Origin of the sequence: Streptomyces sp. NPDC026092, from assembly GCF_040638605.1 — a bacterium.
Taxonomy (GTDB): domain Bacteria; phylum Actinomycetota; class Actinomycetes; order Streptomycetales; family Streptomycetaceae; genus Streptomyces.
Window position 1 is genome coordinate 40,437 of record NZ_JBEZYN010000005.1, and the last position, 112,241, is coordinate 152,677.

The following is a 112,241-nucleotide window of genomic DNA, read 5'->3' on the forward strand; positions in this document are numbered from 1 at the left end:
CCGTCGGGTCCGGGTGCACCGGTCGGCCCGGTGCTGCCGTCGGGTCCGGGTGCACCGGTCGGCCCGGTGCTGCCGTCGGGTCCGGGTGCACCGGTCGGCCCGGTGCTGCCGTCGGGTCCGGGTGCACCGGTCGGGCCAGGCGATCCCGTCGGGCCGGTAGGTCCAGTCGGTCCGGGAGGTCCAGGCGGGCCGACGGCGCAGGTCGGCCTCGTAATGGTGTTGTTGTCCATCGTGACCGCGGCCTCACGCGCCAGGGCGCGACCTTCGATCACGGCGCTGTTGTTCAGCGTGATGGACTGCATGGCCAGGATGGTGCCCTTGAACTGGGTGGTCGTGCCGAGGGTGGCGGAGCTGCCCACCTGCCAGAACACGTTGCAGGCATTTGCTCCGTTGATGAATTCCACGGAACTCGAAGAAGCCGTGATCAGGGTCGAGGGGGTCCGGAAGATGAAGACGGAGTTGGGGTCGTTCTGGCCGTCGAGGGTGAGCGTCCCGGTGAGTTTCAGGGACGCCGGGTCCGCCGGGGCCGTGTAGACGCCGGGCGCCAGCGTCCGTCCGCCGAGCTCGTCCGAATCGAGAATGGTCCCGGGTCCCCGGCCTGCCGCGTCGTCGTAGGCGACGACGAGGTCGGACTTCGCCTGACCGGCGGCGGCGTTGGGGAATACGCGTCGCACTCCGTTGATGATGCCGGGCGGGAAGCCGGTCACGTCTGTGCCCGGATAGAGCCCCAGGTCGCCGTTGATGACGGTGGGGTTCGTGTTGGTGACCGTCGAACCGGCCAGGACCCCGTAACTGGCGGTGGTCCCCAGCAACACGGGGGCTTCTGCGGCATAGGCGTGGGTCGGGGCCAGGACTGCCGCCAGGAGCGATGCGGGGAGCAGGGCGAAGGCTCCCCGTTTGAGCAGATTGAGTTGCAGGCTCGAGACGGGTGGAGCCCACCGGATGACATCCAATGCCATGGCAGAACCTTTCTTGTCGCTGGTCTGGGCCGCCGGCCTGCTGCCTGTGCCGGCTCGCAGGCTCACCCCGGGCAGGGGACGCAGATCGGCCCCTGCCGGAGGTGGTGATGGGGCGTCACATGGGAGCATTCCCGCACACTTCACAGCAATAGACTGTAAATCAGATAAATCGTCTGCATGGGTGACGTGGCGTGAGGAAGTGAATCCGTCGTACGTCTGCGCGTATTTGTTGCGTCGTCCAAGCGGTGTCACGAGCCCATCTGGCCCATTGGTGGTGTGAGCGCCGACCGCAGGAGGGGTGATCCGCATCGCGTGTCGCCCCTCCGTGGGGTCACGTCCCTTGTCGTGGTGTAGCCGATCACGGCCCGCCGCCTCTGGTCCGACGGCTACCCGATGCCTCCGTGGCTTCCCGCAGGAACCAACGGCAGCGCGTCGACGCCCCCTCCAGGAGCGACTCATCGCACGCCGCCGCGCTCCTGCAGACCCGGGCCCGCCACCTGCTCCACCGAGGCATCAGTCCGGGGTCCGCGTCACCCCACGAAATCGCCGGTGACGGTGCCGCTCTTTGAGGAGGCCTCGCAGGCCCGGGGGGGGATTCAAGACATCCGTCACCGGCGTGAAGCGGCTCGAGCCCTCACACCGGACCTTCGCCGGTCGACCGGGCACGGCCGGGCAGCGAGCACCATCTGATCGTCGACCGGCACGGCACACCGCTCGCCGTCTCGCTGACCGGCGGAAACCGGCACGACGTCACCCAGCTCATTCCACTCCTGAACGCGATCCCGACCATCCGCGGGCTGGTCGGCCGGCCCCGTAGCCGCTCCCGACGCGTGTTCGCCGACCGCGGCTACGACTTCGACAAGTACCGCCGCATCCTCCGGGCCCGCGGCATCACACCCAAGATCGCCCGTCGAGGTGTTCCGCACGGCTCAGGACTGGGCAAGACCCGCTGGTTCGTCGAGCGGACGTTCGCCTGGCTCCACCAGTTCAAACGTCTCCGCATCCGCTACGAGATACGCGCCGACCTCCACCTCGGTCTCCTCCAACTCGCATGCAGCATCATCTGCTTGAGACGACTTCGAACCTCATTCTGAAACGATCAGTCAGGCGTGTCGGGAGCCGGAGAGCGTCGGCGAGAGGAACTCCCCCCTACTGGGTATCAGCGTTGGGCAGGATGGGAACTCGATGCTGGACGCGAGGAGGAGACTCGCGGTGAGTAGCCAGAAGAGACAGGCTCAGCGCGGGGATGTGCTTGCGATCTGCAAGGAGTGGCTGCCGGGCTCGCCCAGCCCTGCTGACGTGCGCAAATGGTGGGACCGGGCGAAGACCGGCGGCGAGCCCCGGTCGACCGAGAACTCTCTCCTTCTGGAGGAGCTCAGGGACCACCTGGCGGCCACTGACACGGACCCAGCGTGGCGCGAGCTCGCCGCGCACGAAGTGTGCGGTCTGCGTGTGTACACGTATACCGGCAACATGGAGATCATGACCGCGCTGGCGGCGGTCTCGGGGGCGACAGTGACGGCCGCGATCCTGCCGTTCTTGCAGGCGATCGCCGCGCAGGCGGGCAGCGGTCGTTCGAAGTCGCACGCGCGACCACACACCGCATGATCGGCCGCGGTGCGGATCTCGCCCCCGATATTCATCGCGAGCGAAGGTGCCGTCGCCCTTGCCCATGTACAGCCACAGGACACCGTCCTTGTCGCGTGCGACGAGGTCTCCTGCCGACCACGTCGCCCACGCGGGTGCCGGCGACGTCCCGACCGACTCGGCGCGGTCGTAGATGTTCCAGCCGCGTCCGACCTGGGGGAGGTAGTCCGGAGCACGTCGGATTCCGTCACCGGACGGTGTTCTATTGGTGTCGCCGCGCAGAAGGGGGCCGTAGGCGTTGAACAGCAGGACATCGGGTGTCCCGTTGTCGTTGTAGTCGTGTGGCGCGGCGGCCCGGTTCACCATGACCTTCACCTCCGGCCCGATGCTGTCGTCCGGGCTCGCAGTGATCTCCCAGGTGTAGGCACCGTTGTACGCGGCCTGCAGTGGGTTGAGGAGATTCGAGCCGTTCCAACGCCAGCCGATGCGCTGTCCGTCCCGGTAGCCCTCCCCCCGGGGGCGGCCGGATCCGTGGACCAGATCTTCCGCCGCGATCGCTCCCCCGTCCGCTCGTGGACGAGTGTCAGCCATACGTCGGTGTCGACCCGGGAGAAGTCCCAGCCCAGGTCCACGCCCTGGCCGATGCGATCGAAGGTGATCGTGCCCGGGACACTCGTACCGAGATACTTCACGGCCGTCGTCTGGCCGGTCGAGGCGACGAGTTCGGCGACCGGCTTGCCGTTCCCGTCGAGCGACACCAGGTAGAGGCCCTCGTCCCGGTCGAGCGTGCCGCCGCGAACCAGGAGGGACCCGGCCAGGGTGGTCACGGCGGAGGAGTAGTGGGTGAGGAGCTCGACGGTCTCACCCGTCTCCGGGAGACCGGTTCCCTCGACGTACCGCACTTCGGGGGAACCCCTCCGGGCCACGGCGATACGGCCCTCACCGCGGTCGTCCAGCTCCTGCCAGGCCACATGGGTCGCCGAGACGGCACCCGGCCACCAGCCCCCTGTGTCCCGACGCACCTCCAAAGCGGTGCCCGTGGCGAGTTCGACGACAGCCGTGTCCAAGGAACCTGAGAAGTGGCTCAGCGAGCGGTGCGGTGGGAAACGACTGACCGTCCTGCGGGTCGAGAACCTGAGCAATGCCAACCCCGACGATCAACGGCACAACGTCACGATGCTCCGGTTCGTACCCTCACGGAGCACGACGCCGGATGTTGTGGGGTGGCTCACAAAGCGGCCGGACGGGGGCGGCCCCGCGGCATCCGGGTGACTCGCGCGTGTCGGACCACTCGCGTCCAAACACTCTGTCCAAACATTGGAGGAACGCGGAAGCGAAGGCCGTGCGCGAGCACCGTGAGAGTCGCCCGACCAGGGAAAGTGCCTGGTCAGAACGATTCTGCTGCGCTGTGCTGCAGTGGGGCGGGTGGGACTCGAACCCACGGCCGACGGATTATGAGTCCGCTGCTCTAACCGGCTGAGCTACCGCCCCCTACCGCGTGGCGCGTACAAGTGTGCGCGCCGTCTGCCGCAGCATAGCCGCTCATACGATCTCCTGCTCCGGATGGTCGGCGTCTGCTGCGCACTGCTCGACCATGAGGACCGCGCAGCGTGGCGCATGGTTCCCGGGCATACGAAAAAGGACCCCTAAGGGTCCTTTTTCTCTTGCTCCCCCGGCTGGACTCGAACCAGCAACCCTCCGGTTAACAGCCGAATGCTCTGCCAATTGAGCTACAGGGGATCGTGCTCCCCCGACTGGACTCGAACCAGTAACCTGCCGGTTAACAGCCGGCTGCTCTGCCAATTGAGCTACAGGGGATTGCTGCGGTTGCACCGAACGGATCCACCTCGGGTGTTCCCGGGCGGCGCGCGCTCGCTGCGACACATACATTAGCGCAAGCAGGGGGGTGCTCCGCCAATCGGTATGCCGTGGGCGCTCGTGGGCACCAGAGAAGCAACAGGGAAGCTCAAGGGAAGGTGGTGCCGCCGTGCGGTACAAGCTGACGTTCGTCGTGGGGCTGGCCCTCGGTTACGTCATCGGGACGCGGGCCGGGCGCGAGCGCTACGAGCAGATGAAGAAGTCGGCCAGGGACTTCTCGCAGAACCCGGCCGTGCGCAACGCCGCCGAGTCCGCGGCGCAGACCGGGCGGCAGTTCGCCGGCAAGGCGTACCACGCCGTGAGCGACAAGGTCGGCGACAGGCTCCCCGCCTCCGTGACCGACCGGATCCACTCCCTCCGTCACCACAACGGTCAGGTGACCGAGGACGAGTGGGGGGTGAGCAACACCTGATCGGGACTCCGAGAGAGCGGTGACCCCGGCCGAGATCGGCACCCCTACCCCGCGCGCGCTCCCCTTACTCCTCCGCGTGCGGCAGAATCTCCTCCCATGGGGATAGTCGCCGGCTTGGACAGCTCAGCCGAGTTCACACGCATCGTCGTCTGCGACGCGGACACGGGTGCCGTACTGCGTCAGGGGTACGCCCCGCACCCGGGTGAGCCCAAGGCCACCGATGTCGACCCGCAGGCGTGGTTGCTCTCGCTCGGTGAGGCGGCCGGGGGTGGGCTGCTCGAAGGGGTGCAGGCCATCGGGGTCTCCGCGCAGCAGCACGGGCTCGTGCCGCTCGACGCGCAGGGCGGGCTCGTCCGGCCGGCCATGGTCGGCAACGACAAGCGCGCACAGGTGGCCGCCGCCGACCTCGTCGAGGCGTTCGGCGGGCGGCAGGCCTGGGCCGAGGCCGTCGGCTCCGTACCGCAGTCCGGGCAGCCGGTGGCCAAGCTCCGCTGGCTGGCCCGCTCCGAGCCCGAGCACGCCCAGCGCGTCGCGATGCTCCTCCAGCCGCACGACTGGCTCGTCTGGCAGCTCCTCGGCCGCCCGGTGCGCCGCACCACCGACCGCGGCGCCGCCTCCGCCACCGGCTACTGGTCCGCCGGCACGGGCGCGTACCGGCCCGACCTCGTCGAGCTGGCCCTCGGCCACCAGGCCGTCCTCCCCGAGGTGCTCGGCCCCGCCGAGGCCGCCGGCACCACCCCCGAGGGCCTGCTGATCTCGGCCGGTACGGGCGAGACGATGGCCGCCGCCCTCGGGCTCGGGCTCGGCCCCGGCGACGCGGTCGTCTCCCTCGGCGCCTCCGGTTCGGTCATGGCCGTGCACCACGAGGCGCTCGCCGACCCGCAGGGGCTGATCACCTCCTTCGCCGACGCGGCCGGGATGCACCTGCCCGTCGTCCACACCTCCAACGCGGTACGCGCGCTGCGCGGCACCGCCGAGATGCTCGGGGTGGAGAGCCTGGAGGAGTTGTCCGCGCTGGCCCTGAAGTCGACGCCGGGTGCCTCCGGGCTCGTCCTGCTCCCCTATCTGGAGGGCGAGCGGACCCCGCAGCTGCCGCACACCGCCGGCACGCTCAGCGGGCTTCGCCGCGAGTCGATGAAGCCCGAGCACCTGGCCCGGGCCGCGTTCGAGGGCATGCTGTGCGCGCTCACCGACGCCATGGACGTGCTGCGCGGGCGCGGCGTCGAGGTGCGCCGGGTGTTCCTGCTCGGTGCGGCGGCCGGGCTGCCCGCCGTGCAGGCGATCGCCCCCGCGATCTTCGGCGCGCAGGTCGTCGTCGCGCAGCCCGCCGACTACGCGGCGCTCGGCGCGGCCCGGCAGGCCGCCTGGGCGCTCGGGGTGGCCCGGGGCACGCTGTCGCCCACCGCTCCCCCGGCCTGGCAGGGCGCGGCCGCGCAGATCTTCGAGCCGGGTGACGAGCTGGCCGTCGGCCAGGCGGTACGGCAGCAGTACGTGGCCACGCGGGAGCAGATCCACCCGGGCGCGTTCGGCTCGTAGCGGAGTCCGTTCAAGACTCGACAAAACACAGTCGTAACGCCGAGGGGGCGCGGGCGATAGTAGGACCCGTGCTCCTACGACTTCTCCGAACCCACCTTCGACCGTACAAGAAGCCCATCGGTCTGCTGGTCCTGCTGCAGTTCCTGCAGACCTGCGCGTCCCTCTACCTGCCGACCCTGAACGCGGACATCATCGACAACGGTGTCGTCGACGGGGACACCGGCTACATCCTGCGGTTCGGCGCCCTGATGATCGCCGTCTCGGTGATCCAGGTCGTCTGCAACGTCGGCGCCGTCTACTACGGGGCGCGGACCGCCTCCGCGCTCGGCCGGGACGTCCGCGCCGCGGTCTTCGACCGGGTGCAGTCGTTCTCGGCCCGCGAGGTCGGGCAGTTCGGCGCCCCGTCGCTGATCACCCGTACCACCAATGACGTCCAGCAGGTCCAGATGCTGGTCCTGATGGCGTTCACGCTGATGGTGTCGGCGCCGATCATGTGCGTCGGCGGCATCCTCATGGCGCTCAGCCTCGACGTGCCGCTGTCGGCGGTGCTGATCGCGGTCGTGCCGGTGCTTGGCATCGCGGTCTCGTTGATCGTGCGGAGGATGCGCCCGCTGTTCCGGACGATGCAGGAGCGGCTCGACACGGTGAACCGGGTGCTGCGGGAGCAGATCACCGGCAACCGGGTGATCCGGGCCTTCGTGAAGGACGGCTACGAGCGGGACCGGTTCAAGGTCTCCAACACCGAGCTGACCGACGTCTCGATGGCGACGGGCCGGCTGATGGCGCTGATGTTCCCCACCGTGATGACGGTCGTGAACGTCTCCAGCGTCGCGGTGGTCTGGTTCGGAGCGCACCGCATCGCGAGCGGCGGGATGGAGATCGGCGCGCTGACCGCCTTCCTCGCCTATCTGATGCAGATCGTGATGTCCGTGATGATGGCCACCTTCATGTTCATGATGGTGCCGCGCGCCGAGGTGTGTGCCGAGCGCATCGAGGAGGTCCTCTCCACGGAGAGCAGCGTCGTGCCGCCGGCCGAGCCGGTGCGCGAGCTGGGGCGGCGCGGCCATCTGGAGGTCAGGAGCGCGGACTTCCGCTACCCGGGCGCCGAGGAGTCGGTCCTGCGGGACGTGGAGCTGGTGGCCCGGCCGGGTGAGACGACGGCGATCATCGGTTCGACCGGCAGCGGCAAGTCGACGCTGCTCGGCCTGGTGCCCCGGCTGTTCGACGTGACCGGCGGCGAGGTGCTCGTCGACGGGGTGGACGTACGGAAGCTGGCGCCCGAGCTGATGGCGCGGACGGTCGGGCTCGTCCCGCAGAAGCCGTACCTGTTCTCCGGGACGGTCGCGACGAACCTGCGGTACGGGAAGCCCGACGCGAGCGACGAGGAGCTGTGGCACGCGCTCGAGGTGGCGCAGGCGGCGGACTTCGTGAAGAAGCTGGAGAACGGGCTGAACGCGCCGATCGCGCAGGGCGGCACCAATGTGTCCGGTGGCCAGCGGCAGCGGCTCGCGATCGCGCGGACGCTGGTGCAGCGGCCGGAGATCTATCTCTTCGACGACTCGTTCTCGGCGCTCGACTACCAGACCGACGCCCTGCTGCGGGAGGCGCTGAAGGCGGAGACGTCGGACTCGACCGTGGTGATCGTCGCCCAGCGGGTGTCGACCATCCGGGACGCCGACCGCATCGTGGTCCTCGACGAGGGCCGGGTCGTGGGGACGGGACGCCATCACGAGCTGATGGCGGGCAATGAGACGTACCGGGAGATCGTGCTCTCCCAGCTGACCGAGGCGGAGGCAGCCTGATGGCCGGTCCTGGCGGACGGATGATGGCCGGTGGCGGCCCCAACGAGCGGTCCATGAACTTCAAGGGCTCGGGCAAGCGGCTGCTGCGGCAGCTGGCGCCCGAGCGGGGCCCGCTCTGGCTGATGCTGGTCGCCTGCGTGCTCGGCGTGGCGGGCTCGGTGTTCGGCCCGTTGATCCTCGGCAAGGCGACCGACCTGGTCTTCGCGGGCGTGGTCGGCCGGCAGATGGCCGACGGCACGACGAAGGCGCAGGCGATCGAGGGCCTGCGGGCCAAGGGCGACGACGGCATGGCGGACATGCTGTCCGGGGTGGACTTCACCCCCGGGCAGGGCATCGACTTCACGGCCGTCGGCAAGGTGCTGCTCCTGGTCCTGGCGATCTATGTGGCGGCCGGACTCCTCATGCTGGTGGCGACCCGGATGTCGATCAGGGTGATCAACCGGACCGTCTACCGGATGCGCGAGGAGGTGCAGGCGAAGCTGGCGCGGCTGCCACTGTCGTACTTCGACCGGGCCAAGCGCGGTGAGGTGCTGAGCCGGGCCACGAACGACCTCGACAACATCTCGCAGACGCTCCAGCAGTCGATGGGCCAGCTGATCAACTCGCTGCTCACCATCGTCGGTGTCCTGGGGATGATGTTCTGGATCTCGCCGCTCCTCGCGCTGGTCGCGCTGGTCACCGTGCCGGTGTCGGTGGTCGTGGCGACGAAGATCGGCAAGCGCTCGCAGCCGCACTTCGTGCAGCAGTGGAAGTCCACGGGCACCCTCAACGCCCATGTGGAGGAGATGTACAGCGGCCACGCCCTGGTGAAGGTCTTCGGGCGGCAGGACGAGTCGGCCGCGGATTTCCGCGAGCAGAACCAGGCGCTGTACGAGGCCGGGTTCAAGGCGCAGTTCAACAGCGGTGTGATGCAGCCGGTGATGTTCTTCATCTCGAACATCAACTACGTGCTCGTCGCCGTCGTCGGCGGGCTGCGGGTGGCGAGCGGCACGCTGTCGATCGGTGACGTGCAGGCGTTCATCCAGTACTCCCGCCAGTTCTCGATGCCGCTGACGCAGGTCGCGTCGATGGCGAACCTGGTGCAGTCGGGTGTCGCGTCCGCCGAGCGGATCTTCGAGCTCCTCGACGCCGACGAGCAGACCCCGGACGCGCCGCGGAGCGAGCGGTCCTCGGAGTCGCTGGGCAAGGTGGCCCTGGAGGAGGTGGCGTTCCGCTACGAGCCGGACAAGCCGCTCATCGAGGACCTCTCCCTGACGGTGGAGCCGGGCCAGACGGTCGCGATCGTCGGCCCGACGGGCGCGGGCAAGACGACGCTGGTGAACCTGCTGATGCGGTTCTACGACGTGACCGCCGGCCGGATCACCCTGGACGGGACGGACATCTCGGCGATGTCCCGCGACGAGCTGCGGGCCGGGATCGGCATGGTCCTCCAGGACACCTGGCTCTTCGGCGGGACGATCGCCGAGAACATCGCGTACGGGGCGAGCGGGGAGGTCTCGCGGGAGCGGATCGAGGAGGCGGCGCGGGCGGCCCATGCCGATCGCTTCATCCGCACCCTCCCCGACGGCTACGACACCGTCATCGACGACGAGGGCGGGAACGTCAGCGCCGGCGAGAAGCAGCTGATCACCATCGCGCGGGCGTTCCTGTCCGACCCGGTGATCCTGGTCCTCGACGAGGCGACCAGCTCCGTGGACACCCGTACCGAGGTGCTCATCCAGAAGGCGATGGCCCGCCTCGCCGACGGGCGCACCTCGTTCGTGATCGCGCACCGGCTCTCCACCATCAGGGACGCGGACGTGATCCTGGTGATGGAGAACGGCTCGATCGTCGAACAGGGCACGCACGACGAGCTGTTGGCGTCGGGCGGGGCGTACGCGCGGCTGTACGCGGCCCAGTTCGCCCGGGCGGTCGCGGAGGTCGACTAGCCGGGCTAGGGCCTGTCCGGCGGATCAGGGCCGGAAAGGACGCGGCGTCTGGCGCATGGGGCCTCCCCAGGCCCTCTGGGCCTAGGGGACGCATCGCAAGGCGCCGAAGCGTCTCGATAGCGGAGCTATCGGGGCGTTTCGGCAACGCGGCGTGGGGGTCCCCCCTGCTCGAAGAGCTTGGGGGAGTGCCGTGCCAGGCGTCGCGGCCCCGGCCATGATCCGCCGGACAGGCCCTAGTCCAGGTAGCCGCGCAGTTGGTCCGCGAAGGCGTGGTCCCGCAGCTTGTTGAGGGTCTTCGACTCGATCTGGCGGATGCGTTCGCGCGTCACGCCGAAGAGCCGGCCGATCTCCTCCAGGGTGCGGGGCCTGCCGTCGTCGAGGCCGTAGCGGAGCTGGACGACCTTGCGTTCGCGCTCGCCGAGGGTGGAGAGGACGGCCTCCAGGTGCTCGCGCAGCAGCAGGAACGCGGCCGACTCCACGGGGCTGGCGGCGTCGCCGTCCTCGATGAGGTCGCCGAGCGCGACGTCGTCCTCCTCGCCGACGGGGGCGTGCAGGGAGACCGGTTCCTGGGCGAGGCGCAGCACTTCGCCGACCCGCTCGGGGGCCAGGTCGAGCTGGGCGGCGACCTCTTCCGCGGTGGGTTCGTAGCCGCGCTCCTGGAGCATCCGGCGCTGGACGCGGATGACCCGGTTGATGAGTTCGACGACATGGACGGGGACGCGGATGGTCCGGGCCTGGTCGGCGAGGGCCCGTGACATCGCCTGGCGGATCCACCAGGTCGCGTACGTCGAGAACTTGTAGCCGCGCGCGTAGTCGAACTTCTCGACGGCCCTGATCAGGCCGAGGTTGCCCTCCTGGACCAGGTCGAGCATGGTCAGGCCGCGTCCGACGTACCGCTTGGCGACGGAGACGACGAGCCGCAGGTTGGCCTCGATGAGCCGGCGCTTGGCCATCCGGCCGAGGACGACGAGCCGGTCCAGGTCGTGGGCGAGCCGCGAGTCCAGGTCGGGGGTGCCCACGAGCTTCGCCTCGGCGAAGAGCCCGGCCTCGACGCGGCGGGCGAGGTCGACCTCCTCGGCGGCGGTGAGCAGCGGGATCCGGCCTATCTCGCGCAGGTACTGGCGAAAGAGATCGGACGAGGGCCCGTTCCCGCCGAGATCGGCGACGCGGCGCGGGACCGGCTCCGGGTCCGGCGTGTCGTCCACGAACTCCGTGGGCTCGGGCGGATCCGCTCCCTCGGCCTGCTCCGCGGAGGCCGGTGCCTCCGGATGGTGGGCGGCCGGGCGCTGCCCGGGCACGACGTCGGACAGGGTCTGGGTCTGCACGGGGGCGACCTCCAGGGTGATCGCTGCCGGTGCTCCGGGGGCTCAGGCACCGCTTCCCAGTGTGGGGTACGACACATCGCCGCCACGAGGGGCGTGCGGTGACTTTTTGAGTTCGCGAGGTGACCGAACGTCAGAACCCGTACGGGGAGGCCCGAGACACCCCCTAGAGTGCTGCGGCGCCGTTGGTGCGGAGGGACTGGCCGTACTGGGTGAGGACCCACAACTCGTTCTGTACGGCGGCCACTTGGGCCGGGTCGCCGTTCGGGCCGAGGCGGGCCAGGGTGCCCTGGATGTCGCGGACGCGGCGGTCGACGGCGCGCAGCCGGACGGAGACGAGCTGGGCGCCCGCGTAGACCTCGTCGACGACCTTGGCGAAGAGCGTCTCGACGGCGAGCTCGGTGACGAGGGCGCGGACGGTGTCGTCGGGGGCGGCCTCGCGGACGGCGGACAGATAGTCGGCGGGCGCTCCGGTGGCGCCGCCCGCGTCCTGGACGCACTGACGGACGGCCGCGTAGGGCGGGGCGGTGAACTCGTCGGCGCCGTACGCGTCGAAGGCCGGGGAGACCAGCTCGGGCCGCTGGAGGGCGAGCTTGAGCAGCTCGCGCTCGGTGCGGTGCGCGGGGCTGCGCAGGTTGAGCGCGGGGCCGGCCTGCACGGCGGGCGCCTGGGTGTTCTGGTAGGCACGCTGGGGCGCCGCCTGCGTCGGGCCGCCCCGGCCGCCGCGGTCGCGCTGCCAGCGGGCGATCTGGGCGACGCGCTTGACCACGAACAGGGTGTCGAGGATGCCGAGCATGCCGGCGAGCTGGACGGCGACCTCGTGCTGGGAGGCGATGTTCTTGATCCGGGCGACGATCGGGGCGGCCTCGTCGAGCGCGGCGGCCCGGCCGGCCGGGGTCTCCAGGTCGTACCGCTTCACGATCTGGCGGAGCGCGAACTCGAACAGCGGGGTGCGCGGCTCGACCAGCTCGGCGACGGCCTGGTCGCCCTTGGCGAGGCGCAGGTCGCAGGGGTCCATGCCGTCGGGAGCGATGGCGATGTAGGTCTCGGCGGCGAACTTCTGGTCGTCCTCGAAGGCGCGCAGGGCCGCCTTCTGGCCGGCCGCGTCGCCGTCGAAGGTGAAGATCACCCGGGCCGAGCCGTTGTCCATCAGGAGCCGGCGGAGGATCTTGATGTGGTCGCCGCCGAAGGCGGTGCCGCAGGTGGCGATGGCGGTGGTGACGCCCGCGAGGTGGCAGGCCATGACGTCGGTGTAGCCCTCGACGACGACGGCCCGGCTGACCTTGGCGATGTCCTTCTTCGCCAGGTCGATGCCGTAGAGCACCTGGGACTTCTTGTAGATCGGCGTCTCGGGCGTGTTGAGGTACTTGGGCCCGTTGTCGTCGTCGCGGAGCTTGCGCGCGCCGAAGCCGACGACGTCGCCGCCCACGTCCCTGATCGGCCACATCAGCCGGCCGCGGAAGCGGTCGATGGGGCCGCGGCGGCCGTCCTGGGAGAGCCCGGAGAGGATCAGCTCCTTGTCGGAGAAGCCCTTGCCGCGCAGGAAGCGGGTGAGGTGGTCCCAGCCGGCCGGGGAGTAGCCGACGCCGAAGTGCGCGGCGGCGGCCTGGTCGAAGCCGCGCTCGGCGAGGAACTTCCGGCCGATCTCGGCCTCGGGGGAGTCGAGTTGGTCGACGTAGAACTGGGCGGCCACCTTGTGCGCCTCGACCAGCCGGATGCGCTCGCCGCGCTGGTGGCCGGGGTTGTAGCCGCCCTCTTCGTACCGCAGGGTGATGCCGGCCTTCGCGGCGAGGCGCTCGACCGTCTCCGAGAAGGAGAGGTGGTCGATCTTCATCACGAAGGCGATCGTGTCGCCGCCCTCCTGGCAGCCGAAGCAGTGGAACAGGCCCTTGCTCGGGCTGACCTGGAAGGAGGGGGACTTCTCGTCGTGGAAGGGGCACAAGCCCTTGAGGTTGCCGCCGCCGGCGTTGCGGAGCTGGAGGTACTCGGACACGACGGCGTCGATCGGGACCGCGTCCCGTACCGCCTTCACGTCGTCATCGTTGATCCTGCCTGCCACGTGTGAAGTCTACGGGGGCGGGCAGGCGACCGGCCCCTACGTCAGCAGGCTCTCCAGGGGGACGGACGGGTTGGCGAGGGCGTCGGGGTCCACCGGGGACTGGGTCCGGATGAGGCCCTGGATGGGCTCTGTGACGTCCCACACATTCACGTTCATTCCCGCGAGGACCTTGCGGTCCTTGAGCCAGAAGGCGATGAACTGCCGCTTTCCGGCGTCGCCGCGGATCACGACCTGGTCGTAGGAGCCGGGCGGGGCCCAGCCGGAGTACTCCATGCCGAGGTCGTACTGGTCGGAGAAGAAGTACGGCACGCGGTCGTACGAGACGTGCTGCCCGAGCATGGCGCGGGCGGCGGCCGGGCCGCCGTTGAGGGCGTTGGCCCAGTGCTCGACGCGCAGCCGGGTGTCCAGGAGCGGGTGGTGCGCGGCGGCGACGTCACCGGCCGCGAAGATGTCGGGGTCGGAGGTGCGCAGCGAGGCGTCGACGGCGATGCCGCCGCCGTGGGCCCGGTCGACGAGGGCGAGTCCGGCGGCCTCGGCGAGGGCGGTGCGCGGGGCGGCGCCGATCGCGGCGAGGACCGCGTGCGCGGGGTGTTCCTCGCCGTCGTCGGTGCGGACGGCGAGGACCATGCCGTCCTGGCCGACGATCTCGGCGAGCCGGGCGCCGAAGGCGAAGCGGACGCCGTGCTCGGTGTGCAGGTCGGCGAAGAGCTGGCCGAGCTCGGGTCCGAGGACCTGGTGGAGCGGGGTGGGCTCGGACTCGACGACGGTGACCTCGGCGCCGTAGCCGCGGGCGGCGGCGGCGACCTCCAGGCCGATCCAGCCGCCGCCCGCGATCACCAGGTGGCCGTTGTCGCGGCCGAGGGCGGCCAGGACGTGGCGCAGCCGGTCGGCGTGGGCGAGCCGGCGCAGGTGGTGGACGCCGGCGAGGCCGGTGCCGGGGATGTCGAGGCGGCGCGGCTCGGAGCCGGTGGCGAGCAGCAGCCGGTCGTAGCGGATGGTGGTGCCGTCGCCGAGGCGTACGGTCCGGGCCTCGCGGTCGACGGTGGTGACGGGCTGCCCGAGGTGGAGCTCGACCTCGGCGCGGGCGTACCAGGACGGCTCGTGGACGAAGACGCTGTCGCGCTCCTCCTTGCCGGTGAGGTAGCCCTTGGAGAGCGGTGGGCGTTCGTAGGGGTGGTCGCGCTCGTCGCCGATGAGGATCACCCGGCCGGTGAACCCCTCGGACCGGAGCGTCTCCGCCGCCTTGGCCCCGGCCAGTCCCCCGCCGACGATGACGAAGGTCTGATCTGCGTCGACCACTTGATGCCTCCTCGTTGCGACCGCTTCTACGCTACGCCTCCGGCCGTTCGGCCAGCCGTTCCGCCTCGGGCCCTGAGCCGAGCGTCCCGCACGGAGCGTGATGACGAAAGAGGGCGGGCCCTCGGCGGGTCCTCAGGGCCTGCCGTGGCGGAGGCGGCCGTGGAGGGTGCGGGCGGAGGCGTCGGTGAGGGAGGCGATGTGGTCGATGATCACCCGCTTGCGCGACCTGTCGTCGTCCGCCGCGTCGAAGAGGGCGCGGAACTGCGGGTCGAGCCCCTCGGGGGCGCGGGAGGTGAGCGCCTCGGCGAGTTCGGCGAGGACGATGCGCTGGTCGGCGCGGAGGGCTTCCTGCTCGGCGCGCTGCATGACGTACCGGTCGGCGACGGCCTTGAGGACGGCGCATTCGTTGCGGGTCTCGCGGGGGACGACGAGTTCGGCGGCGTACCGGGTGAGGCGGCCGGAGCCCCACGCCTGGCGGGTGGCGCCCTCGGCGGAGAGGGCGAAGCGGCCGATCAGCTGGCTGGTGGCGTCCTTGAGGCGGGCCTGGGCGACGGCCGATCCGTCGTAGCCGTGCGGCCACCAGTCCTGGTCGACGAGCCGGTCGAGGGCGGCGGCGAGCTCCTGCGGGTCGGTGTCGTGCGGGACGTACCGGCCGATGGCGACGTGCCAGATGTCGGCGCGCTCGGGCTCGGAGAAGAGCATGTTCGGGTCGATGTGGCCGGCGTGCAGGCCGTCCTCGAAGTCGTGGACGGAGTACGCCACGTCGTCGGCCCAGTCCATGACCTGGGCCTCGAAGCACTTGCGGTGGGCGGGGGCGCCCTGCCGGGCCCACTCGAAGACGGGGAGGTCGTCCTCGTACACCCCGAACTTGGACGAGTCGGGGTCCTCGGGGTGACCGCCGCGCGGCCAGGGGTACTTGGTGGCGGCGTCGAGCGCGGCGCGGGTGAGGTTGAGGCCGACGCTGACGGGCCGGCCGGTGGCGGGGTCGGCGATGAACCGCTTGGGTTCGATACGGGTGAGCAGCCGCAGCGACTGGGCGTTGCCCTCGAAGCCGCCGCAGTCCTTGGCGAATTCGTTGAGCGCGACCTCGCCGTTGTGCCCGAAGGGCGGGTGGCCCATGTCGTGGGCGAGGCAGGCGGCCTCGACGAGGTCGGGGTCGCAGCCGAGCGCGGCGCCGAGCTCGCGCCCGACCTGGGCGCACTCCAGGGAGTGGGTGAGGCGGGTGCGGGGGCTGGCGTCCCAGGCGTGGCTCCGGGAGCCGGGGGTGACGACCTGGGTCTTGCCCGCGAGCCGGCGCAGGGCGCTGGAGTGCAGCACGCGCGCGCGGTCCCGCTGGAAGGCGGTCCGCCCGGGCCGTTTGTCCGGCTCGGCGGCCCAGCGCTCGGTGGCGCTGTCGTCGTAGCCGGGGGTGTCTGTGATGCCGGAGGTGTCCGCGAAGCCTTCCATGCACCGAAGGTAACCGGCGGGACGGACAGCGGGGGCGGTAGGAGGGCGGTCTTACCGGGGATTTTCGGCCGCACGCACTCAGGGAGCGAGGTCTGACGCGTGAGCCCCAGGGCCTGTCCGGCGGATCATGGCCGGACAGGCCCTAGGCGGAGGCGAGTTCTCGCCAGGTGGGCGCGGTCGCCGGGGTGGTGAGCGCCTGGTCGTAGCGGTGCAGGATCAGGCGGGCGAGGGCGGGGTGGTCGCCGAGCGGGGGCGCGGCGATCCAGGGGGCGTGGGCGGCGGCGCCGCTCGCGAAGCGGCCGGGGGCGGTGAAGCAGGAGGCGACGGCGACCCGGTGGCGGCCGCTGGCGGCGAGCGCGCGCACGGCGTCGGGGACGGTGGGGGCGGCGGCGGAGGCGTACGCGGGGAGGACGGGCGTGCCGCCGAGCCTTTCGGAGAGCGCGGCGGCGATCCGCCGCACGGCGGCGAGCCCCTCGGGGTCGCGCGATCCGGCCGCCGCGAGGACGATCCCGGTGGCGCGCGAGGCGCTGTCGGCGGAGGTCCAGCCCGCCTCCGCGAGCCGGTCGACGAGCGCCTCGACGAGCAGCGGATGCGCCCCGAGCGGCGCGGCGATCCGCACCCGCCCGCCGGGCTGCGCGGCGACAGCGGCGGGCAGATCGTGCTTGACGTGATACCCGGGCCCGAAGAGCAGGGGGACGAGGACGGCCCGGGGGGCACCCGCGGGGGCGTCCCCCGTCCGCGCCGGGCCGTCCGCCGACACGGGTCCCGCGCCGGCCGTCGGGGGTGCCGCGAGGTCCGCGAGGACCTCCGGGAGGAGTGGGGGGTTCAGTTCGATGTGGGTGAGGCGGACGTCGAGGCCCGGGCGGAGTTCGCGGACGCGGTCGGCCAGCTCGGCGAGGGTGGTCGCGGCGCGTGGGTCGCGGCTGCCGTGGCCGACGGCGACGAGGGTGGGGCGGGGGGTGGGGCGTGCGGCGCCGTACGGGCGGACGTGGCTCAGGCGTTCGCCGAGCCGCGTCGTGATCGTGCCGAGCAGCTCGGCCGTGGTGTCGAACGTACTGTCCCGCTCCGTCATGCCCCGATCCTGCGCGCCCCGCGTTGCCACCCCGTTGCGTGGGCGTCACGAGTGTTTTCCGTGCGCTCACCGCCGCCCGGCGGGGGCTGTCAGAAAGCCAGCCAGATCTGGAGCGGGCCGAGTTCCTCGAACCCCACCGCCAGGGCGGGCGCGAGGTCGTCGCCCGACTCGTAGCCGACGACCGGGCTGCCGGCGTCGACGAGGGTCAGGCAGCCGGCCCAGGCCTCGGCCGGGTCGGTTCCCTCGGCGGCGAAGAGGTTGGAGACGCCGGTCACCCGCCAGTTGTCGGTGAGCACCGCTCCCCCGGTGATCCGGCCGTCGGCGCCGTACCCCGCGACGACCTTCGTCGCCGGGTCGGCGAGGAGTTCGGGGCGGAAGAGCGCCGCCTCGTCCGCGTCCCCGCCGCTCCACGCCAGGGCCCAGGCGGCGAGCTCCGCCGGCTCTCGCACGGCGCGCCACGACGTGTCCGCGGGGACGGGGACCTCCGTGGGGGGAAGCCAGCCGGGCCGGGTGATCCAGCGCGCCTCGAAGAGCGGCCGGAAGCCCTCGGTGGACAGGTCCAGGCAGGCGAAGGAGTCCTTGACCGAGGCGCCGGGGGTGTCCCGGTCGATGCCGTCGAGGACGTCCCGTACCGACGCGTCGGCCGTCAGCGTCACCGCGTCCGGGTAGTAGAGCGGGGTCCGGCGGGGGTTGGTCCAGGCGTGCCGCCGGAAGGCTCCGGGGCTGCCGTGCGCGCGGCACATCGCGTCGCACCACTCGGCGTTGTTGACGGCCGCTTCATCGATCATGCGCAGATCGTACGGATGACACCCTTCCGCCCTCATTCTTTTATCTAGCGGAATATATTTTCCGTCATGCGAATGTTTGCGCCCGCTCCTCCCGGGCTCCCCCGGCGCGTCGCCGCCGAACTCGTGGGCACCGCCGCCCTCGTGACCGTCATCGTCGGTTCCGGCCTCCAGGCCGAGGCCCTGAGCGAGGACGTGGGCGTGGCCCTGCTGGCCAACTCCCTCGCCTCCGCCCTGGGCCTCGGCGTCCTGATCGTGCTCCTCGGCCCCCTCTCCGGCGGCCACCTCAACCCGGCCGTCACCCTCTCCGAGTGGTGGGCGCGGAGGGGCGAGGAGGACGCGCCCGGGGCCCGCGAGGCCGCCGCGTACTGCGCCGCCCAGTTCGTCGGCGCGGTCTCCGGGGCCCTGCTCGCCGAGGCGATGTTCGGGCGGACGCCGGCCACCTGGTCCGTGTCCACCCAGGTCCGTTCGGAGCCCCACCTCCTGGTCGGCGAGGCCGTCGCCACCGCCGGGCTCGTCCTGCTCGTCGTGGGGCTGCGCCGGATCGGCCGGCTCGCGCTCGCGCCGGTCGCGGTGGCCGCGTACATCGCGGCGGCGATCTGGTTCACCTCCTCGGGCTCCTTCGCCAACCCCGCCGCGAGCGTCGGCCGCGCGCTCACCGACTCGTTCACCGGGATAGCCCCCGGCTCGCTCCCCGGCTTCGTCGGGGCGCAGCTCCTCGGCACCCTGCTCGGTGTCGCCGTCGCCACCGTTCTGTACGGGCGCGGCGAACCGAACGGCCCGCGTACGCGTCGAACAGGGTGACGGAGGCGGACAAGATCCACGGAGGTTCATCCATGCGCGGCCTGCGACGCGTACGCGTACTCGCCCGGCTGAAGCGGGGTGCGCTCGGGCTGACGCGGCTCACCCCGGTGCCCCGCACCACCCGGTCCCGGCGCCGTGCCGTGCAGGCCGTCATGCTGGGCGCCGTCCTCGCCCTCGCGCCCGCCACCTGGACGCACGCCGTCGCCGACAGCCGGCTGCGCACCACGGCCGACGTGCCCGCGCAGGAGGTCGCCGTCGTCTTCGGCGCCGGCCTCTGGAAGGGGCGGCCCACCCCGTACCTCGCGCACCGGCTCGACACGGCCGCCGAGCTGTACCGCGCGGGCAAGGTCAAGGTCGTCCTGGTGACCGGTGACAACAGCCGGGTCGAGTACGACGAGCCGGACGCGATGCGGACGTACCTCACCGAACGCGGGGTACCGGACGGCCGGATCGTCAGCGACTACGCGGGCTTCGACACCTGGGACTCCTGCGTCCGCGCCAAGAAGATCTTCGGGGTCGACCGGGCCGTGCTCGTCACCCAGGACTTCCACATCAAGCGGGCCGTCGCGCTCTGCCGGGCGGCCGGCATCGAGTCGTACGGGGTGAAGGTGGTCGAACCCCACGACTCCGTCTTCTACTACGGCGGCGTCCGGGAGCTCGTCGCGGCGGGCAAGGCGGCCCTGGACGCCACCGTCCGGCCCGACCCGCACTTCCTCGGCGAGGAGGAGAAGGGCGTGACGGAGGCGCTGGCCTCGGCCCGCTGACGAAGGCGCTGGCGTCCGCCCGCCGACCTCACGCCGAGCCCCGCTGGCCTCACGCCGGGGCCCGCCGACCTCACGCCGGGGCCCGCCGACCTCACGCCGGGGCCCCCGCCCTGCGGAGCAGAACGGGCGGTGCCCGTAATGCGGCGCGACCCCGCCCGTAACACGGCCGTCGCAGAGTTTTCGCATGTCCGAGGCTGTCACCACCCCCGTCGCCACCCTCGCCGCGACCCCTACGCACTGCCCCTACTGCGCCCTGCAGTGCGGCATGTCCCTGCGCCCGGCGGAGGGGACCGTGGAGGTGGTGGAGCGCCCCGACTTCCCCGTCAACCGGGGCGCGCTGTGCGGCAAGGGCCGTACCGCTCCGGCCGTACTCTCCTCCCGGGTCAGGCTGACCGGGCCCCTGGTCCGATGCCCTGACACAGGCGCCCTGAAGTCCGCCTCCTGGGAGGAGGCACTCGCCGCCGTCGCCGAGGGGCTTCGCCGGACCCGCGCCGACCACGGACCCGATGCCGTGGGGGTCTTCGGCGGCGGCGGCCTCACCAACGAGAAGGCGTACGCGCTCGGCAAGTTCGCCCGGGTCGTGCTCGGCACCTCGCAGATCGACTACAACGGCCGCTTCTGCATGTCGTCCGCGGCCGCCGCGCACCAGCGGGCGTTCGGGCTCGACCGGGGGCTGCCCTTCCCGCTGGAGGACGTCCCGCGCACCGGCTGCGTGATCCTCGTCGGCTCCAACCTGGCGGAGACCATGCCGCCCGCGCTGCGCTACCTCACCGAGCTGAAGGCGAACGGCGGGAAGCTGATCGTCGTCGACCCGCGCCGCACCCGCACCGCCGAGCAGGCCGACCTCCACCTCGCGCCCCGCCCCGGCACCGACCTCGCGCTCGCGCTCGGCCTGCTCCATCTCGTGGTCGCCGAGGGCCGCGTGGACGAGGAGTTCGTCCGGGAGCGTACGGAGGGGTGGGAGGCGGCCCGCGCCGGGGCGATGGCGCACTGGCCCGAGCTGGTCGAGCGGATCACCGGCGTACCGGTGCCGCTGCTGCGGGACGCGATGCGGATGTTCTGCGACGCGGAGAGCGGGATGGTGCTCACCGCGCGCGGCCCGGAGCAGCAGTCGAAGGGCACGGACACCGTCGGCGCGTGGATCAACCTGTGCCTCGCGACCGGGCGGGCCGGGCGGCCGCTGAGCGGGTACGGGTGCCTCACCGGCCAGGGCAACGGCCAGGGCGGTCGGGAGCACGGCCAGAAGGCGGACCAGCTGCCCGGCTACCGGAAGCTGGACGACCCGGCGGCGCGGGCGCACGTGGCGGGCGTGTGGGGGGTGGACCCGGATTCGCTGCCGGGGCCCGGGCGCAGTGCGTACGAACTCCTGGACGCGCTGGGCGGCGACGTGAAGTCGCTGCTCCTCATGGGCTCCAACCCCGTGGTCTCGGCGCCGCGCGCCGCGCACATCGAGGGGCGGCTGCGCTCGCTGGACTTCCTGGCGGTCGCGGACGTGGTCCTGTCGGAGACGGCGGCCCTCGCCGACGTGGTCCTTCCGGTCACCCAGTGGGCGGAGGAGACGGGGACCACGACCAACCTGGAGGGGCGGGTGCTGCTGCGGCAGCGGGCGATCACCCCGCCCGAGGGGGTCCGGACGGACCTGGAGGTGCTGCACGGGCTCGCGGCCCTCCTCGGCCGGGAGAAGGGCTTCCCGACGGACCCGGAGGAGGTCTTCGACGAGCTCCGCCGCGCGTCGGCGGACGGCCCGGCCGACTACTCCGGCATCAGCTACCGCCGCCTCCGCGCGGAGAACGGCGTCTTCTGGCCCTGCCCGGAGGGCGCGGAGCAACACCCCGGAACCCCCCGGCTCTTCCTGGACCGGTTCGCGACGCCGAGCGGGCGGGCGCGGTTCGTGGCGGTCACGCACCGGCCCGCCGCCGAGGAGACCGACACCGAGTACCCGGTCGTGCTCACCACCGGGCGGGTCGTCGCGCAGTACCAGTCCGGGGCGCAGACGCGCCGCGTGGACGAGCTGAACGCGGCGGCGCCCGGGGCGTTCGTGGAGCTGCATCCGCGGCTCGCCGAGCGGATCGGGGTCGCCGAGGGCGAGCGGGTCGCCGTCGTGTCGCGCCGCGGCCGGGCGGTCGCGCCCGCGCGGATCACCACGACCATCCGGCCCGACACGGTCTTCATGCCGTTCCACTGGCCCGGCGAGGGCCGCGCCAACACCCTCACCAACCCGGCGCTCGACCCCGTCTCCCGGATGCCCGAGTTCAAGACGTGCGCGGTCCGGGTCGAGCCCGCCAGTCCCCGCCCCTGATGAGCGGCCCGTACGGGGTGCCGGGCGCCGCGAAGTACACCCAGGCTCGCACGGTCGCCCCGTCCGCGACCCGGACCACCTCGCGCTCGGCCCGCTCGTAGCCGGCCGGGAGCTCCACCCGGTCGAGCACGGCGAGGAGTTCGGCGTAGGTGTCCGGCGCGGCGGTGACCAGGTCGCCCGCGACGAGGCCGTCGCCCGGGACGACGTAGGGGTAGCCGGGGCCGTCGTACAGCAGCGCCCCCGGCAGACGTGCCGGTTCCTCCCGGGCCGTGCGGCCGAGGAGGAAGCGGTCGTGGTTGTACTCGCCGGGCCGCAGCGTGCCGTAGACGAAGAAGGGCAGTGCGGTCATTCGGCAGCGGCGGCGGCCGGGGTCTCGGACGTCTCGGCCTCCAGCCAGGCCAGGTACGCGGCCGAGGCCCGCACCACCGGAGTGGCGAGGACCTCGGGGGTCTCGTAGTCGTGCGCGGCCAGGAGGTGGGCCTCCAGCTCCTCGTAGCGCGCCTCCGTCGTCTTGAAGAGGACCTGCCACTCCTCCTCGGTCTCGATCGCCTTCCGCCAGTGGTAGACGGAGGTGACCGGTCCGGAGACCTGGGCGCAGGCGGCGAGGCGGGCCTCGACGGCCCCGCGCGCCAGTTCCTGGGCCTTGGCCGGGCTGTCGGTGGTGGTGAGTACGGTGAGTGCGAGGGTCACGCGGCCCACCGTACTCACCCCCGCCGCGCCCCGCGCTCACGCCGCCGCACCCGTGGCACCCGCCACCCCGCCGGCCGCTCACGCCGCCGCCGCGAACTGTGCCGCGTGCAGCCGGGCGTAGGCCCCGCCCAACGCCAACAGCTCGTCGTGCGTGCCCTGTTCGACGATCGAGCCGTTCTCCATCACCAGGATCACGTCCGCGTCCCGGATGGTGGAGAGCCGGTGGGCGATCACGAAGGACGTACGGCCCTCGCGGAGGGAGGACATGGCCCGCTGGATGAGGACCTCGGTGCGGGTGTCGACGGAGCTGGTCGCCTCGTCCAGGACCAGGATCACCGGCTCGGACAGGAACGCCCGGGCGATCGTGATCAGCTGCTTCTCGCCCGCGCTGAGCCCGGCGCCGTCCTCGTCGAGGACCGTGTCGTAACCGTCGGGGAGGGTCCGGATGAACCGGTCGGCGTGGGTCGCCATCGCGGCCTCGACGATCCGTTCGCGCGAGACCTGCCCGGGAACGCCGTACGCGATGTTGTCGGCGATCGTCCCGCCGAAGAGCCAGGTGTCCTGGAGGACCATGCCGATCCCGGAGCGGAGTTCCTCGCGGGACATCGCCGCGATGTCGGTTCCGTCGAGGGTGATCCGGCCGCCGGTGATCTCGTAGAACCGCATCAGCAGGTTCACGAGCGTCGTCTTGCCCGCGCCCGTCGGGCCGACGATCGCGACCGTCTGACCGGGCTCCACCGTCAGGGACAGGTCCTCGACGAGCGGCTTGTCCTGCTCGTAGCGGAAGGCCACCTTCTCGAAGGAGACCCGGCCCTCGGTCTTGCGCGGAGACCCCGAGCCGGCCGGCGCCGGGGACTCCTCCTCCGCGTCGAGGAGGTCGAAGACCCGCTCGGCGGAGGCGACCCCGGACTGGAGCAGGTTGGCCATGGCCGCGATCTGGTTGATCGGGCCGTTGAACTCGTACGAGTACTGGATGAACGCCTGCACGTCGCCGACGCTCAGCGTGCCGGTCGCCACCCGCAGCCCGCCGACGACCGCGATCAGGACGTAGTTGAGGTTCCCGACGAAGGTGAGGGCCGGCTGGATGAAGCCGGAGATGAACTGGGCCCGGAAGCTCGCCCCGTACAGCTCCTCGCCCAGCTCGTCGAAGCGTGCCACGGCCGCGTCCCGGCGCCCGAAGACGACGACCTCCGCGTGGCCGGTGATCATCTCCTCGACGTGGCTGTTGAGCCGGCCGGTGACCGCCCACTGCTTCACGAACTGCGGCTGGGCGCGCTTGCCGATCCGGGCCGCGACGAGCAGCGAGACGGGGACGGTCGCCAGGGCGACGAGGGCGAGCAGCGGCGAGATCCAGAACATCATCACCAGCACGCCGACGAGCGTGAGGAGCGCGCGGACCATCTGGCTGAAGGCCTGCTGGAGGGTCTGGACGATGTTGTCGATGTCGTTGGTGGTGCGGCTGAGGAGTTCGCCGCGCGGCTGCCCGTCGACGTAACCGAGCGGCAGCCGGGCCAGCTTGGCCTGCGCCTCGGCGCGCATCCGGTGCCCGGCGCGCTGGACGACGGTCGTGGCGAGGCGCTGCTGGAGCCAGTTGAGCGCGGCGGAGGCGGCGACGGCGGCGAAGGCGAGGGCGAGCGTCTCGCCGACGGCCCGGAAGTCGACGCCGGCCGGGCTCGCGGCGCCGGAGATGACGAGGTCGGTGGCGCGGCCGAGGAGCAGCGGGCTGAGGACGGCGAGGGCGACGCTCGCGGCCGCGGCGGCGAGGACGCCGAGCAGCCGGGCGCGTTCGGGGGCCATGGTGCGCAGCAGCCGGAGGCCGGAGGCGCGGAACTGGAGGGAGCGTTCGAGGGACGGGGTGCTGATCCCGGGGCCGCGCTGCTGCACTGCGGGGCCTCGGCGCTGGGGGGCACTCCCCCGCTTGTCGCTGCTCATGCCGCTTCCTCCTCGGTGAGCTGGGAGAGGACGATCTCCCGGTAGGTGGGGTTGGTCCGCATGAGTTCCTCGTGGGTGCCGCTGCCGACGGCGCGGCCCTGGTCGAGGACGACGATCCGGTCGGCGTCGCGGATGGTGGAGACGCGCTGGGCGACGATGACGACGGTCGCGTCGGCGGTCTCCTCCTTCAGAGCCGCTCGGAGTACGGCGTCGGTGCGGTAGTCGAGCGCGGAGAAGGAGTCGTCGAAGAGGTACACCCGGGGGCGGGCGACGAGGACGCGGGCGATGGCGAGCCGCTGGCGCTGGCCGCCGGAGAAGTTGGTGCCGCCCTGCGCGACCGGCGCGTCGAGCCCTTCGGGCAGGGCGCGGACGAAGTCGGCGGCCTGGGCGACCTCCAGGGCGTGCCACAGCTCGTCCTCGCTCGCCTCGGGCCGTCCGTACCGCAGGTTGCTCGCGACCGTCCCGGAGAAGAGGTACGGCTTCTGCGGGACGAGTCCGACGGTACGGGCGCGCAGCGCGGGGTCCATGGCGCGGACGTCGACGCCGCCGACCGTGACCTGGCCGCCGGTGGCGTCGAAGAGCCGGGCGACGAGGCCGAGGAGGGTGGTCTTGCCGCTGCCGGTGGAGCCGATGACGGCGGTGGTGCGGCCGGGGCGGGCGGTGAGGCTGACGGCGCGCAGGACGGGTTCCTCGGCGCCGGGGTAGCTGAAGTCGGCGTCCCGGACGGCGAGGAGGCCGGGGCCGTGCAGGGTGTGGACGGGGGCGGCGGGGGCGGAGACGGAGGGCTCGGTGTCGAGGATCTCCTGGATGCGTTCGGCGCTGACCTCGGCCCGCGGCATGTGCATCAGCAGGAAGAGCACCATCATCACCGACATCATGATCTGGAGGAGATAGCCGAGGAAGGCGATGAGCGAACCGGCCTGCAGGGCCCCGGACTCGATCCGGTGGGCCCCCGCCCAGATGATGGCGACGGTCGACAGCTCCCAGACGATCAGCACGATCGGGAACATCAGCGCCTGGAGCCGGCCGACCCGGGTGCCGACCGAGCGCAGCTCGTCGTTGGCCTCGCCGAAGCGGTCCTGTTCGTGGCGGTCGCGGACGAAGGCGCGGACGACCCGGATGCCGGTGATCTGCTCGCGCATCACCCGGTTGACCCGGTCGACCCGCTCCTGCATGCCGCGGAAGAGCGGCCGCATGCGCAGGACGACGCTGCCGACGCCGCCGGCCATCAGCGGGACGAAGAGGAGGAGGAGCAGGGCGAGCGGGACGTCCTGGTCGAGGGCCATGACGATGCCGCCGACGGACAGCAGGGGCGCGGCCACCAGCATCGTCAGGACGAGCACGGCGAACGTCTGGACCTGCTGGATGTCGTTGGTGGTGCGGGTGATGAGGGAGGCGGTGCCGAAGCGGCTGATCTCCTGGGCGGAGAAGTCCTGGATCCGTCGGAAGGCGGCGGCGCGGACGTCGCGGGCCACGCCCATGGCGACCTTCGCGCCGAAGTAGACGGCGGCGGCCGCGGCGGCGGCCTGGAGCAGGGTGACGGCGGCCATCTGGGCGCCGCCGGTGAGGACATGGGCGGTGTCGCCGCGCAGCACACCGTTGTCGATGACGTCGGCGTTGAGGGTGGGCAGGGTGAGGGAGGCGAGGGACTGGACGAGTTGGAGGAGGACGACGAGCGCTAACGTCCGCCGGTAGGGGCGGAGCCGGCCGATGACGAGGCGCAGCAGCATGAGGTGACTCCCTTTCAGGCGCCGTAGGGGCGGACGGTCTTGGCGTCCCTGAGGGCGTGCGCCCACCAGGCGAGCTGGTCGAGCAGCGACTTGGCGGCGGCGTCGGGGCCGGTGGAGTCCCGGTGCCGGCCGTCCTCGTCGAAGTCCCCGTGCGCGTTGTGGAAGGAGACCGTGTCGCGGACGGTCACGGCGTGCATCTCGGCGAAGACCTGCCGCAGTTGCTCCACCGCCCGCAGGCCGCCGGACATGCCGCCGTACGAGACGAAGCCGACGGGCTTGGCCTGCCACTCGACGAAGTGCCAGTCGATGAGGGCCTTGAGGGAGGCGGGGAAGGAGTGGTTGTACTCGGGGGTGAGGACGACGAAGGCGTCGGCGGCTTCGAGGACCGGGGAGACCTTGGCCAGCTGGGCGCGGACGGCGGTGTCGGGGTGGTGGGAGAGGGCGGTGGGCAGCGCGACCTCGGCGAGGTCGACGAAGTCGACGGCGAAGTCGGTGTGCTCGGCGAGCCGCCCGCGGAACCACTCGGCGAGCACGGGCGCGAACCGCCCTTCGCGGTTGCTGGCGACGATGACGGCGAGCTTGAGCGGCGTGGAATCCGTACGTGTGTTGTCCATGCCGATCATCCTGATACCTCAAGCTTGGTTGAGGTCAAGCGGTGATTTTCCCGGCTTTTCTCGGGGCCCGGCCGCGGGCGGCGAGGGCGTCGGGGCGGCCCCGGCGAGAACGGACAACATGCCCTGCACCAGCGGTCGTTCGGCTCCCCTCCGGTAACATCGGGAGTCAGGGAAACGGTGCGGACGGGGGTCCGGGGCATGGTCGTGAAGTACGTCGTCTCACCGCACGGCCGCCGTGGCACCTACCCCACGATCACCTCCGCCCTGCGCGCCTTCTCCACGCTGCAGGGCGTGTCCCGCCGTCCGCGTTCGGCGGTCGTCGAGATCGTGCCCGGGCGGTACGAGGAGAGCCTCGTCGCCCGCGGCGACGTGCGGATCGTCGCGGCCGAGGGGCCGGGGTCCGTCGTGGTGAACCTGCTGCGCGGGACGGTCCTGGAGACGTACGGCTCGGTCCAGGTCGAGGGCCTCGTGCTCACCAACCGGGACGTGGATTACGACGCCGTCGCCTGCGTGCAGGGCACCCTCACGCTCGACCACGTCGAGGTGCGCACCCCGGGCGGGGCCGGCGCGCACGCGCGGCCGAACACCCATGTCACCCTGCGGGACAGCACCTTCCTGCACGGCCGGACGCTCTTCACCGCCGCCACCGGAACGGTCGAGCGGTGCCGGTTCACGGACGCCGCCGACAACGCGATCGCGGCGATCGAGGGCGCCCAGCTCTCCGTCCGGGGCAGCCGCATCGAGGGCAGCCGGATCCACGGCATCCGGGTCTGCGACGCGCGCGCCGAGGTCGTCGGCTGCGAGCTGACCGGCACCGGGAACGCGGCCCTGATGGCCGACACCCGGGCGGAGCTCACGGTGGCCGACTGCGCGATCACCGCCGTGCACGCGGAGGGGATCATGTTCATCGAGCAGTCCCGCGGCTCCGTGGACCGTACGCGCGTCACCGACGCGGCCCACGGGGTGTGCGCGGCGAGCGGCGCCGACCCGGTGGTGCGCGACTGCGTGCTCACCGCGTGCCGCGACACCGGCATCAACGTGCAGACCGACGCCCGGGGCAGGTTCGAGAACTGCCGGGTCGTCGACGCCCGCAACATCGGGGTGTTCTCGACCAAGGGCGGCGCGCCCGAGGTCACCGGCTGCCACGTCTCGGGCGGCAACGTCGGCATCGCGGTCGCCGAAGGCTCCCGGGGACGCTTCGCCCGCGTCCAGGTCGAGGACCTGACGAACTCCGCACTGCGGGTCTGGGACGGCTCGAAGGGCGCGTTCGAGCACGTCCGGGTGGACCGCTGCACGCTGGGCCTGGACACCAAGGGGGACGGCGGAACGACGGCCGACCTCACCGACGTGGTGTTCCGCGACGTCGAGACCGCGGTGACCGCGCTCGGCCAGTCCAGGGTCACGCTCAGGGACGTGACGGCGGAGCGCGCGGCGGTGGGCTTCTGCGGCGCCGAGGAGGCGCAGGTGCGCGCGCACGACTGCACGGTCACCACGGTGAGCGTCGGAGGGGTCGTCGCATCCGGCAAGGCGAAGGTCTTCGCGAACAACCTCACCGTGCGCGGGTCCGAGGGAACCGGCCTGTCGGCGGCCGAGTCCGGCTACCTGAGCGTCGCGGACAGCGCGTTCACCGACTGCGCGACCGCGGGTGCCGTCTTCGCCGACGAGAGCTCCGGCCGCCTGGTGGACTGCTCCGTGAACGGGACCGAGGGGGTCGCCGTCCTGGACAACGGCCGCGTCGAGATCATCTCCCTGCGCACGTCGCTGAAGGTCCTCCAGAAGACCGTCCGCACGGTCGAGGAGAAGACGACGACGGTCATCAACGTCGACGGCCTGTACGTCGCCGGCTCCGTCCACAACAGCCAGATCGCGTTCAACAACGACCAGGTCACCCAGCGCCAGTCGAACGAGGACGGTAGGACCACATGAACGAGCTCGAGAACCAAGAGAACGACGAGCGCTCCGAGGGGCCCGTGTTCCACGGCTCCGTCTCGCACAACCAGTTCGCCTGGGGAAACAAGACGGTCACCCAGAACCAGCAGAACAACGGCACGAGCGTCGCCCCCGGCTACGAGGCGCTCGCCGAGCGCGTCGCCGAGCTGCTCCGCGCCCTCCCCGCACAGGGCCTCCCGGACCAGGACCGCGAGGACACGGAGACCGCGGCCGACGAGGTCCTCGCCACGATCGCCGGACCCGACCAGCCCGAGCCGGGCCGGCTGCGCCGCTCCCTCGCCACGCTCAGGGGCGCCCTGGCCCCGGTCGCGACCGGCGTCGCGGCGGGCACGACGATGGGGGCGCAGGAGTGGGCCCTGGCGGCGATCCAGGGCCTGGTCGTCTGACGGGCGGGGGCGAGGAGCGCCTGACGGGCGGGGCCGAAGGTCGCCCGACCGCCGCAAGGGCCGGGCGTCGTCACCCGTTCGACACGGACCGTCAGCTGACTCTCCGTAACCCGCTCTGACCTGCGCAAACACCCTCCACGCAAGGCGACACACCGCACCGTACGGCGTAATTCTGACCCTCCATCAGCAGGCGCGGTGCGCGCGACGGCTCTTATCTCGGTCCTAGGAGGCAGGTCCCGGGAAGTCCCTCCCGGCAGGACCGGGCCTCCCCGGCATGACCGCTCGCGCGCCCCGGAGGACCCCATGCGCACCACTGCCCGCCTGCTCACCGGTACCGCGCTGGCGGCCGCCGCGATCGGCGCACTCGGCTCCCCCGCCGCGTACGCCGGGGACTCCGAGTCCCTGGAGGTCTACCCCTCCTCCGCGAGCCCCGGCACCACCATCACCGTCAACACCCTCGCCTGCGGCAAGAACGGCCGCGGCGTCGGCGACGCGCAGTCCCTCGGCGCGGGGGACTTCCACCTGAACCCGAGCACGCACAAGGAGGTCGTGGTCGGCCAGTTCACGGTGCCGGAGCACGCCAAGGCCGGTACGTACTGGATCAGTGTGGCCTGCGACAACGGAAAGACCGCTCGGGGCGAACTCGTCGTCAAGCACAAGGACCGCCCGAGCGGTCATGTCCGTACCGGTGTCGGCGGCAGCGTCGGCCCCGACACCACCCAGATCGCGGCGGGCGCGGCGGTGCTGGCCGCGGCTGCCGTCGGCGGTACGTGGCTCCTGCGCCGCCGGGCGAGCGGCGCGCAGGACGGCTAGACGTACCGCAGCGTCCTGCCCCCGCCGCGCGCCCGCAGACGGCCCGGCGGGGGCAGGGCCACACCCTCGGGGCTCACGCCCTCGGGGCTCACGCCTCAGGATCAGGACTCTCGGAGGAACGCACCGTGAGCAGCAGGAGCAAGGGGTGGGGCATAGCCGCCGCCGCGTGCGTCGGCATCTGGCTCGTCCAGAACGGCTCGGAGCAGGTCACCCCGCCCGTACCGTCCGCCGCGCAGGCGTTCGCCGCCGGTCCGAACGCGCACACCACGGCCGCCGCCGACCCGCTGCCGCCGTCCGCGCCGGTACGGCTCCGCATCCCCGAGGTCGACGTCGACACGCCCATGATGCGGCTCGGTCTGGACCGGCAAGGCGCCCTCGAGGTACCGCCGGCGGACGACCGCAACCTGGCCGGCTGGTACGAGGGCGGCGCCTCGCCCGGCGCCGAGGGCACCGCGATCGTCGCGGGCCATGTCGACAACGCGCGGGGCCCGGCCGTCTTCTACGCCCTCGGCGCGCTGAAGAAGGGCAACCGCATCGAGGTGGACCGGCAGGACGGCCGGACGGCCGTGTTCACGATCGACGCCGTCGAGGTGTACGAGAACAAGGACTTCCCGGACGACAAGGTCTACGGGGAGACCGGGGGCCGGGCCGAGATCCGGGTCATCACCTGCGGCGGAGGCTTCTCCAAGAAGTCCGGCTACCAGGGGAACGTGGTCGCCTTCGGCCACCTCATCGGAGTCCGTTAGCCCCTACGACCACTGGTCGAAGGCGAGCTTCGCGACGAGCGAGAAGACGACGACGAGCAGCACGCCCCGGACGAACTCGGCGCCCTTGCTCAGCGCCATCCGCGCCCCGAGCATCCCGCCCGCCAGGTTGAAGACCGCCATGACCGCCGCCAGCTGCCAGAGCACGCTGCCCTGGTACGCGAACATCGCGAGCGCCCCCGCGTTGGTGCAGACGTTGACGATCTTGGCCGTGGCGGAGGCGGTCACCAGGTCGAGGTGGAGCACGGCGGTGAGCGCGAGGACCAGGAACGTGCCGGTCCCCGGCCCGAACAGGCCGTCGTAGAAGCCGATCCCGCCACCGACGAGCACGATCGCGGTGACGATCCGGGCCCGCCCGACGGGCGGCTTCTCCCCCTCCGCCTGGATGCCGAACTTCGGGCGCAGCATCACGAACGCGGCGACACCGACCAACACCACCATGATCACCGGGCGCAGCACGTCGCTGCTGATCCCGGCCGCGAAGAACGCGCCGCCCATGGACCCGGCGAGGGCCGCGAGCCCGATCCGTACCGCCGTCTTCACCTGCACGGGCGCCGTCGCCCTGCGTACGTACGTGATGGCGGCACCCGTCGTGCCGACGATCGCGACGGCCTTGTTGGTGCCGAGGATCTGCGGGGCCGCGACCTGGGGAAGCCCGAGCAGCAGCGCGGGCAGGAGCAGCAGCCCGCCTCCCCCGACCACGGCGTCGATCCAGCCCGCCACGAGAGCGGCGGCACAGAGCAGGACGAGAGTGGTCAGGGATATGTCAGGCATGCTCGCGAGCCTAGGGAGGAGATGGGTGTGCCGTCCATCAATCCCTGGAGAGTTGAGCTACGTCTGAGGTTGTGCCGACCGGGGCCCGGTCGGGCGCGGGCGGCGCGGCCGGGTCGACGGCGACCGTGAGGAAGGTAGCGGCGAGCGCCCCGACCGCCAGGAGCCCGGCGGCGAGCTGTCTGCGGTCGCGGTCGGTGGGGTGGACGGTACGGGCGCGGTGCTTACTCATGGCTGAAGTCCTCGGAGTGGATGCGACGGGCCGGCACCCCGGCCCTGACGAGCGAGTCGGTGGCGGCCCTGGACATGGCGGGCGGGCCGCAGAGGTAGACGTCGTGGCCGGCGAGGCCGGGCACCAGGTTGCGCAGGGCCTGCGGGGCGAGCGGGTCGAAGGAGGCGTCGGACGGGCCGAGGAGGTAGTGGAGGGCGGCCTGCCGTGCGTGCGCGATGCGCTCCAGCTCCTCGCGCAGGACGAGCCCGTCCGCGTCGGAGGCCCGGTACAGCAGCGTCACGTCGCCGGGGCCGCCGGGCAGCGTCTCGAAGAGCGCCCGCAGCGGGGTGATCCCCACGCCCCCGGCGAGCAGCAGGACCTTGCGGCGGGTGCGCCGGTGCGCGGTGAGCGCGCCGAAGGGTCCGGTGGCCAGGACCCGTGTGCCGGGGCGCAGGCGGCGGATGCGGCGGGTGTGGTCGCCGAGCGCCTTCACGGTGATCCGCAGGGTGTCGTCGCGTACAGGAGCGGAGAGCGAGAACGACAGCGCGGTCCGCCAGAGCCTGCGGGTCAGGAACCGCCAGCGGAAGAACTGCCCGGGTTCGGCGCACAGCAGCTCCAGACCGGTGCCCCTGATGGTCACGGAGACGACGCCCGGGGCCTCGTCACGGACCTCGGTCACCCGCAGGGAGTGGCGCAGGGCCTGCCGGACGGGGACGACGATCCGGTACCAGACGAGGAGGACGGCGACGGTCGCGTGCGCCATCGACCAGGCCCAGAGCGCGAGGACGCTGCCGGTGAGGTCGGGCCCGGCGAGCTGGTGGACGAACCCGAGGGCGGCGGCGAGGTGGCTGAGCAGGTGGAGCGCCCGCCACGTCTCGTGCCGCAGCCGCCGCCGGGCGGCCCGCGCGGACGTGACCCCGACGGCGACGAAGAGCGCGGTCCCGGCGGTCGCGGCGGCGAGGGCCGGGTAGGAGAGCAGGCATCCGGCGGCGGTGACGAGGTCGGTACGGGTGTGCACGGCGTACCCGCAGAGCGCGAGCACGGCGTGCGCGCCGATGAGCCCGAGCACGTACCGCCCGCCGACCGCGTGCCACCGGGCGAGCCGGTCGGCCCCGACCCCGTGCTCGACGGCGGGCACGCGCGCCATCAGGAACAGCATGACGAGCACGCCGTACCCGGCGAGGAGCCCGGTGAGGTGGGCCCCGGCGGCGAAGAAGGAGTCGAGCCGCGCGGAGGGCTGCACCTGCACACCCCAGAGCAGCGCGACGGCTCCGGCACCACCGACGATGGCGTTGCGCAGCCGATCGGGGGCGAGCCGCGGGGTTGTGGGCAGTCGTTCCGCAGGGCGGAGCGACTGGGCACGTCCACCACCGGGCCGCACCCGGGTACGCTCCTGCACCCCGCGCTGCGCGAGATACGCGGCAAGCGCCGGATGCCTGGGTTCCTGAACCTCGGTCGTCACGAGACCCGACACTAGGGTCACGGGGGTATACGAAACCCCAGCTCAGCCCCTCCCCCGCGATCCTTAAGGCCCCCTTGAGGACCGGCTCACCACCGGTTAACCCTCACACCCGAGAACCCCCGTCGCGGAGATCAGCGTTCCGCAGGAGAAACAATCGGGATCCCCCCGGGTAACACCCCGCCCGCACGCTTCGACACATGAGTACACGGATCGTGGTGGTCGGCGGCGGAACGGCGGGCGTCCGGCTCGCCCAGCGGCTGCCCGTCACCCTCCTCGGCGAGGAGCCGCACGCACCGTACAACAGGGTGCTGCTCGCGGACGTCCTCGCCGGACGGTACGCGCCCGAGGTGATCGCGCTGCCCGCTCCCCAGGAGCCGGCGCGGCGTGGGGTGCGGGTGGTGCGGATCGACCGGGCCGCCCGGAACGTGGAGTGCGCGGACGGGACGTCCGTCGGCTACGACCGGCTGGTCCTGGCGACCGGCTCCAACCCGGTGCTTCCTCCCCTGCGCGGCCTCCGGGGCGCCCGGCTGCCGTCGGGCGTGCACCCCTTCCGCACCCTCGACGACTGCCTGGAGCTGCGCGCCCTCGTGCGCCCCGGCGTCCGCGCCGTGGTCATCGGCGGCGGCCTGCTCGGCGTCTCCGCCGCCCGCGCGCTGGCCGCGCTCGGCGCGGAGGTGGTGCTGACCCAGCAGGGCGAGCGCCTGATGGAGCGCCAACTCGACGCCCACGCCTCCGCTCTGCTCCGCGAGCACGTGGAGTCCCTCGGCGTCGAGGTGCACACCGAGTGCCGGGTCAGCGGGCTGCGGCAGGAGGGCGGCGCGGTGACGGCCGTCGAACTGGCCGACGGGTTCGTGCTCGACGCGCAGGTCGTGGTCCTCGCCTGCGGGGTCAGGCCGCGCATCGGGCTCGCCCGGGACGCCGGCCTCGACGTCCGTACGGGCATCGTCGTCGACGACGAGCTGCGGACCTCCGACCCGTTCATCCACGCCATCGGCGACTGCGCCGAACACGACGGCCGGGTCTACGGCCTGGCGGGCCCGGCCCTGGAACAGGCGGACGCCCTCGCGGACGTCCTCCTGTCGCAGGATCCCCGGCCCGCCGGCTACACCGGCACCCGCGCCCTCACCCGGCTCACGCTCGGCGGGCCCGTGGGGCTCGACCTCGCAGCGTTCGGCGAGGCCACCCCGCTGCCCGGGGACGACGTCGTCCAGCTGACCGACGCCACCCGGCGCGCGTACCGCAAGGTCGTCGTCCGTGGCGACCGGCTCGTGGGCGGCGTGCTGCTCGGCGATCTCGCCGCCGTCGGCACGCTCGCCCGGGCCTGGGAGGGCGACGAGGCCCTGCCCGACGCCCCCCTGCTTCATCTGCTCACCCATGACGGAGGCTCCTGAGATGGCGACCACGCCCCTGCACACCCCCACCGTGCCCACCATCGTCCTGGTCGGCCACGGCATGGTCGGCCAGCGGTTCCTCGAAGCGCTCGCGGACCGGGGCGTCACCGAGCGGGCGCGGGTCGTCGTGCTCTGCGAGGAGCCGCGCCCCGCCTACGACCGGGTCCAGTTGACCTCGTACTTCAGCGGGAAGACCCCCGACGACCTGTCCATGGTCGAGGACGGCTTCATGGCGAGGCACGGCATCGAGCTGTACGTCGGCGACCCGGCGGACTCCGTCGACCGCGCGGCCCGTACGGTCACCGCCCGCTCCGGGCAGGTCTTCGCGTACGACACGCTCGTCCTGGCCACCGGTTCGTACCCCTTCGTGCCGCCGGTCCCCGGCAAGGACGCGCGGGGCTGTTTCGTGTACCGGACGATCGAGGACCTGCTCGCGATCGAGGAGTACGCCAAGACCGCGACGACCGGCGCCGTGGTCGGCGGCGGGCTGCTCGGCCTGGAGGCGGCCGGCGCGCTCAAGGGGCTCGGACTCGACACGCACGTCGTGGAGTTCGCGCCCCGGCTGATGCCGGTGCAGGTGGACGAGGGTGGCGGCGCGGCGCTGCTGCGCACGATCGAGCGGATGGGTCTGACCGTCCACACCGGCACGGGTACGCAGGAGGTGGTGACGGAGGACGGCTCGGTCACCGGGATGCGGCTCTCGGACGGCTCCGAACTGGCCACGGACATGGTGGTGTTCTCGGCGGGCGTACGGCCCCGGGACCAGCTGGCGCGCGACTGCGGCCTGACGGTCGGCGAGCGCGGCGGCATCGCCGTGGACGAGTCGTGCCGCACGTCCGACCCGGCGGTGTACGCGATCGGCGAGTGCGCGCTCGCGGCGGACGGCCGGGTGTACGGCCTGGTGGCGCCCGGGTACGAGATGGCGCTGACGGTGGCGGCGAGGATCGCCGACGCGGCGGAGGAGAAGTCCTTCACCGGTGCCGACATGTCGACCAAGCTGAAGCTGCTCGGTGTGGACGTGGCCTCGTTCGGCGACGCGCACGGCACCGCCGAGGGCTGCCTCGACGTCGTCTACTCCGACTCCCGCTCGGGCGTCTACAAGAAGCTCGTGGTCGACGGCGACGGCGTCCTCCTCGGCGGAGTCCTGGTCGGCGACGCGGATTCGTACGGGATGCTGCGGCCGCTCACCGGCTCCGTCCCGCCCGTCTCCCCCGAGCAGCTCGTCCTCCCGGCGGGCGCGGGCGCGCCGGTCGCGCTCGGCCCGTCCGCGCTGCCGGACGACGCCGTCATCTGCTCCTGCCACAACGTGACCAAGCACGCGATCACCCAGTGCGCGACGCTGCCCGAGGTCAAGAAATGCACCAAGGCGGGGACGGGCTGCGGCAGTTGCGTGAAGCTCATCGGGCAGCTGCTGCCCGAGCCGGCCGACAAGGGGCTCTGCGGCTGCTTCTCGTACACCCGCGGCGAGCTGTACGAGATCACCCGTACGCTGCGGCTCACCTCCTTCGCCGAGCTGCTCGACTCGCACGGTCGGCCGGAGGCGCGCGGCGGCGAGGGCTGCGAGGTCTGCAAGCCGACGGTCGCCTCGATCCTGGCGAGCCTCAACAACGGGTACATCCTCGACGGCGAGCAGGCCTCCCTCCAGGACACCAACGACCACTTCCTCGCCAACCTGCAGCGCAACGGCTCGTACTCGGTCGTGCCCCGCATCCCGGGCGGCGAGGTCACCCCGGAGAAGCTGATCGTGATCGGCGAGGTGGCCCGCGACTTCGGGCTCTACACCAAGATCACGGGCGGGCAGCGGATCGACATGTTCGGCGCCCGCGTCGAGCAACTGCCCGCGATCTGGACCCGGCTGGTCGACGCGGGCTTCGAGTCGGGGCACGCGTACGGCAAGTCGCTGCGCACGGTGAAGTCCTGTGTGGGGCAGACCTGGTGCCGCTACGGAGTCCAGGACTCGGTGAAGATGGCGATCCAGCTGGAGCTGCGCTACCGGGGCCTGCGCTCCCCGCACAAGCTCAAGTCGGCGGTCTCCGGCTGCGCGCGGGAGTGCGCGGAGGCGCAGTCGAAGGACTTCGGCGTCATCGCGACGGCCAACGGCTGGAACCTGTACGTGGGCGGCAACGGCGGCGCGACCCCGCGCCACGCGGACCTGCTGGCACAGGACCTGTCGGACGCCGAACTGGTCCGGCTGATCGACCGGTTCCTGATGTTCTACATCCGTACCGCCGACCGCCTGGAGCGCACCTCGGTGTGGCTGGAGCGGCTCGACGGCGGCCTCGACCACCTGCGGGACGTGGTCGTGCACGACTCGCTCGGGCTCTGCGACGAGTTGGAGGCGCTGATGGCGGCCCATGTCGCGGACTACCAGGACGAGTGGGCGGCGACCCTGGACGACCCGGAGCGGCTGCGCCGGTTCGTGTCGTTCGTGAACGCGCCGGAGGCACCGGACCCGTCGGTGCGCTTCGTGCCGGAGCGCGACCAGATCAAGCCGGACCTGACGGTCCTCACCATCGGAACTCTGGAAGGGGTCTGAAGCCCGATGCACCTCGAACTCTCCCACGACATCGAGGCCGACGCCTGGACGACGGTCTGCGAGACCTCCCGGCTGACGCCGGGCCGGGGCGTGGCCGCGCTGCTCCCCGACGGCCGGCAGGCGGCGCTCTTCCTGGACCGGGCGGGGCGGGCGTACGCGATCGACAACCGCGACCCGTTCACCGGGGCGCAGGTGCTGTCCCGGGGGCTGCTCGGCTCGGCGGGCGGCCGGACGTTCGTGGCCTCGCCGCTGCTCAAGCAGCGCTTCGACCTGGAGACGGGCAGGTGCCTGGACGACGAGAGCGTGTCGGTGGCGGTGTTTCCGGTACGGGCGTCGTAAGTCGGCCTATCAGAGGCCTTACTTGACTGATCGTTCCAGATAAACCTAGAGTCAACGCGTGGCCAGGACCAAGGAATTCGATCCCGACGCCGCGCTCCAGTCGGCTCTCGAGCTGTTCTGGGCGCGCGGCTACGAGGCGACGACGATGGCGGATCTCGTCGAGCACCTCGGGATCGGCCGCGCCAGCATCTACGCCACCTTCGGCAACAAGCACGCCCTCTACATGAAGGCGATGGACCGCTACCTCCAGTCGTGCGAGCCGACGATGCTGGAGGAGCTGTCCGCGCCGGGGCCGGCACTGCCGCCCGTACGGAGCCTGATCAGACGGTTCGCCGCGGAGGCGGGGGCCGAAGCGACACGTCTGAGCGGGTGTTTCGTCACCAACTCGGCGGCCGAACTGGGGCCGCACGACGTGCCGGTGGCGCGCCGGGTGGAGCTGAGCTGGGAGCAGATCGAGACCCTGCTGCACTCCTCGCTCGTCCGCGCCCGCGCCCAGGGCGAACTGCCGGCCGACCGCGATCCGCAGGCGCTCGCCCGGATGCTCCTCGTCCTGGCGCAGGGCCTGCGGGTGGTCGGCAAGGCGTCGAGCGACCCGGCCAGGGTCCATGACGCGGCGGAGCAGGCCCTGACGCTGCTCGACTGAGAATCCGGCTTCGATCGGAGGCGCCTCGCGGCGCCTCTTTCTCAGGCCTTCATATTGGAACGCACGGTCAAGAAACCCACGCTCACGCTATCCAGGGAGTTGGCATCGCCATGTCCGCACGCTTCACCGACAAGCGCGCCCTCGTCACCGGCGCCGGCACCGGCCTCGGGCGGGCCATCGCGCTCGCCTTCGCGGCCGAGGGCGCGAAGGTCGTCGTCTCCGGCCGCAGCGCGGCCACCCTCGCCGAGACGGTGTCCCTGATCGAGGCCGCCGGCGGCACCGCGGCCGCCGTCACCGCCGATGTGGCCCGCGCCGAGGACACCCGCCGGCTGGTCCGGGAGACCGTCGAGACATTCGGCGGCCTCGACGTGGCCGTGAACAACGCAGGGGTCTTCCGGGGCGGCGCGTCCGCCGCCGACTTCCCCCTGGAGGACTGGCAGACGCTGCTCGACATCAACGTCACGGGCGTCCTGCACTCCCTCCAGGCCGAGATCGCCCACATGCGGGCCCACGGCGGCGGCGCCATCGTCAACATCTCCTCCAACCTCGGCCCGCACGTGCGCATCCCGGGCGTCTTCGGCTACCAGGTCTCCAAGGCGGCGGTCTCCGCGATGACCCGCGCCGCCGCCCTCGACCACGTCGCCGAGGGGGTGCGGATCAACGCGGTCAGCCCGGGCGCCTCGGACTCGACGATGTCGCTGCGGCCGGGCGAGACGGAGGCCGAGCGGGCGGTACGCATGAAGGCCGAGTCGCCGCTCGGCCGGATCTCGGCCGCCTCGGAGGTCGCGGCGGCGGTGCTGTACCTGGCCTCGGACGACGCCGCTTCGGTCGTCGGCACCGACCTCGTGATCGACGGGGGCGTTTCGGCCTGAGGCGCCCGCCCGTAGGCTGTGCGGTCCTACTCCGGAGTAAGAACGAGGGGGTCCGCATGGCCACGCCCGGCTGGAACACCGCACGCATCCCGGACCAGGGCGGCCGCACGGCCGTCGTGACCGGCGCCAACAGCGGCATCGGTCTGGTCACCGCCCGCGAACTCGCCAGGAAGGGCGCCCGGGTGGTGCTCGCCTGCCGCAGCGAGGCCCGGGGCACGGCGGCCGTCGAGGCGGTGCGCCGCGAAATGCCGGGCGCGGACGTGGAGTTCCGTCCGCTGGACCTGGCCGACCTGTCCTCCGTACGGGAGTTCGCGGCCTCGTTCCCGTACGAGCGGCTCGATCTGCTCGTCAACAACGCGGGCGTGATGGCGCTGCCGTACGGGCGGACGGCGGACGGCTTCGAGACCCAGTTCGGGGTCAACCACCTCGGCCACTTCGCCCTCACCGGTCTGCTCCTTCCCAGGCTGCTCGCCGCACCGGCCGCGCGGGTCGTCACCGTCTCCAGCGGCCTGCACGCCCTGTCGAATCTGGACATGGGGGACCTCAACAGCGAGCGGAAGTACCGGCGTTGGATCGCGTACGGCCGCTCGAAAACGGCGAACCTGCTCTTCGTGCACGAGCTGGCGCGGCGGCTGGGGGCGGCGGGCACGGGGATCGTGGCGGCGGCCGCCCACCCCGGGTACGCGGCGACCAACCTGCAGTCGGCGGCGGTACGAATGGAGGGCCGTACGGGCGCCGAGCGGATCGTGGAGCTCGGGAACCGGGTCTTCGCCCAGCCGGCCGAGGGCGGGGCGCTGCCGACGCTCTACGCGGCGACGGCTCAGGGCGTGGCGCCCGACTCGTTCACCGGCCCGTCGTTCCTGATGTGGCGGGGCGCGCCGGGCTCGTCGTGGCGGGCGCGCTGGACGCTGGACGACGTCGCCGGTGAGCGGCTCTGGGTGGCCTCCGAGCAGCTCACCGGCGTGACGTACGACTCCCTGGGGCGCTGACCGGCCCCGATCAGCCCTCGATCTCGGCCGGGTCCATCCACATGACCTCCCAGTGGTGGCCGTCCGGGTCCGAGAACGAGCGGCCGTACATCGAGCCGAAGTCGATGGGCTCCTTCGCCGCCGTGCCACCGGCGGCGAGGGCGCCGTCGGCGAGCTCGTCGACCTTGACGCGGCTCTCGGCGCTCAGCGTGAGGAGGACCTCGGTCGACTTCGTCGCGTCGACCAGCTCCTTGCCGGGCTTCGTGAACTCCTTGAACTTCGGCTCGGTCAGCAGCATCGCGAAGATCGTGTCGCTGATGACCAGGCAGGCGGTCGTGTCGTCGCTGAACTGCGGGTTGAAGGAGTAGCCGAGCTTGCTCCAGAAGGCCTTGGAGGTCTCCAGGTCCTTCACCGGCAGGTTGACGAAGATCATCTGGTTCATGACGCGCTCTCTCCTGTGCTCCTGTTGTCCGTGCTGTTTCGAGGGGTAGACGGCGGCCGGCGACGGAACTCATCGGCACGCGGGAGGTTTCTTCTGGACGGCGTTAGCGTCGGGGTATGAGCCCCACAGGCAGGAAGATCACCGAACGACTGTCGGACGAGGCCCTGGCCGGCGCCACCGGACAGGGCTGGGCGGCCTGGTTCGCGCTCCTGGACGCCTGGGACGCCACCGGCCGGAACCACACGGCGATCGCCCGCCACCTGGTGGAGGCGCACGGCGTCAGCGGCTGGCACGCCCAGTCGATCGCCGTCGGCTACGAGCAGGAGCGCGGGATGCGCGCGGTCGGCCAGGCCTCGGACGGCGGCTGGAAGGTGAGCGCGAGCAAGACAGTGAACGCCCCGGCCGAGCTCTGCACGGCCGCCTTCGCCGACGAGGAGCTGCGCCGCCGCTGGCTGCCGGACGGCGAGCTGGAGGTACGGACCCACCGGCCGGGGAAGTCCCTGACGGCGGACTGGGACGGCGGGACGAGCCGGATCGAGGTCTATCTGACCCCGAAGGGCGAGGCGAAGACCCAGATCGGCCTCGGCCACACCAAGCTCCCGGACGCGGACGCGGTGGCCGCGTACAAGGAGTTCTGGCGCGAGCGCTTCGCGGACCTCAAGACCGTCCTGGAAGCGAAGCCGTAACCCCGCAGGGCTCCAGAGCTCCAGGGCTCCAGGGCTCCAGGGCTCCAGAGGGACGTACCCGCCCCTTCCACCCCGTTCCCACCCCGCCCACTCCTCTTCCCGCGCCGACCTTCTGCCCGACGCTTCCCCTTCATCGCTCGTTGCTGCACCGTCAACTCCGTACCAACTCCGTACTCCTAGGTTCCGAAAGCGCGCGACCCCGCCGCCGACCGGTGTGGCGGGTTCACACACACCACCCCTCTGGAGTGAGACGTGGAGCGACGCAGTTTCCTGCGCGGAGCGGTCATCGGTACGTCGGCGGCCGCCTTCGGCGGCACACTGATGCACGGGGCGGCCTACGCGGCCCCCGCCCAGCCCGGCGCCGGCCCCTACGGGGCCCTCGGCGCGGCCGACGCCAACGGCATCCTGCTGCCGAGCGGATTCAGCAGCCGGGTCATCGCCCGGTCGGGACAGACCGTCCCCGGCACCTCGTACACCTGGCACAACGCCCCCGACGGCGGCGCCTGCTTCGTCGACGGATCCGGCTGGATCTATGTCTCCAACTCGGAGATCAACCCGGGCGGCGGCGCGAGCGCGGTCAAGTTCAGCTCGACCGGCGCCGTCACGGGCGCGTACCGCATCCTCTCCAACACCCGCACCAACTGCGCGGGCGGCGCGACCCCGTGGAACACCTGGCTCTCCTGCGAGGAGGTCAGCCTCGGGTACGTCTACGAGACCGACCCGTACGGCGTGAACGCGGCCGTCCGGCGCGCCGCGATGGGCCGCTTCAAGCACGAGGCCGCGGCCGCCGACCCCGTCCGCAAGGTGATCTACCTGACCGAGGACGAGTCCAGCGGCTGCTTCTACCGCTTCATCCCGACCACCTGGGGCAACCTCACCTCCGGCACGCTCCAGGTCCTGGTCGCCGGCACCGCCACCTCCGGCTCCTTCACCTGGCAGAACGTCCCCGACCCGGACGGCTCGCCGACGGCGACCCGCAGCCAGGTCTCGGGCTCGAAGAAGTTCAACGGCGGCGAGGGCTGCCACTACGCCAACGACACCGTCTGGTTCACCACCAAGGGCGACAACCGCCTCTGGCAGCTCAACCTCGCCACCAGCACCTACGAGCTGGCCTACGACGACTCGCTCGTCTCCGGCGGCGGCGCCCCGCTGACGGGTGTCGACAACGTCACCGGCTCCTCCTCCGGCGACCTCTTCATCGCCGAGGACGGCGGCAACATGGAGATCTGCGTCATCACACCGGACGACGTCGTGGCTCCGTTCCTGCGGATCAGCGGCCAGTCCGGTTCCGAGATCACCGGACCGGCCTTCTCCCCCGACGGCAAGCGGCTGTACTTCTCCAGCCAGCGCGGCACCAGCGGCAGCTCCTCGGGCGGTATCACCTACGAGGTGACCGGCCCGTTCCGCGCGTAGAGACGTTCCGCGGGGGCCGTCGCCGAGACGGTCCCCGCGACCCCCCTCTTCCGTCCGCCGCCGCCCAGCAGGGCCGCGCCCAGCGGTGTGAGGGTGTGCAGGACCGCGTTGCCGTGCCGCAGCGTCGCGACGAGCCCCGCCTCGCGCAGGACGCCCGCGTGCTGGCTGGCCGAGGCGAGCGAGACCCCCGCCCTGCGGGCGAGTTCGCTCGTGGTGCCGCCGTCGCCGATCGCGTGCAGGACCGCCGAGCGCGTGTTGCCGACCAGCTTGGCCAGCGAGGAGCCGCCCGGCTCGTGCACCGTCGGCGCCTCGCAGTGCGTCGTCGGGTAGACGAGCACCGGGGGCAGCGCGGGGTCGCGCAGGACGACCGGCGTGCCCCGGCAGAAGTACGAGGGCTGGAGCAGCAGCCCCCTGCCGTCGAGGTGCACGTCGCGGGCGACCGGGTAGTCGGCCTCCAGGACGGGCGCGCGCCAGCGGAACATCGGCGGCAGCGAGGCGAGGAGTTCGTCCGCGCCGCCGTCGAGCAGGGCCCGGCCGCGCACCGCCCGGTCGGCCTCGACCCGGGCACGGATCTGCGGCCAGTACGGCTCGATCGCCGCCCGGTGGTAGCTGCGCAGCGCCCCGAGGAGCCGGCCGAACGGCTCGTCGCCGCCCTCGGCGAGGGCGCGCAGCGAGTGCGGCACGGTCCTGCCCCCGGCCCGGTCGGCGCCGAGGAGGGCGAGCTCGGTGAGGAGCCGGTCCCCCGGGGTCGCGCGGATCGCCTGGAGGCCCTCGTCGAGCCCCTGGAGGCCCTCGGGAGGGGTCAGGAAGTCGGGGAAGTAACCGCGGCTGGGAACGAGCGCGGCGAGCAGCCGGGTCTCCCCGTTGAGCCGGGGCCGGGTCTGGGAACGCCATTCTCCGTAGACGACCGGTCCGCGCCGGTCTCTAAGCCGATGAAAGCTGAGAATCGTTTCCCACAGAACGTCGGGCCGGGCCGCCATCCGTACGCCCGCCACGTCGCTTGCGGTGAAATGAATCCGCAGCATTGAACCCCCACCTGTGCACTCGCAACCACCCCCGTCGAAGAGTATGCACATCATCACAGGACGTTACCAGGGTGTTTCAGCCACACTTGAAAAGCATCGCGGGGACCCGGGGCAAACAGAAAAGCTGTGCGTGTCGGGCAGGAAACCTTCAGGACCGAGGTGGCGTGGCGAAGACCGTGGGGGGCTTCACGCGTCCGGCGGCGGTCGGCGAGGGTTGCGGCTCACCTGCCCGGCATGGGTAATGGGCGCGGCCACCGGGTGGGGATCCGGGGGCCGCGCCCGCCCTGTTGTTTGCTGGACGAATCGTGGAAAGTTCAATACGGAATGTTCAAAGGCCAATAATTCAACCGGGCCCGATTGAACAGAAACTCACATCCGGCGAACATCCCGGTGCGGACGAACCACGACGGGGCGGACACCTCCGCACAAGGTGTCCGCCCCGTCTCTCTTGCAGGCCGGAGCCGCCGCCCATCGGTTTGAGGGTCGGGGACGAACGGCGGCTCCGGCGGTCTTTGCTACTGAACGTCCGGTCAGCCGGTGCTCAGCACACGGCTCAGCGGCTGTCGGAGCCCTTCGACTCCGCCGCCGCGCGGCCGGCCTCCAGACGCGCCACCGGGATCCGGAAGGGCGAGCAGGAGACGTAGTCGAGGCCCACCTCGTGGAAGAAGTGCACCGACTCCGGGTCGCCGCCGTGCTCGCCGCAGACGCCGAGCTTGATGTCCGGGCGGGTGGCCCGGCCGGCCTCGACGGCGCTGCGGACCAGCGCGCCGACGCCGTCCTTGTCGATGGTCTCGAACGGCGAGACTCCGAAGATGCCCTTCTCCAGGTACGCGGTGAAGAAGCTGGCCTCCACGTCGTCCCGGGAGAAGCCCCACACGGTCTGGGTGAGGTCGTTGGTGCCGAAGGAGAAGAACTCGGCGGCCTCGGCGATCTGACCGGCGGTCACGGCGGCGCGCGGCAGCTCGATCATGGTGCCGAGCGCGAGCTTCAGCTCCACACCGGTCTGCGCCTGGACCTCGGCGATGACCTGCTCGGCCTCGTCGCGGACGAGCTCCAGCTCCTGGACGGTGCCGACGAGCGGGATCATGATCTCGGCGCGCGGGTCGCCCTTGGCGTCGATGCGCTGCGCGGCGGCCTCGGCGATCGCGCGGACCTGCATGGTGAACAGGCCGGGGATGACCAGGCCGAGGCGGACGCCGCGCAGGCCCAGCATCGGGTTCTGCTCGTGCAGCCGGTGGACGGCCTGGAGCAGGCGCAGCTCGTTCTCGTGCGGCTCCTTGCGGGCCTCGGCGAGGGCGACCCGTACCGACAGCTCGGTGATGTCGGGCAGGAACTCGTGCAGCGGCGGGTCGAGCAGCCGGACCGTGACGGGCAGCCCGTCCATGGCCTCGAAGAGCTCGACGAAGTCCTTCTTCTGCAGCGGGAGCAGGGCGTCCAGCGCCTCGGTCCGCTCCTCGTCGGTGTCGGCGAGGATCAGCTTCTCGACCATCTCGCGGCGCTCGCCGAGGAACATGTGCTCGGTGCGGCAGAGGCCGATGCCCTGGGCGCCGAAGCGGCGGGCGCGCAGCGCGTCCTCGGCGTTGTCGGCGTTGGCGCGGACGCGCAGCCGGCGGACGCGGTCGGCGTAGGCCATGATCCGGTGGACGGCCTGGACCAGCTCGTCGGCGTCGTCGGCGCCGGCGTGCATCCGGCCCTCGAAGTACTCGACGACCGGGGACGGTACGACGGGTACCTCACCGAGGTACACCTTGCCGGTGGAGCCGTCGATGGAGACGACGTCGCCCTCCTCGACGACCTGCCCCGAGGACGTGGTCATCCGGCGGCGCTTGGTGTCGACCTCGAGCTCCTCGGCGCCGCAGACACAGGTCTTGCCCATGCCGCGGGCGACGACGGCGGCGTGCGAGGTCTTGCCGCCGCGCGAGGTCAGGATGCCCTCGGAGGCGATCATGCCGTCCAGGTCGTCCGGGTTGGTCTCACGGCGGATCAGGATGACCTTCTCGCCGGAGCGGGACCACTTGACGGCCGTGTACGAGTCGAAGACGGCCTTGCCGACGGCCGCGCCCGGGGAGGCGGCGATGCCGCGCCCGATCTGCTCGACCTTGGCGTTCTCGTCGAACTTGGGGAACATCAGCTGCGCCAGCTGGGCGCCGTTGACGCGCTGGAGGGCCTCGGCCTCGTCGATCAGGCCCTGGTCGACGAGCTGGGTCGCGATCCGGAAGGCAGCACCGGCGGTGCGCTTGCCGACACGGGTCTGCAGCATCCACAGCTGGCCGCGCTCGATCGTGAACTCGATGTCGCAGAGATCCTTGTAGTGGGTCTCCAGGGTCTCCATGATCTGCATGAGCTGGTCGTACGACGCCTTGTCGATCGACTCCAGCTCGGCCAGCGGCACGGTGTTGCGGATACCGGCGACGACGTCCTCGCCCTGCGCGTTCGTCAGGTAGTCGCCGTAGACGCCCTGGTGGCCGGAGGCGGGGTCGCGGGTGAAGGCGACGCCGGTGCCGGAGTCCGGGCCGAGGTTGCCGAAGACCATGGAGCAGACGTTGACCGCGGTGCCCAGGTCGTGCGGGATGCGCTCCTGGCGACGGTAGAGCTTGGCGCGGTCGGTGTTCCAGGAGTTGAAGACGGCCTCGATGGCGAGGTCCATCTGCTCGCGCGGGTCCTGCGGGAAGTCGCGGCCGGCCTCGGCCTTCACGATCTTCTTGAAGTGCTTGACGAGCTTCTTCAGGTCGGCGGCGTCGAGGTCGGTGTCGACGGTGACCTTCTTGGCGGCCTTGGCCTCGTCGAGGGCCTCCTCGAAGAGCTCGCCGTCGACGCCGAGGACGGTCTTGCCGAACATCTGGATGAGCCGGCGGTACGAGTCCCAGGCGAAGCGCTCGTTGTCGGCCTGGGCGGCGAGGCCCACGACGGACGCGTCGGAGAGGCCGATGTTCAGGACCGTGTCCATCATGCCGGGCATGGAGAACTTGGCACCGGAGCGGACGGAGACGAGCAGCGGGTTGTCGGCCTGGCCGAGCTTCTTGCCCATGGACTGCTCCAGGGCGTCCAGGTGGGCGCTGACCTCGTCACGCAGCTCGACGGGCTCGGAGCCGCTGTCGAGGTAGACCTTGCACGCCTCGGTGGTGATCGTGAAGCCGGGGGGAACGGGGAGGCCGAGGTTGGTCATCTCGGCGAGGTTCGCTCCCTTGCCACCGAGCAGGTCCTTCAGGTCCCTGTTGCCCTCGGTGAAGTCGTACACGAACTTCTGATCTTTGTTTTCCGACACGTGTCTCGACTCCTCGAGGACTCGGTGGCTGCCCTGACGGCGAGGAACATACCCAGATCGAAGGCTCCTGTGGAGGTATGCCTACCGGTCACATGGTCTTAACCACCCGTCCGCCAGCACATCGAAAGTAACCGACGAGTAGCTTCCGCTTTCAGACTCCGAAGCCCCCTTGACCGAAACCTGGGTATACCCGCTCACATGAGCGCCTCCAAAAGCATTTGCGTTCAACTCTTGAATACAAGAGGGGTGGCACCCAGTGCCACCCCTCCAGAAGTGCAACACCCCGTAATCTGCTCATCTGAGCACACCCCCTATCAAGGGTGGCGAGGATCACGCCGTACGAACGGCCCGATTCCCACGATCCGGACGTCCGGGATCAGCCCCCGGACGTGTCCGACTCCGCCTCCTCGCTGATGCCCGAGCAGTCGTACGGGTCCTTCAACCAGCCGTCCGGCAGGACGACGCGGTTGTTGCCCGAGGTGCGGCCGCGGGGGCCGTCCGCGCCGGTCGGCCACGGCTGGTCCAGGTCCAGCTCGCTCAACTGAGCACCGAGCTCGTCCAGGGAGGAGGTGATCGCCAGCTTCTTGCGCATCTCGGAGCCGACCGAGAAGCCCTTCAGGTACCAGGCCACGTGCTTGCGGAAGTCGATGACACCGCGCGACTCGTCGCCGAGCCACTCGCCGAGCAGCCGGGCGTGCCGCAGCATCGCGTCCGCGACCTCCCGCAGCGGCGGCTGGGCGTACGCGCCCGTGCCCTCGAAGCCCGCCACCAGGTCGCCGAAGAGCCAGGGGCGGCCCAGGCAGCCGCGCCCGACGACCACGCCGTCGCAGCCCGTCTCGCGCATCATCCGCAGCGCGTCGTCCGCCGACCAGATGTCGCCGTTGCCGAGCACCGGGATCTCCGGCACGTGCTCCTTGAGCCGCGCGATGGCGTCCCAGTCCGCCGTACCGCCGTAGTGCTGCGCCGCCGTCCGCCCGTGCAGGGCGATCGCGGTGACGCCCTCCTCGACCGCGATCCGGCCGGCGTCCAGGAACGTGATGTGGTCGTCGTCGATGCCCTTGCGCATCTTCATCGTCACGGGCAGGGCGCCCGCGTTCGACACGGCCTCGTTGAGGATCGCGCGGAGCAGGGGCCGCTTGTACGGGAGGGCGGAGCCGCCGCCCTTGCGGGTCACCTTGGGGACCGGGCAGCCGAAGTTCAGGTCGATGTGGTCGGCCAGGTCCTCGTCCGCGATCATCCGGACGGCCTTGCCGACCGTCACCGGGTCGACGCCGTAGAGCTGGATCGAGCGCGGCTTCTCGCTCGCGTCGAAGCGGATGAGCTGCATCGTCTTCTCATTGCGCTCGACCAGCGCCCTCGTCGTGATCATCTCGCTCACGAAGAGTCCCTTGCCGCCGCTGTACTCGCGGCAGAGGGTGCGGAACGGGGCGTTGGTGATGCCGGCCATCGGCGCGAGCACCACCGGCGGCTGCACGATGTGCGGCCCGATGGCGAGAGGGGAGAACGCGGTCATTACGCCATTGTCCCGCACCGCCGCCGTGTTCCGTCAGTCGTTTCGCCCACACAGCTCGCGCAGGCGTTCGAGTCCGAGACGGGACTCCTCGTCCACCGGCACGTACGTCACCAGGCGCGGCCCCGAGGTCGGCCCGAGCCAGAGGTTGGTGTGCTCCAGGTGCAGCGTGCCGACGTGGGCGTTGCGGATGAACTTCGTACGCCCGCCCTGGGCCACCACCTCGTGGCGCGCCCAGATCTCCCGGAACTCCGGCGAGGCCGTCTCCAGGCGCTGCAGCATCGCCTTCCAGGCGGGCTCGGCCAGGTGCTCGGCCATCGAGGCCCGGAACTTGCCGGCCATGGAGCGCGTCACGTCCGGAAGGTCGGCGACGGCGGCCCGCCACTCGTCGTTGGTGAAGGCCAGCCAGATGCAGTTGCGGTCCTCGCGCGGCAGCGCGTCGAGGTCGCAGAGCAGATGGCCGTACGTGCGGTTGTAGGCCAGGATGTCGTAGCGGCTGTTCTGGATGCAGGCGGGCACCGGCTCCAGCTGGTCGAGCATCGCGCGCAGCGCGGGCGTCACGGTCGGGCAGGGCGACTCGGGGTTCGGGTCGGCCGCGCCGCCGAGGGCGAAGAGGTGGGTGCGCTCGGTCGCGTCGAGCAGCAGGGCCCGGGCGAGGGCGTCGAGGACCTGCGGGGAGACGTGGATGTCGCGGGCCTGCTCCAGCCAGGTGTACCAGGTGACGCCCACGGCCGAGAGGTGCGCGACCTCCTCGCGGCGGAGCCCGGGGGTGCGGCGGCGCCGGCCGCGGACCAGGCCGACCTGCTCGGGGGTGATCCGCTCGCGGCGGCTGCGCAGGAAGGCGGCCAGCTCGTGGCGCCGGACATCGGCGGGCGCCGTCGCCCGCGTCGCGGCGGGCGCCTGTGTGTCGAGGGGGGCCACCATCGTCGTCATGCTCCCAGGGTGCCGGGGCGCTCAGCCCGTTTCCAGGTAGTGCTTGTACCAGGATAAAGACACTCTGGTACCAGGCTAAGAAAGAGCCGATCGTCGATGGCGTGCGTACTACAGCCTCCACCACAGCCACCACCGCCTCGGCCGCCCGTGGCGCCGGTGCCGTCGTCGACCACCCGGCGCCCGCTCTCGGCTCCCTCGGGCTCTTCACCGTCCTCCTCGGCGCCGCGCTGCCGCTGATCGACTTCTTCATCGTCAACGTCGCCCTGCCGACCATCGACCACGACCTGGCCGCGGGACCGGCCATGCTGGAGCTGGTCGTCGCCGGGTACGGGCTCTCGTACGCCGTGCTTCTCGTCCTCGGCGGGCGGCTCGGGGACCTCTTCGGCCGCCGCCGGCTCTTCCTCGCGGGCATGGCCGCCTTCGGCGTGACCTCGCTCGCCTGCGGGCTCGCCCCGGACGCCTGGACGCTGGTCGGGGCGCGGGTGGCACAGGGTGCCGCGGCCGCGCTGATGCTGCCGCAGGTCCTGGCGACCATCCATTCCTCGACGGCGGGCGCGCGCCGCGCCAAGGCGCTGAGCCTCTACGGAGCCACCGCCGGGCTCGCCATGGTCGCCGGCCAGATCCTGGGCGGGGTCCTCGTCGCGGCCGACCTCTGGGGCAGCGGCTGGCGCGCGATCTTCCTGGTCAACGTGCCCGTGGTGGTGGCGGGGCTGCTGCTCGCGGTACGGACCGTCCCGGAGACCCGCTCCGAGCGCCCGGCCCCGGTCGACATCGCGGGCACCCTGCTCCTCGGCCTCGCGCTGCTCACGCTCCTCGCCCCTCTTACAGAGGGGAGGGCGGCGGGCTGGCCGCTGTGGACCTGGGTCGCGCTCGGGATCTTCCCGCTCGCCGCGGCCGCGTTCTGGCGGGTGGAGCTGCGGGCCGACCGCCGGGGCCGTACGCCGCTGGTGCCGCCGAGTCTGCTCTCGCTGGTCTCGCTGCGCCGCGGGCTCGCACTGGTCGTGCCGTTCTCGATCGGCTTCGGCGGCTTCATGTTCGTGATCGCGGTCGCGCTCCAGCAGGGGCTGCGCATGAGCGCGGTGGTCTCGGGCCTGGCCCTGGTGCCGATGGCCGTCGCCTTCTTCGGGGCCTCGCTCGCGGGTCCCCGGCTCGTACGGCGCTGGGGCACGCGGGTCGTCACGGCGGGCGGCCTCGTGCAGGGGCTCGGCATCGCGCTGCTCGCCCTGGCGGCATGGCGCTCCTGGCCCGACCTCTCCGCCTGGAGCCTGCTGCCGGGCATGGCCATCGCGGGCCTCGGCCAGGGCCTTCAACTGCCGGTCCTCTTCCGGGTCGTCCTCTCCGAGGTCCCGGCGGACCGGGCGGGCGTCGGCAGCGGCGTGATGGTGACGACCCAGCAGTCGGCCCTCGCGCTCGGCGTGGCCACCCTCGGCTCGCTCTTCCTGTCGCTCGCCGCGACCGGCTCCATGGGCACGGCGCTGACGGTGACGCTCCTGGTCCAGCTGGCGGCCGTCGTCGTGACGGTCCTGATGAGCCTGCGCCTGCCGCGCGTCGTGAGCTGAAGCCTTTCCGGCCGCTTTTGGTGGAGGGCCGGACGCACGTGGGCCCGGGTCACGGTCGGTGACCCGGGCCCACGTCGTCGTACCGGCTGCGACTACTCCTGGCCGTCCGTGGCGGCGGCGGTCTCGGCGCTCTCGGAGCCCGTCGCGCGCTCGCGCATCTTCCTCAGCAGCTCCTGCTTCTGGTCGACGGCGGCCTTGCGGTCGGCGTTGCCCTGCTGAACGGCGCCCTGCTGGTCGCCGCGGGACAGCTTCTTGCGCTGTCCGCCGACGCCGAGCAGGTTGTTACGGCCCTTGGCCATGGGGTTCTCCCATTGGTGAGAAGTGGTGAGGGGATCGTCCGGCGGGGGCGGGCGTCGAGGCCCGCCGCGCTCTCACTCGTAGATCTGGAAGAACGAAGACATGCCGTAGACGCTACCCCGCCCAGGACCCTCGGTCACACCGATTTCCCCGCACCATCCACACGAATGACAAACATTGAAATCTGTCAGCCGTCATGCCATAGTTGTGATGCACCACCCCTCAGCCCGACTTCCGAGGAGACCCCCATGACCTCCCGCACCCTCCCCACCCGCCGCCTGGGCGCCACCGGCCCGCAGGTCTCGGCCCTCGGCCTCGGCTGCATGGGCATGTCCGCGCTGTACGGCGAGAGCGACCGCGCCGAGTCGATCGCGACCCTTCACGCCGCCCTCGACGCCGGCGTGACGCTCCTGGACACCGGCGATTTCTACGGCATGGGCCACAACGAACTGCTGATCAACGAAGCCCTGCGCACGGCCCCCGCCGCCGCCCGGGAGCAGGCGCTGACCAGCGTGAAGTTCGGCGCGCTCCGCACGGTCGAAGGCGGCTTCACCGGCTACGACGGCCGCCCCGCCGCGGTGAAGAACTTCGCGGCGTACAGCCTCCAGCGCCTCGGCACGGACCACATCGACATCTACCGGATCGCGCGCGTCGACCCGGACGTCCCGATCGAGGAGACCGTCGGCGCCATCGCCGAGCTGGTCGAGGCCGGTCACGTCCGGCACATCGGCCTCTCCGAGGTCGGCGCGGACACCCTGCGCCGGGCGGCGGCCGTCGCCCCGATCTCCGACCTCCAGATCGAGTACTCCCTCATCTCGCGCGGCATCGAGGAGAAGATCCTGCCGACCGCCCGCGAGCTGGGCATCGGCATCACGGCGTACGGCGTGCTGTCGCGCGGTCTCATCAGCGGCCACTTCACCCGCGACCGCGAGCTCGCGCCGGGCGACTTCCGAGGCATGAGCCCGCGCTTCCAGGGCGACAACCTCGACCGGAACCTGGACCTGGTGGAGCAGCTGCGCGCACTGGCCGAGGCCAAGGGTGTGACGGTCGCGCAGACCGCCATCGCCTGGGTCCTGGCGCAGGCCGACCGCCAGGGCGCGGAGATCGTGCCGCTGGTCGGCGCCCGCCGCCGGGACCGGCTCGCGGAGGCCCTCGGCGCCCTGGACGTGACGCTGGACGACGCCGACCTGGCCGCGATCGAGCGGGCCGTCCCGGCGGGCGCGGCGGCCGGCGAGCGGTACCCGGCGGCGCAGATGGCCCACCTGGACAGCGAGCACTGACCGGGGGTTCGACTGACAGGTACTGTCATCCCATGGCCACCGAGACCCTGACCGCAGAGCGCATCCTCGAAGCCACCGAGGAGGTGCTGCGCCGGTACGGCCCCGCGAAGGCGACCGTGGTGGACGTGGCCCGGGTCCTCGGCGTCAGCCACGGCAGCGTCTACCGCCACTTCCGTACGAAGGCGGCGCTGCGGGAGGCCGTGACCGAGCGGTGGCTGAGCCGCTCCGAGGTGATGCTCGCCGGGCTGATCGCGAGCTCGTCCGAGCCGGCCGCCGGGAAGCTCCGGGCCTGGTTCGCCGCCCTCTTCGAGGCCAAGCGCCACAAGGCGGGCGACGACCCCGAGCTGTTCGCCACGTACGGGGTCCTGATCGACGAGGCAAGCGATGTGGTCGACGAGCACATCGAGGTCCTCGTCGGACAGGTCCGGGAGATCGTCGAAGAGGGCACGCGGGGCGGGGAGTTCACCGCTCCCGACCCGGCCGCCACGGCCCGCGCGCTCTTCGACGCGACCGGCCGCTTCCACGACCCGATGTACGCCCCGGAGTGGCGGCGCCCCAGCATCCAGGACGAGTTCGACGCGGTGCTCGACCTGCTCCTGCGCGGCCTGCGCGCCTAGGGCCTGTCCGAGCCTGATCCGCCGGACAGCCCCTGGGAAGGCGCGTCGCGGCGGGCCTTGCTGGGCATCAACTCCTCGGTGCCATACGCTGGTTCGGGGAGAGAAATCAGGGGGAGGGGTAGCGCGGGTGTTGCCTTCACATGTACCGCCGGCCCCGAGTACGACCGAAGCCTCCAGGCTGCTGTGCGCCGGCACGTACCTCGACGACACCTTCCGTGACGCGGTCATCGACGAGCTCTACGTCCACGAGGAGCGGAGGGTCGCGCCGTCGTTCGGCTTCGACGCGGCACGGGTCCTCGCCCATGCCCTGCGCGCCCGGCGGATGGCGGCGGCCTGGGCCGTCGTGGTGCTGGCGCTCTGGCTGACCGGCATCACGCTCAGCGGCGGTCTGATGCTCGCCTTCATCCCGCCCTTCGTCCTGCTCGCCGCCGGCTCCCGGCTCCGTACCCCGTCGGCGAAGCATCCGGAGCCGTCCCCCGGCAGGACCGGGGCCGGCGTCGCGCTGCGCTGGTCGGGACGGGCCTGGCTCGGCGGCCTCTCGCTCTGGCTGCTGTGGATCTACCCGGACCTGGGATCACGGAAGGACAGTTTCGGGACCGACTCCCCCGACGACGCCTTCACCTGGGTCTCCGACCTGTGGATGGGCCTCGGCCACCGGCCGGGGCAGTGGTGGGCGGCGGTCTGCTGCGTCCTGCTGATGGCCGTGGCGGGGGCGTTGCAGCGCGCGCAGACCGCGTCGACGCTGGGGCGGGAGCTGTCGCCCCAGGAGTTCGGCGAGCCGGCGCTCGACCCGGCCGTGCGGGCGATCGGCATCCGGTTCCAGCGGCTCAGGCAGCTCATCCGGATGGAACAGACCTCGCAGCTGCTGCTGTACGACACGGCGGCACCGTTCCGCGGGGCGGGCGTGCCGTACGCGTCGTGGACGCACGCCGTGAGCCTGCGGCCCAACCGCGAGCCGGGCATCGAGTCCCGGCCGCCCTCGCAGCTCCTCAACCAGGAGGTCCTGGAGCACATCAGGTCCCGCATGGAGCAGATCCGGGTCCCGTCCGCGCTCGGCTCCGCGCAGGACGCGGTGCGCGACCGGCTGCGCCAACTGACCCTCGAGGACTGCGTGTTCCTTCCGGTGGACGGACTCCCCCGCAGGTGGCTGGCGCCGCAGAGCGTGGCCGAGTTCGAGTCGCACCGCGCGTCGGCGGTGGAGGAGGGCGGGGAGAAGCGCCGCCACTTCCTGCGGATCCAGGTGAGCAGCTGGGACGACGAGGTGGTCCTCACGGCGTACGTCCGTGTGCACACCCAGGGCGGGCTGCTGACGCTGGAGGCGGCGTCGTTCGTCCTGTGGCCCGTGCTGCCCTGGTTCCGGGAGGCGGACCGGATCGCCCACCGCCATCGGCACAGCGGGCTCCTCTCCAAGGCGGCGCAGGCGATCGTCCGCATCCCGATCACGGCCGGCACCGCGCCGCTCCTGCTCTGGCGGTCGGTGAAGCACTCCTGGCGGCTGCTCTTCGGCGGGTACGACGTCAGCCTGCCGGAAGGCCCCGCGAGGTCGGTGCGGGAACTGGCCTCGGAGCGGAGGACGGGCGCGTTCCAGGACATGGACGTCCAGCGCTACCTGGAGTCGGTCCGCGAGGGCATCGCCCAGGGGGTGGTGGACGCGCTGCGGGAAGCCGGCTGGCAGGCGGACGAGTTCGAGGCGAAGACGCTGACGAAGGGCATCTTCAACGGGGAGACCGGCCTTCCGGCGGACCTTTCGCCCTTACGGCAGGCGGGGGGTGGGGCGCAGTGAGCACCAGTGAGCCGTTCTGGGACGCGGACACCCAGGGCTGGAGCGGCGAAGCCTGGGGCGGGATACGCCCGAGGAAGCCGCGGCCGCGGATCCTGCAGACGCGCGGGCGGGAGCGGGAGCGGTCACGGCTGTGGGAGTGGCTGTGCGCGTGGCTGGCGTCGCGCCGGGACGCGCTCGGCAGGAACAAGGCGCCCGCCCACTGGAACCAGACGGCCCAGGGCTGGGACACCGGCGCCCAGGACACCGGCGCCGCCCGCCCGGAGGCGTGGCCGCACCGCTGGACGACCCTGGCGCTGCTGCCCACCGCCGCCGTGGTGGCGCTGCTGGCCGACTGGTGGACCGCGGTGCTGTTCCTCGTCTGGGCGCACCTCGTACGGACCGGGGTCGCGGCGGTCCGCAGACGCACTCCGCTGGTCGTGGGTGCGGGCACCGTCGCCGGACGCGGCGCCCCGCCCCGCGCCGGGCCGCCGACCACCCCGGCGCGGGCCTTCGCCGAGGGCGCCCTCGCCGTGCTGGTCCCCTCACGCGTCCTCGACGTGGAGCCGGTCCCGGTGCGGCCCTTCGCGGAGCCGCTGCCGCTCGAAGGCGACCTGGTGGAGGTGGAGGAGTCCGTGCGCGATGTCGTCGCGCGGATCACGGCCGCGGCCGCCCGGGCCGACGAGGACCCCCGATGACCGCCCCCGTACCGCCGCAGCCGGCGCTGCCGGGCCCGGACGGTGCGAACGGCCAGGGCGCCGTCTCCCCGCACCGCCCCCTGCCCGCGGGCGAGGACATCGAGGCCTGGAAGCGGATCCTGGACGGGGCGCCCGAGCGGGTCCTCGGGATCGTCGAGCGGGAGTCCGCCGCGCAGATCGAGCTCCAGCGGGCGGAGGCCCTGCGCCGCCTCCAACTCGACCAGCACCAGATGCGGATGGACATCGTGCACTTCCGCTTCCGCGTCGCGGGGGCCGTCTTCGGCGCGACCGCCTTCACCGCGATCCTCCTGCTGGCCAAGCACTTCATCGACCAGGGCGCCCTCGCCCCGGCCGCGGGCGTCCTCACCGCCGCGGCGGCGGCGATCGGCGCGCTGGTCTTCGGCGCGAAGAAGGGCAAGTAGCTGCCCGGGAACAGCCCCGGAACCACGACGAGGCCCCCGGTTCCGTCACCGGAACCGGGGGCCTCGGACAACAGCCGAACGACCGTCAGCAGCCGAGCAGGCGGCTGCCCAGGTAGCCCTGGATCTGGTCGAGGGAGACGCGCTCCTGCTTCATGGTGTCGCGCTCGCGCACGGTCACCGCGTTGTCGTCCAGGGTGTCGAAGTCGACCGTGACGCAGAACGGCGTACCGATCTCGTCCTGGCGACGGTAGCGGCGGCCGATGGCGCCCGCGTCGTCGAACTCGATGTTCCAGTTCTGCCGCAGGTCGCTGGCGAGGCCCTTGGCCTTCGGCGACAGCTGCGCGTTGCGGGAGAGCGGCAGGACGGCGACCTTGACCGGCGCGATGCGCGGGTCGAGGCGCATCACCACGCGCTTCTCCATGACGCCCTTGGCGTTCGGGGCCTCGTCCTCGTTGTACGCGTCGAGCATGAACGCCAGCATCGTGCGGCCGACACCGGCGGCCGGCTCGATGACGTACGGGGTCCAGCGCTCGCCGGCGTCCTGGTCGAAGTAGAGCAGGTCGTTGCCGGACGCCTTGGAGTGCGCCTTCAGGTCGTAGTCGGTGCGGTTGGCGACACCCTCGAGCTCGCCCCACTCGTTGCCGCCGAACTGGAAGCGGTACTCGATGTCGGCGGTGCGCTTGGAGTAGTGGGAGAGCTTCTCCTTCGGGTGCTCGAACCAGCGCATGTTCTCCTCACGGAGACCCAGGCCGGTGTACCAGTTCCAGCGCTGCTCCATCCAGTACTCGTGCCACTGCTCGTCCTCGCCGGGCTTGACGAAGAACTCCATCTCCATCTGCTCGAACTCGCGGGTGCGGAAGATGAAGTTGCCCGGAGTGATCTCGTTCCGGAACGACTTGCCCATCTGCGCGATGCCGAACGGGGGCTTCTTGCGCGCGGTCTGGTGAACCTGGCCGAAGTTGGTGAAGATGCCCTGCGCGGTCTCGGGGCGCAGGTAGGCGACCGAGCCGGAGTCCTGGGTGGGGCCGAGGTGCGTGGAGAGCAGGCCGGAGAACTGCTTGGGCTCGGTGAACGTGCCCTTGTTGCCGCAGTTGGGGCAGTTCAGGTCGGTGAGGCCGTTCTCGGGGAGGCGGCCGTGCTTCGCCTCGTACGCCTCCTCCAGGTGGTCGGCGCGGTAGCGCTTGTGGCAGGAGGTGCACTCGGTCAGCGGGTCGGTGAAGGTGGCGACGTGACCGGAGGCCTCCCAGACCTCGGTGGCCAGGATCACCGACGAGTCGATGCCGACGACGTCCTCGCGCGCGGTGACCATGTAACGCCACCACTGACGCTTGATGTTCTCCTTGAGTTCGACACCCAGCGGCCCGTAGTCCCAGGCGGCGCGCTGGCCACCGTAGATCTCACTGCACGGGTAGACGAAGCCACGGCGCTTGCTCAGGCTGACGATGGTGTCGATCTTGTCGGCGGCCACGGTGCTCTCTTCATTACGACGACGAAGTGCGAATGCTTCAGGTTACCGGCGCCCCTGCCCTCCGCATCAAATCGGTCCGGCTCTTCCGCTCTCTTCCGCGCGCATACGCGAGGCCTCGCGACGGGAGCGCCGGACGTGGCCGGAACCACAACCGGGACAATTGACAATCGTTTCCAACTTTGTTGAAAATGAGTGTCATGAACGTACGCCGTCTGATACCCACCGCCGCCGTCGCCGGAGCCGTCACCCTCGGTCTCGTCACCCTCTCCGCCTGCGGCGGGGCGTCCGACGCGTCCGGCAAGTCCGCCGACGGCAAGCTGAGCGTGGTGGCGTCGTTCTACCCCATGCAGTACCTGGCCGAGCAGATAGGCGGCGACCACGTCGCCGTCTCCACGCTCACCGCGCCGGGCGTCGAGCCGCACGACCTGGAGCTCAAGCCGAGGCAGATCGGCGAGCTCGGCGAGGCCGACTACATCCTCTACCTCAAGGGCATCCAGCCCGCCGTCGACGAGGCGATCAAGCAGGCCGGCGTGAAGAACACCGTCGACGCCGCGACCCTCACGACGATGGAGGACCACGGCACCGCCGTGGGCCACGACCACGGCGCCGAGGACCCCGGCCACGGCGAGGCGGGCCACGACCACAAGGCCGACGAGCACGGAGCCGACGAGCACGGCCACGAAGGCACCGAAGGCCACGGCCACGAGTCCGAGGCCGGTCTCGACCCGCACATCTGGCTCGACCCGGTGAAGTACGCCGAGGTCGCCAAGGGCGTCGGCGCCTCCCTGGAGAAGGCCGACCCGGACAACGCCGCCGACTACAAGAAGAACACCGACACCCTGGTCAAGAAGCTCGGTGACCTCGACACGGCGTTCAAGGACGGCCTGAAGAACACCTCCACCAAGACCTTCATCACCACCCACTCCGCCTTCGGCTACCTCGCCGAGCGGTACGGCCTGGACCAGGAGGGCATCACCGGCATCGACCCCGAGTCCGAGCCGAGCCCGGCCCGGATGAAGGAGCTCCAGGAGATCGCGGCGAAGGAGAAGGTCTCCACCGTCTTCTTCGAGACCCTCGCCAGCGACAAGACCGCGAAGACCCTCGCGAAGGACACCGGCCTCAAGACCGCCGTCCTGGACCCGCTGGAGGGAATCACGGACAGGTCCCAGGGCGATGACTACATCGAGGTCATGCAGTCCAACCTCGCCGCGCTGAAGAAGGCCCTCGGCGCGAAGTGACCCACGCAGAGCAGCAGGAGGCACCCGTGAGCGCGCCCGTCACGCCCGACACGTCGGCCACGCCCGTCATATCCGTCCGCGGAGCCACGGCGTCCCTCGGCGCGCGCCCGGTCCTCCGCGGCGTCGACCTCACCGTCAACCCCGGTGAGGTCGTCGCCCTGCTCGGCGCCAACGGCTCCGGCAAGTCGACCGCCGTCCGCGCGATCATCGGCCAGGTGCCCCTGACCGACGGATCGATCTCGCTCTTCGGGACCGAGCGGAAGCGTTTCCGCGACTGGTCCCGCGTCGGGTACGTCCCGCAGCGCACCACCGCCGCGAGCGGCGTCCCGGCCACGATCCGCGAGGTCGTCTCCTCCGGCCGGATCTCCCGCCGCAGGATCGGCCGGCTGACGAAGGCCGACCGGGCCGCCGTCGACCGCGCGATCGAGCTCGTCGGCCTCACCGACCGCGCCAAGGACTCGGTGAGCGCCCTCTCCGGCGGCCAGCACCAGCGCGTCCTGATCGCCCGCGCGCTCGCCTCCCAGCCCGAGCTGCTGATCATGGACGAGCCGATGGCCGGCGTCGACCTCGCCAGCCAGGAGATCCTCGCCGGCACCCTGCGCGAGCAGGTCGCCGGCGGCACCACGGTCCTGCTCGTGCTGCACGAGCTCGGCCCCCTGGAGCCGGTCATCGACCGGGCCGTGGTCCTGCGCGACGGCTGCGTCGTCCACGACGGCCCGCCGCCGAAGGCGGTCGGCCAGCACGCCCTGCCGGGCCACGACCACGTCCATCCGCACGCGGCCGACGAGCCGCTCCGCACGGGTCTGCTGACCTGAGGAAGCTGACCTGATCATGGAATTCCTCGAACCGGCCTTCATGCAGCGGGCGCTCATCGCGGCCGTGCTCGTCGGCATCACCGCGCCCGCCGTCGGCATCTTCCTGGTCCAGCGCCGGCAGGCCCTGATGGGCGACGGCATCGGCCATGTCGCCATGACCGGTGTCGGCCTCGGCTTCCTGCTCAACAGCAGCCCGGTGTGGATGGCCACCCTGGTCGCCGTCGCCGGCGCCGTGCTGATGGAGCTGATCCGGACGTACGGACGCACCCGCGGCGACCTCGCGCTCGCACTGCTCTTCTACGGAGGCATGGCGGGCGGCGTCATGCTGATCCAGGTCGGCGGCGGCTCCAACGCCAACCTGCTCTCGTACCTCTTCGGATCGCTGTCCACGGTGTCGGACGAGGACGTCACCGCGATCGGCATCCTCGCGGCCTTCGTCATCCTGGTCACCATCGGCCTGCGCCGTCAGCTCTTCGCGGTCAGCCAGGACGAGGCCTTCGCCCGCGTCACCGGGCTTCCGGTCCGCGCCCTGAACCTGCTCATCGCGGTGACCGCCGCGGTGACCGTCACGGTCGCCATGCGGGTCGTCGGCCTGCTCCTCGTCAGCGCGCTGATGGTGGTCCCGGTCGCGGCGGCGCAGCAGCTGTCCCGGTCCTTCCGCGCGACCTTCATCCTCTCGGTCGTGATCGGTACGGCGGTCACGCTGACCGGCACGATCACCACCTACTACCAGGATCTGCCGCCCGGCTCTCTCATCGTGCTGCTCGCGATCGGCGTCTTCATCGTGCTGACCGCGCTCTCCGCGCCACTGGCCCGACGCAGGGCCCGACGAGCGGCGGCGGAGGCGGGCACGGACGGCTGCGACGCCCAGGTGCCACTCACGCGTCGTCCCACGGACGACGTCACGGTCTGAACGGCCTGGCAGAATGGCGGGGGCAACGTAACTCACAAGGAGGCCCCTGTGGCGACGGCAGGACCCCCCGTACGCGGCCGCTCGACCAAGCAGCGGGCCGCTGTCGCGGCGGCACTGAACGAAGTGGACGAGTTCCGCAGCGCCCAGGAGCTGCACGACATGCTCAAGCACCGCGGCGACTCGGTAGGCCTCACGACGGTCTACCGCACGCTCCAGTCCCTCGCGGACGCGGGCGAGGTCGACGCACTGCGCACCAGCGACGGCGAGACCGTCTACCGCCGCTGTTCCACGGGCGACCACCACCACCATCTCGTCTGCCGCGTCTGCGGCAAGGCGGTCGAGGTGGAGGGCCCGGCCGTGGAGCAGTGGGCCGAGACGATCGCGTCCCAGCACGGCTACGTGAACGTGGCGCACACGGTCGAGATCTTCGGCACGTGCGCGGAGTGCGCGGCGAAGTAGAGCACCGGAAACAAGCGTGAGGGCCCGTACGGATCGATCCGTACGGGCCCTCTCCCGTCCGCGGACGAACCGCGTCGGCGTCAGACGGCCGGCCCCTGCTGGGGCACCGTGCCCATGGCCGCGCGGTCCGCCTCCGGGATCGCGCCGAAGCGGCGGTCGCGGGAGGCGTACTCGACGCAGGCGCGCCACAGGTCGCGACGGTCGAAGTCGGGCCACAGGACGTCCTGGAAGACCATCTCGGCGTAGCTGCTCTGCCAGATCAGGTAGTTCGAGGTGCGCTGCTCGCCGCTCGGGCGGAGGAAGAGGTCGACGTCCGGCATGTCCGGGTAGTACAGGTACTTCTGGAACGTCTTCTCGTTGACCTTCGACGGGTCCAGCTTCCCGGCGGCGACGTCCCGCGCGATGGCCTGCGCCGCGTCCGCGACCTCGGCGCGACCGCCGTAGTTGACGCAGAAGTACAGCGTCATCGCGTCGTTGTCGACGGTCTGCTCCTGGGCGACCTGAAGCTCCTGGACGACCGACTTCCACATCTTCGGCATGCGGCCGACCCAGCGGATACGGATGCCCAGCTCGTTCATCTCGTCACGCCGGCGCCGGATCACGTCCCGGTTGAAGTTCATCAGGAAGCGGACCTCCTCGGGCGACCGCTTCCAGTTCTCCGTGGAGAAGGCGTAGAGCGAGAGGTTCTTGACGCCCAGCTCCAGGCACCCCTTCAGGACGTCCAGGACGACGCCCTCGCCGACCTTGTGCCCCTCGGTGCGCGGGAGACCCCGCTCCTGGGCCCAGCGGCCGTTGCCGTCCATCACACAGGCGACGTGGTTCGGCACCAGCTCCCCGGGGAGCTTCGGCGGGGTCGCGCCGGACGGGTGCGGCTCCGGGGTCTTGTACTCCCGGATCTTCCGTCCGAGGATTCCGCGTCGTGCGATGGCCATGCGATGGGTCTCCCTAGCTCTTCTCTACGTACCGCAGCGAGCGCAGGCCGCGCTCCAGGTGCCAGTGCAGATAGGCGGACACAAGGCCGCTGCCCTCCCTGACGTGACGCGGCTCGCACGCGTCCGCAGTCGCCCAGTCGCCGGTGAGGAGCGCGCTGAGCAGGCCGATGGCCTCCGGAGAGGGTACGACGCTGCCGGGCACCCGGCAGTCGCCGCATATGACGCCGCCCGCCGCGACCGAGAAGAACCGGTTCGGTCCGTGCAGGCCGCACTTCGCGCAGTCGTCGAAGCTCGGCGCGTAGCCGTTGACGGCGAGCGAGCGGAGAAGGAAGGCGTCGAGGATGAGATGGGGCGCGTGCTCGCCCCGCGCGAGCGTCCGCAGCCCGCCCACGAGCAGCAGGTACTGCTGGACGGCCGGCTCGCCCTCGTGGTCCGTGAACCGCTCCGCCGTCTCCAGCATCGCGGTCCCTGCGGTGTAGCGGGCGTAGTCGGTGACGATCCCGCCGCCGTACGGCGCGATCGTCTCGCTCTGCGTACAGAGCGGAAGACCGCGCCCGACCAGGTCGCTCCCGCGCGCGAAGAACTGCACGTCGACATGGGAGAAGGGCTCCAGCCGGGCCCCGAACTTCGACTTGGTCCGCCGCACCCCGCGCGCCACGGCGCGTACGCGCCCGTGACCGCGCGTGAGCAGCGTGATGATCCGGTCCGCCTCACCCAGCTTCTGGGTGCGCAGCACGATGCCGTCGTCGCGGAACAGACTCATGGGCCCCATTGTCCCGTACGGGCGGGGCCTCAGAGGTCGTCGGGCAGAAGCCGGAAGGCGGCGTGCGCGGTGAGGGGCCGCATCATCCGGAAGTGACCGTCTGTCGTGAAGACGTCGGCGGTCTGAAAGGCCGCGGCCAACGCGACGTTCATGGCGTCCGCGAGTCCGACTCCCTTGCCGCCACCGGCGTCCTCGTAGCCGCGCATCACCGCCATCGCGGTACGCAGGTGCGGCTGCGTCTCGGGGATCTCGAACCGCCGTGCCTCCGTCTGGCGGGCGACGAAGTCCAGCGCGTTCATCGAAGCGCGCGCGCCGACCCGCTCCGTCAGCAGGTAGTCGAGTTCCGTCAGCACCATGGGCGAGATGACGAGATGGCCGACGCGTGCGAGCGCCGCCCGGTGCGCCGCGTGACGCGGATCCTTCGGCGTGAACAGACGGTACAGCGCGTTGGTGTCCGCGACGGCCACCGGGATCTCGGCGGGCTCAGCCATCGAGCGGACCGCCCATCCCGCGGAGCGTCTCGTCGATCTCGTCGTCGGTGAGCGACGGACCGCCGAGATCGGGAATCTCCAGCATCCCCATGGGATCCGTCCTGAACGGATACGCGGGCCTGCCGAGGGCGCCTCCCCTCGGCACGATGTCCCCTATCGGCAGGCCGTCCTTGGTGATCGTGATGGTCTCACCGGCCTCCACGCGAGCCATGACCCGTGAGGTCTGCTGGTTGAGCTCCCGCAGAGGCACGTCTCGGTTCTTGTCCATGACACGAGTGTACTACTCGTTCTACAGGCGCGTCCTCACGGCACCTCGCCCCGACTGCGCGCGTTCGCGTGCGCGGTCGCGGCGCGCAGCCGCTCCGTCGTGGTGGCCTCCCGCACCCCCTCCGGCTCGGCGTCCCACTCCCGCCCGCCGCCCAGCGGCCGCAGTTGTACGTACGGGCCCTCGTGCCCCATGACCGTGCCGACCCGTCCGGTGCGGATCTCCACGACGTACGACCCGATGGGCAGTTTCATGACCGGCCCCCTTCTTCCCTTGGCGGGAGTACGGCGCCGGCGAGCAGCCGTGCCGTTTCCACCGTGCAGCGTCCCAATTCGATGAGCGGTCGGGACGGGGAGTCGGCGGCGAGGGTGACGACGTCGAGCCCGAGGGAGGGGAGCACGATTCCCGCCCGTCCGAGTGCCTCGCGCAATTCCGCCACCGTCTCGCTCGCTTCTTCGACGGCCCCCGTGATCGACCGCGTGTGTTGTTCCTTCACCAACGCATCCCTTTCCGAATCCATTTCTCACTTACCGCACCCAGCGTGGTGCCGGGTCCCTAGAATCGATAGATGCGCAGGTCCTACAACTGCGGGGCAGGGTCGAGGAGTTAAACCATGGCCAAAGCAAGGCGGCAGGACACGTGGGCGTTCTTCGGCCAGGAGCTGAAGGCGCAACGGGAGACGAAGGCGTTCACACAGTCGGAACTGGGCGATCTGGTGTTCGTTTCCGGCGGATACATCGGCCAGTTCGAGCAGGGAATTCGAAAGCCGCAGCTGGATGTGGCGCGGCGAATCGATGTGGTCCTACAAACCAGTGGTTTTTTCGAACGAGCGTGTCTCAAGCTCATCGACGCCTCGCCGTACGCGTCCTATTTCGAGCCGGTGGTCGAGCTGGAGCGGGTGGCGACGAAGATCTGCGAGTTCGCACCGACGGTCATGCCGGGGTTGTTGCAGACGGAGGAGTACGCGAGGGCGGTGACGCTGGCGGCGAACCCGTTCGCGACGGACGCGTACGTGGAGGAGAAGGTCACGTCGCGACTGGACCGGGCGCAGATCCTCAAGAGCACTACAAGGCCCGAGTATTGGGTGATCGTGCACGAGAACGCGCTGCTGATTCCGGTGGGCGGGGCGGCGGTGATGGCGGCGCAGTTGGAGCACTTGGCGGCACTCATGCGCGAGCGGGCGGCGCTTGTGATGGTGCTGCCGCGGGCAGCCGGAGCACACGCCTACATGACGGGCTCCCTGAAGCTCATGGACTTCGACGACGCCCCTCCAACCGCCTATACAGAGACGGAGTTTTCCGGAACATTGCTGGACGATCCGGCAGTGGTGAAGCAGGTACAGCGCGCCTACGATCTGCTCAGGGGCGCCGCGCTGTCGCCGGAGGCATCCCTGGCCCTGATCGTCTCGGCGGCGGAGGACTACAGACGATGCGCGAGTACGACCTGAGCAACGCCCACTGGTTCAAGAGCTCCTACAGCAACGGGCAGGGCGGCGACTGCGTCGAGGTCTCGTACGACTTCGCAGACGCCGCCTGGCGCAAGAGCAGCCACAGCGACGGCAACGGCGGCGACTGCCTCGAAGTCCTCGACGACATCCCCGGCGTCGTCCCCGTCCGGGACAGCAAGAACCCCGCCGGCCCCACCCTGATCGTCCCCGCCGCCGCCTGGGCGGCGTTCGTCGCCGGGGTCAGGAAGGGCTGACGATCAGGCCGATCGTCGCGAGGACACCCGCCGCGAAGGACAGGAGCGCGGTCCGCTGCGCGCCCCGCAGGTAACCCTTGCGGCGCTCTCGTTCCTGGCGGACCGTCGACATCGTGCCCATGTGCACGATCTTGGTGTTCGTGGGGTGGTGGACCAGAGGGTACGCGTCGCCGACCACGTGCGCGGCGCCGAAGTTCGCGCCAGTGCCGTGCCGGGCGGTCCCTCCGGTCGGGGTGGGGAACTCGTACGTGACACTCGCGTAGCCACGCTGCCCGAAGGGCTCCACGCGCACGAGGCGTGACTGCACCTCGACGCCGGTCGCGCTCAGCTCGGTCATCTTCTTCAGCTCTGCCCGCTCACCGGAGATGATCATCAGGCCGAAGAAGAAGACCGGCACGGACGCGATGATGAAACAGACGAGCACTGCGGTCACCAAGTTCACAGCCGGACCGTACGACACCACCCGTCCCGCCCGGAACCCCCGCATGCCCTTCTCCCGCGTGGACCTCGCGCCTTACGATCACGCGCATGTCGATCTCTTCGCCGATACCCGTCCTCCAGGGCGACAGGGGCACCGAACTCCGGTCCGAGGGGGAGGGGTTGTTGCTGTGTCGCGCCGACGACGAACTGCGCATCCCGCTCACGGCGATCGCGGTCGTCCGCGCCGACCGGCGGGCTGTCGCGGTCGAGTTGACGGCTCCGACGGGAGCCGAGCCGACCGTGTACCGGGTCACGGACGTGAGCGCGGCCGCCGCCACCGCCTTCGCCGACGCGGTGAACGCCGCACTGCCCGAGCGCTCCGAGGGCGAGCCGCTGATCGACGGCTCCACGCTCGTCGTCACCCGGAGCCTGGTCTCGGGCGACGGGGAGGACGGGATGGACGAGGACGAGGACGTACGGCAGCGCGGACTCCCCACCCCCGCGAAGTGGGCGACGTGGGCGGCCGTCGGCGCGATCGCGGTGCTCGCCGTCGTGGTCGGGGTGGCAGACAGGAACTGGGGGCGGGGCATCGCGACGCTGCTGCTCGGTGAGCTGGGCGTGGGAGCCTCCTTCCTCGCCTGGGCGGGTCTGACGACCGTGTGGGAGGACTGGTACCTGCGCCGCCACGGCATCACCGTGGAGGCGCGCCAGGTCTACCGGAACGGCACGGACACCAACGCCTACACCGCCACCGACGGTGTGACCCGCCATGTCGGCGGCACCGACAAGGGCAGGCCCGTCCGGGTCGCGTACCACCCTCGGAAGCCGGGGACCGCGGTCGTCCTCACCGGGCTCGGCGACCGGATCGGCGGCCTGGTCCTATTCCTGGTGGTCGCCGGCATCGCCGGCCTCATCGCCTGGGGCGTGGTCGCCCTCGCGCAGCCCGCCTTCGGCGGGTGACCATCGCGCCGAGAACGGTTCCCTTGATCGGAAGGAGAGCTTTGTCGGGTGGTCCGCCACGAGGGTTCACGTGGATGCTGGTCGGCGCGGCTGGGCTGGTGGGCTCCGCGTTGACGGTGTTTCTCGTGGACGTGAGGGGGGACGCGCCCCCTCCGACGCTCACGGTTGCCGACGTGGAGGGGGTGTGGGAGCCGGTAGGTGGCGGACCTGGCCGCCTGACGGTCCGGGCAGACGGCTCCGCGGAGTTGGAGCGAGTGGACGAGCCCGAGGTGAACTGCGGTCAGGCCCTCGGCCCGGCTCCACTCGCGTACACCGGATCGGCGACCTGGGAGTTCGACACGTACCCCGATGAAGCGCCGGGGATCCGGTTCGACTACCGGAGCCCCCAGACCGGGAAGGCCTGCGAGATCCACCTCGTGGTCGGCATGGGCGAGCGGGCCACCTTGGGATTCCTCCCGCACGTCGACCGTGCGCAGTACGTGCGCGGAGTGGGACGCAAGGAATGACGACGCGCCCTACTTGATGAGCGCGTTGGCGGCCGCGATCGCCAGGCCGATCGTGGCGTCCGCCAGGCCCACGAGGACGGCCGAGCTTCGGCGGTAGCCCGACCTGAGCGCGGCGAAGGTGCCCCACGCGCCGAGCAGCAGCGTGTTGAGGCTGAGGCCCACCGAGGTGACCACGTCCGGGCCCCAGTCCGCCGCGGCCGCCAGGAGGAGCAGGGCGACGGTGGGCAGGGCCGCGACCACCAGGGGCCACTCCTCGCCCAGCGCGGTGAGGAGCCGCCGCCAGCGGACCGAAGCGCTGCCGGTGTGGTGGGTGGCCATGTGGTGGGCGTATCCGTGCACGAGGCCCGCCGCGGCCGCCGTGACCAGGATCCACAGGGCGTCGTAGACGGGTGTGAACCGTTCGCCCTCGCTGTGCAGCGCGGCCAGGAGCGCGCTGGCAAGGACCGTGCCGTAAACCCCACCAAACATCCAATTACGCATGAAAATCACCCTAAAGGGCGTGAAACTCCAGCCTCTACCCCCTCCCCCTATGGCCGGCCGCCCCCGACCCCAGGCACCCTTTGAGAAGTCATACGTTCGCCTTATGGGGTCATAGACAGGGGGCGGGTACCGGCGCGCTTCAGGCGTTATTTAGGGTGACCTAAGTGGCGACACCCATCGTCACGTCGTTTTGCGAAGGGAACCCAGACATGCCCCGCCCCCTCCGGGTAGCGATCGTCGGCGCCGGCCCCGCCGGCATCTACGCCGCCGACGCGCTGCTGAAGTCCGAGGCCGCCAACGAGCCGGGCGTGTCGATCGACATCTTCGAGCGGATGCCGGCTCCCTTCGGTCTGATCCGGTACGGCGTCGCGCCCGACCACCCGCGCATCAAGGGCATCATCACGGCCCTGCACCAGGTGCTCGACAAGCCGCAGGTCCGCCTCTTCGGCAACATCGACTACGGCACCGACGTGCACCTCGACGACCTGCGCTCGTTCTACGACGCCGTGGTCTTCTCGACCGGCGCCATGGCCGACCGCGAGCTGAAGATCCCCGGCGTCGAGCTGGACGGTTCCTTCGGCGCCGCCGACTTCGCGTCCTGGTACGACGGCCACCCGGACGTCCCGCGCACCTGGGAGCTCTCGGCCGAGAAGGTCGCCGTCCTCGGCGTCGGCAACGTGGCGCTCGACATCGCGCGCATCCTCGCCAAGACGGCGGACGAGCTGCTGCCGACCGAGATCCCGGCGAACGTCTACGACGGGCTCAAGGCCAACAAGGCCGTCGAGATCCACGTCTTCGGCCGCCGCGGCCCGGCGCAGGCGAAGTTCAGCCCCATGGAGCTGCGCGAGCTGGACCACTCGCCGAACATCGAGGTCATCGTCAACCCCGAGGACATCGACTACGACGACGGTTCGATCGCCGAGCGCCGTAAGAACAAGCAGACCGACATGGTCGCCAAGACCCTGGAGAACTGGGCGATCCGCGACGTCGGCGACCGTCCGCACAAGCTCTTCCTGCACTTCTTCGAGTCGCCGGTCGAGATCCTCGGCGAGGACGGCCGGGTCGTCGGCCTGCGCACCGAGCGCACCGAGCTGGACGGCACCGGCAACGTGAAGGGCACCGGCCAGACCACGGACTGGGACGTGCAGTCCGTCTACCGCGCGGTCGGCTACCTCTCCGACGAGCTGCCCAAGCTCCCGTGGGACACCGTCAGCGGCACCGTCCCCGACGAGGGCGGCCGGGTCATCGAGGAGGGCGGCGCGCACCTGGCGTCGACGTACGTGACCGGCTGGATCCGGCGCGGGCCCGTCGGCCTCATCGGCCACACCAAGGGCGACGCCAACGAGACGGTCGCGAACCTGCTGGACGACTTCGCGAACGACCGGCTCCTCACGCCCGCCAACCCGGAGACGGACGCGGTCGTCGCCTTCCTGGAGGGCAAGGGCCTCACGTACACGACGTGGGAGGGCTGGTACGCCCTCGACGCCGCCGAGAAGGCGCTGGGCGAGCCGCAGGGCCGCGAGCGCGTGAAGATCGTCGAGCGCGAGGACATGCTCCGCGCGAGCGGCGTCGAGCCGGCCTGACCCCGGCCCCGCGCTTCCCGGGCCCCCGCCGGTCATGTGCCGGCGGGGGCCCGGCCCGTCTCAACGACTCGGCGCGACCAGGCCCGACTCGTACGCGGCGATGACCAGTTGGGCCCGGTCCCGCGCCCCGAGCTTGCCCATGATCCGGCTGACATGGGTCTTCGCCGTGAGCGGCGAGAGCCCCAGCGCCTCCGCGATCTCCGTGTTGTTCAGCCCCCTGGCCACCAGCGCGAGCACCTGACGCTCACGGTCCGACAGCCCCTCCGGCCCTCCCGTCACCGGCGTGTCCGGGGTCGCGAGGACCCTCGCTATCAGCCGGGCCGTCGGGCCCGGGGAGAGCAGGGACTCCCCCGCCGCCACCGTGCGTATCGCGGTGAGGAGTTCGGCCGGGCGGATGTCCTTGACCACGAAGCCCGACGCGCCCGCCCTCAACGCCTCCACGATGTGCTCGTCCGTGTCGTACGTCGTGAGGACCAGCACCTTCACCCCGGCCAGGTCCTCGTCGGCGGCGATCAGCCGGGTCGCCCCGATCCCGTCCAGCTCGGGCATCCGGACGTCCATGACCACCAGGTCCGCCCGCGCCGAACGCGCCAGCTCCACCGCCTCCTTGCCGTTGGCCGCCTGGCCCACGACCTCCATGTCGGACGCCGAGTCGACGAGCATCGCGAACGACGCCCGGACGAGCGTCTGGTCGTCCGCCAGCAGGACCCGGATCACACCGTCACCCCCTCGCCACGAGCGGCAGCGCCGCCGTGACCTCGAACCCCCCGCCGTCGCGCGGGCCGGCGCTCAGTGTGCCTCCCACGCTCCTGGCCCGCTCCCGCATTCCGAGGATCCCGTACCCGGAGCCGGCCGTTCCTCCCCCTACGGGCGTCGCGCCGCCGTTGGTCACCCGTACCGTCAACACCTCCTCCGCAAGCCCGACATCGACCCGCACGTCCGCGTCCGGACCCGCGTGCCGTACGGCGTTGGTCAGCGACTCCTGCACGATCCGGTACGCCGCCGCGGCCACCGCCGCCGGGACCTTCGCCTCCCCCGTCCGCACCGTCAGGTCCGCGCCCGAGGACCGGACGAGATCGGGCAGCGAGGCGAGATCCGGCAGCGGACCTTCCGGGGCGGCGCGCAGCACGTCCAGGGTCGTGCGCACCTCGGCCCGGGCCTCCCGGCAGGTCTCGGATATCCCGTCGAGCGCCCGGACGAGCGCCTCCCGGTCGAGCCGGTCCGGATCGGCGACCAGGACGTGCGCGGCGACCGACGTCTGCACGCCGATGAGGGTGATCGAGTGCGCGAGGAGATCATGCAGGTCCCTGGCGATACGCAGCCGCTCCTCAGTGACCTTCCGCTCCGCCTCCCGCTCCGCCCGCTCCACCACGCCCGCCACCAGCTGCCGGTAGAGCCGGATGCTCGCGCCGAAGACGAGCATCGCGATCACCCAGCCGGAGACCCTCAACAGCTCCACGATCTCGTGCGGGTTGACGAAGAGCTGCATGGTGAGCGTGATGGAGGTGACCGAGAGCCCGACGATCAGCGTCCGCATCGGACGGCCGGTGGCCGCGACCGTGTACAGCGCGGTCATCGAGGCCGGTATCGGCGCCAGATGCATGTAGTCCAGCGCGTGGTAGGGGGCGACGCAGGCCACCACGGCGAGCAGCACCGGCATCGGCGCCCTGCGCCGCCAGGCCAGCGGGACGTGCGCCGCGAGCAGCAGCGCCCAGCCGAGCAGGTCCGGCCGGCGGCCGTCGTCGACGGTCAGAGCGAGCGCGACCGCGAGAACCGCGAAGACCGCGGCGGCCGTCGCGTCGCACCGCACCGGGTACGGCGCCGCCTGCGGGTCACGGGTGAAAGCCGCTGCGAAGTCCATGCCGTTCATCCTCCCTGCGGGCGGGGGCTCCTGACAGTCCGGGAAGCCCCCCACCCACCCCCGATCACACCCGTACGGGCTGCCGCTCGGACCCTGAACCCGACGTTGACGCGGGCTTCTTGGCCAGCGGGCCCGGCCACCACACCTTCCGGCCGAGCAACACGCTCGCGCTCGTGACGAGGTACGTGCGGACCAGGAAGGTGTCGAGCAGGACGCCGACCGCGATCACGAAGCCGAGCTCCGCCAGCTGCACCATCGGCATGTTGACGAGGACCGCGAAGGTGGCGGCGAGGACGAGCCCGGCCGACGCGATCACCCCGCCGGTCGTGCGCAGCGCCGTCAGGGCCGCGGCACCCGGCTCCGCACCGCTCAGGCACTCCTCGCGCATCCGGTGCATCAGGAAGATGCCGTAGTCGACGCCGAGGGCGACGAGGAAGACGAAGGACAGCAGGGCCAGTCCCGGGTCGGTGCCCTCGAAGCCGAAGAGCGACTCGAAGACGAGACCGCCGATGCCGAGGGCCGCACCCCACACGGCGACGACCGCGGCGACCAGGATCAGCGGTGCGACGAGGCTGCGCAGCAACACGATCAGCACGATCGTCACCACGACGAGGACGAGCGGGACGACGATGTTCCGGTCGCCGGCGTTGGTGTCGGTCATGTCGAGCTGTTCGGCACTGGGCCCGCCGACGTACACACCGTCGCCCAGCGCGGAGCGCAGCTCCTTGATGGTCGCGGTCTCGGCCGCGGACTGCGGCGGATGCGCGGCGGTGACGGAGAGTTCCGTCCAGCCGTCGCCGCTGCGGCCGCGCTCGGCCTTCGCGACTCCCTCGGTCGCGCGCACGGTCTCCAGCGCCTGGGCGGAGCCGGCCGTCGGGGCGACGACGGTGATGGGCTGGGTCCCCATCTCCGGGTACGCAACGGCCAGCGTCTTCATCGCGGCGACCGCTTCCGGGGTGGACGTGAAGGAGTCCTCCTGCTTGAGGGCCCCGGGCAGGTTCAGCGCGCCGAGCGCGAGGGCGGCCAGGGCGGCGGCGCCCGCGAGGAGGACGGCGAGGGGGCGGCGGCCGGCCGAGGAGCCCATGACCGCGAAGAGGGAACGGCGCGCGGCCTTCGGCTCGCTTCCGTACGCCGGGATCAAGGGCCAGAACACCCGCCGGCCGAGGACGACGAGCAGGGCGGGGAGCAGCGTCATCATCGCGAGGAGTGCGCACAGCACTCCGACGGCGGCCGTGGGCCCCATGCCGCGGCTGCTGTTCATGTCGGCGGCGAGCAGGCAGAGCATGCCGAGGGCGACGGTCCCGGAGGAGGCGAGGACGGCGGGGCCGCAGCCGCGCAGGGCGGCGACCATGGCGTCGTACGGGCGCGGGACGCGGCGCAGTTCCTCGCGGTAGCGGGAGACGAGGAGCAGCGCGTAGTCGGTGCCCGCGCCGAACACCAGGATCGTCATGACGCCCGTGCTCTGGCCGGAGACGCTGATGTCGAAGCCCTGGTGGAGGGCGTAGGTGACGGCCATGGAGAGGTAGTCGGCGACTCCGGCGACGACCAGCGGGACGAGCCAGAGGAAGGGGCTGCGGTAGATGACGATCAGGAGGATCGCGACGACGGCGACGGTCGTGTAGAGGAGCGGGCCGTCGAGGGAGTTGTAGACCTCGCTCGCGTCCGTGGCGAGGGCTCCGGGGCCGCCGACCTCGCCGCTCACCGTCTCGCGGATGTCGTGGACGAAGGCGTCCCTGGCCGCCTCGTCCGTACCGGGCTCGGTACTGGACACGGCGTACAGGAGGGTGGTCCCGTCCTCGGACGGTACGGCTCGCGGCGCCGAGGTGAGCGGGTGCGCGGCGGCGACCTTCTCCACCTCCCGGGCCGCGGTGGCCTTGTCGGCGGCGGTCAGTCCGCCGTCGCGGTGGTAGACGAGCACGAGGTCGGTGGAGTCTCCGCCGGGCAGCTGCTCGGTGATCCTCGCGACCTGGGTCGAGTCGGCGCTCGCGGGCAGGTAGTCGACGGCGCGGTCGCGCTGTACGTCGCCGAGCCTTCCGGCGAGGGGTGCGGCGAGGGCGATCACGATCACCCACAGGGCCAGCACCCCCCAGCCGACGGTCCTCTTACGGCCCTCCATCGGGGCTCCCTCCATCGGTCCTCTTCGGTCGATCCCAGATTCCCGCCGCTCGGAGGCGGATTCGTCGCGCTGGCGGCCGAGTTGGGGGCTACTGCCGAGGGCGGCGCACGGCCGTGACTACTCCCCCGGGAGTACGGGAGCGGGTACGCCGGCGGCCGACGGGCCGAGCGCCGGGCGCGCTCATATGCTGGAAGCACCGGCGGAGCCGGAAGGGAAGTGAGCGGCCATGGCCGTCCCCGTGGATGAGGCGACCGTCGTCGCGCGGGCGCGGGACGCGGCGGCCCGGGACGCCTGGGCCGAGGCGTACGTCCTGCTCACCGAGGCCGACCGGCACCCCTCCGGCGCCCTCTCCCCCGGCGACCTGGACCTGCTCGCGGACGCCGCGTGGTGGACGGGGCACGTGGACGAGTCGGTGACCGCGCGGCTGCGGGCGCACGCGGCGTACGGAGCGGCCGGCGACCACCGGGGCGCCGGGGCCGTGGCGTGGTGGCTGCACTTCGAGTACCGCTCCCTGGGCCGCCCGGCGGCCGCGGCGGGCTGGCTGCACCGGTCGCGGCACCACCTGGAGCACGTACCGGACTGCCCCGAGCAGTGCTTCCTCGCCTGGACGGACGTCGACGAGGCCATGGAGCACGGCGACCCGGCCGCCGCCCTTGCCGCCGCGCGCCGCATGACCCGTATCGCCGTCGCGTCGGGCGACCCGGGCCTGGCGGCCCTGAGCAGCCAGACCGAGGCGGCGGTGCTCCTGGCGGAGGGGCGGCGGGCGGAGGGCATGGCCCGGCTCGACGACGCGATGGTCGCGGTCCTGGCGGGCGAGCTGAGCGGCATGTACACGGGCATCCTCTTCTGCCTGGCGCTCAGCCAGTGCATGGAGGCGGCGGACCTCGCCCGCGCGGTGGAGTGGACGGACGCGGCGATGACCTGGTGCGAGGCGCCGTGGTCCCAGCACGTCCGGCCGCCGGAGGAACCGAGTACGGCGGACGTGGAGCACGCACCCGGCTCCTTCACCGACAACCCCTTCCGGGGCCTGTGCCGGATCCACCACGTCGAGGTGCTCGACCTGCTCGGGGCGTGGACGCTCGCCGAGGACGAGGCCGGGCGGGTCTGCGCCGAGGTGATGGTCGACAGCCTGGACGTCGCCGCCGAGGCGTACTACGCGGCCGGCGAGATCCGGCGCCGCCAGGGCCGCCTGGACGCCGCCGCCCGCGCGTACTCCCACGCCCATGAACTCGGGCGGGTCCCGCAGCCCGGCCTCGCGCTGCTGAGGCTCGCGCAGGGCAAGGCGGACGCGGCCGTAACCGGTCTGCGGCTGGCCCTCGCCTGCGACCCGCGCCACGGGCTCCTGGGCCGGGCCCGGCTGCTCGCCGCCCAGACGGAGGTCACGCTGGCCGTCGGGGATGTGGACGGGGCCGAGGCGGCGGTCGCGGAGCTGGAGGGGCTCGCCGGGACCGGGGGCGTACCGCTCCTGACCGCGATGGCCGAGACCGCGCGCGGCGCCCTCGCGCTCGCCCGGCACGAAGCGGCCTTGATTCCGCTGCGCCGCGCGCTCGCGGGCTGGCTGGAGCTGCGGGTGCCGTACGAGGCCGCGCAGGTACGGATGCTCCTGGCCGCCGCCGACCGCGCGGCCGGGGACGAGGAGGCCGCCCGCCTGGAGTTCGTGGCGGCCCGGGCGGCCTTCGAGCGGCTCGGCGCGCTCCCCGACGCCCGCCGCGCGGCGGCCCTGCTGACGGAGCGGCGCCGCCACGCGCTCCCCGGCGGCCTGACCGCCCGCGAGGCGGAGGTGCTGCGCCTCGTCGCGGAGGGCGGCACGAACCGGGAGATCGCCCAGGCCCTGGTCATCAGCGAACACACGGTCGCCCGCCACCTCAACAACATCTTCGCCAAGCTCGACGTGACGACCCGCACCGCCGCCTCGACCTACGCCTTCGCCCACGACCTGCTCCCGGCGCCCAAGTAGGCCGTTTCGCCCATGCCCCGCCCACCCCGTGATGTGGGTGGTTCGGGCGATGCCCGCCGCCGCTCCCCCGGCCTAGAACGGGTGCATGGACACCACCGACCCCCTCACCCTCACCACGAACTCGCTGGACACCCTGCGCGGTGCCGTCCGAGGCGAGGTCGTCGTCCCCGGCGACCCCGACTACGACGAGGCCCGCGCGGTCTACAACGCCATGCACGACCGGCGGCCGGCCGTCGTCGTCCGGGCCGCGGACGCGGGCGACGTGATCGTCGGCGTGCTCTTCGCCCGGGACCACGGGCTGCCGCTCGCGGTCCGGGGCGGCGCGCACGCGGTCGCCGGGTTCGGGACCGTCGACGACGGGCTCGTCGTCGACCTGTCCCCGATGCGCTCGGTGCGCGTCGACCCCGTGGCCCGTACCGCCCGCGCCGAGGGCGGCTGCACCTGGGCCGACTTCAACCACGCCACGCACGCCTTCGGCCTGGCCACCACCGGCGGGGTCGTCTCCACCACCGGCATCGCCGGGCTCACCCTCGGCGGCGGCATGGGCAACCTCGCCCGCCGCTACGGCCTGAGCTGCGACAACCTGGTCCAAAGCGACGTCGTGACCGCCGACGGCACCCTCGTCACCTGCGACGCCGAACGGCACCCCGACCTCTTCTGGGCGCTGCGCGGCGGCGGAGGCAACTTCGGCGTCGTCACCTCGTTCGTCTACCGGCTGCACCCCGTGGCCGACGTCCTGGGCGGCGTCGCGTTCTACCCGCTCGACGCGGAGGTCGCCCGCCGCTGGCGCGATCTGGTCGCCGACTCACCCGAGGAGCTGAACACGATCTTCGTCATGGTGCTCGGCCCGGACATGCCGTTCCTGCCGGAACGCTGGCACGGCCGCCCGCTCTGCGGCCTGGTGACCTGCTTCAGCGGCCCGCCCGCGGAGGACGAGAAGGTGCTCGCGCTCCTGGACGACCTGGGCCCCGTCGTCGGCAGGTTCGTGGAGCGGATGCCGTACCCGATGGTCAACACGCTCTTCGACGAGGACCTGCCGCCCGGGCTCTACCACTACTGGAAGGGGAACTTCAGCCGCGATCTCACCGACGGCGCCCTCGACGTCCACATCCGCTACGGCGCGACCCTGCCCTCGATGGAGAGCGACACCGCGATCTTCCCGATCGACGGCGCCTGCCACCGTGTCGGCCCCGAGGAGAGCGCCTTCGCCTACCGCGACGCCCACTTCTCCGCCGCGTTCGGCACGACCCACACCGACCCCGCCGACAACGAGGCGAACATCGCCTGGACCCGCGCCTACGACACGGACCTGCGGCCGCACACCGAGGAGGCCGGCTACATCAACTTCATGGACACCGACGACCAGGACCGCGTGCGGGCCAACTACCGCCAGAACTACGACCGGTTGCGGACGGTGAAGCGCCGCTACGACCCCGGCAACCTCTTCCGCCTCAACCACAACATCGCGCCGTGAGCGGAGCTCAGAGCAGCGTCCGCGCCGTCGCGAGCAGCCGTGCCGTGTCGTCCGCGCAGAGCGCGAGCGCGTTGCCGACGGTGTTCAGGACGTCCCGCTCCGAGGGGCTGTACGCCCCGTCCGCGAGCGCGATCCGCGCCCCCTGGAGCAGGATCGACTCCCGCCCGGAGGCGGCCAGGTGCGGGGCGAGCGGCTCCAGGGCCTCGTGCAGCTCGATGGCGAGGGCCGCGCCCCCGCAGTCCGCGTCCGGCAGGAACCGGCCGGTGTCGGCGGCGAGGGCCTCGACCAGGTCCGTGAGCTGGACGCCGGTGCACTCGTCGTACCCGGCGGCGCGGACCGCCGCGACGGCGGTGTCCACGGCCGTACGGGACGAGGTGCCGCCCGCCGCGAGGACGGCGAGGGCGACCGTGTGCACGGCGTCCCGCAGCATCGCGGCGAAGCGGCTGGTGGTGGGGTGGTCGAGGGCGTCGGTGCCGAAGTGCGTGTGACAGCCCGCGCACTCGATGACCGGACCCGCGTGGCCCCGGGGCAGCAGCGGCACGCCGAGGACGGCGAACCGCCGGCGTCCGGTCCGGCGGCGGTAGTTGCGGTCCCCGCCGCACTCCTCGCAGAAGAACTCGCCGTCGCCGACGGTGTTCCAGGAGGTACGAATGCCGCAGAGGGTTACTTTTCGTCCACGTGACTCTCGGGCAGACAGCACGCCGCACCTCCCTTGACGAACCGGCGACTTTGCCGACGTGGGGAGTGATGTTAGCCACATCCTTGATGCGGCGTCAGCACCCCGTCAGCAGATCGCCATCGACTTGGCCGAGACGCGCCATCGTCAGGAGACCCGCCCACGGCGCCTGCGCACCGAGTACGCGACGAATCCGAAGCCCAGGGCCACGGTCGCGACGGCCACCCCCACGACACCCGGTCCGAACGCGGATCCGGTACTGGCGAGATCACCCTCAGGGGTGGTCGGGGAGGGCGCGGGGGTCCCGGGGGCGCTGCTCTCGGCGGGCGTCGAGGGGGACGCGGACGGCTCCCCCTCCTTCACGCCCGGCTCCTCCGGCTTGGGCTGCTCCGGGACGACGGTCGGCGTCGGCTTCGGCTCCTCGGGCGTGACGGGGGCGCCCGGCTCGGCGTTCTTGGGCAGGCAGCCGGTGAAGGTCATCTGGTGCGTCTCGGCGCCGGGCACGGAGAGCAGCTCCTCGGCGACGACCGAGCCGTTGACGTGGCCGGGGCCGACGCCCTTGCCACCCAGCTCCACCTTGGCGTTCGGCGCGAGGATCGTGCCGGGCCAGGAGGTGTGGTTCTTCTTCACGCTCGCGGCCTGCGGGAAGTTCCACAGCAGCTCGGAGCGGACCTGCTTGAAGGCCGCGCCGCCGGCCGCGTAGTCGTCCTGGACGAAGCGGCCCGCGGTCTCGTCCCAGAGGTTCACGCCGTACGTGGGGGTGGCGCCCATGTCGTACGAGGTGCCGATCACGTTGACGAGGGTGGTGGCGCCGGCCGGGACCTTGACCGAGATCTCGGCGGCCTTCTGGAGGTCCTCGGCGGCGACGGCGAAGACGTTGAGGTCCTTGTCGGTGCCGGTCAGGAGCAGCCCGTGGGAGCCCTGGGGCACGGTGACGGTGCCGTTCGGCCGCGCGGCCGCCCAGCCCGCGGAGAGGCTCCGCAGGGTGGCGAACTCCTTGCCGAAGTCGATCGGCGAGGTCGGCGACGCACCGCTGGCGTGCCGTCCGTCGACGGCGAAGTTGGCGGTGGAGCGGTCGTCCAGCTTTCCGTAGACGGCGCTGCCCTTGGCCACGACGACCTGGTTGGCGTGGAGGGTGCCGGCCACGACGAGGCTGCGGCCGCCCGGGAGCTTCGCGAGGTCGGCGTCGGTGAGCCGGGAGCCGACGGAGAAGCCCTGGTTGGTGGCGCCGTCGCCGAAGTACGCGTCCCCGCCGACCGCGACCGCGCCCTCGGAGTCGGAGAAGCGGGTGGAGTCCTTCTCGACGAACTCGGCGTAACCACCGGCCGCACCGAGAGGGGCGCACGAAAGGGTGGCCGTCGGGGTGGCGGAGGCGGCCGGGGCCCAGAGCAGGGCGGTGCCGGTGACCGCGAGGACGGCGGCCACGGCGGCGGGCGTACGCATGAAGGAACTCCAGGTCAGGGAGTGCGGAAGGGGGGCGTCCGAGTGGACGAGCCGACCTTCCGGCACTCCCTGATGTGGCGTCAACTACCCGCACATACGGGTAATTGGGGCACCGTCGACGCTTCTCCCTTAAGCCAACCTGAAGGGGTGACGGAGATCACGTTTCGACGGATGCCCGGTTCAGCGGGCGGAGCGGTTGACCGCCGAGATGACGGCCTTCAGCGAGGCGCGCGTGGTGTTGGCGTCGATGCCGATGCCCCACAGGACCTGGCCGTCGATGGCGCACTCGATGTACGAGGCGGCCTGCGCGGAGGCGCCCTCGCTCATGGTGTGCTCCTGGTAGTCCAGCAGTCGGGCGTCCACGCCGATCGCCTGCAGGGCGGCGAAGAAGGCGGAGATCGGACCGTTGCCGGAGCCGCTCAGGACGGTGTCGACGCCGTCCACGACCGCCTCGACGGTCAGGGTGTCGGTGCCGTCGGTGTCGGAGGTGGTCTGGCCGGAGCGCAGCTGGATGCGGCCCCAGGCGTTGCCCGGGTTGGGCAGGTACTCGTCCTGGAAGACCGACCAGATCGCGGCCGGCGTGACCTCGCCGCCCTCGCTGTCCGTCTTCTGCTGGATGATCTTCGAGAACTCGATCTGCATCCGGCGCGGCAGGTCCAACTTGTGGTCGTTCTTCAGGACGTACGCGATACCGCCCTTGCCGGACTGCGAGTTGACCCGGATGACGGCCTCGTAGGAGCGGCCGACGTCCTTCGGGTCGATGGGCAGGTACGGCACCGCCCACTCGATCTCGTCCACGGTCTTGGCCTGGGCGGCCGCGTCGGCCTCCATGGCGTCGAAGCCCTTCTTGATGGCGTCCTGGTGGGAGCCGGAGAAGGCGGTGTAGACCAGGTCGCCCGCGTAGGGGTGGCGCGGGTGGACCTCCATCTGGTTGCAGTACTCGCTGGTGCGACGGATCTCGTCGATCTGCGAGAAGTCGATCTGCGGGTCGACGCCCTGCGAGAACAGGTTCATGCCCAGCGTCACCAGGTCGACGTTGCCGGTCCGCTCGCCCTGCCCGAACAGGCAGCCCTCGATGCGGTCGGCGCCGGCCATGATGGCCAGCTCGGCCGCGGCCACCGCCGTACCGCGGTCGTTGTGCGGGTGGACGGACAGGCAGATGTACGGGCGTCGGGACAGGTTCCGGGACATCCACTCGAACCGGTCCGCGTGCGTGGAGGGCGTCGAACGCTCCACGGTGGCGGGCAGGTTGAGGATGATCTCGCGGCCCTCCTCGGGCTGCCAGACGTCACAGACCGCCTCGCAGACCTCCAGGGCGAAGTCCAGCTCGGTGTCGGTGAAGATCTCGGGGCTGTACTGGTAGCCGAAGACGGTGTCGTCGCCCAGCAGCTTGTCCGCGTACTCCATGACCAGCCGCGTGCCGTCGACGGCGATCTGCTTGATGTCCTCCTTCGAGCCGCGGAAGACGACCCGGCGGAAGGTGGGCGCGGTGGCGTTGTACAGGTGGACGGTGGCGCGCTTGGCGCCGACCAGGGACTCCACGGTCCGCTCGATCAGGTCCTCGCGGGCCTGGGTCAGTACGGAGATGGTGACGTCGTCCGGGATCGCGCCCTCTTCGATGATGGAGCGCACGAAGTTGAAGTCGGTGTCGCCGGAGGACGGGAAGCCGACCTCGATCTCCTTGTAGCCCATGCGCACCAGCAGGTCGAACATCTCGCGCTTGCGGGCGGGGCTCATCGGGTCGATCAGGGCCTGGTTGCCGTCGCGCAGGTCGGTCGACAGCCAGCGGGGGGCCTTGGTGATGCGCTGCTCGGGCCAGGTCCGATCGGGGATGTGCACGGCCTCGTAGCGGCCGTACTTGTGGATCGGCATCCCGGACGGCTTCTGCGTCTGGGTGGCGTTGGTGATGGGCGTGGGGCGACCGACAGGCTGGGACATTGCGTAGGGCTCCTCGGGGTCCAGAAGAGGGACGGCCGACTGTCGAACGCAACACCAGGTCCCGCGGGGAGGGGGTCGGCCTACGACTACAGGCCCTCGCCGCGGCAGCTAAGGAGAAGCAGCCCGAAACGCATGATGTGCCGCAGCCTAGCCGAGGTCCGCCGAGCGCGGACATCTCGGTCCAGTATGCGGGACGGCCGAGAACGAAAATAGGAATAGGTGACGAATCACTCCATTTCGCGGATCATGGTCGCCTCTAGTGACAGTGACGTAACCCAGTGCCACATTGCTGGGATGACTTCCGTCTTCTGCACGATCGTGCCCCCGCACCTCCTGGAGCACCTGGCCGCGTCCGACAACCCGGCCGTCGCGGCGACCGCCCGGCGCACCCTGGTCGCCGACGCGGCGAACCGGACCGGCCGCCTGCTGTCCCGCCCGGCCGCGCCGACGGCCGTGGCGCCGGGCGCCGAGCCCGCCCGCCCCCGGCGGACCGTCCACGACGCCCAGGGCGCCACGGAGCTGCCGGGCATCACGGTCCGCGAGGAGGGCCAGGAGGCGACCGGGGACGCCACCGTCAACCGCGCGTACGCGGGGCTCGGCGCCACCTTCGACCTCTTCCTGAAGGCCTTCCAGCGGGACTCCATCGACGGCGCGGGGCTGCCGCTCCTCGCGACCGTCCACTACGACCGGAACTACGGCAACGCGTTCTGGAACGGCGAGCAGATGGTGTTCGGGGACGGCGACGACGAGATCTTCCTCGACTTCACGCTCCCGGTGGACGTGATCGGCCACGAGCTGGCGCACGGCTTCACGCAGTACACCGCGAACCTGGAGTACTTCAGCCAGTCCGGCGCCCTGAACGAGTCCGTCTCGGACGTCTTCGGCTCACTGGTGAAGCAGTACGGCCTCGGCCAGAGCGCCGACCAGGCCGACTGGCTGATCGGCGAGGGCCTCTTCCACCCGAACGTCCAGGGGACGGCGCTGCGCTCCATGAAGGCCCCCGGCACGGCGTACGACGACGACGTCCTCGGCAAGGACCCGCAGCCGGGCCACATGGACGACTACGTCCGCACCAGCCGGGACAACGGTGGGGTCCACATCAACTCGGGCATCCCGAACCACGCCTTCTACCTGGCGGCGACGGAGCTGGGCGGCAAGGCCTGGGAGCGGGCCGGCCAGATCTGGTACGACGTGATGACCGGCGGCACGCTCACCCCGGAGACCCGCTTCACCGAGTTCGCCACGGCCACGGTCGCGGCGGCGAAGGCCCGCTACGGCGACGGCGCGGAGATCCAGGCCGTCCTGAAGGCCTGGGCGGCCGTCGGCGTGCCGACCGACTGATAGACCTGCCCCATGCGTATTCGAGTGCGGCGCACGGGCGGTTTCGCGGGCATCGAACGGTCGGCCGAGGTGAACACCTCCGGCCGGCCGGACGCCGGGGAGTGGGACGCGCTGGCCGCGACCGTGGTCCAGGAGGGGGACGGCGAGGTGCGGGGCGTGCCGGACGGGTTCTCGTACGAGATCACCGTCGACGGCGCGACGGTCCGCTGTGGCGATCCACGGCTGACGGAGGCGCAGCGGACGCTGATCGAGAGGGTGCTGAAGGAGGGAGCGTAGAGCTCCTCCGGAGCGCTGACCTCCAGTTCTCGTGGCTCCGCGCTCGATCAACTCCCCCTCAGCATCCGGGCATTCGTGCGAACATACGAACCGTGCCTAATGATCATCTTCTGTCACGGGGCGCCCGCCGTGGGGTGCTGAGCGCGTTCGCGCTCAGCCTCCTCGCCGCCGGCGCGCTCGCTCCCGCACCGGCCTCCGCGGCCGAACCGGCCATCAACCCCAAGGTCTCCACGCCGTTCGAGATCGGCGTCGACGCCGGCTACGCGTGCTTCCGCATACCCTCCGTGGTCAGGACGGCCTCCGGTGACCTCCTCGCGTTCGCCGAGGGCCGGGTCAGCGACTGCACCGACGACACGCACATCGACATCCTCGTGAAGCGGTCGACGAACAACGGCCAGAGCTGGGATGCGGCGGCCAAGGTCGTCGTCGGCGCCGCCGACGACCTCGCCCACGGGAACCCCTCGCCCGTCGTCGACGCCGCCAGCGGACGCGTCTCCCTGGTGTACGCCTCGTCGAAGGTGCACGACCGCGGCAACCGCGCCGTGAACGTCGTCAACAGCGAGGACGGCGGCATCTCCTGGAGCGAGCCCCGGCAGCTGCCCACGTACAAGAAGGCCGAGTGGGGCTGGGTCTCCGTCGGTCCCGGCCACGGCATCCAGCTGACCCGCGGCGCGCACAAGGGGCGGCTCGTCGTCACCGGCGACCACAAGAACAAGGACAATCTGCGCGCCGGCGCGCAGCTGTACGTCAGCGATGACGGCGGCCAGAACTGGACGCTGGGCGGGTACACCGACACGCCCGCGGTCGCCCCCGCGGGCAGCACGGCCGTCCCCCAGCAGGCGGGCGAGGTCGCCGTCGTCGAGCGGACCGACGGGTCGCTGCTCCTCAACGCGCGCGACCGGCTCTCCTGCGGCTACAACGAGCGACGGCTCGACGCCGAGTCGACCGACGGCGGCGACTCCTTCACCCGCGGCTTCGAGCCGGTCGGGGATCTCGACTCGCCCCCGGTCTTCGGCTCGCTGCTGCGCCTGAACGCCACGGACACCGGTGACGCGGGCAACCGCATCCTGTACTCCGGCTCCTCCAGCACGGGCAGCACCGTGACGGACCGGCGGGACCTCACGATCCGCTCCACCACCGACGAGGGCAGGACCTGGTCGGGCACCGGCACGGTCGTCGCGCCCGGTTTCGCCGGCTACTCCGACCTGACCCTCCTGGCGCCCGGCACGGTCGGAATGGTCTACGAATCGGCCCTGAGCCACCCGCACGGGCGCTACATCCGGTTCTCCTCCTTCACGGACGGCCAGCTGAAGGCCCAGGAGACCGTGGTGCGCGAGCAGCGCACCACCGACTCCGCGGGCGACCACCGCGACTCCCCGGCCGTCCAGGGCGGGCCGACGCAGACCACCCGCGGCGCGGGCAAGGCGCTCGCGCTGGACGGGGTGGACGACCACCTGCAGACCACGTCCTGCTCGACGGACCTCCAGATCGGCGCGGCCGACTTCACCCTGACCGCGTGGTTCCGCTACTCCGCGACGAGCGGCGCGCACCCGATCCTGTGGGCCTACGGCCAGGGACCCGACGCGCCGCAGTTCTGGCTGCGGGCGGAGCCCGGCAACGGGCGGATCCACGGTCTGGTGGACACCGGAGCGGGTCGCGACCACGTCGACGTGGCGGTGCCCGGCGCGTACAACGACGGCTCCTGGCACCTCGCCGTCCTCACCCGCGAGGGCAAGCAGCTGCGGCTCTCGGTGGACGGCGGAACGGCCGCGGTCTCCGCCGCCGGCGCGGACGCGAGCGGCGCGATCACCCCGGCCGACCCGCCGGTCCTCCGGGTCGGGACCCGGCCGGACGGACTGGAGCACTTCGCGGGGTCGCTGGACGAGATCCGGCTCTTCGCGCGTGCCCTGACCCCGGCCGAGGCCGAGGCGGCGGGCAACAGCGCCGTCGTCGACACGGAGACGGAACGGTTCCGCCTGGGCTTCTCCGCCCTGTGGAACTGACGGCCCCGGGGGCCCGGCCCCCTAGAAGCCGAGCTTCCTGAGCTGCTTGGGATCCCGCTGCCAGTCCTTCGCGACCTTCACGTGGAGGTCGAGGAAGACCGGGGTCCCGAGCAGCGCCTCGATGTGCTTGCGGGACTTCATGCCGACCTCCTTGAGGCGGCTGCCCTTCGGGCCGATGATGATGCCCTTCTGGCTGGGACGCTCGATGTAGACGTTCGCGTGGATGTCGAGGAGCGGCTTGTCGGCCGGGCGGTCCTCGCGGGGGATCATCTCCTCGACCACGACCGCGATCGAGTGCGGCAGCTCGTCCCGTACGCCTTCGAGGGCGGCCTCGCGGATCAGCTCCGCGACCATGACCATCTCCGGCTCGTCCGTGAGGTCGCCCTCCGGGTAGAGCGGCGGGGACTCCGGGAGGAGCGGGATCAGCAGGTCGGCGACCAGCTGGACCTGCTTGTCGCCGACGGCCGAGACCGGCACGATCTCGCGCCACTCGAAGCCCAGCTCCTTGGCGAGCTGGTCGACGGCGATGAGCTGCTCGGCGAGCGTCTTGGAGTCGACCAGGTCGGTCTTGGTGACGATCGCGACCTTCGGGGTCTTCTTGATCCCGGCCAGTTCCTTGGCGATGAAACGGTCGCCGGGGCCGAGCTTCTGGTCGGCGGGCAGGCAGAAGCCGATCACGTCGACCTCGGCCCACGTGGTGCGCACGACGTCGTTCAGCCGCTCGCCGAGGAGCGTGCGCGGCTTGTGGAGGCCGGGCGTGTCCACCAGGATCAGCTGCGCGTCCGGGCGGTGCACGATGCCGCGCACGGTGTGCCGGGTGGTCTGGGGCCGGTTGGAGGTGATCGCCACCTTCTGGCCGACCAGAGCGTTCGTGAGGGTGGACTTGCCCGCGTTGGGGCGGCCTACGAAGCAGGCGAAGCCGGCCCGGTGGACGGCTTCGGATTCTTGGTTACGAGCGCTCATGGGGGCCATTCTCCCCGATCCCCGGCCCCCTCACGTACCTCGGGACGTACTCAGCCCGCGACGGAGCCCGCTCGGACCGCCTGGACCCGCCGTACCCGCAGCGCGATCAGCGCCACGCCGCCCCCGGCGAGCACCACCCCGGCGGCCAGCCACGGCAGCGCGAGGAAGGAGGCCCGACCGGACTCCCGTACGTCCTTCGCGGTGGCCGTGAGCGTCACCTCGCCCCAGTCGAACTGCGGCGAACCCGTCCACCGCTCGGTCAGCCGGATCTTCTGCCGGGGCAGCAGCTCGGACGGGATCTTCGCCAGGTCGCGGGCGAGGAGCGTGCGGCCGAAGACGCCCTCGGCGCGCAGGGCCACCTTGGGGTTGAGGGTCACGTTCCCCCGGTTGTGGAGCGTGTACGAGATGACGGCGCTGGACGTGCCCGCGCCGGGGACGAGCGGCCGGTCCTGGTCGAGGGTGACGTCCTCGACGGCGAGGGCCGGGACGGTCGGGCCGTTGACCCGGAGGTAGACCCGGGCCCCGACCGCGCGCTGGACACCGACGGCGACCGAGCCGCTCCCGGCCTCGATCCGCTCGTCCAGGGCAACGACGGCGCCGGGGTGGTCGCCGGGCTCGGCGTCCTCGGGGACGGTCAGGGTGTACGGCACGGTGACCTTGGAGCGGGGCGGGACGGTCACACGGGTGCGCTCGGGCTTGATCCAGGCACCGGCGCCGGTCTGCTTCTCCTGGCTGGTGCGGACGGCGAATCCGCCGTCGCGCTCGGTGTTGTACGCGTCGGCTCCGTAGAGCCGGAAGGTCAGCGGGGCCCCGGTCTTGTTGGCGACGGTGACCTGGTCCTTCACCGTCGTGCCGGGGTCGGCGGAGAGATAGAAGTACGGCCGGCTGCCGAGCTCGGAGGCGGCCGGGTAGACCGCCCACTCGCCGTTCTCGGCGGCCTGGGCGGCCGGGGCCACCGCCACGCCGAGCAGCGTGAGCGCCGCCGCGAGGAGGAAGACGTACAGCTTGCTGCGCACGGTGCGGAACCCCCAAGGTTGGTGCGGGCCGACCGGGTGCGCGCCCGGCCCGCTGTGTGCGTACGGCGGATCAGCTGAGCGTGAGCGTCAGGACGCCCGCGTACGCACCGGGCGCGGTGAACGCCGGGACGTCGAGGGAGACCTTGGCGTCGACGGTGAACTCGCCGCCGGTGAGCGTGCCGTTCGGGGTCGAGGCGAGGGTCGCCCCGCCGCTGCCGACCGCGCCCGCCGAGCCGGGTACGCAGGTGCTCGGGCTGCCGGCCTTGGTGGTGCAGGCCGGGGTCCAGCCGAGTGCGCCGGCGCCGATGGAGCCGCCGGGGCCGGTGAAGTCGGTGACCTTGCCGGTCAGGGACCAGCCCGCGGGGCCACCGCGGAAGTCCTTGACCGTCACCGTCTTCAGGTCGCCGGTCGCCGCGCCGCCCTGACCGAAGTCGACGGACGACAGCTGGACCGCGTCACCGGCCTGGGTCATCGACAGTTCGCCCGCCGTGACGGCCGCCGTGAGCTTCTGGCTGTTCGGCGGCTGCGGGGTGTCGTCGATGACGGTGTACGCGGCCGGTCCTGCGCCCTTCTCCGGGTCCCAGGCCGCCCCTTCGTACGCCACGATCCCCGTGGTCGCCTTGTCGTTGACCTTCAGGCGGGCGACGAAGCCGCCCTCGCTGTCGGTCGTGACGGTCATCTTGTCGGCGGTCTCCGCCCCGCCGGCCCGGCCGACGACGGTGACCTCGGCGAGCGGGGTGAACTTGGCGCCGGTCACGGTGACCCGGACGCCGGGTGCGCCGGAGGCCGCGCCGAGCGAGACGTTCCGCTCGTTGGCGCCCGGCTGCGCGCTCGCGACGACCGTCTCGGAGACGGGGGCGGGCGGGTTGAGGACCGTACAGGGGGTGTCCAGCTCCATGATGTAGCTGGTGTGGATGTTGTAGTCACCGGGCGAGAGCGTGATCGAGCCGGGCGCGGTGACCGTGAACGTGCCGGTCATCGAGAACGACGGGAACGTGCCCTTGCCGGGGACCGGCGGGTTCTTCTTCGGCCCGGTCACGGTGACCGCGCCGGTCTGGGCGCCGCCGAGGGCGACCTTGCCGGTCGGGGTCATGATGTCGGCGGGCAGGGCCAGGTCGACGGGGTTCGAGGCGGCCGGCTTGGTGATCGTGTACGTCACCGTGACGGTGTCGCCGACCTTGGGCGTGGCCTTGTCGACCGTGATCTGGGCCTTGGTGATGCCCTCGATGGGCGGGATGCCGGCGATCGGCGGCGGTACGCAGCGGGTGGGGAATTCCACCTCCTGCGACGCGGTCCCCAACGCGCCGGCCGGAGACGCCAGCGCGCCGCCCGCTGCGAACACGAGGGCCGTGGCCCCGAGAGCGGCGGTCCAGCGCCGTCTTCGGGTCCGGGTCCGGGTGGGCGAAAGTGCCATGTGTGCCCCCTCCTGAGGGATGAGAGGGCGCCATTGACGGCTGCGGGCCAGGAGAAGTCAATGGAATCGAAATGCACCGACTGATGACCCATCAGATACTGTCAAGATCGACGTTTCGCCTGGTCACAGGGGGTGTCACGGGAGGGCCTGGACGGGCGCAGCACAGGTACCGGCGCCGCCTGTGGCGACGCCGGTGAAGGAACGGAGGAGCGGTGGAACGGAGGAGCGGGTCGCGCTAGAACACGAACGGGCCGGGCGACTGCGAGGTGACCGCGTCGCAGTTCACGGCGACGCCGAAGATCGTCATCGTCAGCGCGGTGCCGGCGAAGTACGAGTTGAGACTGTCACCGGCGGCCACCGTCCCGCTGAGGGGGCCGATGGTGACGGACTGCTGCGCGGCCAGCGCCGGGTTCTTCTGACCGCTGAACACGCGGGTGCCGCCACCGCCCTTGGCCATCGTGAGCTGGGCGTTGATGGTGTCGGCCCCGACCGCGACCGGCGTCTTGACGGCCGAGGTGAGGGTGATCGTCGCGGCGGTGCCGCTCTGCGTGGCCTGGAGGGTGGCGAGCCCGCCGCCCCAGATCCCGCAGTCGTACGTGGCCGTGGCGGTGCCCGGCGTCACGGCGCCGGCCGCCGGGGCGAAGGCGAGCGCGGTCGCGGCGAGCGCGCCCGCGAGGACCGCGCCGACGCCTAAGCCACCTCTGCTGATGCCTCTCATGTGGTCGTACCCCTTCCCGATGAAGCACGCAGGGGTGCGGACGCTGCGTGAAGGCGTGAATCTGACGGTCCGTCGGACCGACCGCTGCCATTGATGCGCAACGGGCCGAGGAAGACAAGAGACGTTTCGTTGATTCTTCACAAACACACAAAGGAGGCCCGGCGCACTGCCGGGCCTCCTTCCGTTTCCGTTGTCGAACCGCCTCAGCCCGCCGTGACCGCCGCGCGCAGCTGCCCGTCGGGCCCGGCGAGCAGCACCGGGGTGTCCGGCCCGCCGAGGTCGCGTACGGCCGCGCGGTCCTCGTCCGATGCCGCCTCGGCGTTCGAGACGACGGCCGCGGCCTCCAGGGACTGGGCCCCGCTGGCCACGGCCATCGCCACGGCCGTCCGGAGCGCGCTCAGCTTGAGCGACTCCAGGGCCACGGTCCCGGCCACGTAGGTCCGGCCGGTCTCGTCCCGTACCGCCGCACCCTCGGGCACACCGTTACGGGCGCGGGCGCTGCGCGCCAGCGTGATGATCTTGAGGTCCTCGGCGCCGAGATCGCCGTGGTCGGGCTGAAGTGTCATGGACCGAGGATAGGTCGGCCCATGGGGTCAGCTCTGGGCGCCCTTGACGAACTTGTCGGTGGCGAGCTTGGCGAAGGTGTCGAAGTCCTTCGCGCCGGCGACACCGGCCGGGTCGTGCGCCAGCCGGATCACACCGGTGCCCTGGCGGGCGACCAGCAGGTCCACCTCCGTCGCGTAACCGAAGTCGGGGATGCTCAGCTTCACCCGCAGGGCGTGGGCCTCCTCGGCCCCCTGCGGCGCGGTGAGCTTCTTGACGGTGGCCTGGACCTTCATGCCCTCCGCCGTGGCACCGAATCCGGTGCAGCCCTCCAGGGCGCCGCCCAGCTTCGTGACGAAGTCGGTGGCACCGGTGCCCGCGAAGGTCAGAACCTCCTCGTTGAGCGTCGTGCCTGCGCCACGCTCGAAGTCGCCCGAGGCACCGAGCGTCGCACCGGACAGCTTGTCCGCGAACAGGGCCCCGACCGGCTGGCACTCCGCCTTGTCGACCTTGGTGAGGGTCGGGCCCTTCTCGGCCTTGACGGCCTTCCAGCCCGACGGCAGGTCCTTCAGCTCCAGGACACCGGCCTTCATCTGCGCGGCCGTCAGCGGCGCGGTGGCCGCCGGGGCGGTCGACGGGGCCGCCGACGTCGTCTGCGAGGCGGCCGGCTTGTCGGCGGCCTTGTCCTTCTTGGTGTCGTCCTGGGCCTCGCCGCCACCGCACGCGGCGACGAAGGAGAGTGCGGAGACGGTGAGGGCCGCGGCCAGGCCGTGGCGGATGCGCGTACGCATGATGAGCAGACCCCTTGTGGGTGCGAGCGGGAACGGTACGACCGACACCGGTGGGGGTACGTACGGCCGGAACGCCAGGAGGATAACCGGCGGCCGTGACGTTCCTGTGCGCAGGGGCGCCCCCGCGCCCACCGCACCCCATCCGCTTCGCTCAGCCCGCGATCGGGTACATCGCCCCGCGCCTGCCCTCCGGGGAGACCAGCCAGGTCAGCTTCGCCTCGGTGTCCGCGAGCGGCAGCGGGGTGTGCATGACGATCGTCAGGTCGGGGCGCGCCGGCACCCGCAGCTGCGTGGCCTCCATGTGGAGTTCGCCGACGATCGGGTGCTCGATCCGCTTGCGGAGCTGGCCGCCCGGGGAGATGTCCCGGCGCTCCCACAGCGCCGCGAACTCCTCGCTCACCGCCTTCGCCTCCTCCACCACCGCGCGGAAGCCGTCGTCGTCCGGGCACTCCGAGCAGGCGGCCCGGAACTGGGCGACGAGCTGCGGAGCGAGGCGCTCCCAGTCGGCGGCGCGGGAGCGGTAGAGCGGGTCGGTGAAGAAGGAGATCAGGCAGTTCTGCGAGGTCTCCGGCCGCATGCCCAGGACCACCGAAGCCGACGCGTTGTACATGATCGCGTTCCAGTACACGTCCATGATGTGCGCCGGGAACGGCATCCACGCGTCGATCAGCCGCCGGAGCCCCGCGCACATGTCCCGCGCCGCCGGATCGACCTCGGGCGCGGGCGGGTTGAGGGCGGCGAGGACGTACAGATGGCGCCGCTCGGCCGGGCTGAGCCGCAGCACGCGAGCGACCGCGTCGAGGACCTGTGGGGAGACCGTGATGTCGCGGCCCTGCTCCAGCCACTGGTACCAGGAGACGCCGACGCCCGCGAGGACGGCGACCTCCTCACGGCGCAGTCCCGGCGTGCGGCGGCGGGCGCCGCCGTCCGGGAGTCCCGCCTCGGCCGGGGTGACCCGGGCCCGACGGCTCATCAGGAACTCGCGCAGTTCGCCCAGTCGGTGTGCCTTCGCGGCATCGTTCTCGACCGCTGTCGCCACGGCTCGCTTCCTCCCCCTGGATGCCTGGTGGTGCGACCAACAGGATAAGTACCCGCTCCCCACGGTTGTTCCCGGGCGCCGAGGGTGATGTCCATGGCAACGACCGTCGACTCCCCGACCACGACCTCGACTCCCACCACCAACCCCACCACCCCTGCTCCAGCCGCCCCGCCCGCGCTGAACGGCCGCGCCCGGCTCGTCCTCTTCGTGCTGTGCGCCGCCCAGTTCATGGTGGCGCTCGACTTCTCCGTCCTGAACGTGGCGCTGCCCGTCCTCGGCGCCGACCTCGGCATGAGCCCGTCCGCGCTCCAGTGGGCGGTGACCGCCTTCGCGCTGCCCTCCGGCGGGTTCCTGTTGCTCTTCGGGCGGATCGGCGACCTGTTCGGGCGCAAGAAGCTGTTCCTCGGGGGCCTGGCCCTCTTCGGCGCGGCCTCGCTGCTCGCGACCTTCGCCTGGGACCCGGCCTCCTTCCTCGCCGGTCGGGCCCTCCAGGGCCTGGGCGCGGCGGCGATCGTGCCGACCGGCATGTCCCTGCTGACGACGACCTTCCCCGAGGGCCCGCAGCGGGCCCGGGCGCTCGGCATCTCCGGGACGCTGATGTCCCTCGGCTTCACCATCGGCATGGTGCTCGGCGGGGTCATGACCGACACCCTGGGCTGGCGCTCGACGATGGGGCTGCTCGCCCTGTTCAGCCTGATCGTGCTGCCGCTCGCCCCCGGTGTGCTGCGCGAGTCGCGGACCGCCGAGCGGCCGCGCCTCGACATGCCGGGCGCGGTGACCGTGACCGGCGGGCTGCTCGCCGTGATCTACGCCCTGTCGACGGCGGCCGAGCGCGGCTTCGGCGGCACGGACGTCCTGGTCACGCTGGTGGGCGGGGTGCTGCTGCTCGCGGCCTTCGTGGCGGTCGAGTCCCGGCACGAGTCCCCGCTGGTCTCGCTGCCGATGCTGCGCCGCCGGACGGTCGCCTTCGGCAACCTGGGCGGGCTCGTGACCTTCTCGATGATGTCCACGGTCGTCTTCGTGCTGACCCTGTACCTCCAGGAGACCCTGGGCCTCTCGGCCTTCGGCACCGGCCTGGTCTTCGGCGTGCAGGGCGTCCTGTCGGTGCTCGCCGGATCGCTGGCCTCGAAGATCATCGGCCGGTTCGGCGCCCGCCGCACGCTCGCGGTCTCCCTGCTCGGCCAGGGCCTGTTCGTGGCGACGCTCCTCGGCCTCGGCACGGAGTCGGGCGCGGTCCTCGCGACCGTCGGCGTCTCGCTGGCCAGCATGTTCCACCTGGCCGCGATCATCTCGTACGGCGTGACCGTCACCTCCGGCGTCCCGGACGAGGAGCAGGGCCTGGCGACCGGCCTGGTGACCACGACGCAGCAGGTCGCCCTCACCGTCGGCATCCCGCTGCTCGGCATCTTCGCCACGACCGGCCCGAGCCTGTACGACGGGGTGCGCACGGTCCTCGCGATCGACGCGGCGATCGTCGTCGCGGCGGCCCTGCTGGTCGCCGTGGGCCTGCGGCGGAAGGCCTGAGCCGAGGGCTACGGCCGGTCGAGCCGGAGCCGTACCGCCTTCGGCAGTCCCGCGACCACCAGGTCGTACGAGTCCTCGACCAGCTCCCGGACCATGCGGTCCGGGAGTTCGCCGACGGTCACCGTGTTCCAGTGGCGCTTGTTCATGTGATAGCCGGGGGCGACCGCCGGGTACTCCACGCGGAGCCTGACCGCCTCCTCCGGCTCGCACTTGAGGTTGATCCGCAGCGGCCGGCCGTCGAGCCAGGACAGCGCGAACATCTTCCCGGCGACCTTGAAGACGGAGGTGTCGGGCCCGAAGGGGAACTCCTCCGTCGCGTCGTTGAACTCCAGGCAGAAGGCGCGCAGCTGGTCGGGCGTCATCCCTCGTCGTCCCCCTTCGGGTCGACCTGTACGGGCTCCACGAGCACCGTCACGATCTTGTTCCGGCGGCCCGCCGGGGACTCGGCGGTCAGCCGCAGCGAGCGCCCGTCGGGCAGCTCCACGACCGCCTTGGCACCGGCGATCGGCACCCGGCCGAGCGCCTTGGCGAGCAGGCCGCCGACGGTCTCCACGTCCTCGTCGTCGAACTCGTCCGGGCCGAAGCCGTACAGCTCGCCGAGGTCGCCGATGTCGAGGCGGGCGGTGACGCGGTAGCTGTCCCCGCCCAGCTCCTGGACGGGCGGCAGCTCACGGTCGTACTCGTCGGTGATCTCGCCGACGATCTCCTCGAGGATGTCCTCGATGGTGACGATCCCGGCCGTGCCGCCGTACTCGTCGATGACGACGGCGACGTGGTTGCGCTCCTGCTGCATCTCGCGCAGCAGGTCGCCCGCGTTCTTGGTGTCCGGCACGAACGTGGCGGGCCGCATCGCCGTCGACACCAGGTCGGACTCGGAGTCGCGGTTGATGTGCGTCTTGCGGACCAGGTCCTTCAGATACACCATGCCGACGATGTCGTCCTCGTTCTCGCCGGTCACCGGGATCCGGGAGAAGCCGGAGCGCAGCGCGAGGGTGAGGGCCTGACGGACGGTCTTGTACCGCTCGATGCAGACGAGATCGGTGCGCGGCACCATGACCTCCCGTACGAGCGTGTCGCCGAGCTCGAAGACGGAGTGCACCATCCGGCGCTCGTCGTCCTCGATCAGCGACTCCGACTCGGCCAGGTCGACCATGGCGCGCAGCTCGGCCTCGGAGGCGAAGGGGCCCTTGCGGAAGCCCTTGCCGGGGGTGAGCGCGTTGCCGATCAGGATGAGCAGCTGCGGGATCGGGCCCATGATCCGGGCCAGTGGCAGCAGGACGTACGCGGAGGCGGTCGCCGTGTTCAGCGGGTGCTGGCGGCCGATGGTGCGCGGCGAGACGCCGACGGCGACGTACGAGACCAGGACCATCACCGCCATGGCGACGAGCAGCGCCTCCCAGGTCTCGGGGAACTCCTCCAGGCACGCGTACGTGACGAGGACGCCGGCCGCCATCTCGCAGGCGACCCGGACGAGCAGCGCCACGTTGAGGTAGCGGGTCGGGTCGGCGGCGACCTGCGCCAGCTTCTCGGCGCCGCGCCGCCCGGACCGTACGGCCTCGGCGGCGCGGAAGCTGGAGACGCGGGCGATGCCGGCCTCGGCGCAGGCGGCGAGCCAGGCGACGATCACCAGCGCGACCGCTCCGAGGATGAGCGATGCGTTCATCGGGGGCCCGATCCCCGGGTCAGGAGACGGTGGGCGCCGGCGAGGGGCCGGTGAGGCCCTTCTCCGCGCGCCAGCCGTCGACGATGGCCGCCTGGAGGCCGAACATCTCGGCCTTCTCGTCCGGCTCCTCGTGGTCGTAGCCGAGCAGGTGCAGCACTCCGTGGACGGTCAGGAGCTGGAGCTCCTCGTCCATGGAGTGCTGCGTCGGCGCGTCCTTGCCCTGCTGGGTGGCGACCTCGGGGCAGAGCACGATGTCGCCGAGGAGCCCCTGCGGGGGTTCCGCGTTGTCGTCGTCCTTCGCCGGCGGACGCAGCTCGTCCATCGGGAAGGACATGACGTCCGTCGGGCCCGGGAGGTCCATCCACTGGATGTGGAGCTGCTCCATCGCCTCCGCGTCGATGACGATGATCGAGAGCTCGGAGAGCGGGTGGATGCGCATCCGCGCGAGCGCGTAGCGGGCGATGTCGAGGATCGCCTGCTCGTCGACCTCGGTTCCGGACTCGTTGTTGACGTCGATCGACATGGTGCTCTTCTACTGCTTCCCGTTGCGGCTGTCGTACTGCTCGTACGCGTCGACGATACGGCCGACGAGCTTGTGCCGGACGACATCCTGGGAGGTGAGCATGGAGAAGTGGACGTCCGGGACGCCGTCCAGGATGTCCCTGACCTGACGGAGACCGCTCTTGGTGCCGCCGGGCAGGTCGACCTGGGTGATGTCACCGGTGATGACGATCTTGGACTCGAAGCCGAGCCGGGTGAGGAACATCTTCATCTGCTCGGGGTTCGTGTTCTGCGCCTCGTCGAGGATGATGAACGCGTCGTTGAGCGTCCGGCCTCGCATGTACGCCAGCGGCGCGACCTCGATCGTGCCCGAGGCCATCAGCTTCGGGATCGAGTCGGGGTCGAGCATGTCGTGCAGCGCGTCGTAGAGCGGCCGCAGGTACGGGTCGATCTTCTCGTAGAGCGTGCCGGGCAGGAAGCCGAGCCGCTCACCCGCCTCGACGGCCGGCCGGGTCAGGATGATCCGGGTGACCTGCTTGGACTGCAGGGCCTGGACCGCCTTGGCCATGGCCAGATACGTCTTGCCGGTGCCCGCGGGGCCGATGCCGAAGACGATCGTGTGCTTGTCGATCGCGTCGACGTACCGCTTCTGGTTGAGGGTCTTGGGGCGGATGGTGCGACCGCGGCTGGAGAGGATGTTCTGTGTGAGCACCTCGGCCGGGGTCTCCTGGCCTGCCTCCGCCTTGCCGTTCTCGCTCGCCCTGAGCATGGCGATCGAGCGTTCCACTGCGTCCTCCGTCATCGGCTGTCCGGTGCGGAGCACCAGCATCATCTCGTCGAACAGGCGCTGGATGAGGGCGACTTCCGCCGCCTCTCCCACAGCGCTGACCTGGTTGCCCCGGACATGGATGTCGGCCTTCGGGAACGCTTCCTCGATCACACGCAGGAGTGCGTCACCGGAACCGAGAACGGTCACCATCGGATGCTTGGCGGGGACGGTGAAGTAGGCGCGGGTCTCGCCCGGCGCGCCGTTGGGGGCTGTGGGTGTCTGAGTCATGGGCCGGCACTGTGGCCTGCACATACCTCCCGTTGCAGGGTTCTCGCTGCTCGACAACCTCTGGGATACCAAGCCTACGACTTGGCACCGACAAGGCCGAGGGCTTTTACGAGGCGTGAGCGCCGCTCACGGGGAGGGTCGCGAGGGGGGTCACGACGGGCGGCTCACGACGGGGCGGCGCGGAACCCGATGGTCGGGACCGCCCGGCGCAGGGGCCAGGGGCGGGTGGCGGCCGGGAGCATGCGTTCGAGGAAGGCGTAGCGGGCGCGCAGCGCCTCCGGATCCTGGCAGACGTGCTCCTGGACGTGCTCCCACCAGGTGGCGACCTCGCCCCAGCCGGGGGCGGAGAGCGAGCCGCCGAACTCCTGGACGGAGAGCGCGGCGATGAGCCCGGCGAAGGCGAGCCGGTCGGCGAGCGGCCAGTCCGCGAGCGTGCCGGTGACGAATCCGGCCACGAAGACGTCCCCGGCGCCGGTCGGGTCGAGGGCGGAGACCGCGATCGCGGGCACCTCGGCGGTCTCGCCGGTGGCCCCGTCGACCGCGTAGGCGCCCTCGGCACCCAGGGTGACCACGGCGTAGCGGACCTTGTCGGCGAGCGCCCGGGCGGCGGCCCTGGGGCAGTCGGTGCGGGTGTAGCGCATGGCCTCCTGGGCGTTGGGCAGGAAGGCCTCGCAGTGCTCCAGGTCGGTCAGTCCGCGCAGGTCCCAGCGGCCGGTGTCGTCCCAGCCGACGTCGGCGAAGACCTTCGCCCCGCCCCGCGCGGCGCGGGCGACCCACTCCTCGGACCGGCCGGGCACGAGCGAGGCGACGGCGGCCCGGGCGTGCGGCGGGTAGGCGGGCAGGGCGCCGGCTGCGTTGTCGTCGGGTGGGGCCTCGTGGCCGTGGGAGACCATCGTGCGCTCGCCCTCGTACGCCATGGAGACGGTGACCGGGGAGTGCCAGCCGGGGACGGTCCGGGAGAGCGAGAGGTCGATGCCCTCGCCCTGCTCCAGGGCGTCCCAGCAGTACTCGCCGTAGTGGTCGTCCCCGAAGGCGGCGGCGAGCGAGGTGCGCAGCCCGAGGCGGGCGAGGGCGGTGGCCATGTTGGCGACGCCGCCGGGGCTGGACCCCATGCCCCTGGCCCAGGACTCGGTGCCGCGCACGGGGGCGCTGTCGAGGCCGGTGAAGATGATGTCGAGGAAGACCGTGCCGGTGAGGAAGACGTCGCAGGCGGGGTCGGTGGGCTCGCGCAGGCGCCCCAACGGGTCGACGCCCGCGTCGTGTTGCTGGTCTCCTCGTGCTGTGGTCACGGCCTGCTCCCGTCCGTGGTGCCGATCAGGCCAGTGTGCCTGATGGGGGCGGGGTGACCGGGGTGACGCGGGAGGGAAAACCGGCGTCTTCTACCCGGCACTCCACCCCCCAAACCCCATAGTGACCCAGATCACAAATAGATTGGGGCCTTTCCTTCCTCTTCGGGCTTCTCGCGGCCCTCGGTCACTTGATACGAATAGCCCCGCGACCCCGCAGTCGACGGATCCCGCGGTCAAGGATTCCCGTTCGCACACCGGGCGCTCCCCCTCCCTTGCCCCGCCGTTCCTGGAACGCCCATGTCGTCGCGCCCGCGTGCCCTGGGGCCCCTCGTGGCCCTGTTCACCGCCGGTTATCTCGCCCCGTACCTCCTCCCGACCGTCGTCGGCAGACTCTCCGCCGGGCTCGGCCTCAGCCCGGCCCAGGCGGGCCTGGTCGGCTCGGTCCTGCTCCTCGCCTCCGCCTCGGCCGGCTTCACGCTCGCCGCCCGCGTGGAACGGCTCGGCCCGCGCCGCGCGGCCCGGATCGGCCTCGGCGCGATGTTCCTCGGCTACGGCTCGGCCGCGCTGACCACGAGCGTGCCGCTGGTGGTCGGCGGCGCGGTCGTGGGCGGCTTCGGCTCCGGTACGGCCCTGGCGGTGGCCGCGGCCGGCATCGCCGCCCAACGGGACCCGCACCGGGCCTCCACGCTGGGCCTGCTCACGGTCTCGGCGACGGCCGGCGCGCTCTACCTCACGCTCCCCCACCTGGGCAGCGGCCACGGTCTGCCGTTCGCGTCGATCGCGCTGGCGGCGGCGCTGGTCTGGCCACTGACGGCGGGGCTGGGGGCGGGCGGCGTCTCTCGCCCCTCGCCGACGCCGACGCCGACCACGGCTGAGGCGACCCCGCTCCCCCACCGCCGCTCGGGCCTGGTCCTCGCCGTGGCGATCCTGTGCTGGTCCATGGCCCAGAACGCCCTGTGGGGCGTGAGCGGCCGGATCGGGCTCACCCAGGCCGGGCTGAGCGAGGTCACCGTCGGCGCGGTCTTCGCGGTGGCCCTGGGGGCCGGACTCGCGGGCGTCACGGCGGCCGGTGCGCTCGGCTCACGCCTGGGCCGGGCGGCGCCGATCGGGGCGGGCACGGCGATCATCGCGGTCTGCGTGCTGGTGAGCTCGGGCGCGGAGAGCCTGCCGGCGTTCGCGACGGGCGAGGTCCTCTGGAACGTCTTCTACCCGGTCGTCCTGTCGTACCTGCTCGGCCTCGCCGCGTCCCTGGACCCGCGAGGGCGGTGGGCGGTGCTCGTGGGCTCGGCGTCCTCGCTGGGCGTGGCCTGCGGCCCGGTCACCGGCAGCATCCTGTCCGAACAGTTCGGCTACCCGGGCATGGGCCTTCTCCTGTGCGCCCTGCTCCTGCTGGCGGCGGCCCCGATGACGGCGGTCGCCCTCCACACCTCGGGCCGCCCCCTGGTCCCCGGCTCCATCCGCCGCCGAGGCGGCGCGGCGGCGGCGGTCCTGGCGGGAACGACGGGCTCGACGCCGGGCCTGGTCCCCCAGATGGGCGCCCCGGAACAGCCGGTCACGGAGATCCCGGTCCCGAGCGGCTCGGGCGCAGCCCAACGCGCCTTCCGCCTGGCCCGCCCAAGCGACCGCGGCTGACGGCTTTTTCCGAACATCCAGCGTCGCCGGGGGTCCCCCCACGCCCTCAGGGCGTAGGGGGAGTTCGAGGCGCGGGGTCCGGGGGCGGAGCCCCTGTCCGGGAAGGGGCGGGGTGGGGAAAGGGCCCGCCGCAGGCGCCCCCACCCGCGCCCACACCCCCGCCCCGCCCCCTACTCCCCCGCCTCGAACTCGTACGCCTCCACCTCCGCCAAATACCGCGCCCGCAACCCCTCCTCGTCGTCCAAGAACGCCGCCTCGAACGAGTTCCGCGCCAGCACCCGCAACTGCTCCCGGCCCAACCCCAACGCCCCGCGCACCGCCGCGAAGTTGTCCCCCACGTACCCCCCGAAGTACGCCGGATCGTCGGAGTTCACCGTCGCGACAAGCCCCGCCGCGAGCATCGCGGGCAGCGGGTGGTCCTCCAGCACATCGATCGCCCGCAGCCGCACGTTCGAGAGCGGGCACAACGTCAACGGCACCCGATCCCGCACCAGACGAGCCACCAGCTCCGCGTCCTCCATGCACCGCAGCCCATGGTCGACCCGCTCCACCCCCAGGACGTCCAGGGCCTCGCGGATGTACTCCGGTGGGCCCTCCTCGCCCGCGTGGGCGACCTTGCGCAGGCCGAGCGCGGAGGCCGCCTCGTACACCTCGCGGAACTTCGACGGCGGGTGGCCGACCTCCGCCGAGTCCAGGCCGACACCGGTGATCCGGTGCAGATACGGCTTCGCGGCCTCCAGCGTCGCCATCGCCGACTCGGCGGACTCGTCCCGCAGGAAGCACATGATCAGCCGGGTCGAGACGCCGTGCCGCTCCTCGGCCCGGTCGAGCGCGGCGGCCAGGCCCTCCACCACCGTCCCGATCGGCACGCCACGCGCCGTGTGCGCCTGCGGGTCGAAGAAGATCTCGGCGTGCCGCACACCCTGCGCCGCCGCCCGCGCGAGGTACGCGTCGGCCAGCTCGGTGAAGTCCCGCGCGGTGTGCAGGACGCCCATCAGCTCGTAGTACAGGTCCAGGAAGGACTGCAGATCGCTGAAGCGGTACGCCTCGCGCAGCGCCTCGGTGTCCGCGTACGGCAGCTCGACGCCGTTGCGCTCGGCGAGCGCGAACGCCAGCTCGGGTTCGAGGGTGCCTTCGATGTGGAGGTGGAGTTCGGCCTTGGGGAGAGGCATGGTGGTTCGTCTATCTCTTCGGGAGGGGGACCCTCATCAGGTCCTGGGCAATGCTCAGCTCGCCGTCGAACCCGGCCGCCCGCGCCTGCCGTTCGAACTCCGCGGGATCGCCGTACCGCTGCGAGAAGTGGGTCAGGACCAGGTGCCGCACCCCGGCGTCCCGCGCGACGCCCGCGGCCTGCCCGGCCGTCAGATGGCCGTGGTCGACGGCGAGCCGGACGTCCTCGTCGAGGAAGGTCGACTCGATGACGAGCATGTCGGCGCCCTCGGCGAGCGCGTGCACGCCGTCGCAGAGCCGGGTGTCCATGACGAAGGCGAACCGCTGCCCGCGCCGGACCTCGCTGACCGACTCCAGCGTCACGCCGTTCAGGACGCCGTCCCGCTGGATCCGGCCGACGTCCGGGCCCTTGATGCCGTGCGCGGCGAGCCGCTCGGGCAGGATGCGGCGCCCGTCGGGCGCGGTGAGCCGGTAGCCGTACGACTCGACCGGGTGCGAGAGCTTGTACGCGTCGAGGGTGTACGAGTCCGTCACGGCGAGGGGGCCGTCGGCGGCCACCGGGGCCTCCGTCAGCTGCACGGTCTCGCGGTAGGCCGTCGCGTACCGCAGCCGCTCGAAGAAGCGCTGCCCGCTCGCCGGGTAGTGCGCGGTGACCGGGTGCGGGACCTGGTCGAGGTTGATCCGCTGGATCACACCGGCCAGGCCCAGGGAGTGGTCGCCGTGGAAGTGCGTGACGCAGATCCGGTCGATGTCGTGCGCGGCGACCCCGGCCCTGAGCATCTGGCGCTGGGTGCCCTCGCCCGGGTCGAACAGGATGCCCTGCCCGTCCCAGCGCAGCAGGTACCCGTTGTGGTTGCGGTGCCGGGTCGGGACCTGGCTGGCGGTCCCGAGCACGACGAGTTCACGTACGGACACGGCTTATCCGGGGGGCCAGTTGAGGCCGCGGCCGCCGAGGACGTGCGCGTGGGCGTGGAAGACGGTCTGGCCCGCGCCGGCCCCGGTGTTGAGGACGATCCGGAAGCCGCTGCCGTCGATCTTCTCCTGGGCGGCGACCTCACCGGCCTCGCGCAGCATGTCCGCGGCGACCGTCGGCGCGGCGGCGGCCAGGCTGGCGGCGTCGGGGTAGTGGAGGCGCGGGATGACGAGCACGTGCGTGGGCGCCTGCGGGTTGATGTCCCGGAAGGCGAGCGTCGTCTCCGTCTCACGCACGATCGTCGCCGGAACCTCCCCGTCCGCGATCTTGCAGAACAGGCAGTCGCTCTGCGGCTCTCCGGTCATGGCCCGGGCCTCCTCGCCTTCGGTGATCAGCTACTCGGGCATCGTATCGGCCGGGTGGCCGAGCGGGCGGGCAGCCGGGTCACCGCCCCCGCTCGGACGTGGGCGCGCGGCGCTGCAGAGCGGAGCGGCTCACCCAGTAGGTGATGATCACGACCCAGAAGAGCGGGTAGCCGAGCACCCTGAACGCGGACGCCTCCAGCGTCCACAGCGCCATCGAGACCGCCGAGTGGAGACCGAGGAGGCCCACCGCCCCTGCCATGGCGAGGACGGGCCGGCAGTTGCGCGCCACGAGGAGCAGCGGGCGGCGCAGCCGGGTCGGTATCCGCCGGACGTTCCACAGCGCCCAGCCGGCCCAGCCGCCGACGAGGACGACCAGGGCGATCCCGTAGGTGACGAGACCGTCGTCCACCGGTCCGCCGCGGAGCGCGCCCGATCCGAACAGGGTCGCCAGATAGCCGGCCAGGGCCACCCAGCGGGCCCCCGCGGCGGTGCCCCAGGCCATGGTCTCCAGGTTGTAGCGGGCCTGCCGGTCGTTCATGTCGAGCGCGGCGGACTCCACGAAGCCCTCGGCGGCCTTCGTCCACGCCCCGCGCCGGAACCAGCGGCGGCGCAGGTGGAGCAGGGAGAGGTTGTTGTGCGCCTCGCTGCTCTCCGGGTCGAGGCGCAGGGCCGTCTCGTAGGCCTGCTGGGCGATGCGGTGGTGGCCGGTGCGCTGGGCGGTGAGGCCGACGAGGAAGTGCGCGTCGCTCTCCTCCGGCGCGAGCGTGACGGCGGTACGGGCCGCTTCGTACGCCTCGCGCCGGCGTTCCGTGCGGACGGAACGGTCGAGGACGGTGCCGAGCGCGTAGTGGCTGCCCCAGTACTGCGGGGCGAGTTCGACGGCGTGCCGGGCGGCCCGCTCGGCCTCCTCGTGCCGCTTGAGCGCGAGCAGGATGTGGGTGCGCATCAACCAGCCCGGCAGCGCGTCGGGTTCGGCGCGCAGGGCCCGCTCGACGGTGTCGAGCGCCTCCCCCTCCCGGCCGAGCCGGTGCTGGCAGCGGGCCAGGAGGACGAGCGCGACGGCGTCGTCCGGGTCGGTCGCCAGGTGCTGGGCGGCGAGGGCGGCGGCCTGTTCGTACCGTCCGACGTCGAAGAGCGCGTCGGCCCGGTCGAGGACGCGGTCCGGTGCGGGGCTCATCAGACCTTGTTCCGGTCGTGGGTGATGCTGAGCAGGTTCGGTACGAGTCCGAGCCAGAACAGGACCTGGGGGATCGTCCGGTCGGTCCACGGCACGAGGACGATCAGCAGGGCGCAGAGCGTGGCGAGGACGGCCTGGCCGAGGACGACCCGGGGCCAGACGAGCCGCCGTACCAGGTCGCGCACGGTCAGCCGCGCGCCGGTGCGCATGCGCCGGTAGCGGCGCAGGGCGCCGAAGCCCCACACCGCCGCCATCAGCACGAGCGCCCAGAGCCTGGTGCCGAGGTGGACCGGGAGTTCCTTCGCCTCCTCGCCGCCGGTCGGGAAGACGTCGACGACGACGCCCGCCGTGACCAGGCAGAGCAGGGCGAGCCACCGCGTCCCGCGCAGCATCCGGTAGACGGCCTTGTCGAGGTCGCGGCGGAGGGAGGCCGAGTCGGGGGCGGCGGCCAGGCCACCGGCGTACAGGTCGGCTGCCCGCGCCGCGGAAGTGCCGGGCTCCGCGGCCTCCTGGCGGGTGATCAGTGTGACGGCGAGCGGGTGGGTGGGGTCGATGCGCAGCAGCTGCTCCAGCGCGTTGCGCGACAGGTCGGGCCGCTCGTTGAACGCGGCCGCCTTGTACATCGCCTCCCAGCTCTCCGGCTCGTCCGGGCCGACCCGTACCGCCTCGTGGGCTTCCGCCAGCGCCGCCGCCTTCTGCCCGGGGAAGAAGATCAGCAGCTCGGCCCGCTGGGCGCGCGGAGCCCAGTTCTCCGGGTCGCACCGGATCGCCTCCCGTTGCGCCTCCTCGGCCTCCTCGATGCGGTCCATCTTGCGCAGGACGAAGCCGCGCACGAGGTGGGCGCTGCTCCAGTCGGGCGCCAGGCGCACCGCCTCGCCGGCCGCGTCGAGCGCCGCCTCGCGCAGGAGCTGTGCCGCCAGGCAGCGGGAGAGCGTCAGCCAGGCGTACGGGTCGTCGGGGTCCTGCGCGATCCGGCGCGCGGCCAGCTCGCGGCTCTCCTCGTAGCGGCCCAGGTCGTACAAGGCATAGGCCTTCTCGATCTCCGGGTGCTTGCTCACAGCTTGCGCTTCTTCTTCAGGTAGGCGACCAGGTCGTCGTACATCCCGCCGTCGTTGGCGAACATCGCCACGTTCCGGGCGGAGGCGAACCAGGACTCGCTGGACGGCCGGATCTGCTTCGCCGCGGCCAGCAGGTCCTTCATGTTGATCATGCGTACGGTGCCGGTACGGGCGGAGTCGAGGAGCGCGAACTCGGCGGCGGACTCGCAGACATGGGCGAGGTCCGCGCCGGAGAAGTCCTCGGTGGCCTTGACGAGCCTGCCGAGGTCGACGGACTCGATGGGCCGCTCGCGCAGGTGGTAGCGGAGGATCGCCTCGCGCGCCGGGGCGTCGGGCGGCAGCACGAGCAGCGTGCGGTCGAGCCGGCCGGGGCGGCGCAGCGCGAGGTCCACGTCCCAGGGGACGTTGGTCGCGGCGAGCACGAACACGCCCTCGTTCTCGGCGCCGTCGATGCCGTCGAGCTCGGTGAGGAGCTGGTTGACGACGTTGCGCAGGCCGCTGTGGTGGGTGCGCGAGCGCTTGGCGCCGAGGGCGTCCAGCTCGTCGAGGAAGACGACGCAGGGGGCCTGGGCGCGGGCGGTCTCGAAGATGTCGTGGACGTTCTTCTCGGACGTGCCGATGTACATGTCGAGGATGTCGGAGAGCGAGACGGACATGAAGCTCGCGCCGAGCTCGCCGGCGACGGCGCGGGCGATGAACGTCTTGCCGCAGCCGGGCGGACCGTAGAGGAGCAGGCCGCCGCGGAGCGACTTGCCGTACAGCTTGCGGAGTTCGGGGTTGCGCATGGGCGCGAGGAAGGCGGCCTCCAGGCGGTCCTTGACCTCCTGCATGCCACCGACGTCGGCGAGGCGTACGGCACCGGGCACGTCGACGTCCCAGGCGGAGGCGTCACCGGGGTCACCGCTGCCGTCGGCGGCGAGGGGCGCTTCGAGCTCGCCGTTTTCCGTCCCGGTCACGAACCGGGGCCCGACGAGGTCCTCGACCTCCTGCTCGGCGGCGTCCCAGTCGAAGCCGGGGGATGCCTGCTCGGTGGCAGGGGTCTCCTGCTCGGCGGAGGGGGGCTCCTGCTCGGCGGAGGGGGTGGCGGGCGCGGCGGGCAGCCCCATCGCGCGGACCATCAGCGCACGGGCCGCCCCGTCCCCGGGCGCGTGCTGGAGCGCGACGGCCGCCTCCGCGACGGCCTCGTCGCCCCGCCCCTCCGCGAGGAGCAGTTCGGCGAAGTGGAGCCGCAGGGGCACGTCTTCCGGTGCGGCGGCGACGGCGGCGCGCAGACTACGGATCAGGGGTGACTCGTCGGACATGCCGCCCAGCCTAGGGAGCGGCCCCGGGCCGCCGTCCACCGGGTTCTGGCAAGGGGAAAGGCCCTGCTCCCTGATCCGGCCCGATCCAAACGAGAGGCTCTAGCTCCAGCGGCCCGTACGGCCGAGGAGCAGGGCCGTGGCAGCCGTACCCGCCGTGGACGTACGCAGGACACTCCGCCCCAGTCGGTACGGCTTCGCGCCCGCCTCCTCGAAGGCCGCCAACTCCTCGGGGGAGACGCCCCCTTCGGGCCCGACGACGAGCACGATCTCGCCCTCGGCGGGGAGTTCGGCGTCGGCGAGGGCGCCGCTGGGGTGGTCCCGGTCCTCGTGGAGGACGGCGGCGAAGTCGGCGCCGGCGAGGAGCGCGGCGACCTGCTTCGTGGTCATCGCGTCGGCGACCTCGGGGAAACGCGTGCGGCGCGACTGCTTCCCGGCCTCGCGCGCGGTGGCCCGCCACTTGGCGAGGGCCTTGAGCCCGCGGTCGCCCTTCCACTGGGTGATGCAGCGGGACGCGGCCCACGGCACGATCGCGTCGACACCGGTCTCCGTCATGATCTCGACGGCCAGTTCGCCCCTGTCGCCCTTGGGCAGCGCCTGGACGACGGTGATACGGGGCGCGGGCTCGGCCTCCTCGTACGTGGCGGAGACCTGGACGGTCAGCTGGTCCTTGCCCTCGGCGGCGAGCACGACACAGTCGGCCCAGGTGCCGCGCCCGTCGGTGAGGACGAGCTCCTCCCCCGCGCGCAGCCGCTTCACGGCGACGGCGTGGCGGCCCTCGGGGCCGTCGAGGAGGAAGGTGCCGGTGCCGGGGACGGCCTCGACGACGAAGACGGGTGCGGTCATGGGGCGGAGCTCCTGTGGGCCTGCGCGGTCAGTGCGGTGTCGAGTTCGGCGGCCAGCACCTCGACGAGCTGGCCGGCGGGGAGGTCGCGGGCGAGCCGGTGCCCCTGGCCGGCCCACAGGGCCATGCCCTGCGCGTCACCCGCGGTGGCGGCGGCCTTGCGGAGGGGGGCGGTGAGGTGGTGGACCTCGGGGTAGGCGGCGGGGGCGTACGGCCCGTGCTCGCGCATGAAGCGGTTGACGAGCCCGCGCGCGGGGCGCCCGGAGAAGGCGCGGGTGAGCTCGGTGCGGACGAAGAGCGGGTTGGTCAGGGCCTGCTTGTGCACCACATGGGCGCCCGATTCGGGGCAGACCAGGAACGCGGTGCCGAGCTGGGCAGCGTCGGCCCCGGCGGCGAGGGCGGCGGCGATCTGGGCGCCACGCATGATCCCGCCGGTCGCGACGATCGGCAGCTGGACGGTCTCCCGGACCTGGGTGACGAGCGTGAGGAGCCCGGTCCCGGCGAGCGCGCCGTCCGGGTAGTCGCGGTGCGTGCCCTGGTGCCCGCCGGCCTCGATGCCCTGCACGCAGACGGCGTCGGCCCCGGCCCACTGGGCGGCCTGGGCCTCGTCGGCGGAGGTGACGGTGACGACGGTGAACGTACCGGCGCGGGCGAAGGCCTCGAAGGTGTCGCGGTCGGGGCAGCCGAAGGTGAAGGAGACGACGGGCACGGGGTCGTCGAGCAGGATCGCGAGCTTGGCGTCGTAGGCGTCGTCGCGCCCGCTGTCGGGGTCGCCGAGCTCCGTCTCGTACCAGGTGGCCTCGCCGGCGAGCTGGTGCCGGTACACCTCGACGGCGGCGGGGTCGGCGTGCTGTCCGCCGGGCGGCATGAAGAGGTTGACGCCGAAGGGCTGCCCGGTCAGCCCGCGCACCTGCTTGATCTCCTGGTACAGCCCGCCGGCGGTCTTGTACCCCCCGGCGAGAAACCCGAGCCCACCGGCCTCGCACACGGCCCCGACGAGCTGCGGACTGGCGGCGCCACCTGCCATGGGGGCCTGCACGATCGGGTACCGGGAGAGATCGTTCAGCGCGGTGGACATGCAGGCATCGTGCCATACGGCAGGGCGGCACCCGCTCCTCGCGAACGCCGCCCTGCGCCAGGCACAACGTAGGCCTACCGGCCGTTGAACGCGTCCTTCAGACGCGAGAACAGCCCCTGCTGCCCCGGCTGACTGTGCCGGCCCGGGGGACAACCCCCGGACCCCCGGCAGGCACGCCTACCGCCCGTTGAACGCGTCCTTCAAGCGCGAGAACAGCCCCTGCTGCCCCGGCTGGAACTGACCCGTGGGCCGCTCCTCGCCGCGGAGCTTCGCGAGCTCGCGCAGGAGCCGCTCCTGCTCGGCATCGAGCTTCGACGGGGTCGTCACCTCGACGTGGACGATCAGGTCGCCGCGGCCGCCGCCGCGCAGGTGCGTGATGCCGCGCCCGTGCAGCGGGATGGACTGACCGGACTGGGTGCCCGGGCGGATGTCGACCTCCTCGAGCCCGTCGAGCGTCTGCAGCGGCACCTTCGTGCCGAGCGCGCCCGCCGTCATCGGGATGGTCACCGTGCAGTGCAGGTCGTCGCCGCGCCGCTGGAAGGTCTCGTGCGGGACCTCGTGGATCTCCACGTACAGGTCGCCCGCCGGGCCGCCGCCCGGGCCGACCTCGCCCTCGCCCGCGAGCTGGATGCGGGTGCCGTTGTCGACACCGGCCGGGATCTTCACGGTGAGCGTGCGCCGCGAACGGACCCGCCCGTCGCCCGCGCACTCGGGGCACGGGGTCGGGACGACGGTGCCGAAGCCCTGGCACTGGGGGCAGGGGCGGGAGGTCATGACCTGGCCCAGGAAGGACCGGGTGACCTGCGAGACCTCACCACGGCCGCGACACATGTCACAGGTCTGCGCGGAGGTGCCGGGAGCGGCGCCCTCGCCCGAACACGTCGTACAGACGACGGCCGTGTCGACCTGGATGTCCTTGGTCGTGCCGAAGGCGGCCTCGTTGAGGTCGATCTCCAGCCGGATCATCGCGTCCTGGCCGCGCCGGGTGCGCGAGCGCGGCCCGCGCTGCGACGCCGTACCGAAGAAGGCGTCCATGATGTCCGAGAAGTTCCCGAAGCCACCCTGGCCGAAGCCGCCGGCACCACCGGCGCCGCCGGACGCGGACAGCGGGTCGCCGCCGAGGTCGTAGACCTGCTTCTTCTGCGGGTCCGACAACACCTCGTACGCGGCGTTGATCTCCTTGAACCGTTCCTGCGTCTTCGGATCGGGATTCACATCCGGGTGCAGCTCGCGCGCGAGCCGCCGGAATGCCTTCTTGATCTCGTCCTGGGACGCGTCGCGGCGTACGCCGAGTACGGCGTAGTAGTCCGTGGCCACTTACGACTCCGCCAGGATCTGTCCGACGTAACGTGCCACTGCGCGTACCGCTCCCATCGTTCCGGGGTAGTCCATGCGGGTCGGTCCGACCACGCCGAGTTTGGCGACTGCCTCGTCGCCCGAACCGTAGCCGACCGCGACGACGGACGTGGAGGTGAGGCCCTCATGGGCGTTCTCGTGCCCGATCCGTACGGTCATGCCCGAGTCCTTGGCCTCGCCGAGCAGCTTGAGGAGCACGACCTGCTCCTCGAGCGCTTCGAGCACAGGCCGGATCGTGAGGGGGAAGTCATGGCCGAAGCGGGTGAGATTGGCGGTACCGCCGATCATCAGCCGCTCCTCGTGCTCTTCCACCAGGGTTTCGAGCAGGGTCGCGAGCACGGTCGAGACCGTCCCGCGGTCCTCCATCTCCTCGAAGGACTCCGGGAGATCCTGCACCAGTTGCGGCACGTCCGCGAAACGGCGGCCGACGACCCGGCTGTTGAGCCGGGCGCGCAGGTCGGCGAGGGAGGTCTCGCCGAAGGGCGCGGGGCAGTCGATGACGCGCTGCTCGACGCGCCCGGTGTCCGTGATGAGGACGAGCATCAGCCGGGCGGGCGCCAGCGCGAGCAGCTCCACGTGCCGGACCGTCGAGCGGGTCAGCGACGGGTACTGGACGACGGCGACCTGGCGGGTCAGCTGCGCGAGCAGCCGGACCGTGCGCCCGACGACGTCGTCGAGGTCGACGGCTCCGTCGAGGAAGTTGTGGATCGCGCGCCGCTCGGGCGTCGACAGCGGCTTGACGCCGGCGAGCCGGTCGACGAAGAGGCGGTACCCCTTGTCGGTCGGGATGCGGCCGGCGCTGGTGTGGGGCTGGGCGATGTAGCCCTCGTCCTCCAGGACGGCCATGTCGTTGCGCACGGTGGCGGGCGAGACGCCGAGCTTGTGGCGCTCCGTGAGCGCCTTGGAGCCGACGGGCTCCTCCGTCCCGACGTAGTCCTGGACGATGGCGCGCAGCACCTCGAGTCTGCGTTCGCTGAGCATCGCGCACACCTCCAGCTCGTCGTATCGGGTTGCTTCGGTTGCTCCGCATTTGGCACTCGCCCTGCCCGAGTGCCAGGAATCCCCCGGCCAGTGTACGGCGGCGGGCATCGCTCCTGGCAAGGAGGCCGCCTCGGAGTCGGCGTCGGAGGTCGGGTCGTCGCGGATTCGGGGGGCGGGTCTTTGCGGATAGCGTCGCGGTATGGATGTCGCTTGGGAAGAGTTCGGCTGGGAGCGGCTCGCGGACGGCGTGGGGCGGCGCAGGCTGCCCGGCTGGGACGCCACGGTGGGCCTGGTGGTGGGCGAACAGGCGGTACTGCTGTACGACACGGGCTCGACGCTGCGGGAGGGAACCGCTCTGCGCACCCAGATCGAGGGGCTGACCGGGGGCCGAAGAGTGACACACATCGCACTGAGCCACCCCCATTTCGATCATGTACTCGGCACGGCGGCGTTCGCGGGGGCGGAGGTGTACGGGGCGGTGGGCGTGGACGCGCTGCTGCGCCGGGAGGGCGGCGAGCTGATGGCGGACGCGGTACGGCACGGGGTGGACGCGTTCGCGGCGGCGGAGGCGGTGGACGTGCTGGTGGCGCCGCACCACGTGGTCTCCGGGGAGTGGACGCTGGACCTGGGCGGCCGGCAGGTGCTGCTGGCGAACGTGGGCCCGGGCCACACGGCGCACGACCTGACGCTCCTGGTCCCGGGTGAGCCGGAGATCGTCTTCTGCGGGGACCTGGTGGAGGAGTCGGGGGAGCCGCAGGCGGGCCCGGACGCGATCCCGTCCCGCTGGCCGGACGCCCTGGACCGGCTACTCGCCCTGGGCGGCGAGGACGCGGTGTACGTACCGGGCCACGGGGCGGTGGTGGACGCCACGTTCGTACGACGCCAACGCGAGGAACTGGCACGGCGCTTCGCCGTCGCATAACGTCACGCGAATGCGCAGCTACAACCCGGACCTGACGCCCCCCTGGAAGCGATCCGCCCCGGTGCCGGAGGTACCGGCGGAGGTGGACCTCGTGGTGGAGGAGGTATCGACGGGGTTCTGCGGGGCGGTGATCCGCTGCGAGGCGGGCACGGTGACGCTGGAGGACCGCTTCGGCAAGCACCGGGTGTTCCCGATGGACCCGAGGGCGTTCCTCCTGGAGGGCAAGCCGGTGACGCTGGTACGCCCGGCGTCGGGCCCCGCGCGCTCGAATCGCACGGCCTCGGGCTCGATCGCGGTCCCGGGGGCGCGGGCGCGGGTGGCACGGGCGGGCCGGATCTACGTGGAGGGCCGGCACGACGCCGAACTGGTGGAGCGGGTCTGGGGCGACGACCTGCGGATCGAGGGCGTGGTGGTGGAGTACCTGGAGGGCATCGACGACCTCCCGGCGATCGTCGCCGACTTCGCCCCGGCGGCGGACGCCCGCCTGGGCATCCTGGTCGACCACCTGGTCCCGGGCTCGAAGGAGTCCCGCATCGCGGCCCAGATCTCGTCCCCGGACGTCCTGATCGTCGGCCACCCTTACATCGACATCTGGGAGGCGGTGAAGCCGTCGTCCCTGTCCATCGAGTCCTGGCCGAGGATCCCCCACGGCCAGGACTGGAAGACGGGCATCTGCGAGGCCCTGGGCTGGCCCCCCAACACAGGCGCGGCCTGGCAACACATCCTGTCGAAGGTCACGTCCTACAAGGACCTGGAACCCCAACTCCTGGGCCGAGTAGAAGAACTGATCGACTTCGTCACGGCCCCGTAGCCCGGCGAGACAGCATCGACTCCCCCCACACCGTTGTGGGCAATCGTTCCGCAGGGCTGGGGGTCCCCCCAGGACGAAGTCCTAGGGGGAGGGTGGGCACAACCCACGGGGCGGTGCCTGCTCAGGCCCCTCGCACGGGGTGGGCGCGCTCGAAAGGCCCCGCAGCCCCGCCCCGGGGCCGGCGGCCTAGTCGACCAGGTCGCGGACGACCGCGTCGGCCAGCAGGCGGCCCCGCAGGGTCAGGACCGCGCGCCCCTCCCCGTACGCCCCGGCGTCGAGGAGCCCGTCCTCCAGGGCCTTGCGAGACGCGGCCAGTCCGTCCGGACGCAGGAGCTCCAGCGGGCACCCCTCCCGGAGCCGTAGCTCCAGAAGGACACGCTCCACCCGCCGGTCCTCCGCCGACAGGACCTCCCGGCCCGCACCCGGCGACCTACCGGAGGACAGCGCCGCCGCATACGCCCCCGGATGCTTCACGTTCCACCACCGGACACCGCCCACGTGCGAGTGCGCCCCCGGCCCCGCGCCCCACCAGTCGGCGCCCCGCCAGTACAGCTCGTTGTGCAGGCACCGCCCGGCCTCGGACGTGGCCCAGTTCGAGACCTCGTACCAGTCGAAGCCGGCCTCCGCGAAGACGGAGTCGGCTATCAGGTACCGGTCCGCATGCACGTCGTCGTCCGTCATCGGCACCTCGCCCCGCCGGATCCGCCGCGCCAGCTGCGTCCCCTCCTCGACGATCAGCGCGTACGCGCTGACATGGTCGGGGCCCGCCCCGATCGCCGCCTCCAGCGACGCCCGCCAGTCGTCGTCGGACTCCCCGGGCGTCCCGTAGATGAGGTCCAGGTTCACGTGCTCGAAGCCCGCTGCCCGCGCCTCGGCGACGCACGCCTCGGGCCGGCCCGGCGTGTGCGTCCGGTCGAGGACCTTCAGGACGTGCTGGCGGGCGCTCTGCATGCCGAAGGACACCCGGTTGAAGCCACCGGCCCTCAGCTCCTCCAGGTACGCCGGGTCCACCGACTCCGGGTTCGCCTCCGTCGTGACCTCGGCGTCGTCCGCGAGCCCGAACTCGTCCCGGATCGCCCCCAGCATCCGTACGAGATCCCCGGCGGCGAGCAGCGTGGGCGTACCCCCGCCGACGAAGACGGTCCGCACAGGGCGCGGGTCGTCACCGAGCACCTTCCGGGCGAGGCGTATCTCCTCGACGACCTGCCCCGCGTAGTTGTCCCGGGAGGCGAGCACGCCGCCGGCACCGCGCAGCTCGCTCGCGGTGTACGTGTTGAAGTCGCAGTAGCCGCACCGCGTCGCGCAGTACGGCACATGCAGATAGAACCCGAGCGGCCGCTCCCCGGCCCCTTCCAGGGCGTGTGCGGGAAGCGCCCCGTCCTCGGGCATGGGCTCACCATCGGGCAGTACGGAAGGCATGAGCCCATTGTCCCGTACCGCCCGACGAAGCCGACCGCCCTGTGGATAACCCCACGAGGGCCGGCCCAGGGGCCCCGGAAGGGCTACGCCTCCCGCGCCCCCGCGTACATCTCCTCGATCAGGTCCTTGTACGTCCGCTCCACCACCGGCCGCTTCATCTTCAGCGACGGCGTCAGCTCACCGTGCTCGACGTCGAGGTCGCGCGGCAGCAGCCGGAACTTCTTGATCGTCTGCCACCGCTGCACGCCCTCGTTGAGCCGGTCCACGTACCCCTGGACCATCTCCTGCGTCTGCCGGGCGGCGACGACCTCCGCGTACGACTTGCCCGCGAGGTCGTGCTCGGCGGCCCAGCCGAGGATGGCGGGCTCGTCGAGGGCGATGAGCGCGGAGCAGTAGTTCCGGTCGGCGCCCAGGACGACGATGTTCGAGACGAACGGGCAGACGGCCTTGAACTGGCCCTCGATCTCGGTCGGCGCGATGTACTTGCCTCCCGAGGTCTTGAACAGGTCCTTCTTGCGGTCGGTGATCCGCAGGTAGCCGTCGGCGGACAGCTCACCGATGTCGCCCGTGTGGAACCAGCCGTCCGCCTCGAGCACCTCGGCGGTCTTCTCGGGCAGGCCGTGGTAGCCCTCCATGATGCCGGGGCTGCGCAGCAGGATCTCGCCGTCGTCGGCGATCCGGACCTCGGTG

The 112,241-nt window shown here is 71.8% G+C and carries 104 protein-coding genes, 3 tRNA genes and 2 pseudogenes (1 of these 109 only partly in view); 45 read left to right on the forward strand and 64 right to left on the reverse strand.

Features of this window, described 5'->3' with window-relative positions; all coding sequences use genetic code 11:
• Positions 1–959: ice-binding family protein (locus AB0F56_RS09660; RefSeq protein WP_362006236.1), on the reverse strand; the 959-nt coding region annotated here is incomplete at its 3' end.
• Between the two features lie 638 nt (positions 960–1,597).
• Here AB0F56_RS09660 and AB0F56_RS09665 point away from each other — a divergent pair.
• Both AB0F56_RS09665 and AB0F56_RS09670 read left to right on the forward strand, forming a co-directional pair.
• Positions 1,598–2,053, forward strand: a pseudogene (locus AB0F56_RS09665) (IS5 family transposase); the annotation flags it as partial.
• A gap of 118 nt (positions 2,054–2,171) precedes the next feature.
• Entirely contained in the window at positions 2,172–2,567 is a 396-nt protein-coding gene (locus AB0F56_RS09670) for a hypothetical protein (protein WP_362006238.1), read from the forward strand.
• A 350-nt stretch (positions 2,568–2,917) separates the two neighbouring features.
• Here AB0F56_RS09670 and AB0F56_RS09675 read toward each other — a convergent pair whose 3' ends face one another.
• From AB0F56_RS09675 to AB0F56_RS09690, 4 genes are all read right to left on the reverse strand, one after another.
• Positions 2,918–3,517, reverse strand: a complete 600-nt coding sequence (locus AB0F56_RS09675; RefSeq protein WP_362006240.1) for a hypothetical protein — start codon at positions 3,515–3,517, stop codon at positions 2,918–2,920.
• 446 nt (positions 3,518–3,963) lie between these two features.
• Positions 3,964–4,037 (reverse strand) — tRNA-Ile (locus AB0F56_RS09680).
• Between the two features lie 176 nt (positions 4,038–4,213).
• Positions 4,214–4,286, reverse strand: a tRNA-Asn gene (locus AB0F56_RS09685).
• A 5-nt stretch (positions 4,287–4,291) separates the two neighbouring features.
• Positions 4,292–4,364, reverse strand: a tRNA-Asn gene (locus tag AB0F56_RS09690).
• 169 nt (positions 4,365–4,533) lie between these two features.
• On the opposite strand from AB0F56_RS09690, the gene AB0F56_RS09695 reads away from it, so the two are divergent.
• From AB0F56_RS09695 to AB0F56_RS09710, 4 genes are all read left to right on the forward strand, one after another.
• Positions 4,534–4,836: a YtxH domain-containing protein gene (locus AB0F56_RS09695; RefSeq protein ID WP_362006241.1), complete on the forward strand. Its 303-nt coding sequence runs from the start codon at positions 4,534–4,536 to the stop codon at positions 4,834–4,836.
• A 96-nt stretch (positions 4,837–4,932) separates the two neighbouring features.
• Positions 4,933–6,372: an FGGY family carbohydrate kinase gene (locus AB0F56_RS09700; RefSeq protein ID WP_362006244.1), complete on the forward strand. Its 1,440-nt coding sequence runs from the start codon at positions 4,933–4,935 to the stop codon at positions 6,370–6,372.
• A gap of 68 nt (positions 6,373–6,440) precedes the next feature.
• The gene (locus AB0F56_RS09705; RefSeq protein WP_362006247.1) at positions 6,441–8,174 is read left to right on the forward strand and encodes an ABC transporter ATP-binding protein; all 1,734 of its coding nucleotides are present in this window, start codon (positions 6,441–6,443) and stop codon (positions 8,172–8,174) included.
• On the forward strand, positions 8,174–10,102 hold the full coding sequence (locus AB0F56_RS09710; RefSeq protein WP_362006249.1) for an ABC transporter ATP-binding protein: 1,929 nt from the start codon (positions 8,174–8,176) through the stop codon (positions 10,100–10,102). Before AB0F56_RS09705 ends, AB0F56_RS09710 begins: the two co-directional genes overlap by 1 nt.
• Positions 10,103–10,335: 233 nt before the next feature.
• On the opposite strand, the pseudogene AB0F56_RS09715 reads toward AB0F56_RS09710, so the two are convergent.
• The 6 genes and pseudogenes from AB0F56_RS09715 to AB0F56_RS09740 form a co-directional block, all read right to left on the reverse strand.
• Positions 10,336–11,457: pseudogene (locus tag AB0F56_RS09715) on the reverse strand (RNA polymerase sigma factor); the annotation flags it as partial.
• A gap of 133 nt (positions 11,458–11,590) precedes the next feature.
• On the reverse strand, positions 11,591–13,483 hold the full coding sequence (gene dnaG / locus AB0F56_RS09720; RefSeq protein WP_362006252.1) for a DNA primase: 1,893 nt from the start codon (positions 13,481–13,483) through the stop codon (positions 11,591–11,593).
• 36 nt (positions 13,484–13,519) lie between these two features.
• Positions 13,520–14,782, reverse strand: coding sequence for an FAD-dependent oxidoreductase (locus AB0F56_RS09725; RefSeq protein ID WP_362006255.1), 1,263 nt, complete (start codon positions 14,780–14,782; stop codon positions 13,520–13,522).
• A gap of 132 nt (positions 14,783–14,914) precedes the next feature.
• A complete protein-coding gene (locus AB0F56_RS09730) occupies positions 14,915–16,228 on the reverse strand; it encodes a deoxyguanosinetriphosphate triphosphohydrolase (RefSeq protein ID WP_362006258.1) in 1,314 nt (437 codons plus the stop codon).
• Positions 16,229–16,370: 142 nt separating this feature from the next.
• Entirely contained in the window at positions 16,371–17,300 is a 930-nt protein-coding gene (locus AB0F56_RS09735) for a sirohydrochlorin chelatase (protein ID WP_362006260.1), read from the reverse strand.
• Between the two features lie 89 nt (positions 17,301–17,389).
• Complete coding sequence (locus tag AB0F56_RS09740; RefSeq protein ID WP_362006263.1) at positions 17,390–18,088, reverse strand: hypothetical protein; 699 nt, start codon at positions 18,086–18,088, stop codon at positions 17,390–17,392.
• 66 nt (positions 18,089–18,154) lie between these two features.
• Here AB0F56_RS09740 and AB0F56_RS09745 point away from each other — a divergent pair, with 66 nt between their 5' ends.
• The 3 genes from AB0F56_RS09745 (at position 18,155) to AB0F56_RS09755 (ending at position 21,952) form a co-directional block, all read left to right on the forward strand.
• The gene (locus AB0F56_RS09745; RefSeq protein ID WP_362006265.1) at positions 18,155–18,889 is read left to right on the forward strand and encodes an aquaporin; all 735 of its coding nucleotides are present in this window, start codon (positions 18,155–18,157) and stop codon (positions 18,887–18,889) included.
• 32 nt (positions 18,890–18,921) lie between these two features.
• Positions 18,922–19,653: an ElyC/SanA/YdcF family protein gene (locus tag AB0F56_RS09750; RefSeq protein WP_362006268.1), complete on the forward strand. Its 732-nt coding sequence runs from the start codon at positions 18,922–18,924 to the stop codon at positions 19,651–19,653.
• A gap of 184 nt (positions 19,654–19,837) precedes the next feature.
• Positions 19,838–21,952 (forward strand): molybdopterin oxidoreductase family protein, encoded by a 2,115-nt coding sequence (locus AB0F56_RS09755; RefSeq protein WP_362006271.1) that lies wholly within the window; start codon positions 19,838–19,840, stop codon positions 21,950–21,952.
• On the opposite strand, the gene AB0F56_RS09760 is transcribed toward AB0F56_RS09755, so the two are convergent.
• The 5 genes from AB0F56_RS09760 to AB0F56_RS09780 form a co-directional block, all read right to left on the reverse strand.
• Positions 21,906–22,301, reverse strand: coding sequence for a gamma-glutamylcyclotransferase family protein (locus AB0F56_RS09760; protein WP_362006274.1), 396 nt, complete (start codon positions 22,299–22,301; stop codon positions 21,906–21,908). The two genes, AB0F56_RS09755 and AB0F56_RS09760, sit on opposite strands and share 47 nt — an antisense overlap.
• A complete protein-coding gene (cutA, locus tag AB0F56_RS09765; RefSeq protein WP_362006277.1) occupies positions 22,298–22,642 on the reverse strand; it encodes a divalent-cation tolerance protein CutA in 345 nt (114 codons plus the stop codon). The genes AB0F56_RS09760 and cutA overlap by 4 nt, the downstream gene beginning before the upstream one ends.
• Positions 22,643–22,720: 78 nt before the next feature.
• Positions 22,721–24,574: an ABC transporter ATP-binding protein gene (locus AB0F56_RS09770; protein ID WP_362006279.1), complete on the reverse strand. Its 1,854-nt coding sequence runs from the start codon at positions 24,572–24,574 to the stop codon at positions 22,721–22,723.
• Positions 24,571–26,304: an ABC transporter ATP-binding protein gene (locus AB0F56_RS09775; protein WP_362006282.1), complete on the reverse strand. Its 1,734-nt coding sequence runs from the start codon at positions 26,302–26,304 to the stop codon at positions 24,571–24,573. Before AB0F56_RS09775 ends, AB0F56_RS09770 begins: the two co-directional genes overlap by 4 nt.
• A 14-nt stretch (positions 26,305–26,318) precedes the next feature.
• A complete protein-coding gene (locus tag AB0F56_RS09780) occupies positions 26,319–26,918 on the reverse strand; it encodes an NAD(P)H-dependent oxidoreductase (RefSeq protein WP_362006284.1) in 600 nt (199 codons plus the stop codon).
• A 198-nt stretch (positions 26,919–27,116) separates the two neighbouring features.
• Here AB0F56_RS09780 and AB0F56_RS09785 point away from each other — a divergent pair, with 198 nt between their 5' ends.
• The 4 genes from AB0F56_RS09785 (at position 27,117) to AB0F56_RS09800 (ending at position 30,813) form a co-directional block, all read left to right on the forward strand.
• A complete protein-coding gene (locus AB0F56_RS09785; RefSeq protein ID WP_362006287.1) occupies positions 27,117–28,844 on the forward strand; it encodes a right-handed parallel beta-helix repeat-containing protein in 1,728 nt (575 codons plus the stop codon).
• Positions 28,841–29,254, forward strand: a complete 414-nt coding sequence (locus AB0F56_RS09790; RefSeq protein WP_362006289.1) for a hypothetical protein — start codon at positions 28,841–28,843, stop codon at positions 29,252–29,254. The genes AB0F56_RS09785 and AB0F56_RS09790 overlap by 4 nt, the downstream gene beginning before the upstream one ends.
• A gap of 303 nt (positions 29,255–29,557) precedes the next feature.
• Positions 29,558–30,067 (forward strand): hypothetical protein, encoded by a 510-nt coding sequence (locus AB0F56_RS09795; protein ID WP_362006292.1) that lies wholly within the window; start codon positions 29,558–29,560, stop codon positions 30,065–30,067.
• A gap of 125 nt (positions 30,068–30,192) precedes the next feature.
• A complete protein-coding gene (locus AB0F56_RS09800) occupies positions 30,193–30,813 on the forward strand; it encodes a class F sortase (protein ID WP_362006295.1) in 621 nt (206 codons plus the stop codon).
• Positions 30,814–30,816: 3 nt separating this feature from the next.
• Here the strand turns inward: AB0F56_RS09800 and AB0F56_RS09805 are convergent, their stop codons facing one another.
• From AB0F56_RS09805 to AB0F56_RS09815, 3 genes are read right to left on the reverse strand one after another with little or no spacing between them, the layout of a single operon-like run.
• The gene (locus tag AB0F56_RS09805; RefSeq protein ID WP_362006298.1) at positions 30,817–31,605 is read right to left on the reverse strand and encodes a TSUP family transporter; all 789 of its coding nucleotides are present in this window, start codon (positions 31,603–31,605) and stop codon (positions 30,817–30,819) included.
• A gap of 37 nt (positions 31,606–31,642) precedes the next feature.
• Entirely contained in the window at positions 31,643–31,834 is a 192-nt protein-coding gene (locus tag AB0F56_RS09810) for a hypothetical protein (protein ID WP_362006301.1), read from the reverse strand.
• Positions 31,827–33,275, reverse strand: coding sequence for a ferredoxin reductase family protein (locus tag AB0F56_RS09815; protein ID WP_362006304.1), 1,449 nt, complete (start codon positions 33,273–33,275; stop codon positions 31,827–31,829). Before AB0F56_RS09815 ends, AB0F56_RS09810 begins: the two co-directional genes overlap by 8 nt.
• A gap of 197 nt (positions 33,276–33,472) precedes the next feature.
• On the opposite strand from AB0F56_RS09815, the gene AB0F56_RS09820 reads away from it, so the two are divergent.
• The 6 genes from AB0F56_RS09820 to AB0F56_RS09845 all read left to right on the forward strand — a co-directional run bounded on the left by AB0F56_RS09820 (position 33,473) and on the right by AB0F56_RS09845 (position 40,045).
• On the forward strand, positions 33,473–34,666 hold the full coding sequence (locus AB0F56_RS09820) for an FAD-dependent oxidoreductase (protein ID WP_362006307.1): 1,194 nt from the start codon (positions 33,473–33,475) through the stop codon (positions 34,664–34,666).
• A gap of 1 nt (position 34,667) precedes the next feature.
• The gene (gene nirB / locus AB0F56_RS09825) at positions 34,668–37,202 is read left to right on the forward strand and encodes a nitrite reductase large subunit NirB (RefSeq protein WP_362006309.1); all 2,535 of its coding nucleotides are present in this window, start codon (positions 34,668–34,670) and stop codon (positions 37,200–37,202) included.
• A 6-nt stretch (positions 37,203–37,208) separates the two neighbouring features.
• Positions 37,209–37,541, forward strand: a complete 333-nt coding sequence (nirD, locus tag AB0F56_RS09830) for a nitrite reductase small subunit NirD (RefSeq protein WP_362006312.1) — start codon at positions 37,209–37,211, stop codon at positions 37,539–37,541.
• Positions 37,542–37,599: 58 nt separating this feature from the next.
• Positions 37,600–38,184, forward strand: coding sequence for a TetR family transcriptional regulator (locus AB0F56_RS09835; RefSeq protein WP_362006315.1), 585 nt, complete (start codon positions 37,600–37,602; stop codon positions 38,182–38,184).
• A 110-nt stretch (positions 38,185–38,294) separates the two neighbouring features.
• A complete protein-coding gene (locus AB0F56_RS09840; protein WP_362006317.1) occupies positions 38,295–39,056 on the forward strand; it encodes a glucose 1-dehydrogenase in 762 nt (253 codons plus the stop codon).
• Between the two features lie 56 nt (positions 39,057–39,112).
• The gene (locus AB0F56_RS09845; RefSeq protein WP_362006319.1) at positions 39,113–40,045 is read left to right on the forward strand and encodes an oxidoreductase; all 933 of its coding nucleotides are present in this window, start codon (positions 39,113–39,115) and stop codon (positions 40,043–40,045) included.
• Between the two features lie 10 nt (positions 40,046–40,055).
• Here the strand turns inward: AB0F56_RS09845 and AB0F56_RS09850 are convergent, their stop codons facing one another.
• A complete protein-coding gene (locus AB0F56_RS09850; protein ID WP_362006321.1) occupies positions 40,056–40,466 on the reverse strand; it encodes a VOC family protein in 411 nt (136 codons plus the stop codon).
• Between the two features lie 116 nt (positions 40,467–40,582).
• Between AB0F56_RS09850 and AB0F56_RS09855 the strand changes: the two genes are divergently transcribed.
• The gene (locus tag AB0F56_RS09855; RefSeq protein ID WP_362006324.1) at positions 40,583–41,152 is read left to right on the forward strand and encodes a hypothetical protein; all 570 of its coding nucleotides are present in this window, start codon (positions 40,583–40,585) and stop codon (positions 41,150–41,152) included.
• 252 nt (positions 41,153–41,404) lie between these two features.
• Positions 41,405–42,565: an alkaline phosphatase PhoX gene (locus AB0F56_RS09860; protein WP_362006326.1), complete on the forward strand. Its 1,161-nt coding sequence runs from the start codon at positions 41,405–41,407 to the stop codon at positions 42,563–42,565.
• Here the strand turns inward: AB0F56_RS09860 and AB0F56_RS09865 are convergent.
• The 4 genes from AB0F56_RS09865 to AB0F56_RS09880 all read right to left on the reverse strand — a co-directional run bounded on the left by AB0F56_RS09865 (position 42,535) and on the right by AB0F56_RS09880 (position 49,289).
• Positions 42,535–43,590, reverse strand: coding sequence for a winged helix-turn-helix domain-containing protein (locus AB0F56_RS09865; protein WP_362006329.1), 1,056 nt, complete (start codon positions 43,588–43,590; stop codon positions 42,535–42,537). The two genes, AB0F56_RS09860 and AB0F56_RS09865, sit on opposite strands and share 31 nt — an antisense overlap.
• 553 nt (positions 43,591–44,143) lie before the next feature.
• On the reverse strand, positions 44,144–46,855 hold the full coding sequence (gene ppdK, locus AB0F56_RS09870; RefSeq protein ID WP_362006331.1) for a pyruvate, phosphate dikinase: 2,712 nt from the start codon (positions 46,853–46,855) through the stop codon (positions 44,144–44,146).
• Between the two features lie 376 nt (positions 46,856–47,231).
• Positions 47,232–48,368 carry a tRNA dihydrouridine synthase DusB gene (dusB, locus tag AB0F56_RS09875; RefSeq protein ID WP_362006333.1) on the reverse strand — a complete coding sequence of 379 codons (1,137 nt, stop codon included), beginning with the start codon at positions 48,366–48,368 and terminating at the stop codon, positions 47,232–47,234.
• Positions 48,369–48,401: 33 nt separating this feature from the next.
• Positions 48,402–49,289, reverse strand: coding sequence for a helix-turn-helix domain-containing protein (locus AB0F56_RS09880; RefSeq protein WP_362006932.1), 888 nt, complete (start codon positions 49,287–49,289; stop codon positions 48,402–48,404).
• Between the two features lie 110 nt (positions 49,290–49,399).
• Here AB0F56_RS09880 and AB0F56_RS09885 point away from each other — a divergent pair, with 110 nt between their 5' ends.
• Positions 49,400–50,857: an MFS transporter gene (locus AB0F56_RS09885; protein ID WP_362006336.1), complete on the forward strand. Its 1,458-nt coding sequence runs from the start codon at positions 49,400–49,402 to the stop codon at positions 50,855–50,857.
• Between the two features lie 92 nt (positions 50,858–50,949).
• Here the strand turns inward: AB0F56_RS09885 and AB0F56_RS09890 are convergent, their stop codons facing one another.
• Positions 50,950–51,156, reverse strand: a complete 207-nt coding sequence (locus AB0F56_RS09890) for a DUF6243 family protein (RefSeq protein WP_362006338.1) — start codon at positions 51,154–51,156, stop codon at positions 50,950–50,952.
• A gap of 246 nt (positions 51,157–51,402) precedes the next feature.
• On the opposite strand from AB0F56_RS09890, the gene AB0F56_RS09895 reads away from it, so the two are divergent.
• The 5 genes from AB0F56_RS09895 to AB0F56_RS09915 all read left to right on the forward strand — a co-directional run bounded on the left by AB0F56_RS09895 (position 51,403) and on the right by AB0F56_RS09915 (position 55,930).
• Positions 51,403–52,434: an aldo/keto reductase gene (locus tag AB0F56_RS09895; RefSeq protein ID WP_362006339.1), complete on the forward strand. Its 1,032-nt coding sequence runs from the start codon at positions 51,403–51,405 to the stop codon at positions 52,432–52,434.
• Between the two features lie 32 nt (positions 52,435–52,466).
• On the forward strand, positions 52,467–53,051 hold the full coding sequence (locus AB0F56_RS09900; protein WP_362006341.1) for a TetR family transcriptional regulator: 585 nt from the start codon (positions 52,467–52,469) through the stop codon (positions 53,049–53,051).
• 130 nt (positions 53,052–53,181) lie between these two features.
• Positions 53,182–54,834, forward strand: coding sequence for a hypothetical protein (locus tag AB0F56_RS09905; RefSeq protein WP_362006344.1), 1,653 nt, complete (start codon positions 53,182–53,184; stop codon positions 54,832–54,834).
• On the forward strand, positions 54,831–55,508 hold the full coding sequence (locus tag AB0F56_RS09910; protein WP_362006345.1) for a hypothetical protein: 678 nt from the start codon (positions 54,831–54,833) through the stop codon (positions 55,506–55,508). The genes AB0F56_RS09905 and AB0F56_RS09910 overlap by 4 nt, the downstream gene beginning before the upstream one ends.
• On the forward strand, positions 55,505–55,930 hold the full coding sequence (locus tag AB0F56_RS09915; RefSeq protein ID WP_362006346.1) for a hypothetical protein: 426 nt from the start codon (positions 55,505–55,507) through the stop codon (positions 55,928–55,930). The genes AB0F56_RS09910 and AB0F56_RS09915 overlap by 4 nt, the downstream gene beginning before the upstream one ends.
• An 85-nt stretch (positions 55,931–56,015) precedes the next feature.
• Here the strand turns inward: AB0F56_RS09915 and AB0F56_RS09920 are convergent, their stop codons facing one another.
• On the reverse strand, positions 56,016–57,398 hold the full coding sequence (locus tag AB0F56_RS09920) for a glycine--tRNA ligase (RefSeq protein WP_362006348.1): 1,383 nt from the start codon (positions 57,396–57,398) through the stop codon (positions 56,016–56,018).
• A gap of 197 nt (positions 57,399–57,595) precedes the next feature.
• Here AB0F56_RS09920 and AB0F56_RS09925 point away from each other — a divergent pair, with 197 nt between their 5' ends.
• Genes AB0F56_RS09925 through AB0F56_RS09940 form a run of 4 tightly spaced genes read left to right on the forward strand, consistent with a single transcriptional unit; the run spans position 57,596 to position 60,823 of the window.
• Positions 57,596–58,636, forward strand: coding sequence for a zinc ABC transporter substrate-binding protein (locus AB0F56_RS09925; RefSeq protein ID WP_362006350.1), 1,041 nt, complete (start codon positions 57,596–57,598; stop codon positions 58,634–58,636).
• A gap of 26 nt (positions 58,637–58,662) precedes the next feature.
• Positions 58,663–59,451, forward strand: a complete 789-nt coding sequence (locus tag AB0F56_RS09930) for a metal ABC transporter ATP-binding protein (RefSeq protein WP_362006353.1) — start codon at positions 58,663–58,665, stop codon at positions 59,449–59,451.
• 10 nt (positions 59,452–59,461) lie between these two features.
• Positions 59,462–60,364, forward strand: a complete 903-nt coding sequence (locus AB0F56_RS09935) for a metal ABC transporter permease (protein WP_362006934.1) — start codon at positions 59,462–59,464, stop codon at positions 60,362–60,364.
• Positions 60,365–60,412: 48 nt separating this feature from the next.
• Positions 60,413–60,823 (forward strand): transcriptional repressor, encoded by a 411-nt coding sequence (locus AB0F56_RS09940; protein WP_361965620.1) that lies wholly within the window; start codon positions 60,413–60,415, stop codon positions 60,821–60,823.
• A gap of 80 nt (positions 60,824–60,903) precedes the next feature.
• On the opposite strand, the gene AB0F56_RS09945 is transcribed toward AB0F56_RS09940, so the two are convergent.
• The 6 genes from AB0F56_RS09945 to AB0F56_RS09970 are packed head-to-tail and all read right to left on the reverse strand — an operon-like array spanning position 60,904 to position 63,794.
• The gene (locus tag AB0F56_RS09945) at positions 60,904–61,749 is read right to left on the reverse strand and encodes an isoprenyl transferase (protein WP_362006937.1); all 846 of its coding nucleotides are present in this window, start codon (positions 61,747–61,749) and stop codon (positions 60,904–60,906) included.
• A gap of 19 nt (positions 61,750–61,768) precedes the next feature.
• Positions 61,769–62,518 carry a DNA repair protein RecO gene (gene recO / locus AB0F56_RS09950; RefSeq protein WP_362006356.1) on the reverse strand — a complete coding sequence of 250 codons (750 nt, stop codon included), beginning with the start codon at positions 62,516–62,518 and terminating at the stop codon, positions 61,769–61,771.
• A gap of 29 nt (positions 62,519–62,547) precedes the next feature.
• Positions 62,548–63,009: a PIN domain-containing protein gene (locus AB0F56_RS09955; RefSeq protein WP_362006358.1), complete on the reverse strand. Its 462-nt coding sequence runs from the start codon at positions 63,007–63,009 to the stop codon at positions 62,548–62,550.
• Entirely contained in the window at positions 63,002–63,277 is a 276-nt protein-coding gene (locus AB0F56_RS09960; protein ID WP_362006361.1) for a type II toxin-antitoxin system prevent-host-death family antitoxin, read from the reverse strand. The genes AB0F56_RS09955 and AB0F56_RS09960 overlap by 8 nt, the downstream gene beginning before the upstream one ends.
• A 35-nt stretch (positions 63,278–63,312) precedes the next feature.
• Positions 63,313–63,528: a hypothetical protein gene (locus tag AB0F56_RS09965; RefSeq protein WP_362006364.1), complete on the reverse strand. Its 216-nt coding sequence runs from the start codon at positions 63,526–63,528 to the stop codon at positions 63,313–63,315.
• A complete protein-coding gene (locus tag AB0F56_RS09970; protein WP_362006366.1) occupies positions 63,525–63,794 on the reverse strand; it encodes a hypothetical protein in 270 nt (89 codons plus the stop codon). The genes AB0F56_RS09965 and AB0F56_RS09970 overlap by 4 nt, the downstream gene beginning before the upstream one ends.
• A gap of 93 nt (positions 63,795–63,887) precedes the next feature.
• On the opposite strand from AB0F56_RS09970, the gene AB0F56_RS09975 reads away from it, so the two are divergent.
• A complete protein-coding gene (locus tag AB0F56_RS09975; RefSeq protein ID WP_362006368.1) occupies positions 63,888–64,721 on the forward strand; it encodes a helix-turn-helix transcriptional regulator in 834 nt (277 codons plus the stop codon).
• A complete protein-coding gene (locus AB0F56_RS09980) occupies positions 64,703–64,975 on the forward strand; it encodes a DUF397 domain-containing protein (RefSeq protein ID WP_362006370.1) in 273 nt (90 codons plus the stop codon). Before AB0F56_RS09975 ends, AB0F56_RS09980 begins: the two co-directional genes overlap by 19 nt.
• Here the strand turns inward: AB0F56_RS09980 and AB0F56_RS09985 are convergent.
• Positions 64,962–65,417, reverse strand: coding sequence for a hypothetical protein (locus AB0F56_RS09985; RefSeq protein ID WP_362006373.1), 456 nt, complete (start codon positions 65,415–65,417; stop codon positions 64,962–64,964). The two genes, AB0F56_RS09980 and AB0F56_RS09985, sit on opposite strands and share 14 nt — an antisense overlap.
• Positions 65,418–65,503: 86 nt before the next feature.
• Here AB0F56_RS09985 and AB0F56_RS09990 point away from each other — a divergent pair, with 86 nt between their 5' ends.
• Both AB0F56_RS09990 and AB0F56_RS09995 read left to right on the forward strand, forming a co-directional pair.
• A complete protein-coding gene (locus tag AB0F56_RS09990; protein ID WP_362006375.1) occupies positions 65,504–66,355 on the forward strand; it encodes a hypothetical protein in 852 nt (283 codons plus the stop codon).
• 254 nt (positions 66,356–66,609) lie between these two features.
• Positions 66,610–66,861, forward strand: coding sequence for a hypothetical protein (locus AB0F56_RS09995; RefSeq protein ID WP_362006377.1), 252 nt, complete (start codon positions 66,610–66,612; stop codon positions 66,859–66,861).
• 9 nt (positions 66,862–66,870) lie between these two features.
• Here the strand turns inward: AB0F56_RS09995 and AB0F56_RS10000 are convergent, their stop codons facing one another.
• Positions 66,871–67,341: a hypothetical protein gene (locus AB0F56_RS10000; protein ID WP_362006379.1), complete on the reverse strand. Its 471-nt coding sequence runs from the start codon at positions 67,339–67,341 to the stop codon at positions 66,871–66,873.
• Positions 67,342–67,550: 209 nt separating this feature from the next.
• Between AB0F56_RS10000 and AB0F56_RS10005 the strand changes: the two genes are divergently transcribed.
• The gene (locus AB0F56_RS10005) at positions 67,551–68,924 is read left to right on the forward strand and encodes an FAD-dependent oxidoreductase (RefSeq protein ID WP_362006381.1); all 1,374 of its coding nucleotides are present in this window, start codon (positions 67,551–67,553) and stop codon (positions 68,922–68,924) included.
• Positions 68,925–68,984: 60 nt separating this feature from the next.
• Here AB0F56_RS10005 and AB0F56_RS10010 read toward each other — a convergent pair whose 3' ends face one another.
• The 3 genes from AB0F56_RS10010 to AB0F56_RS10020 all read right to left on the reverse strand — a co-directional run bounded on the left by AB0F56_RS10010 (position 68,985) and on the right by AB0F56_RS10020 (position 72,901).
• Entirely contained in the window at positions 68,985–69,641 is a 657-nt protein-coding gene (locus tag AB0F56_RS10010) for a response regulator transcription factor (protein WP_362006382.1), read from the reverse strand.
• 4 nt (positions 69,642–69,645) lie between these two features.
• A complete protein-coding gene (locus AB0F56_RS10015) occupies positions 69,646–70,785 on the reverse strand; it encodes a histidine kinase (protein WP_362006384.1) in 1,140 nt (379 codons plus the stop codon).
• A gap of 64 nt (positions 70,786–70,849) precedes the next feature.
• Positions 70,850–72,901: an MMPL family transporter gene (locus AB0F56_RS10020; RefSeq protein ID WP_362006387.1), complete on the reverse strand. Its 2,052-nt coding sequence runs from the start codon at positions 72,899–72,901 to the stop codon at positions 70,850–70,852.
• A 226-nt stretch (positions 72,902–73,127) separates the two neighbouring features.
• Between AB0F56_RS10020 and AB0F56_RS10025 the strand changes: the two genes are divergently transcribed.
• Together AB0F56_RS10025 and AB0F56_RS10030 are read left to right on the forward strand one after the other, a co-directional pair.
• Positions 73,128–74,858 (forward strand): LuxR C-terminal-related transcriptional regulator, encoded by a 1,731-nt coding sequence (locus tag AB0F56_RS10025; protein ID WP_362006390.1) that lies wholly within the window; start codon positions 73,128–73,130, stop codon positions 74,856–74,858.
• A gap of 85 nt (positions 74,859–74,943) precedes the next feature.
• Positions 74,944–76,332 carry an FAD-binding oxidoreductase gene (locus AB0F56_RS10030; RefSeq protein ID WP_362006393.1) on the forward strand — a complete coding sequence of 463 codons (1,389 nt, stop codon included), beginning with the start codon at positions 74,944–74,946 and terminating at the stop codon, positions 76,330–76,332.
• Positions 76,333–76,339: 7 nt separating this feature from the next.
• Here AB0F56_RS10030 and AB0F56_RS10035 read toward each other — a convergent pair whose 3' ends face one another.
• From AB0F56_RS10035 to leuA, 3 genes are all read right to left on the reverse strand, one after another.
• Positions 76,340–77,032 (reverse strand): TerB family tellurite resistance protein, encoded by a 693-nt coding sequence (locus AB0F56_RS10035; RefSeq protein WP_362006395.1) that lies wholly within the window; start codon positions 77,030–77,032, stop codon positions 76,340–76,342.
• A 123-nt stretch (positions 77,033–77,155) separates the two neighbouring features.
• Positions 77,156–78,451 carry a choice-of-anchor A family protein gene (locus AB0F56_RS10040; RefSeq protein ID WP_362006398.1) on the reverse strand — a complete coding sequence of 432 codons (1,296 nt, stop codon included), beginning with the start codon at positions 78,449–78,451 and terminating at the stop codon, positions 77,156–77,158.
• Between the two features lie 180 nt (positions 78,452–78,631).
• The gene (leuA, locus tag AB0F56_RS10045) at positions 78,632–80,389 is read right to left on the reverse strand and encodes a 2-isopropylmalate synthase (protein ID WP_362006400.1); all 1,758 of its coding nucleotides are present in this window, start codon (positions 80,387–80,389) and stop codon (positions 78,632–78,634) included.
• A gap of 294 nt (positions 80,390–80,683) precedes the next feature.
• On the opposite strand from leuA, the gene AB0F56_RS10050 reads away from it, so the two are divergent.
• The 3 genes from AB0F56_RS10050 to AB0F56_RS10060 all read left to right on the forward strand — a co-directional run bounded on the left by AB0F56_RS10050 (position 80,684) and on the right by AB0F56_RS10060 (position 84,009).
• Entirely contained in the window at positions 80,684–81,730 is a 1,047-nt protein-coding gene (locus tag AB0F56_RS10050; RefSeq protein ID WP_362006403.1) for a M4 family metallopeptidase, read from the forward strand.
• Between the two features lie 12 nt (positions 81,731–81,742).
• Positions 81,743–82,006: a protealysin inhibitor emfourin gene (locus tag AB0F56_RS10055; RefSeq protein WP_362006405.1), complete on the forward strand. Its 264-nt coding sequence runs from the start codon at positions 81,743–81,745 to the stop codon at positions 82,004–82,006.
• 92 nt (positions 82,007–82,098) lie between these two features.
• A complete protein-coding gene (locus AB0F56_RS10060; RefSeq protein ID WP_362006408.1) occupies positions 82,099–84,009 on the forward strand; it encodes a sialidase family protein in 1,911 nt (636 codons plus the stop codon).
• A gap of 21 nt (positions 84,010–84,030) precedes the next feature.
• Here the strand turns inward: AB0F56_RS10060 and era are convergent, their stop codons facing one another.
• The 7 genes from era to AB0F56_RS10095 all read right to left on the reverse strand — a co-directional run bounded on the left by era (position 84,031) and on the right by AB0F56_RS10095 (position 90,493).
• Positions 84,031–84,972, reverse strand: a complete 942-nt coding sequence (gene era, locus AB0F56_RS10065) for a GTPase Era (protein WP_315893652.1) — start codon at positions 84,970–84,972, stop codon at positions 84,031–84,033.
• Positions 84,973–85,022: 50 nt separating this feature from the next.
• Positions 85,023–85,988, reverse strand: a complete 966-nt coding sequence (locus tag AB0F56_RS10070) for a DUF916 domain-containing protein (protein ID WP_362006411.1) — start codon at positions 85,986–85,988, stop codon at positions 85,023–85,025.
• A 70-nt stretch (positions 85,989–86,058) separates the two neighbouring features.
• A complete protein-coding gene (locus AB0F56_RS10075; protein WP_362006414.1) occupies positions 86,059–87,402 on the reverse strand; it encodes a beta-xylosidase in 1,344 nt (447 codons plus the stop codon).
• A 235-nt stretch (positions 87,403–87,637) separates the two neighbouring features.
• Positions 87,638–88,120 carry a hypothetical protein gene (locus AB0F56_RS10080; RefSeq protein ID WP_362006417.1) on the reverse strand — a complete coding sequence of 161 codons (483 nt, stop codon included), beginning with the start codon at positions 88,118–88,120 and terminating at the stop codon, positions 87,638–87,640.
• A gap of 203 nt (positions 88,121–88,323) precedes the next feature.
• Entirely contained in the window at positions 88,324–88,686 is a 363-nt protein-coding gene (locus AB0F56_RS10085; RefSeq protein WP_362006420.1) for a cytidine deaminase, read from the reverse strand.
• 27 nt (positions 88,687–88,713) lie between these two features.
• Positions 88,714–89,454 (reverse strand): hypothetical protein, encoded by a 741-nt coding sequence (locus AB0F56_RS10090; protein WP_362006422.1) that lies wholly within the window; start codon positions 89,452–89,454, stop codon positions 88,714–88,716.
• 151 nt (positions 89,455–89,605) lie between these two features.
• Positions 89,606–90,493, reverse strand: coding sequence for a helix-turn-helix transcriptional regulator (locus tag AB0F56_RS10095; protein ID WP_362006425.1), 888 nt, complete (start codon positions 90,491–90,493; stop codon positions 89,606–89,608).
• 87 nt (positions 90,494–90,580) lie between these two features.
• Here AB0F56_RS10095 and AB0F56_RS10100 point away from each other — a divergent pair, with 87 nt between their 5' ends.
• On the forward strand, positions 90,581–92,017 hold the full coding sequence (locus AB0F56_RS10100) for an MFS transporter (RefSeq protein WP_362006428.1): 1,437 nt from the start codon (positions 90,581–90,583) through the stop codon (positions 92,015–92,017).
• Between the two features lie 8 nt (positions 92,018–92,025).
• Here AB0F56_RS10100 and AB0F56_RS10105 read toward each other — a convergent pair whose 3' ends face one another.
• The 5 genes from AB0F56_RS10105 to AB0F56_RS10125 all read right to left on the reverse strand — a co-directional run bounded on the left by AB0F56_RS10105 (position 92,026) and on the right by AB0F56_RS10125 (position 96,527).
• Positions 92,026–92,379 carry an MmcQ/YjbR family DNA-binding protein gene (locus AB0F56_RS10105; protein ID WP_362006431.1) on the reverse strand — a complete coding sequence of 118 codons (354 nt, stop codon included), beginning with the start codon at positions 92,377–92,379 and terminating at the stop codon, positions 92,026–92,028.
• Positions 92,376–93,680 (reverse strand): hemolysin family protein, encoded by a 1,305-nt coding sequence (locus AB0F56_RS10110; RefSeq protein WP_362006433.1) that lies wholly within the window; start codon positions 93,678–93,680, stop codon positions 92,376–92,378. The genes AB0F56_RS10105 and AB0F56_RS10110 overlap by 4 nt, the downstream gene beginning before the upstream one ends.
• 19 nt (positions 93,681–93,699) lie before the next feature.
• Positions 93,700–94,203, reverse strand: coding sequence for an rRNA maturation RNase YbeY (gene ybeY, locus AB0F56_RS10115; RefSeq protein ID WP_362006436.1), 504 nt, complete (start codon positions 94,201–94,203; stop codon positions 93,700–93,702).
• A 9-nt stretch (positions 94,204–94,212) separates the two neighbouring features.
• Positions 94,213–95,238, reverse strand: a complete 1,026-nt coding sequence (locus AB0F56_RS10120) for a PhoH family protein (protein ID WP_362006439.1) — start codon at positions 95,236–95,238, stop codon at positions 94,213–94,215.
• Between the two features lie 164 nt (positions 95,239–95,402).
• Positions 95,403–96,527 (reverse strand): PfkB family carbohydrate kinase, encoded by a 1,125-nt coding sequence (locus tag AB0F56_RS10125; RefSeq protein WP_362006441.1) that lies wholly within the window; start codon positions 96,525–96,527, stop codon positions 95,403–95,405.
• 297 nt (positions 96,528–96,824) lie between these two features.
• Between AB0F56_RS10125 and AB0F56_RS10130 the strand changes: the two genes are divergently transcribed.
• Positions 96,825–98,159 carry an MFS transporter gene (locus tag AB0F56_RS10130; RefSeq protein WP_362006443.1) on the forward strand — a complete coding sequence of 445 codons (1,335 nt, stop codon included), beginning with the start codon at positions 96,825–96,827 and terminating at the stop codon, positions 98,157–98,159.
• A gap of 170 nt (positions 98,160–98,329) precedes the next feature.
• Here AB0F56_RS10130 and AB0F56_RS10135 read toward each other — a convergent pair whose 3' ends face one another.
• From AB0F56_RS10135 to hrcA, 10 genes are all read right to left on the reverse strand, one after another.
• The gene (locus AB0F56_RS10135; RefSeq protein WP_362006445.1) at positions 98,330–99,331 is read right to left on the reverse strand and encodes an adenosine deaminase; all 1,002 of its coding nucleotides are present in this window, start codon (positions 99,329–99,331) and stop codon (positions 98,330–98,332) included.
• A 10-nt stretch (positions 99,332–99,341) separates the two neighbouring features.
• Positions 99,342–100,244, reverse strand: a complete 903-nt coding sequence (locus AB0F56_RS10140; RefSeq protein ID WP_362006448.1) for a ribonuclease Z — start codon at positions 100,242–100,244, stop codon at positions 99,342–99,344.
• A gap of 3 nt (positions 100,245–100,247) precedes the next feature.
• Entirely contained in the window at positions 100,248–100,607 is a 360-nt protein-coding gene (locus tag AB0F56_RS10145) for a histidine triad nucleotide-binding protein (protein WP_361969069.1), read from the reverse strand.
• 79 nt (positions 100,608–100,686) lie between these two features.
• The gene (locus AB0F56_RS10150; RefSeq protein ID WP_362006451.1) at positions 100,687–101,784 is read right to left on the reverse strand and encodes a tetratricopeptide repeat protein; all 1,098 of its coding nucleotides are present in this window, start codon (positions 101,782–101,784) and stop codon (positions 100,687–100,689) included.
• Complete coding sequence (locus AB0F56_RS10155; RefSeq protein ID WP_362006453.1) at positions 101,784–102,842, reverse strand: tetratricopeptide repeat protein; 1,059 nt, start codon at positions 102,840–102,842, stop codon at positions 101,784–101,786. Before AB0F56_RS10155 ends, AB0F56_RS10150 begins: the two co-directional genes overlap by 1 nt.
• Complete coding sequence (locus AB0F56_RS10160; protein ID WP_362006455.1) at positions 102,839–104,143, reverse strand: AAA family ATPase; 1,305 nt, start codon at positions 104,141–104,143, stop codon at positions 102,839–102,841. The genes AB0F56_RS10155 and AB0F56_RS10160 overlap by 4 nt, the downstream gene beginning before the upstream one ends.
• Before the next feature lie 99 nt (positions 104,144–104,242).
• Entirely contained in the window at positions 104,243–104,986 is a 744-nt protein-coding gene (locus tag AB0F56_RS10165; RefSeq protein ID WP_362006458.1) for a 16S rRNA (uracil(1498)-N(3))-methyltransferase, read from the reverse strand.
• Positions 104,983–106,062, reverse strand: a complete 1,080-nt coding sequence (locus AB0F56_RS10170) for a nitronate monooxygenase (RefSeq protein ID WP_362006461.1) — start codon at positions 106,060–106,062, stop codon at positions 104,983–104,985. Before AB0F56_RS10170 ends, AB0F56_RS10165 begins: the two co-directional genes overlap by 4 nt.
• 177 nt (positions 106,063–106,239) lie before the next feature.
• The gene (gene dnaJ / locus AB0F56_RS10175; protein WP_362006463.1) at positions 106,240–107,379 is read right to left on the reverse strand and encodes a molecular chaperone DnaJ; all 1,140 of its coding nucleotides are present in this window, start codon (positions 107,377–107,379) and stop codon (positions 106,240–106,242) included.
• The gene (hrcA, locus tag AB0F56_RS10180; RefSeq protein WP_362006465.1) at positions 107,380–108,399 is read right to left on the reverse strand and encodes a heat-inducible transcriptional repressor HrcA; all 1,020 of its coding nucleotides are present in this window, start codon (positions 108,397–108,399) and stop codon (positions 107,380–107,382) included.
• Positions 108,400–108,598: 199 nt separating this feature from the next.
• Here hrcA and AB0F56_RS10185 point away from each other — a divergent pair, with 199 nt between their 5' ends.
• Entirely contained in the window at positions 108,599–109,321 is a 723-nt protein-coding gene (locus AB0F56_RS10185; RefSeq protein ID WP_362006468.1) for an MBL fold metallo-hydrolase, read from the forward strand.
• 10 nt (positions 109,322–109,331) lie between these two features.
• Complete coding sequence (locus tag AB0F56_RS10190; RefSeq protein WP_362006471.1) at positions 109,332–110,132, forward strand: DUF3097 domain-containing protein; 801 nt, start codon at positions 109,332–109,334, stop codon at positions 110,130–110,132.
• Positions 110,133–110,318: 186 nt separating this feature from the next.
• On the opposite strand, the gene hemW is transcribed toward AB0F56_RS10190, so the two are convergent.
• Both hemW and AB0F56_RS10200 read right to left on the reverse strand, forming a co-directional pair.
• On the reverse strand, positions 110,319–111,521 hold the full coding sequence (gene hemW, locus AB0F56_RS10195) for a radical SAM family heme chaperone HemW (RefSeq protein WP_362006939.1): 1,203 nt from the start codon (positions 111,519–111,521) through the stop codon (positions 110,319–110,321).
• A gap of 113 nt (positions 111,522–111,634) precedes the next feature.
• Positions 111,635–112,241, reverse strand: partial view of a long-chain fatty acid--CoA ligase gene (locus AB0F56_RS10200; protein ID WP_362006474.1) — the final stretch only. 1,268 nt of this gene lie beyond the right edge of the window; only the last 607 of its 1,875 coding nucleotides appear in the window; its start codon lies off the right edge, out of view — the gene reads right to left on this strand; it ends in the stop codon at positions 111,635–111,637.

Bases quoted from the DNA above. Each gene is read 5' to 3' on its own strand.
- AB0F56_RS09700 (WP_362006244.1), top strand. From the start codon at position 4,933: ATGGGGATAGTCGCCGGCTTGGACAGCTCAGCCGAGTTCACACGCATC.
- AB0F56_RS09710 (WP_362006249.1), top strand. From the start codon at position 8,174: ATGGCCGGTCCTGGCGGACGGATGATGGCCGGTGGCGGCCCCAACGAG.
- AB0F56_RS09730 (WP_362006258.1), bottom strand. From the start codon at position 16,228: ATGGAAGGCTTCGCGGACACCTCCGGCATCACAGACACCCCCGGCTAC.
- AB0F56_RS09735 (WP_362006260.1), bottom strand. From the start codon at position 17,300: ATGACGGAGCGGGACAGTACGTTCGACACCACGGCCGAGCTGCTCGGC.
- AB0F56_RS09740 (WP_362006263.1), bottom strand. From the start codon at position 18,088: ATGATCGATGAAGCGGCCGTCAACAACGCCGAGTGGTGCGACGCGATG.
- AB0F56_RS09745 (WP_362006265.1), top strand. From the start codon at position 18,155: ATGCGAATGTTTGCGCCCGCTCCTCCCGGGCTCCCCCGGCGCGTCGCC.
- AB0F56_RS09750 (WP_362006268.1), top strand. From the start codon at position 18,922: ATGCGCGGCCTGCGACGCGTACGCGTACTCGCCCGGCTGAAGCGGGGT.
- AB0F56_RS09755 (WP_362006271.1), top strand. From the start codon at position 19,838: ATGTCCGAGGCTGTCACCACCCCCGTCGCCACCCTCGCCGCGACCCCT.
- AB0F56_RS09760 (WP_362006274.1), bottom strand. From the start codon at position 22,301: ATGACCGCACTGCCCTTCTTCGTCTACGGCACGCTGCGGCCCGGCGAG.
- AB0F56_RS09770 (WP_362006279.1), bottom strand. From the start codon at position 24,574: ATGAGCAGCGACAAGCGGGGGAGTGCCCCCCAGCGCCGAGGCCCCGCA.
- AB0F56_RS09775 (WP_362006282.1), bottom strand. From the start codon at position 26,304: ATGCTGCTGCGCCTCGTCATCGGCCGGCTCCGCCCCTACCGGCGGACG.
- AB0F56_RS09780 (WP_362006284.1), bottom strand. From the start codon at position 26,918: ATGGACAACACACGTACGGATTCCACGCCGCTCAAGCTCGCCGTCATC.
- AB0F56_RS09785 (WP_362006287.1), top strand. From the start codon at position 27,117: ATGGTCGTGAAGTACGTCGTCTCACCGCACGGCCGCCGTGGCACCTAC.
- AB0F56_RS09790 (WP_362006289.1), top strand. From the start codon at position 28,841: ATGAACGAGCTCGAGAACCAAGAGAACGACGAGCGCTCCGAGGGGCCC.
- AB0F56_RS09795 (WP_362006292.1), top strand. From the start codon at position 29,558: ATGCGCACCACTGCCCGCCTGCTCACCGGTACCGCGCTGGCGGCCGCC.
- AB0F56_RS09805 (WP_362006298.1), bottom strand. From the start codon at position 31,605: ATGCCTGACATATCCCTGACCACTCTCGTCCTGCTCTGTGCCGCCGCT.
- AB0F56_RS09810 (WP_362006301.1), bottom strand. From the start codon at position 31,834: ATGAGTAAGCACCGCGCCCGTACCGTCCACCCCACCGACCGCGACCGC.
- AB0F56_RS09820 (WP_362006307.1), top strand. From the start codon at position 33,473: ATGAGTACACGGATCGTGGTGGTCGGCGGCGGAACGGCGGGCGTCCGG.
- nirB (WP_362006309.1), top strand. From the start codon at position 34,668: ATGGCGACCACGCCCCTGCACACCCCCACCGTGCCCACCATCGTCCTG.
- nirD (WP_362006312.1), top strand. From the start codon at position 37,209: ATGCACCTCGAACTCTCCCACGACATCGAGGCCGACGCCTGGACGACG.
- AB0F56_RS09840 (WP_362006317.1), top strand. From the start codon at position 38,295: ATGTCCGCACGCTTCACCGACAAGCGCGCCCTCGTCACCGGCGCCGGC.
- AB0F56_RS09845 (WP_362006319.1), top strand. From the start codon at position 39,113: ATGGCCACGCCCGGCTGGAACACCGCACGCATCCCGGACCAGGGCGGC.
- AB0F56_RS09850 (WP_362006321.1), bottom strand. From the start codon at position 40,466: ATGAACCAGATGATCTTCGTCAACCTGCCGGTGAAGGACCTGGAGACC.
- AB0F56_RS09855 (WP_362006324.1), top strand. From the start codon at position 40,583: ATGAGCCCCACAGGCAGGAAGATCACCGAACGACTGTCGGACGAGGCC.
- AB0F56_RS09865 (WP_362006329.1), bottom strand. From the start codon at position 43,590: ATGCTGCGGATTCATTTCACCGCAAGCGACGTGGCGGGCGTACGGATG.
- dusB (WP_362006333.1), bottom strand. From the start codon at position 48,368: ATGACCGCGTTCTCCCCTCTCGCCATCGGGCCGCACATCGTGCAGCCG.
- AB0F56_RS09880 (WP_362006932.1), bottom strand. From the start codon at position 49,289: ATGGTGGCCCCCCTCGACACACAGGCGCCCGCCGCGACGCGGGCGACG.
- AB0F56_RS09890 (WP_362006338.1), bottom strand. From the start codon at position 51,156: ATGGCCAAGGGCCGTAACAACCTGCTCGGCGTCGGCGGACAGCGCAAG.
- AB0F56_RS09895 (WP_362006339.1), top strand. From the start codon at position 51,403: ATGACCTCCCGCACCCTCCCCACCCGCCGCCTGGGCGCCACCGGCCCG.
- AB0F56_RS09900 (WP_362006341.1), top strand. From the start codon at position 52,467: ATGGCCACCGAGACCCTGACCGCAGAGCGCATCCTCGAAGCCACCGAG.
- AB0F56_RS09915 (WP_362006346.1), top strand. From the start codon at position 55,505: ATGACCGCCCCCGTACCGCCGCAGCCGGCGCTGCCGGGCCCGGACGGT.
- AB0F56_RS09925 (WP_362006350.1), top strand. From the start codon at position 57,596: ATGAACGTACGCCGTCTGATACCCACCGCCGCCGTCGCCGGAGCCGTC.
- recO (WP_362006356.1), bottom strand. From the start codon at position 62,518: ATGAGTCTGTTCCGCGACGACGGCATCGTGCTGCGCACCCAGAAGCTG.
- AB0F56_RS09955 (WP_362006358.1), bottom strand. From the start codon at position 63,009: ATGGCTGAGCCCGCCGAGATCCCGGTGGCCGTCGCGGACACCAACGCG.
- AB0F56_RS09960 (WP_362006361.1), bottom strand. From the start codon at position 63,277: ATGGACAAGAACCGAGACGTGCCTCTGCGGGAGCTCAACCAGCAGACC.
- AB0F56_RS09965 (WP_362006364.1), bottom strand. From the start codon at position 63,528: ATGAAACTGCCCATCGGGTCGTACGTCGTGGAGATCCGCACCGGACGG.
- AB0F56_RS09970 (WP_362006366.1), bottom strand. From the start codon at position 63,794: ATGGATTCGGAAAGGGATGCGTTGGTGAAGGAACAACACACGCGGTCG.
- AB0F56_RS09975 (WP_362006368.1), top strand. From the start codon at position 63,888: ATGGCCAAAGCAAGGCGGCAGGACACGTGGGCGTTCTTCGGCCAGGAG.
- AB0F56_RS09980 (WP_362006370.1), top strand. From the start codon at position 64,703: ATGCGCGAGTACGACCTGAGCAACGCCCACTGGTTCAAGAGCTCCTAC.
- AB0F56_RS09990 (WP_362006375.1), top strand. From the start codon at position 65,504: ATGTCGATCTCTTCGCCGATACCCGTCCTCCAGGGCGACAGGGGCACC.
- AB0F56_RS10000 (WP_362006379.1), bottom strand. From the start codon at position 67,341: ATGCGTAATTGGATGTTTGGTGGGGTTTACGGCACGGTCCTTGCCAGC.
- AB0F56_RS10005 (WP_362006381.1), top strand. From the start codon at position 67,551: ATGCCCCGCCCCCTCCGGGTAGCGATCGTCGGCGCCGGCCCCGCCGGC.
- AB0F56_RS10015 (WP_362006384.1), bottom strand. From the start codon at position 70,785: ATGGACTTCGCAGCGGCTTTCACCCGTGACCCGCAGGCGGCGCCGTAC.
- AB0F56_RS10020 (WP_362006387.1), bottom strand. From the start codon at position 72,901: ATGGAGGGCCGTAAGAGGACCGTCGGCTGGGGGGTGCTGGCCCTGTGG.
- AB0F56_RS10025 (WP_362006390.1), top strand. From the start codon at position 73,128: ATGGCCGTCCCCGTGGATGAGGCGACCGTCGTCGCGCGGGCGCGGGAC.
- AB0F56_RS10030 (WP_362006393.1), top strand. From the start codon at position 74,944: ATGGACACCACCGACCCCCTCACCCTCACCACGAACTCGCTGGACACC.
- AB0F56_RS10040 (WP_362006398.1), bottom strand. From the start codon at position 78,451: ATGCGTACGCCCGCCGCCGTGGCCGCCGTCCTCGCGGTCACCGGCACC.
- leuA (WP_362006400.1), bottom strand. From the start codon at position 80,389: ATGTCCCAGCCTGTCGGTCGCCCCACGCCCATCACCAACGCCACCCAG.
- AB0F56_RS10050 (WP_362006403.1), top strand. From the start codon at position 80,684: ATGACTTCCGTCTTCTGCACGATCGTGCCCCCGCACCTCCTGGAGCAC.
- AB0F56_RS10055 (WP_362006405.1), top strand. From the start codon at position 81,743: ATGCGTATTCGAGTGCGGCGCACGGGCGGTTTCGCGGGCATCGAACGG.
- era (WP_315893652.1), bottom strand. From the start codon at position 84,972: ATGAGCGCTCGTAACCAAGAATCCGAAGCCGTCCACCGGGCCGGCTTC.
- AB0F56_RS10075 (WP_362006414.1), bottom strand. From the start codon at position 87,402: ATGGCACTTTCGCCCACCCGGACCCGGACCCGAAGACGGCGCTGGACC.
- AB0F56_RS10080 (WP_362006417.1), bottom strand. From the start codon at position 88,120: ATGAGAGGCATCAGCAGAGGTGGCTTAGGCGTCGGCGCGGTCCTCGCG.
- AB0F56_RS10085 (WP_362006420.1), bottom strand. From the start codon at position 88,686: ATGACACTTCAGCCCGACCACGGCGATCTCGGCGCCGAGGACCTCAAG.
- AB0F56_RS10090 (WP_362006422.1), bottom strand. From the start codon at position 89,454: ATGCGTACGCGCATCCGCCACGGCCTGGCCGCGGCCCTCACCGTCTCC.
- AB0F56_RS10100 (WP_362006428.1), top strand. From the start codon at position 90,581: ATGTCCATGGCAACGACCGTCGACTCCCCGACCACGACCTCGACTCCC.
- AB0F56_RS10105 (WP_362006431.1), bottom strand. From the start codon at position 92,379: ATGACGCCCGACCAGCTGCGCGCCTTCTGCCTGGAGTTCAACGACGCG.
- AB0F56_RS10110 (WP_362006433.1), bottom strand. From the start codon at position 93,680: ATGAACGCATCGCTCATCCTCGGAGCGGTCGCGCTGGTGATCGTCGCC.
- ybeY (WP_362006436.1), bottom strand. From the start codon at position 94,203: ATGTCGATCGACGTCAACAACGAGTCCGGAACCGAGGTCGACGAGCAG.
- AB0F56_RS10120 (WP_362006439.1), bottom strand. From the start codon at position 95,238: ATGACTCAGACACCCACAGCCCCCAACGGCGCGCCGGGCGAGACCCGC.
- AB0F56_RS10130 (WP_362006443.1), top strand. From the start codon at position 96,825: ATGTCGTCGCGCCCGCGTGCCCTGGGGCCCCTCGTGGCCCTGTTCACC.
- AB0F56_RS10135 (WP_362006445.1), bottom strand. From the start codon at position 99,331: ATGCCTCTCCCCAAGGCCGAACTCCACCTCCACATCGAAGGCACCCTC.
- AB0F56_RS10145 (WP_361969069.1), bottom strand. From the start codon at position 100,607: ATGACCGGAGAGCCGCAGAGCGACTGCCTGTTCTGCAAGATCGCGGAC.
- AB0F56_RS10150 (WP_362006451.1), bottom strand. From the start codon at position 101,784: ATGAGCCCCGCACCGGACCGCGTCCTCGACCGGGCCGACGCGCTCTTC.
- AB0F56_RS10160 (WP_362006455.1), bottom strand. From the start codon at position 104,143: ATGTCCGACGAGTCACCCCTGATCCGTAGTCTGCGCGCCGCCGTCGCC.
- AB0F56_RS10165 (WP_362006458.1), bottom strand. From the start codon at position 104,986: ATGACCGCACCCGTCTTCGTCGTCGAGGCCGTCCCCGGCACCGGCACC.
- AB0F56_RS10170 (WP_362006461.1), bottom strand. From the start codon at position 106,062: ATGTCCACCGCGCTGAACGATCTCTCCCGGTACCCGATCGTGCAGGCC.
- hrcA (WP_362006465.1), bottom strand. From the start codon at position 108,399: ATGCTCAGCGAACGCAGACTCGAGGTGCTGCGCGCCATCGTCCAGGAC.
- AB0F56_RS10185 (WP_362006468.1), top strand. From the start codon at position 108,599: ATGGATGTCGCTTGGGAAGAGTTCGGCTGGGAGCGGCTCGCGGACGGC.
- AB0F56_RS10190 (WP_362006471.1), top strand. From the start codon at position 109,332: ATGCGCAGCTACAACCCGGACCTGACGCCCCCCTGGAAGCGATCCGCC.
- hemW (WP_362006939.1), bottom strand. From the start codon at position 111,521: ATGCCCGAGGACGGGGCGCTTCCCGCACACGCCCTGGAAGGGGCCGGG.